The sequence below is a fragment of the Burkholderia alba genome (assembly GCF_034721475.1).
GTDB classification, from domain to species: Bacteria; Pseudomonadota; Gammaproteobacteria; order Burkholderiales; family Burkholderiaceae; genus Burkholderia; species Burkholderia alba.
In genome coordinates, this window is sequence record NZ_JAWJWL010000009.1 from 52995 (window position 1) to 167181 (window position 114187).

The window sequence follows — 114187 nt, forward strand, 5'->3', positions numbered from 1 at the left end:
TGACCGCACCCGACGCCCCTCACCTGATCAAGGCACGCCACGTCAAGTTCGACTTCAGCGCGACGCCGATCCAGTGGATCCCCGGCGATCCGGAAAGCACGCACGTCATCAACACGCTGAACCTGCTGTTTCCCGAAGGGGAGCTGTGGTTCTGCCGGGTCTACAACAAGGCGCTGCCGCTCATCGGCGACCCGGCGCTGCGCGCCGACGCGGAAGGCTTCCTGCGCCAGGAAGCCGTGCACTCCCGCTCGCACGGCGGCGTGCTCAAGCACTACTACGAGAAGCACGGCATCGACACCCAGCCCTTCACGAAGCGGCTGAACTGGCTGTTCGGCAAGGTGCTCGGCGAACAGCCGCTCGGCCTCAAGATCGGACAGACCCGTTACTGGCTGCGCCAGCAGCTCGCGGTGATCGCTTCGCTCGAACACTTCTTCGGCTATCTCGGCAACTGGGTGCTGAACGCGCGCGCACTCGACGACGCGCACGCCGATCCGACGATGGTCGACCTGCTGCGCTGGCACGGCGCGGAAGAAGTCGAGCATCGCACGGTGGCGTTCGACATCTACCGGCACATGGGCGGCAATTATGCCGAGCGCTCGCTGCACATGTTCTTCGTGATCCTGCTGCTGCTCTACTTCGTCGCGACGGGCGCCCGGTTCATGTACCAACGCGATCCGGAAGCCGGCCGCTATCCCGGCTTCATTCTGGCGTGGTGGCGCGGCTCGCGGCGCGGGCATCTGCCGTCGTTCTGGAAGATGCTCGCGGCGGCGCTGCGCTACTTTCTGCCGGGCTACACGCCCCACAACGAAGGCTCGACCGAGCAGGCGCTCGCCTATCTCGCCCGTTCGCCCGCCGCGCAGGCGGCCGCGCACGGCGGAAACTGGGGCGCGCCGAAAACGACGCCGTGATCGTCGTTGGGCCGGCGGCGGCGAGAGACTTGCCGACGGCCCCGTCCCGCGCATCGCCCCGCACCGCCGTTTCCGCGATTCGCGTCAATTCCGCGACGCAACATCCGGCAAGCCCGCCGCGCTCTCCGCTCGCTTCGAGCATCCTCGCCTAATCGTTCGCATTCCTGCATTAACGGTCGATGGAAGATGTGCTGGCGAATCGCACCGCCGTTCGTCGCGCGGATACGCGAAACAGCGGACATCCCCGGACACGCCCGCCCTCTCCCCCCGCCTATCGCCGTCATATCGATTTTCAATTGGCATATCGTCTGACGATCTCTTGTAATGCAGACGGTCCCCACCCCGATCGTCATCAAGGAGTCCCCGCCCCATGTCCAAAGCCGCGAATCGATTGCTTCAGGGTCTGGTTGCCGCAGCCTGCGCCGCCGTCGCCGCATCATCCTACGGAGCCGACCTCACGCGCGACAACGGCTCGCCCGTCGGCGACAACCAGAATTCTCAGACGGCCGGCCCCGCCGGGCCGGTCCTGCTGCAGGACTCGCACCTGATCGAGAAGCTGCAGCGCTTCGATCGCGAGCGCATCCCCGAGCGCGTCGTGCATGCGCGCGGCACCGGCGCGTTCGGCGAATTCGTACCGAGCGCCGACATCTCCGATCTCACCGTCGCGAAGGTCTTCACCCCCGGCACCAAAACGCCGGTGTTCGTGCGCTTCTCCACCGTGATGGGCTATCGCGGCTCGCCGGAACAGGCACGCGATCCGCGCGGTTTCGCGGTCAAGTTCTACACCGAGCAGGGCAACTGGGATCTGGTCGGCATCAACTGGCCGATCTTCTTCATCCGCGACGCGATCAAGTTCCCCGACTTCGTGCACGCGAACAAGCCGAGCGCCGTCACCGGCGTGCAGGATCCGAATCTCGCATTCGACTTCTTCGCGCACACGCCCGAAGCGACGAACATGCTCACGCACCTGTACACCAACGAAGGGATGCCCAACTCGTACCGGCACATGGACGGCTTCGGCGTGCACGCGTTCAAGTTCGTCAACGCGGCCGGCCAGGTGCACTACGTGAAGCTGCACTGGAAGAGCCTGCAGGGTATCCAGGGCATTCGCCCGCAAGACATCCCCGGCTCGATCGGCGCGGACTGGAACCTGATGACGAACGATCTGTACGGCGCGCTGAAGGCCGGCAACCTGCCGAAATGGGACCTGTACATTCAGGTGCTCGCACCCGAGGATCTGGACAAGTTCGACTACGATCCGCTCGACGACACGAAGATCTGGACCGGCATCCCCGAGCGCAAGATCGGGACGCTCACGCTCGACCGCGTACCGGACAATTACTTCGAGACCACCGAGGAATCGGCGTTCGCGCCGTCGAGGATGGTGCCGGGCATCGAACCGTCGGAGGACCGGATGCTGCAGGGGCGGATGTTCTCGTATGCGGACACGCAGATGTACCGGCTCGGCGCGAACTTCAGCCAGTTGCCGATCAACCGCGCGCGCGTGCCGGTCGTCAGCAACAACCAGGACGGCGCGATGAATGCGGGCGCCCGCCAGGGCGAGGTGAACTACGAACCGTCGACGCTGAACGAACTCGCGCAGAATCCGCGCTACAAGTACGTGCAAACGCCGTTGAGCGGCACCACGCAGCAGGCCGCGATCCACAAGACGCTGAACTTCCGGCAAGCGGGCGAGTACTACCGATCGCTGTCCGCGCAGGACCGGCGGGATCTCGTGACGGCACTGTCCGCGGATCTCGGCCGCGTGACCAACGATGCCAACAAGTACACGATGCTGTCGTACTTCTACAAGGCCGACGCGGATTACGGCACGCGCCTCGCGAAGGCGACGCGCGCCGATCCGTCGCGCGTGAAGGCGCTCGCGGATCAGCTCATCGAGCACTGATCGCCGTACGCGGGGGATGCCGCGGCGCGGCATCCCGTCTTTTCCCTGCATCGACGGAACCTGCCCGTCTCCCGACCGCGATGAACCCCTTTCGAACCGCTCCGCTGCGCGCGTTCCGCGCGGCTCTGCTGGCCGCCGCGCTCGTCACGGCGGGTTGCGCGCACACCGCGCTGCCGCCCGCCGCCGCGATTCGCGCCGAGCCGAACCCGAATCCGCGTCAATACGACGACTCGTGGTTCGCCGCCGCGCGCCTGGGCCGCGTCGACATCCTGCAGGCGCTCGTCGACGCGCGCTATCCGATCGACGCGGGCACGCGCGAAGGCTACACCGCGCTGATTCTCGCCACGTACCGCAACCACGCCGATGCGCTCGACTATCTGCTGCGAGCAGGCGCCGATCCGTGCATCGGCGACCGTCACGGCAACACCGCGCTGATGGGCGCGATCTTCAAGGGCGAGACCGCGCTCGCGAAACGGCTGATGGCCACCCGATGCCCGATCGACCAGACCAACAACGCGGGCGAAACCGCGCTCTCGTTCGCCGCGATGTTCGGACGCCTCGATCTGCTGCCGGCGCTGGTCGCGCGCGGCGCCGATCCGGATCACGTCGACGCGCTCGGCCGGACCGCGCTGCAGACCGCGCTGATGCAGGGCAACCCCGACGCCGTCGCCGCGCTGGAGCGGCTCGGCGCCGCCCCGAATGCCGACCAGACCCTGCGGATGCGGCCGTGATGCGCGGCCGCGACGCGCACCGTCCGGCCGAAAGATTTCCGTTGACAAGCGTATGCGGCACCGACACACTCGTCGGCATGGATACGCACCCACTCATCGCAGCCGCGATCACTCACCGCCCAATGAATGCACGAGCTGCATCGTCGGGGAGGTGTGTGCGTTAGTCATTCGCAGTATTGAACGTCACAAGGCCCCGCCGGAACCGGTTGGGGCTTTTTTCATTGGGCAATCGCTCCATCCGCCGGCTCTACTCAAGGAGAAGACGATGGACCAGGCAAGCCGGATGTTCGTGCGGTGCGACGCACGCGATGCGATTCAACTGCCCCGTGTCGAGATTCATTTCGCCGTGGAGCCGGGCGCCACGCTGACCTGGCGCGCCCCCAGCCGCGCGGAGATCCGCACCTGCGGCTCGCGCGTCTGGCTGACCCGCTCGAACAGCGTCGACGACTACTGGATGCAGCCGGGCGACGTCGTGCGCCTGCGGCGCGGCGAGCGCATCTGGCTCAGCACCGACGGCCCCGGGACGGCCGAGGCGTCGATCACGACCGCCTACACACGCCGCCGCAATACGCTCCTCGGCTGGTTCTCGCGCCTGCGCGGTTTCGCGGCGGATCTTGCCGCGCGGCGTACCGGATAGCGTGCGGCCCATGAAGCGGGGGACGGCGGCCGCCACACGTGGCCGCCGTGCCCCGCATCGTCGCGCCGGAAGCGGACCGCCGCGGCTCTCGCCTTGCCGGTACGATGCGATTCGATTGCGCCGCGTTCCACGCGGCAGCCGGCCGCGGGGGGGGGGGGGCCGGGGGCCGCCACCGGTGGCCGCCGTCCCCCGCATCGTCGCGACGGAAGCGGACCGCCGCGCCTCTCGCCTTGCCGATACGATGCGATTCGATTGCGCCGCGTTCCACGCGGCAGCCGGCCGCGGCGATGCGTGCGCCTGTCGCATCGCCGCCTCGCCTGGCCGACATGCCCGGCTCCGATTCAACACAACGCTTCGTCAGCCGGCACCGCGCGCGACGGGCCGCGCGTCGCTTGCCGCAAATACGCGAGCGCGTCGTCCATCGCCAGCGTGTGCTGTTCGCCGTTGCGCAACCGCAGCGAGACCGCGCCCGCCTCCTTGCGGCCCACGACCGCGACGATCGGCGCACCCAGCGCCCGCGCGTCGACGATCTTGCGCGGCAGGCGCTCCGCGCGAAAATCGCGCGCCACCCGGCAGCCGCTCGCCTCGAACGCGTGCGCCGCGCGCCCGGCGAACCGCTGCGCATCCGGCGCGACGTTCGCCACGACGATCTGGTCCGGCGCGAGCCATGCGGGCAGCCCGCCCTCGTAGTGCTCGAGCAGGATACCGATGAACCGTTCGAGACTGCCGAGCACCGCGTGATGAATCATCACGGGCGTTCTTCGCCCGCCGTCGTCGGCCACGCAGGTTGCGCCGAACCCGTGCGCGCGCAACGCCGGCGTGCCGTGTACCGACGCCTTGATCCCTGCTCGATGAGGTGAACCCCCGGCGCGGAATGCGTGGCCACCCGCTTGCGGATGGCGAATAATCCCCCGGCTGATTCGATGAAGAAATGCTGCTGCGCCTGTCGCTCCTGCCCGCCGGGCATCCGTTGCACACCCATGCGCCGCGAGGCGGGCGTACCGGTCCCGGGGCAACCGCCGCCGCGATCATCCGTCCGGCTCAGACCGAGCGCTGCCTTTGCGAAGGCGCTGCGCGCGAATTCAGGCCGATGCGGACGATCGCGCGCCGTGGCCGTGTCCGGCAACAGTGCGTGTATCGCGATGAAACACCATGAAGCCCGCGAGGCGGGTGCCCTGCGGACGACGATCGATGATGAACCTGCCGCGGCGCTCCTGTGCCGCACGCGGGTGAACAAAGGTACCGCTCATTGCACCGAGCTTCACGTGCTGGCCGCGAGACGCGGGCCTCCGGTACCGCGCGCCGCCGAGGCGGGCTCGAACTCGGTCTTTTGCACCTGCGCCGTCACCCAGGGCTCGATGCCTTGCTTCTGCACTTCTTCGAGAAACGATACGCGCGTGCGCCAGTAATCGGCCTGCAGCTTGGCGTCGATCACGCGCTGCTCGGCGGTGAACAACTCCATGCGCGCGGTCACCAGCATCGACGCGGCGGTCTTCTCCGGGGTGGGGGCGTGCCGCAAAGCCCAACGACTGATCCAGTTCAACATGCTTACCTCCGTATCAACGGATGAAATCGCATGGGGCATCCGGCCACTACCGCCCCAGCGCGCTACGACAATCGCGGAACACGTCGGCTGCTGCGCCTGCACGCCTCGCGGTCCGTCCGCGAGACATCGGCCGACGTCTGGCGCGACCACTACTACATCCTAGGAAGAGAAGTGGGTTAACGCGATGACGTCTTGCATTGTTTTACACAGTTAGCACACTTCCTCAAACCTCCCAGGCGAGTCCGAAGCCGAACAAACCAGGCCGTGCCGCACCCGATCGCGCGAGGCAAGCGGCCGGCTCGACGCAACGCGACGCGGCAAACGAATCCGGCGGCCCTTGCATGGGTCCGATGCGGCATGTTCCTCGACGTGCACCTCGCGCGCGCCGACCCGCTGCAAACGCACGATATGCGCCGCGCATGCATGGCACGAACCGCGTGTGCCGCGCCGTCGCGCGAATCGCTTCGTGCCGCGACGCGCCCGCAGCCGCCGCCACGCAATCAGTCATGCGAAATGCCGCGCCGTTCGCGACCACGCTGCCCCCGAACGCCAATCCACACTGTACGACGGGTCCCCCGGCCGTGCATGGCTTTCTTTACCCGTGTCGCGCTCTTCGCAACAGTCGCGCGGCCGCCCCTGCGCGCGTCGCCTCGCCCTGTCCGGCACGCGCCGAAGCGAACCGCTTCCAGGCGATCCGGTCCATCCGTCACCCCGCAGATGATCTGTCGCACCGTGACACATTTCCTATACTGGCTGCGTACATCGCAACAAGAATAACGAGGCGATCGATTGAGTCATCCACATTCTTTCGAAAATATTACGAGGCGATCGAGCCTTCCGCCGCCGCGCGGAACGGGTGGCGGATTCAGTGCGTGGCCCGTCACGACCGCCGGGCTCGCGATGCTGACGGGTTACTGGGCGTTCAAGGGCAACGGGCCGATGCTCGCCGTATCGGCGGCCTGTCTCGCCGCCGCGGGCGTGCTCTGGGGATGGCGCGTGCGGCGCCGCGCGTTCGCGCTGCCGGCCGGCCTGTTCGCCCCACCTGAACGCCATATCGGCCGCCCGCTGTTCGGCCTCGCGTGGGCCGCCGTGCTGATGCTCGGGCTGCACGCTTACGGCCAGGGTTTCACGCCCGCGCAGCCGCTGTATCCGCTGATCGTGGCGGCGGGCCTGCTGTGGACCGCCGCGGGCCTCCTGACGATGCGCTTCAGCGCGCACGCGCTCGAAAGCGCGCGGCAGTTGCGGCGCGTCCTGCTCCTGCTCGGCCTGGTGTTCGCGACCTGCGGTGTCGCGACCGGCTACGGCTTCGGATGGGCATATACGCTGCACTACGGCGACGAGACGATCCGCAGCCGCAGCGTCGTCGCCAAGTGGGTGCCGTTGCGACAATACGGCTGCGCGGCATACGTCGACTTCGACCACGGCGCGGCGCTCGCGCCGCCGCACTGCGTGAGCTCGCCGTACTGGTCGCGGCTCGCAGTCGGCTCGACCGTGCGCACGCGGCAGCGCGAATCGGCGTGGGGCAGCATCGTGAACGTAGTCGAGGCGCGCGGCCGATGACGCGCGCCTCGACGGATCAGTCCGCTCCGAAATCCGGCCAGCGATACGCGAGCAGTTGCTCGCGCGGATAGGCCAGTTCCCGCACCTCGCCGAGCTGATTGCCGCCGAACAGGTAGAGGCTCTCGGCGTCATGCCGGAGGTAGAAACCGACATGCCCCTTCCAGCTCGCCGGCTCGTCGCGCGACAGCACCACGATGCAGCCGTAGACCGGTTCGGCCAGGCCCTGCCCCCAATCGAGCCACGAGCGCGCGAGCGCCGATCCGGTGCCCGCGATACCCGCGCGCGCGAGACACCAGTTGACGAACGACGAGCACCACGAAATCTTGTCGTCGTAGCCGGCCAGACTGGTCGCGTCGTTGTACTCGACGATGCGCGGATTGGATGCGCCCGCGCCGAAGCGCGCGACGCCGCGCTCGGCCAGCGCGAACGGCATCCATGCGGCGTCGGCCATGATGCCCGTCAGCGCGGGGCTTAGCGCCCCGCTCCGTCGTGCAGCGCCGGCACGCGGACGGGCCGCGGCTCGTCGTGCTCCAGCGCCGCTTCGTCCACCGGGCCATAGACCGCGAACGGCTGCCGCTCGCACGCGGCCCAGTAGCGGTCGCCGTACGACCAGTGCCACCACTCGGACGGATAGTTGACGAATCCCGCCGAACGCATCGCGGCGACCAGCAGGCGGCGGTGATGCGCGGCCTGCGGCTCGATGAACGCGCAATGGGTATAGCACCCGCCCGACGACTCCATGTCGGTGGCGTTGGGCACGCAGCCCAGGTCGAGCGGCTCGCCGCTGCCGGCCGCGATCAGACGCAGGTCGATCGCCGCGCCGGTCGGATGCGCGGCGACGTCCGGCGGCGCGATGTAATGGCTCGCCAGCACGAACAGCGCATCGTCGCTCAGCCGGGGATGCGCGCCGCGCAGCTTGGTCAGATGACGGTTGAAATAGTCGCGCTGCGCGGCGAGCGGGCGATAGCCCTCCAGCACGCACAGCCGCACCGCGCCCGGCAGCGCGTCGCTGGCCGCGACCAGCCGCCGCGCGATCGACTCGCGCACTTTCAGGAAATGGGGACTTCGGTTCGACAGGTAACGGCGGCTCAGGTCGACCGCGATGCGGCTATCGTAATCCGTCAGATCGACGAACCGTTCGCCGCACTCGCGAAGCGCGACGTTTTTGACTTTGGGATCAGCGAGCGTAAGCATGTTCTCTCAGGGAATTTGTTGTCGAGGCTCGGCCGGCCCGAGGCCGCCGAGATCCGCCTGCCAACGACCAACTGCATCACTGCCGACTGCGTCTGAAGCCTGGGCGCGCCGCCGGCCCGACGGCGCGCAGCGGCCATTGTAGCCGCGTCGGGACCGGACAAAATTGTCGCCGCGCGCGCGTCGTCGCGGAACCGGTCCCGGCGCCCGCGCGGCGGATCCCGGCGAATCGGGCGGCGCGGCGCGCCCGCCGGCTTCCCGACTATATCGTCCGGTCTATGACCGCTATTACAATCCGCCGATAGCCACCCATTAGTGGCTGGTTACAGTACGCCGGCACTGGCGCTACAACAATTCACCACAACAAGCAACACGACAATCCGACCGGAGAACCGCCTTCATGGAATCGATCAAACGGTATTTCGGCTTCGCTGAAGCCGGCACCGACTTCCGCACCGAGATACTCGCGGGCGTCACCACGTTCCTGACCATGGCTTACATCATCTTCGTCAACCCCGCGATCCTCGGCGACGCCGGCATGCCGAAGGAATCCGTGTTCGTCGCCACCTGCATCGTGGCCGCGCTCGCGTCGCTGATCATGGGGCTGTATGCGAACTATCCGATCGCGTGCGCGCCCGGCATGGGGCTCAACGCCTACTTCGCGTACACCGTCGTGAAGGGCATGGGCTTCACCTGGCAGGCCGCGCTCGGCGCGGTGTTCATCTCCGGCTGCCTGTTCCTGATCGTCACGCTGTTCCGGGTGCGGGAAGTGATCGTCAACGGCATCCCGCGTTCGCTGCGCATCGCGATCACGGCGGGCATCGGGCTGTTCCTCGGGATCATCTCGCTGAAGACGGCGGGCGTGATCACCGGCAGCCCCGCGACGCTCGTCACGCTCGGCGACCTGCACAAGCACGACACGATCCTCGCGATCGTCGGCTTCTTCGCGATCGTCACGCTCGACTACCTGCGCGTGCGCGGCGCGATCCTGATCGGCATCATCGGCGTCACGGTGCTGTCGTTCTTCTTCGGCGACAACCAGTTCCACGGGATCTTCTCCGCGCCGCCGTCGATCGACCCCACGCTGTTCCAGCTCGATATCGGCGCGGCGCTGTCGACCGGCATCATCAACGTGATTCTGGTGTTCTTCCTGGTCGAACTGTTCGACGCGACGGGCACGCTGATGGGCGTCGCGAACCGCGCGGGCCTGCTGGTCGAAGGCAAGATGAACCGGCTGAACAAGGCGCTGCTCGCCGACAGCACCGCGATCGTCGCGGGCTCGGTGCTCGGCACCTCGTCGACCACCGCCTACATCGAAAGCGCATCGGGCGTGCAGGCGGGCGGACGGACCGGCATGACCGCGGTCACGGTCGCCGTGCTGTTCCTCGCGTGCCTGTTCATCGCGCCGCTCGCGGGCGTCGTGCCCGGCTACGCGACCGCGCCCGCGCTGCTGTACGTGTCGTGCCTGATGCTGCGCGACATGGTCGACGTGCCGTGGGACGACGCGACGGAAGCCGTGCCCGCCGCGCTGACCGCGCTGCTGATGCCGTTCACGTACTCGATCGCGAACGGCGTCGCGTTCGGCTTCATCTCGTACGGCGGCCTCAAGCTGCTGACGGGACAGGCGAAGCAGGTGAAGCCGGTGGTCTGGATCATCGCCGCGATCTTCCTGTTCCGCTACTTCTACCTCGCCGCGGAATAAACGCCGCGCCGGCCCGAGATGCTCGCGGGCCCGGAAACGACAACGCCACCCTGCGGGGTGGCGTTGTCGTTTCCGGCGTCCCGATGCCGCGCCGCTCAGCCGGTGCGCGCCGTCCGGACCGCCGCCGGTGCTGCGCCGCGCTTCGGCTTGCGGGTCTGCCCGGGCGCATCGGCGATGCGCTCTTGCAGCGCATCGATCTTCGGGCACTCGCCGGCCTGCCAGCTTTCGCGCAAGGTATCGCGCAACGCGCGCAGATCGTCGCGCTGCCGGGCCAGTGTCCTCATCAGCTGCTCGACCTCCTCCAGCCGCACGTCGAACGTCGCGAGCATGTCCGCCTTCGACAATCCGTCGTGCCGCGCGAACCCCATGCGCAGCGCATCGAGCGAAAACCCGAGACGCTGCGCCATCTGGATCAGCTTCAGCCGGTCGACCGCCTCGTCGGTATAGAGCCGGTAACCGTTCGCGCCGCGCGGCGGCGCGCTCAGCAGGCCGCTTTGCTCGTAGAAGCGGATCGCCGACGTGCTGAGGCCCGTTTTTTCCGCCAGTTCCCCGATCTTCATAGCGCTTGACCTTCAAGTTGACTTGAAACTTAGTATAGACGAATCTTCTCTTTCGACCGACACCTCGCCATGACCTCCACGCTCTTCACTCCGCTGACGCTGCCCAACGGCGCGGTACTGCCGAACCGCCTCGCCAAGGCCGCCATGGAAGAAAACCTCGCCGACGCGGGGCAACTGCCCGGCCCCACGATCCGCCGCCTGTACCGCTCGTGGGCGGACGGCGGCGCGGGCCTGATCATCACGGGCAACGTGATGATCGACGGCCGCGCGCTGACCGGCCCCGGCGGAATCGTGCTCGAAGCGCACACGCCGCTCGAACCGTTCCGGCAGTGGGCGAGCGAAGCGCGCCGGCACGGCGCGCACGTGTGGATGCAGATCAATCATCCGGGCCGGCAGGTGCTGGCGGCGATGGGCGGCAATGCATGGGCGCCGTCGGCGGTGCCGCTCGATCTCGGCCGCCACAGCAAGCTCTTCGCGTCGCCGCGCGCGATGACCGGCGCGGACATCGCCGAGACGATCGAACGCTTCGCCGCCACGGCGGCCGCCGCCGAGCAGGCCGGCTTCACCGGTGTGCAGATTCACGCGGCGCACGGCTATCTGATTTCGCAATTCCTGTCGCCGCTCGCCAACCGGCGCACCGACGAATGGGGCGGCAGCCTGGAGCGCCGCGCGCGGCTGCTGCTCGACGTGGTGCGCGCCGTGCGCGCGCGCGTGTCGCCCGGCTTCTGCGTGGCGATCAAACTCAACTCGGCGGATTTCCAGCGCGGCGGTTTTTCGGAAGACGATGCCCGGCAGATCGTGCGCTGGCTGAACGACCTGCCGGTGGATCTCGTCGAGCTGTCGGGCGGCAGCTACGAAAGCCCCGCGATGCAGGGCCGGGCCGCCGACGGCCGCACGCTCGCGCGCGAAGCGTACTTCCTCGACTTCGCGCAATCGCTGGCGAAGGTCGCGTCGCGGCCGCTGATGACGACGGGCGGCATCCGCCGGCGCGCGGTGGCCGAACAGGTGCTGGCAGGCGGCGTGGCGGTGGTCGGCATGGCGACCGCGCTTGCGGCCATCCCCGACCTGCCCGCGCGCTGGCGCGACGGCGCCGACGCAAGCGCGCCGGACGGATCGGTCGGCTGGCGCAACAAGGCGGCGGCCTCGATGGCCTCGATGGCGCTCGTCAAGCGGCGCCTGCGCTCGCTCGGCGCCGGGCGCCGCGTCACGCGCCGGTACTCGGCGGCCGTCAGCCTGATGCTCGATCAGTTGCGCACGCGCAGGCTGCTGCGACGCTATCGCGCATGGCACCGGAGCCTGGCCTGACGCTTCGCCGCGCGCGTCGCGCGGCGCCCAATAAAAAGCGAGCGCCGCCCCCGGGCGGCGCTCGCTCTGGACAGCGGTCCAGCTACCGCCAGTTTGCCTCGTAAAAACGCACGTAGCCGCTTCTCAGTACCGAACACTGCGCGCGGGTCTCGGACAGCAGCCTGCGCGCGGCGGCTTCGATGCGGGGCCGATGCGTATCGAACGCGCCGACCATGTCTTCGAAACGCGGTGACGCCGCGCCGAAATGATCCTCGAGCGCTTCCGCGGTGATCTGGCATTGGACCCGCTCGCCATCGACCATCGCCGTGAACGCGAGCGTGAGTTCGCGCCCCGAATACTCCGGCGCTTCGTTCGTGAACATGATCTGCATGGGAGCCGCCTTTTGCCGAAAGATGAAATACAAAAGGCCGCACGCACCGGTAAGGCTTTAGCGGGCCAGGCGCGCACGGGTGGACCGGTGGATGCGTCGCCCGCTGGGTATTCGAACGAACGATGCGCACCGGTTGAATTCACTTTAGTCGCTTTCCGCGCCGACTCAAAATTCCGCGCGAAAAAACCGCTTCGCGCGCATTCCTCGGGTGAATCGGGCGCGACCGGCAGCCGTGGCGGGAAGGCGGGATTCCGGCGCTAGGTCTGGTCCTTGGGCCACACGTTCAGCGCGACGACGCAGGTCGTCACGCCGATCGCGATCGCCGCCGTGCCGTAATGCAGCGCGGTGCCCTGATCGAACAGCATGCCGTGGATGGCCACGGCGATGCCGGCCAGCGCGACGAACGTCGCGATCACTGCCAGCACAACCCTGAGTTCCGTTCGAACCATGATGATCTCCCGAACGGATGCATGTCGCGGCGCATGCGTGGTGGCGCGGAACCGTCGCGTGCCCTGCCGGCCCCGGGCGAAGCGCGACGCGCGCGCGCCTCAATTTCATGATTGCAGGCAGACGCTTAAAAGCAAGGAGATTTTATTTGCGTTCGCACATGGCGCGCCGCGCTTGTATGATGAGTGTGCCCACGCCGCCGCATCCGGCCGGCCGCGCCGCCCGAGCGGGGAACACACCCTGCCGGCAGGCCTCATGGAGACAGTCATGCCTCAATCTTCCGTGCAGCCCGCCGCCGCGGGCCGCATCGATCTGCTTGCCCAGGCGCACGCCCGCTCCGTGTCGGTCGGCCTGCGTATGTCCGAGATGCCCGATTTCTCGCCGCTGTCGCGCGGCGCGCTGCGCCAGCTGATCGACGGCAGTCCGTCGCTCTACACCCATGCGCGCCCGGTGATGGACACGCTGCATGCGCAGATCGCCGACACCGACAGCCTCGTGCTGCTGACCGACCAGGACGGCGTGATCCTGCACAGCGTCGGCGACGCCGAGTTCATCGAGAAAGCCAAGCGCGTCGCGCTGTGCCCGGGCGTGTCATGGGCGGAAGGCGCGCGCGGCACCAACGCGATCGGCACCGCGCTAGCCGCGGGCCAGGCGATCGCCGTGCACGGCTCGGAACATTTCCTGCAAGCGAATCACATCCTGACCTGCTCGTGCGCGCCGATCGTCGATCCGTTCGGCCGCGTGCTCGGCGCGCTCGACGTGAGCGGCGACCCGCGCGGCTTCAGTCCCCACACGCTCGCGCTGGTGCGGATGTCCGCGCAGCTGATCGAAAACCACCTGTTCGCCAACCAATGCAGCGACGCGCTGCGGGTACGCTTTCATGCGCACGAAGAGTTCGTCGATTCGCTGTTCGCCGGCCTCGCCGCGTTCCTGCCGAACGGCACGCTGGTCGCCGCGAACCGCAGCGCGCTGTTCCAGCTCGGCGCGACGCTTGACGCGTTGCAGCATCGCGGCTGCGACGAGATCTTCGGCTTGCCGTTCGCGAAGCTCGCGCAACTGGCCGCGCGCCAGCCCGGCGCGAACGTCACGCTGACGCTCGCGAGCGGGGTGCGCGTGATCGCGCGCTGCGAGTTCGCGGACGCGCAAAGGATGTCCGTGCCGGTGCATGCGCCCTCCACGGCGCTGCACGCCGATGCCGCGCCGCCCGCCGACGATCCCGACACGATCACGTTCGCGACGCTCGACACCGGTGACGCGCGGATGGCGGCCGTGCTGGAACGGGTCGGCAAGATCCGCGGCCGCGACCTGCCGGTGCTCGTGCTCGGCCAGACCGGCACGGGCAAGGAATGGCTGGCGCGTGCGCTGCACCATGCGTCGCCGCGCCGCGACGGGCCGTTCGTCGCGGTGAACTGCGCCGCGCTGCCGGACTCGCTGATCGAGGCGGAACTGTTCGGCTACGAGGACGGCGCGTTCACCGGCGCGAGAAAGCGCGGCAGCCCCGGCAAGATCGTCCAGGCGGACGGCGGCACGCTGTTCCTCGACGAAATCGGCGACATGCCGCTCGCGCAGCAGGTCCGCCTGATGCGGGTGCTGCAGGAACGCGCCGTCGTGCCGCTAGGCGGCGCGCGCGCGACGCCGGTGGACGTCCGGGTCGTTTGCGCGACGCATCGCGACCTGCGCGCGATGATCGCGACGGGCACGTTCCGCGAAGATCTGTTCTATCGGATCAACGGTCTCGCCGTCACGCTGCCGGCGCTCGCCGAGCGCACCGATCTGGATGCGCTGGTCCGGCGCGTGCTGGCGCGGCTCGCGCGCAGCGAAGCGTTGCCGCAGCGGATCTCCGACGAGGTGCGCGCCGCGTTCGCGCGCTGCCGCTGGCCCGGCAACCTGCGCCAGTTGACCAACGTGCTGCGCACGGCGGGCATGCTCGCCGACGACGAAGCGCAGATCGGCATCGCGCATCTGCCGGACGATTTCTGGCTCGATTGTCCGCAGGCCGCCGCACCGGCCGACCGCATCGACGCCGACCCGCCGAGTGCCGCCGCCACGACGCTGCAGGAGCACCAGGCCGCGCTGCTGGACCGCGCGCTGACGCGGCACGCGGGCAACGTGTCGGCGGTCGCGCGCGAACTGGGGCTGTCGCGCAACACCGTCTATCGGCATCTGCGGCGGCGCCCGCCGCGCTGAACGGGCCGGGCGACGGCTTCGGGTATGCTTCGAGATTGTCCGCCGTCCTTCCGCCCCGTTTTCATGTCCGACTCAGAACGCTCGTTCCAGGTCCGCGTCGAACCGCTCGGCGTCAGCTTCGACGCGCCCGATTCGCTGTCGCTGCTCGAAGCCGCCGGGTTCGCGAATCTCAGGCTGCCGCGCTCGTGCCGCAACGGCACGTGCCGGACCTGTCTGTGCCGGCTGCGCGCGGGCACGATCGCCTACCGGATCGAATGGCCCGGCGTCAGCGCAGAGGAGAAAGCCGACGGATGGATCCTGCCGTGCGTCGCGGTGGCGCAGTCCGATCTGGTCATCGAGGTCGAGGGCGCATCGAGCATTTGACAAGCGCGACGCGCGTTGCGCTCGACCCGGCGTGATCGGCATCCCGCGCCGCCGCGCATGCCCGACGATACTCAATCGAACGCTCGGGCTACGCGCCTCGGCGGCGTCGAGCGCGGCATGACCTCGATCGTATCGCCCGGCGCCCCGTTCCCTGTCCCACGGCCTACTAGGCGCCCGGCTCGTCGCGCCCGGTCTTGACGCCGTCTTCCCCCTCCTGCTCGACCGTCTGCCTCCGCTCCCTTGCTTCGGCCGGCGTATAGCCGAACTCGGCCTTGAACACCTTGTAGAAGTATTTTTCATCGCGGAAACCGTGACTCAACGCGATGTCCTTGATTTTCCGCAAACCCTGCATCGGTCCGGACAACGTCCGGTGGGCCAGCGTGAGCCGTCTGCGGCGAATTTCACGCATCACGCCGTCGGTGCTCTCGAACAATTGATAGAGCTTCGCCCTGGACAACCCGACATCTCGGCATATGCGCTCGATGCCGAGGTCGGCATCCAGCACGCAACCGTCGATATAACGGCCGACGCGCTCGACGAGCAGGTCGCAAATCTGCTTGTCCGCCTGTTTCAGATGGTCTTGTGAAGGCGCCACGCTGGCGAGCAGCAAGTGAGTCGTTGCCTCCACGACATGCGGAAGATCGTCGACCGTCATCCTCGACAGATTGGTGAAGAGCGATTGCAAGTAGTCGCGCAACAGGATGCCGGCGGCGTTCGCAAGCGTCTGACCATGCAATGCTTCGGTCGTGGCGGGTAGCGTCTCGCGCGGCACGATCAGCGAAACCGCGTGACCCATTCTGCCCAGGCATTCGATCGACTGAGCGGCGTCGGTCATATACAGCTCGAACGGCTGCTTCCGACCTTCTCCCGCATCGGTTCGCCACGCGACGGTACTCGTCGCCTGGTACGTGAAGTAGTAGAAATCCGCGCCGTCCCTGAGGCGTTTCGTGTCGCGCTTTGCCCGATACCTGCTGCGTCCCGTCGGGTCGTACCAGGTCCGGCCGCCCACGAACATCGGCCCGACCGACGCCCCATCGTAACGCGCTTCGAACGGTGCGCTGCCATCGTCTTCCCGCGAGAAATCGACGACCTGGCTGAGCGACGCCCATGCATCGAGCTTCTCGCCGGCGGGCGCATCGCGCGTCGAGAAATGAAAGAGATCAAGCTGTCTGGTTTCCATCGTGCATGCCCTCTGCGGTCCATCCCAAACCAGTCGCGTCGGCCAACGGATTCCTACATTGCGGCAGCCGCTCTCCCTGGCCGGAAGACGTCCCCTACTTCACTGGACGTCGCCGAACCAGTCCTTGACCGTGCCGTTGCCGCTGTTGAACTCGAATTGCATCGTCGCGGACTTGGCCGGTCCGCTCTGCGAGTTCGCCATCTGTCCGGCCGCGCTCGCCTGGGCCAGGAGTCCGGCACCTGGAATGAAACCCGCGGCCATGCCGGCCATCGACAGCAACTTGCTGCCCTGGCCAGGCCCGTGGACGTTGGAGTAGACCCAGACATCTTTCTTCAACTGAGGAAAGCTCTGCTTCTGGAACGGTGCTCCGAACATCTGCGCGATATCGCTCTCGGTGGTCTGTCCCGGGACGACATGCGCCTTGAGATAAGCACTATCGAAGGGAGAAGGGCCGCTTGCGCTGTCGCCGCCGATACCCGCGCAGGCGGTCATGCCGACGCACAGACTGATACACACGATTTCGCGAAACATGTTGAATTCCTGAAGAGTTGCAAGTGGGGCGTGCAGAACAGATCGCCTGTTGCCTGGACGAATCAAATGGCTCGTGGACGGCCTCACGGCGCCAGGCCGTGAAGCAGCGGCGAGCGGTCAAACCATGCGAGCGGGTTGTGCCTGTAGAAAAGCGAGGACCGGCAGCCGTCCTCATCCGATTCAATGGGTTTCATAAAAATCTCTCTTCGTTCAATCGCCAACCGGCACTTCCCTGCTGTCCAGCGAAACCGCGCCCGACATCCAGCGCCTGTCGGGCAGATCCGCTGCCCGACCTCTCGCCCGAGTCGTTCCATCGACAAGCCGTCAGGACACCCATGGCGTGCCGCATTGAAGAAGCGCCATGTCTTATTCATAAGCATTACTATTTATCTAGATGAGAAAGCCCCCTGTTGGACTGTCATCTGCCGATCAGGCGTCGCCCACCGATACGGGACAGCGGCCGGCACGTCCCGAAGCGCCATCCAGCGCCTGCGGGCTCTCGGTCCGGGGCAAGGAGTCAAGACCGCACCGGTGAAACTCCGGACCTCGGCGAAACCCCATTGCGATCCCGGCCCATCGCATGCGCAGTCGACACAGGTGTTTCGCGGCGAGTCGTCCGGGACGGACAGGCATCATCAAACCCTCATTCGCCCTGGCGTCTAGAAAAACGCTTCTTATTCATACCGTTCAAAACATGTGCAGCAAGTAACGATGGGCATGGGTGATTTTTAAAAAAACCGATATTAATGAATAACCGTTTGGCCCACCCATCGGGATACAGGACAAGAGACAAAGTGGCAGCCCCTCAAACCGTCGGCAGACAGACCATGACCATCTCGCTCAACGTTTCCCCATTTCTTATCTTTATCGGCGCACGATGTCGGTATTTTAAATGACTCGCTCGGACTACAAAGTATCTCCGCGTCCAAACAAGGTGGAATTGCGTCCTAACCAGTCCGAATGGACCACCGCCCATCACACCCTTTACGAATCAAACCTACAAATACCATTCAAACATCAGGTGTCTTACAAAGCGAAGGCAAACCATTGTTCATCCAGGGCTCCCCTTCGCACATCGCCCGGTCGGATCGATTGTCGCAGCCTGCATGGCGTCGAGATTCGGCTGACGGAGATCAGCGCCGACGCCACGCTTTCTTGCCGGTTCAACGTTCGATACCGATGACGCGTCACCAAAAGAAGCGCACGACGGATGGCTGCGTGAAAGCGCGTTCTATGCCGTATCAGCCATTCCCCCTGACGGAGGAAGGTTCGACGTATGCAGGCAGGCACGCGGCCATTGCCTCCAGCACGCGAAAGGGACGCGGATCGCTCAACGGGAGCCGGTCCATCTTGTTGGCGGCATACGCGAGCGTCGTGCGCGCATCCATGTCGATGAAAACCCATGAGCAGCCGCCCCCGCCCCAATGGATCGTGTTCGGATTGGGCAGCTCCATCGCGAGCAGCGGCCCCGGCAGCGCGAAGCCCAGCCCGAAACGCGCCGGCGGCAGGTGGCTCATCACGAGATCCGGTCCTTCGATTTGCTGCCGCAGCGCTGCACGGCAACCCGCGTCGGACATGAACCGGTGCCCTTTCGCCACCCCGCCGTTCGCCAGGATGCAGTGGATTTCGGCAACCGAGCGGGCATTGCCGAAGCCGTTCACGGCGGGAATCTCGGCGGCCCGCCACGCCCGGGTGCGAATGGTGGCCGCGGCATCGAACGGCATGTTGAAGTAGGTGGCGGCCTGGATCTCGCTGAACGCCGATTTGTCGACGGGCTGCGACGACGGCGCCCACGGAATGGTTTCCGCCACCCGGGCATCCTCGGAAGCCGGCAGTCCGATATGAAAATCCGCGTGCAGGGGCGCCGCGATTTCCTCGCGGAACACCGTGCCGAGCGACCGGCCGGTTATGCGCCGCACGACCTCGCCGATCAGGTACCCGAAGGTCACCATGTGATAGCCGGAGGCGGTCCCCGGCTCCCACAGCGGCGCCTGCGCGGCCAGCAGCGACGTCATCTTCTCCCAGTCGTAGAGATCGTCCGTCTTGAGCGGCGTCGTCCAGCCGGACAACCCGGAGGCGTGGCTCATCACATGGCTGACCTTGATCCCGGCCTTCCCGTTTGCCGCGAACTCGGGCCAGTAACGCGCGACCGGCGCGTCGAAATCCAGTTCGCCCCGGTCCGCGATCAGCAGCGCCGTCAGTGCGGTCATGGTCTTCGTCGTGGAGAAAACGCTGGCGATGGTGTGCTGTTCCCACGGCCGGGTCTGCGCCGCATCGGCGGACCCGCCCCACAGATCGACGACCGTCTCACCCTCGACCGTGACGCAGCATGAAGCGCCGACATCCGCACCGCTCGACAGGTTGCCCGCGAAGGCGTCGCGGACCGCGCCGAACTTGTCCGCTGCATATCCGTGAATCGTGTGTTCCGGCATCACGTGTGTTCTCCTTGTCGGCTGGCGTCGGGCAACCCGCGAGCGATGGCGAGCACGGGCCTGCGCGCGACCCGCGCGTTGAAGTTAGGCGGGAATCCCGAGGAAATCCACTTTCTTTTCACGCTGTCGCATGAGCCTGCTCCGCAGCGGCGGAAACGCCGCGCTCGTCTCGTCGAGCGCGATTGACGCGCGTCACCCGTGCGGTCCTCCGCCTCCGGCAATCCCCCGCGCATTCGCGGCTGCGCGAGCCCGATCGCGGGCGTCGGCGACGACGCGCGATCGAGGCGCCGCGATCGCACGCGCGTCGATCGGCAAACCGCATGCGTCGCGCGGTCCGGGCGACGTTCGGCCGAAACGGGAACGGGAACGGGTCGGATCGTGCGGAAGGTGCGCGCAAAAACACGAAGAAAACAGAACCAAAAACCGATTTCAATTCAAGTACACTGCAACGGCCCCAAGCCCATTCAACCGAGTCATTTCAAAAGAGAAACGCGATGACCGAGTGGACGAAACGCTTTCTTTGCCTGGCCTTGAACGCGGCCATGTGGTTGACGGCCATGGGCGTGCTGCTCTTCATCATCGGCAGCCATGACAAAAGCTCCTTTTTCCCCGTCCTGCTCTTTACGGTCGGGGGCGTCGGCGCGGTACTGGCCAACTATCGCAGGCTGTCTGAAATACCGGAGCAGATGGCCGACATCAACCTCACGCTTCGGCGCACCGCCATTGTTCAGATCTTCGTATCGCCCTTCATAGGCGGCACATTCGCGTTGCTGCTATGGATGCTGTTTTTCAGCGGAATTCTGCAAGGCAGTTTGTTTCCGGTCATCGAAGGCGCGGACCAGCTCTATAGCAATTTCCATGACCTGATGGCGAATACGCATCCGTATTCGTACGTCGATGCGGCGAAGGGGGTCGTGTGGGCGTTTGTCGCCGGTTATGCGGAACGCTTCGTCCCCAACGTCATCGATCGGATAGCGAGCGATGCCGAGGCGAAAACCAAAGAGGCGCCCATACGGAATGCCGACCAGCAGGATGGATGAGCGCACTCGCTCGCCGTACTCGCGGCGGGCCGCATGGGCCCGTTTTCCGACAGCCTCGGCAGGTCGGTCAAAGCGTCAGGCCGCCGGCGGCACGTCCGCTTGCGTCAACGAACGCCGCTCGCCCGCCCCGGCTTCGCCATGCCCCACCGCGTCGTTCGCCGGCGCATCCGCCAGCCCGGGCAGCACGGCCGGTGAAGCCGACGACGGACGCGAGGCTTCGTCGCGCAGGAACGCCACCAGCGCATCGAGCAGCCGATGCGGTCCCAGCGGACCGCGACGCAGCACGAATTGCCACGACGCGGGACGGGACAGTTCGGGGAACAACCGGACAAGCCGCCCGCTGCGCAGCTCCGGATCGATCAGCGGCGAGCGGCCCAGCGCGATGCCCGCGCCGCCGAGCGCCGCGCCGACCACCTGGCTGAAGCTGCTGTAGCGAACGATCTTCGTCTCGAAATCGTCCGGCAAGCCGAACTCGCCGGACCAGTTGCGCCAGTCGATTTCCGGGCTGTTCTCCTGCATTTCCTGGAGCAGCCGGCAGCGGCACACCGCCCGCGACGCGAACGGGAACAGCTCCGGGCTGCATACCGGAAACACGCTTTCACGCAGCAATACCTCGTCGTCCGGCCGCGCATCCTGCCGGGCCACGTTGACGATCGCGAGATCGATGTGCTGACTCGAGAAATCCGGCTCGCCTTCGAGAACGATCGCGTGCAGCGGGATTTCCGGGTGCCGCGACGAGAATTCGGCCAGGCGGCGTGCAAGCCACATGGCCGAAAACGGCGCGTTAGCGGATACCGTGAGCCGTTTCGCGCCGCCGCGGATCTCCGTGCAGGCGTCTTCGAGCAGCGCGAGCGCGCCGGTCGCGGCCGGCAGCAGCCGCGCGCCGGCGGGCGTGACGCGAATACCGCCCACGCCCGTGCTGCGCTCCAGCAGCCGCGTGCCGAGCATCTCCTCGAGCGCGCGGATCTGGTGGCTGACCGCGCTGGTCGACACGTTCAGCTCGGTCGCGGCGCGCGCGAACCCGCCGAGCCTGACGGCGGCTTCGAAGGCGCGCAGCGCGTTCAACGGTGGGAGATGGGACATGCGGGGTATTGTAGGTTATTCAACACCCCATGAAAATTCATCTTTTGCCGGCCGGCGCCCGCCCGCGTAGGCTCTGATCCGCTAACGAAACGAGACGAACGGAACAGACTGGAGGGTGGGCATGTATTTCGACAAACGGCTATGGGCGATGATGGCGGGGCTGCGTTGGCGGCTGGGCGGCGCGGTGGCGCTCGGCCTGCTCGCGATGGGCGTCGGCATCCTGCGCTTCGTGTTTCTCGGCCGCGTGCTGGCGCTGGTGTTCGCGGGTGCGCCGCTGCGCGACGTGGCGACGGCGGCCGCCGGCACGGCCGTGTGCGTCCTGCTGCGCGCGTGGCTCGACCATGGCCGTGCGCGGGTGGCGCAACGCACGGCGGGACAGGTGCAGACGCAACTGCGCGGCAGGCTGTTCGACAAGATCGCGACGCTCGGCCCCGCGTGGTTCAGCGGCGAGCGCACGGGCGGCGTGATGCTGGCCGTGGTCGACGGCGTCGAACAATTGCAGGTGTTTTTCGGGGCTTACCTGCCGCAGGTCGTCATCGCGGCGTGCGCGCCGGTGATGATCTTCGCGGTGCTGGCGTGGTGGGACGTGCCGACCGCCGCGGTGCTGCTGGCCGCCGCGCTGCTCACGCTCGCGCTGCCGCAATTGATCCATCGCGCGGACAAGCGCGCGGCGCTCGCGCGCTCGGCCGCGTTCAAGTCGTTCGGCGAGGAATTCCTCGATGCGGTGCAGGGACTGCCGACGCTGAAGGCGTTCGGCCGCAGCGCGGCCTTCGGCGAGAAGCTGGCGCACAAGGCGCGCGCGCTGTCCGACAGCACGTTCTGGGTGCTCGCGCTCGGGCTGCTGACCCGGCTCTTCACGGATCTCGGCACGACGCTCGGCGTGGCCGCCGCGATGGCGGTCGGCGCCTGGCGCGTGAAGCACGGCGACATGAGCCTTGAGGCGCTGCTCATCGTGCTGATGGCGGGCACCGAGATCTTTCGTCCGCTACGCGATCTGCGCGGCGTGCTGCACCAAGGGATGACCGGCCAGTCGGCCGCCGCCGCGATCCACGCGCTCCTCGACGCGCGCGGCGACGCGCCCGCCGGCGGCGCGCCGCCGGTCCCCGGTCTGCGGCCGGACATCGCGTTCGACGGCGTCGGCTTCGCGTACCCCGGACGGCGCTCGGATGCGCACGCGGGCCTGAGCTTCGCCATCCGCGAGGGCGAGAAGGTCGCCGTCGTCGGACCGAGCGGCGCGGGCAAATCGACGATCGTGCGACTGCTGCTGAGGCAGCACGATGTCGACAGCGGCGCGATCCGGATCGGCGGCCGCGACGTTCGCGAGCTGGACCCCGATCAGGTGCGCGGCATGATCGCGATCGTCGCGCAGGACGCGACGCTGTTCGACGGCAGCGTCGCGGACAACCTGCGGCTCGGCCGCCCGGACGCAAGCGACGCCGAGATGGCGGCCGCCGCGCGCGCGGCGAACGCGCACGCCTTCATCAGCGCGCTGCCTGACGGCTACGCGACGCGAATCGGCGAGCGCGGCGCGATGCTGTCCGGCGGACAACGGCAGCGGATCGCGATCGCGCGCGCCCTGCTGCGCGACGCGCCGATCCTCGTGCTCGACGAAGCGCTGTCGTCCGTCGACGCGGAAAACGAGGCCGTGATCCAGCAAGCGCTCGACCGGCTGACGCGCGGACGCACGACGCTGATCCTCGCGCACCGGTTGTCCAGCGTGATCGGCGCGGATCGCATCCTGGTGCTGGACCAGGGGCGCATCGCCGAATCCGGCACGCATGCGGCGCTGATCGCGCGCGACGGCCCCTATCGCCGGCTGATGGGTCCGCAGCTCGACGGCGCCGGCGAGCCGGTCGTCCTCGCGCCGCCGCCCGGCACCGCCGCGCCCGCGGCGTCCGGGCCGCAGGTGCGGCCGCTCGATGTCGACGCGGCCGCGATCGGCTGGGCGGATACGCTGCACGCGCTGCTGCGGTTCGTGCGGCCGTGGAAAGGCAAGGTCGCGCTCACCATCCTGTTCGGTATCGGCCGCGTACTCGGCTTCATCGGCGTCGGCGTGCTGGGCGCGCTCGTCGTCGGCGCGGTGGCGTCGGGCCACCCGTATCGCGGCTGGCTGATCGCGCTCTTCTGCATGGCGCCGCTCGCGGCCGTGCTGCACTGGCTCGAATCATGGCTCGCGCACGACATGGCGTACCGGCTGCTCGCGGAGATGCGCATCGCGCTGTTCGCGACGCTGGAGCGGCTGGCGCCCGCCGGACTGCTGAGGCGGCGCTCCGGCGACCTGGTCTCGCTCGCGACGCAGGACGTGGAGACGGTCGAATATTTCTATGCGCATACGCTCGCACCGGCGTTCGTTGCCGTGTTGGTGCCCGCCGGGGTGCTCGTGCTGCTCGCGTCGATCGCGTGGCCGCTCGCGGCCGTGCTGCTGCCGTTCCTGCTGTGGGCGGGGCTCGCGCCGATCGTCGCGCGCCGCGAGATCGACCGGCTCGGCAGCGACTCGCGCGCCGCGCTCGGCCAGCTCGGCGCGCATCTGACCGAGACCATTCAGGGGCTCGCCGAGCTGATCGCGTTTCAGGCGGTGACGCACCGCCGCGCGGCGTTCATCGCCGACGTGGAAACCTGCCGGGCCCAGCGCGAGCATCTGCTTGCCGACCTGTCGCGGCAGAGCGCGGCGCTCGAAGTGGCGAGCGGCCTCGGCGGACTCGCGGTCGCGCTGGTCGGCGCGTGGCTGTGCGCACACGGCGAGATCGCGCACGCATGGCTGCCGGTGCTCGTGCTCGTCGCGGTGGCGGCGTTCATGCCGGTCGCGGAGATCGGGCAGGTGGCGCGCCAGCTCGCCGACACGATCGCATCGACGCGGCGGCTGCGCGCGGTGGAAAAGGATCCCGTGCCGGTCGTCGACGGCGAACTCGCCGTCCCCGACAATCCGGCCGTGCGTTTCGACAACGTGCGCTTCACCTATCCGGGGCGCGGCGTGCCGGCACTCGCCGACGTCAGCTTCGACGTGCCGCCCGGCAGCACCGTCGCGCTCGTCGGCGCGTCGGGGGCCGGCAAGTCGACCGCGGCGAATCTCGTGCTGCGCTTCTGGGATCCGGAGCAGGGAGGCGTGACGCTCGGCGGGGTCGATCTGCGCCGGCTGCGGCTGGACGATCTTCGGCAGCATATCGCGCTCGTCGCGCAGGACACCTACCTCTTCAACGACACGCTCGACGCGAACATCCGTCTTGCCGGCCGCGACGTCTCCGAGGCGGACGTGCGCCGCGCATTGGAGCGGGCCGCGCTCGGCGATTTCGTCGAGCGCCTGCCCGACGGGCTCGCGACACGCGTCGGCGAGCGTGGCGTTCAGCTGTCCGGCGGGCAGCGCCAGCGGGTGGCGATCGCGCGCGCGTTCCTGAAGGATGCGCCGCTGCTGATCCTCGACGAGGCGACATCGCATCTCGATACGCTCAGCGAGCAGCAGATCCGCCGGGCGCTCGACGAACTGATGACGCATCGGACCTCGATCGTCATCGCGCACCGGCTGTCGACGATCCGGCACGCGGACGCGATCGTCGTGATGGACGGCGGGCGGGTGGTCGAGGTGGGCCGGCACGACGAACTGCTCGCCAGGCAGGGGGTGTATGCGCGGCTGGTGGCGCATCAGTCGGCGGGGGTGGGGGTTTGAGGGGGCGGTCCGCATTGCGGCATGCGTGGCTTCAGAGCCGCGAGCGGGGCGCCGCGTTCCACGCATGCGCACCGACCATCCGGAAAATCGCCGACGCGGCCCCCATCGAACGAGGCCGCACGCGAGCCGGCCTCGCCGATGCCGCGCAGCGTCGTTGCCAATTGAAGCGGTACCCGGCGCGGCCGGAAGCACGCGACGGCCCGATGCGTCATGCGCGCCGCGTCACCCGGAACGATTCAACCTCGGAATCCGGCGCGTCGCCCACCGCAATCGCGCATTCCGGATATCGCGCTCAAACCGACTTCACCTCCCCCCCATCCATCCGCAGCGCCGCCCCCGTCATCCAGTGCGCCGCCGGCGACACGACGAACGCCATCAACTCCGCGATCTCCTCCGGCGCGCCGTAACGGGCGATGCCCGCTTCGGCCGGAAACTTCGCCGTCGCCTCTTCGACGGTCATGTCGTGCAACGGCGCCCAATGCGCCAGATACGATTGCCGCCGCCCGGTCATCACCGGCCCCGGCAATACGCTGTTCACCTGCACGCCGTCCGCGATGCCGCGCTCCGAAAACGCTTTCGCGAGCGCGACGATCGCCGCGTTGATCGTCCCCACCGCCGCATAGGCCGCCTTCGGAAACAGCGCCGAATTGCCCGACATCAGCACCACCGATCCCGATACCGCCTTCAGCCACGGCCACGCGGCAACCGTCAGCCGCCGCGCACCGTGCAGCTTCAGCGCCAGACCGCGATCCCATGCGTCGTCGCTCATGTCGAACACGTCGATCTGCGGCACCGCGCCCGCGATGTTGAGCAGCGCGTCGATCCGCCCGAAGGCGGCCAGTACCCGATCGACGACTTGCCGGGCCGCGCCCGGATCGGCGAGATCGATGTCGACGACGAGCGTCCGGGCGCCCGCCCCCTTCACTTCGTCGGCCGTCCGTTCGAGATTCCCGCGATCGCGCGCAACGAGCGCGATCGCATCGAAATCCCGCGCCAGCCGGATGGCGGTCGAGCGGCCGATACCCTGGCTGGCACCGGTCACGATGGCGACTCTGCTGACCATTTCGCTATTCCTCGTTCATTGGATGAAACCGACTTCGGCCGGTATGTCCCCCAGCCTCAGCGCCCGAGAAAATCCGCGATCGCATCGGCGATCTCCGCCGCGTGCGTTTCCAGCGCGAAGTGCCCCGTATCGAAGAAACGGACGACGGCGTTCGGCAGATCGCGCTTGAACGCCTCGGCGCCCGCCGGCAGGAAGAACGGATCGTGCCGCCCCCACACCGCGAGAAGCGGCGGCTGGTGCGTGCGGAAATACTGCTGAAACGCGGGATACAACGCGACGTTGTTCCGGTAGTCGCCGAACAGGTCGAGCTGAATCTCGTCCGCGCCCGGACGCTGCAGATAATAGTCGTCGAGCGAATAACCGTCGGGCGACACCGACGCCGTGTCGCTCACGCCGTGCGTGTATTGCCAGACGGTGCTCTCCCGCGCGAGCATCGCGCGCAGCGCCTCGCGATTGGCGGGCGACGGATCCTGCCAATACGCGCGAATCGGATTCCAGCCGTCGCTCAGCCCCTCTTCGTATGCGTTGCCGTTCTGCGAAACGATCGCCGTGATCCGGTCGGGGTGCGCGAGCGCGACACGCAGGCCGGTCGGCGCGCCGTAGTCGAACACGTAGACCGCATAGCGATCGAAGCCGACGATCTCGGTGAAGCGGTCGATGACGCGCGCCAGATGGTCGAACGTATAGGCGAAAGCCTCCCGGCCCGGCAGATCGGATTGCCCGAAACCGGGCAGGTCCGGCGCGACGATATGAAAACGGTCGGCGAGCTTCGGAATCAGATCGCGGAACATGTGGCCCGCGCTCGGGAAGCCGTGCAGGAGCAGCAGTTTCGGCGCGCCCGCGCGGCCGGCCTCGCGATAGAAAACCTTGTAGCCGTCGACGTCGGCGTAGCGATAGCGAAGGGAAGTCATGATCGTTCTCCAGGAAGAAACGCGGTTGAGCATGGGTACGGCAAAACGGATTGATTCAGGACGTCGCCAGGGTTTCAGCGAGCGGCCAGCGCGGCGATCGCCTCGGCGATCACGTCGGTCACGACATCGGGCGCGGCGATCATCGGCGTGTGATCGACCCCGTGGGCGCGCACCTGCGCATTCATGCGCCGCGCCATGAAACGCTGGGTGTCCGGGTTGATCATCCGGTCCTGTTCCGCGATCAGGAACCAGCTCGGGCGGTCCTTCCACAGCGGACGCCCCACCGCTTCGCCGATGCACGCGGCCGCGATCGGTCGCTGCACCGCGGCCAGCACCGTCAGGTCGCGAGGCGCCGCGTGTTGCGCAAACGCGGCCGCGAACGCCGCCTGCGGCAGCCAGATCGCACCGTGCCGATCCGGTGCCAGTTGCGGCGCCTGCGGATGGGCCTCGCCCCGGTAGAACACGTCCGCCACCGTTTCCCCTTCGTCGGGCGCGAGTGCCGCCACGTACACCAGCGCCTCGACCGCGGCGGCGCGCGTCGCGCCGATCACCGCGCCCGCATACGCATGGCCGACCAGCACGACCGGGCCGTCGATCCGTTCGAGGGTGCGATCGAGTGCCGCCACGTCGCCGCTCAACGACACGAGCGGCAGCGGCGCCGCGACCGCCTTGATCCCCCGATCGCGCAAGCGGCCGATGACGTTCCGCCAGCTCGATCCATCGGCCCAGGCGCCGTGCACGAGTACCGCGCTGATGTTGCTGATCTCCATGTCCCGCTCCTTTTGAATAGGTCCGCATGCCGGCGACAACACGCTTGGGTCAGCCTGCGATATGTAACCTCTAAAATCAAAGAATTAAGGTTACTCAAAATCAAGTAACTTTTCAAAGCAATTTTTAGTGGTTACAATTCGAGCGCTGCCACTTCGCACCCGTCACGCGCCATGGACTACCGCCAAACGCCCGCGCTGCTCCTGGCCGATGCGCCGGGCCTGGATTTCCTGAACTCGATCGCCACGCCGGCGGATGAACCCGTCGACTGGATCGCCGATGGAGAAGGCCTGCTGGCCTGGCTGGAACAGGCCGGGATGGTGCCGTCCGCCGCGCTGGCGGCGCTGCGGGCAAGCGTCGAGCCGGCCGCGCTCGACGCCGTGGCGGCCGACGCGCGCGCCCTGCGCGAGTGGTTCAGGGAATTCGTTCGGGCGAGAAAGGGGCAGCCGCTGTCCGCGCGGGATCTGCGCGAACTGGATCGTCTGAACCGGCTGCTTCGTCGGGACGACCGTTACGACGAAATCGTGACCGGCACCGCGGACGACGGCGCCGCGCTCGCATTCCGGCCGAACCGGCGCTGGACGTCACCGGCGTCGTTGCTGATGCCGATCGCCGAAGCGATGGCGAAGCTCGTGTGCGAACAGGACTTCACGTACGTCAAGGCATGCGAAGGCGTCCGGTGCACGCTGATGTTCGCCGATCACACCCGTGGACATGCGCGCCGGTGGTGCAGCATGGCGCTTTGCGGGAATCGGGCGAAGGTCGCCGCTCACAGGAAGCGGCTCAAGGCGCGGGAAGATCAGTGAACCGGCCGGATGGCCGATGACCGGATCGCGGCGCGCAAGCGGTTGCGAACCCGATCGGGTCGACGTCGACCGCCGGTGCCGACGCGGCCCTCATCGAGGCATCCCGTCAGGCTGTCAGGCACTCCGTCCGTCACGCGCCGCGACGCGCGGCTGAATGCGAACCGGACACCGGCCCGCGCACGAAACCGCCCCCCGGCGCCGCTTCACCGCCCGAACGTTACTGGCGCGACTCCCCGCCGCCCGTGCGCCGATGGCGGTGCCTGTCCCGCTGCGCCAGCATCAGCGGCATCACCTCCTCGATGTACTGCCGGGCCTGGCCGCGCGTGGCCACTTGCGCGAAGCGCCGGTGCGCCGTATCGCGTCCTACCAGCGCGACATGGGCTTTCTTCAGGACGAACAGGAATGCCATGAGGCTGGTGCCGTCGCGCACGGCTTGCGCGTCGCGTGTATCGGGAGAAGGTGCGTGGGTCATGATCCGATCCGTTGCGGGCAGTCGGCACGGCAGGTCGCCGTGATCAGGGGCAGCAAGTCGCTGGCGTTCCGGTCGCGGTCGGTCAGCGGCGACAACCCGAACAAGCGCTCGAGGGTGGCGGGCAGCGAACTGTGGTCGTACACCGTATGGTCGACCTGCCCTTGCGCCACCCACGGCGACACCACGACCGCCGGGACGCGCACACCGTACGCATCGAACAGGAATCCGCTCGCGTTCAGCGTCGGCGGCGCGCCGTCGTTCGGCGGGAGCGCGCGGCCGGGCGCCACGGAATCGTAGAAACCGCCGTGCTCGTCGTAGAGGATCACCAGCAGGCTGCTTGTCCAGAGCGGCGCGTTGCGGATCGCGTTGTAGACCCGGGCCACGAGCTGGTCGCCGGCGGGCAGGCCATCCATCGGATGCTGCGAGCTGCCGCCTTCGTACGAGCTGTTCGCGATGTCGCCGTAGTTCGGCTCGATGAAGGTATAGCGAGCGGTGTAGCCCGCGGCAAGGTCGGCTTCGAAGTGCGACAGGTCGTCGACGTCGAAACAGCTGATGCCCTTGATCGACGCGACCTGCGGCACACGCCCCCATATCGGACCCGAATCGTCCTGATAGAGGCGATAGCGGCCCGCGCCCAACGCGTCAAAGATCGATCCGTTCGGATAGACGAAGCCGTCGACGGTTTCCCACGCGCCCATGTCCTCGGCGCTCGGCGCATGTTCCAGGCCGGCCGACGACGCGCCATGCAGAAAATAGCGGTTCGGCCAGGTCGGGCCGGGCAAGGACGAGCGCCAGCCGTCGCACAGCACGAACTCGGTCGCCAGCCGGTACAGCGCCGGAATCCGGGTGCGGGTGTCGACCCCCTGCATGATGTCGCCCACGTCGGCCGCCGGCGGGGCCGGGCCTTCGGTCCGGGTCGTCGCGTAATTCGATACGAAGCCGGAATTCGCGACCGGCGGGTAGGGCTGCCCTTTCTGGAACGCGACGCCCGGGCCGCATAGCTGCTCGAGCACGTCCGTGAAGTCGTGCCCGGGGTCGGTCGGCATCCGGGCCGGCGCGCCGCCGCCGAACGCGTAGGCCGTACCGCCGTAGGTATTGGCATTGCCGCCCGTCGCCGCGACGATGCCGGGGATCCCCGACAGCGCAAAGAGATGATCGAACGAGCGGTTCTCCAGCATCAGCACGAAGACATGCTGGATGCGCGTCTGGAGCGGCGCGGAGGGTGTCGTTGGGTTGGTGTCCATGGAGCGATCCCCGATGTTCGCTGAGTGCTTGAGTGCTTCGCCGATCGACGCCGTGACCTGCACGACGGAAAGACTGCCGTGAATCCGTTCGCCCTGCCCTGCGAATGGCGAATAACGCCGCGTCCGGCCGCCCGTCCGAATGGCACGCCCGCGTTCGGCGCAGCATGTCCGATACGCCGAAACGTTCAAGCGCATTCGGCGCGCGGTCAGGTAACGGTAAAAACATGACCGCCGAACACATTCGACGATCGATCGCCGCCCGCGCCACCGCCCGGATGCAAGCGATCTTCGTCGCCCCATCCGTCGATATCCGCTCCGATCTTGTCGCGCCCATCCCCCACCCGTCCGCTCTTATAAGATTTATAGACGATCGCCGCGCCGCCCGGACACATCCGCATCCGATCCGCCGGAATGATTCGGCCTGCGGACCGTGACGTCGGTCATATTGGTGGGCATAGGGAAGCGATCGAATGCGTCGAGCCCCATCCGAGCTTGCCCCGGTCGGTCGGCGCGACGAACGCCATGCCGACGTTCCCGCTGCGGCCGACGCAGCGGAAGCCCTCGACCCCGAACACGCCGTCGATGCCCTTGCCGAGCGCGCCGTGCTTCAGCCGGCCCCGGATCGGCGCCACGATCCGATCGTCGCGCCGAAGCCTTTCAACCGGCCTACTCCAGTTGTGCAATCCAGCGCACACGCGGTACGAGCGAAGGTCCGTTTGCGCACAAACGCACTGACAGGGGCGCCCGATAATCGCGGGCGCACCGCCCTCGCGGTGCCCAATGCAATGCATCCGCGAATCCGATTCCAATCATCATGATCATCAGTCAAAAACCCACGAGATCCTCGTCCGGACACTTCGCCGGACGCTTCCTGCGCTGTACTGCAAAGATGGCCGTCGGGAGCGCGCTGCTCGCGGCGCTCGCCGCCTGCGGCGGCGACGACGGCACCGCGACGCGCCCCGGCCGCGCGAACCTGCAAGTCGTCGCATTCGGCGACAGCCTGGCGGACGCCGGCACTTACGCCCCGCAAGTTCAGCGCCTGTTCGGAGGAGGCGGCCGCTTCACCACGAATCCGGGCCAGGTGTTCACGCAGGAAGTCGCCGCGTATTACGGCGACACGCTCACGCCCGCTTTCCAGGGCGGTGTCGGGGCCCCGCTTCAGGCGGCGGGCGGCCTCGATTACGCGCAAGGCGGCGCGCGCGTGTCGCAACAGCCCGGCATCGGCCACGCGGCCGCCGGCACGCCGAACGCCGACTACGCCGGCGCCACCACCGTGCCGGTGGCGACACAGATCCAGCAGTATCTGCAGCAGCACGGTAGCTTCAATTCGAATCAGATCGTGCTGATCACCGGCGGCGAAGCGGACATCGTCTACCAGATGCAGGCCGCGCAGGCGGCGGGCAACACGCCTGCCGCCCAGCAAACGGCCGTGCAGGCCGTCGGCGTCGCCGCGCAGCAGCTCGCGGGGTTGGTCCGGCAAGTCGTCGCCGCGGGCGCGACGCATGTGTTCGTCGCGAATGCGCGGGACGTCGGGCAAACGCCGCTCGCGGTGTCCGCCGGTGCACAGAGCGTGTTCACGCAGATGTCGCAGCTGTTCGACGGCACGCTCGCCGGCGCGCTACGTACCCTCGACGTCGATCCGGCAAAGGTCGCGGTTCTCGACCTGTTCGACTGGTCGGACAACATCGCCGCGAACGCCGCAACGTATGGCTTCTCGGTCACCGATACGGGCGCGGCGTGCAATGCGCAGGCGATGGAGAACGCCGGCGCCGCGGCGGGCGCGTCCGATCCCTCGATATTCGCATGGGCGCTGTTCTGCTCGCCGTCGGTGTACGTTGCGCCCAACGCGGACCAGACCTACATGTTCGCGGACCCTCTCCATCCGACGACGCACGTCCACGCGCTTCTCGCGCAGTATGTGGAGACGCGGATCGCGGGAGCGGGTATCAGCCGCCAACCGTAGGCGCGGGTCGAAAGACGGGCGCCGCTTGTCGGGAAGCATCGCGCCGCAGTTGCCCCGGCCCCACGACCCGGAGTAATGTGACCCACGACGCGCGTCGGCCCCGAGGCGGCGCGCGTCCCGGCGGCCGCCCACCTGCGCCCGCCTCGCCGCGAACACTCCGGAGACAACCGCATGATGATCAGCTACGACGTGGTTTCGTTCGACGCACCCCTCGTTCGCCGGGAGCGTGAAACCCCGGTGCCCGAAGGCGCCGAGGTCCTGCTGAAAGTGATGGCGACGGGCGTCTGCCACTCCGATGTCCACGTCCGCGCCGGCGGCTACGATCTGGGCGGCGGCAAACGCCTGCGGATGGGCGAGCGCGGCGTCGCGCTGCCGCTCACGCTGGGCCACGAAATCGTCGGCGAGGTCATCGCCGCCGGCCCCGACGCCGACCCGTCCCTGATCGGCCGGCGCACGCTCGTCTACCCGTGGCTCGGCTGCGGCACCTGTGCGCTCTGCGCGTGCGGCCGCGAACAGATGTGCGCGAAACCGCACTCGCTCGGCATCTTCCGTCCCGGCGGCTACAGCGATCACGTGCTGGTCCCGCATCCGCGCTACCTGATCGACGTCGCCGACATGCCGCCCGAACAGGCCGCGCCGCTCGCCTGCTCCGGCCTCACGACCTACAGCGCGCTGCGCCGCTTCGACGCCGAGGTGCTGCGCAGCACGCCGATCGTCGTGATCGGCGCGGGCGGTCTGGGCATGATGTGCGTGCGGCTGGTCAAGGCGCTGGGCGGCGCGGGCGCGATCGTCGTCGACATCGACGCGACGCGCCGCCAGGCCGCGCTCGACGCCCGCGCGCTCGCGGCGTTCGATCCGACGCAAGCCGACGTCGCGCGCGCGATCGTCGACGCCGCGGGCGGCACGGTGCTCGGCGCGATCGATCTGGTCGGCGCATCGAGCACCGCCGGCCTCGGCCTCGACGTCCTCTCCAAAGGCGGCAGATTGTTGTTGATCGGTCTGGCGGGCGGCGATCTGAATCTTGGGCTGCCGCTGATGCCGCTGCGCGCCGTGTCGATCGAAGGCTGCTACGTCGGCTCGCTCCCCGAACTGCGCGAACTGGTCGCGCTGGTCCGGCAAGCCGGCCTGCCGCCGTTCCCGGCCCGCTGCCGGGCGCTGCACGAGGCCGAGGAAGCCCTGCGCGATCTCGAAGAGGGCCGCTTCGTCGGCCGCTTCATCCTCCAGCCTTAGGCGAGCGGGCGCCGGCGCCGCACCCGGCGCCGTCGACCACGCACCCGGATGCGGCTTCGGTCCGCCTCGCACGAAGGCCGTCTCGCTCGCGCGCAACGGACGGCCCGCTTCACGACTCGGCATGCCGGCCGCCCCGACACGTGCTCGAACCCAAGCCCCTTGGCACGGCGATGACGCGACCGGGGCACAACCCGCCGCGCCCTATCGGGTGCCGACGCGCCGGCTCCGATACCCACCCGGTCCATCTTCCCCGGCATTGACGCCGCACCCGGTTTACAATCGCGGCTCGCGTTCCGGATCGTCTTCGGTCCATCGAGCGCGACCCGCCCCGGTGCGCGCGTTGCCGCCCGCCCGAAACGGTTCCCGGCACAAGCGCCCGCCATGGGCTTGTCGATAGCCCGCCCCCGCGTCGCAGCCCGCCTCGACAAGGCGGCAGCGCCGATCATCGCGTGGTGGATTGCCTGCGCCGGCAGCAGCATGGTCCCGGCAATCGTCGTGATTGCCGTGGCCACCCTCAGCCTTGTCGGCATGCGCTTCGTCCCGCCGCTGCCATCGACCACTCGCTGACTGTCGTACCCGCGCCCGGCCTCGATGCCGGACGTCGGACATTGGATTCGAATTCCTCCGCTACCCCGGAACCCAAAGGAAAGTTTTTTCATGACCGCGACCCTCCTGCGCGGCGGTAACGTCCTCGACGCCGCCAATGGCACCTTGCTGCGCAATCACGACGTGCTGATCGACGGCAAGCGCATTGCGAGGGTCGGCCCCGCGCTCGACGCCGGCGGCGCCAAGGTGATCGATGTAACCGGGAAAACGGTGATGCCGGGCCTGATCGACTGTCACGTCCACGTGCTTGCGTCGAATCCCAACCTTCGCGCCAATGCCAGCCAGCCGAACGTGCTGACCGTGCTCAAGTCGCTGCCGATCATGCAAGGCATGCTCAAGCGCGGCTTCACCACCGTGCGCGACGCCGGCGGCGCCGACTGGGCACTGCAGCAAGCCGTCGAGGAAGGCCTGGTCCCGGGCCCGCGCATCTTCCCTTCGGGCAGAGCGCTGTCGCAAACGGGCGGCCACGGCGATTTTCGTCCGCGCGGCGACGTTCTCGAACCGTGTTCGTGCGCCTATCGCGCCGGCGCGATCAGCCGGGTGGTGGACGGCGTCGAACCGATCCGTCTGGCCGTGCGCGAGGAAATTCAGAAAGGCGCGACGCAGATCAAGCTGATGGCCTCCGGCGGCGTGGCCTCGCCCGTCGACCCGATCGCGAACACGCAGTACTCGGAGGATGAAATCCGCGCGGCCGTGGCCGAAGCGGAAGCCGCGAACACGTATGTGATGGCGCACGCCTACACGCCGCGCGCGATTGCCCGCGCCGTCCGCTGCGGCGTGCGGACCATCGAGCACGGCAACCTCTGCGACGCCGACACCGCCGAACTGATGGCCCGGATGGGCGCCTACGCCGTGCCCACCCTCGTGACCTACGACGCGCTGACCAAGGACGGCGAATCGCTGGGATTGCCGCAGGCGTCGATCGCCAAGATCGCCGCCGTGCAGAAAGCCGGCCGCGAATCGCTGACGATCTACCGCGATGCGAACGTGAAGATCGGCTTCGGCTCCGACCTCCTCGGCGACATGCACCGATATCAATCGGACGAGCTGGCCATTCGCGCGGCGATCCTCGGCAATGCCGATACGTTGCGCTCCGCCACGACGGTGGCGGCGGAGATCCTGAATCGCGTCGGCGAACTCGGCGTGATTCGCGCGCAGGCGCTGGCCGACGTGCTGGTCGTCGAAGGCAACCCGCTGGAATCGATCGAGGCGCTGACCGGCCAGGGCGAGCACATCGTCTGGATCTTCAAGGACGGGGCGATCGTCAAGGCACCGCAATAGCGGCGGCGCGCGTCGATCGCCGCCTTCCTCCTCGCGCGGCCCGGAGCCGGCCGCGCGACATCCGCTAGCCGCCCAGATACGCGCTCTTGATCCGGTCGTTCGACAGCAGGTTCGCGCCGGTATCGGCAAGCACCACGCGCCCGGTTTCGAGCACGTAGCCGCGATCGGCCACCTGCAGCGCCTTGTGCGCGTTCTGCTCGACGAGAAACACCGTCACCCCTTCGTCGCGGATCGTGCGGATGATGTCGAAGATCTGCGCGATCACGAGCGGCGCGAGACCGAGCGTCGGTTCGTCGAGCAGCAGCAGACGCGGCCGGCTCATCAGCGCGCGCCCGATCGCGAGCATCTGCTGCTCGCCGCCCGACATCGTCCCGGCCCGCTGCGCCGCGCGCTCCTTCAAGCGCGGAAACAGCCGGTATACGTGATCGACGCCCGCTTCGATGTCATCCCGGCTCAGGAAGAAGCCGCCCATCTTCAGGTTCTCGAGCACGGTCAGGCTCGGAAACACGCGCCGGCCTTCCGGCGAGATCGCAAGCCCGCGCCGCATGATCTCGTGCGTCTGCATCCCCGTGATGTCCTGCTCCTCGAACGTCACCCGCCCGCTCGACGCGCGCGGCGAGCCGCACACGGTCATCATCAGCGTCGTCTTGCCGGCGCCGTTGCTGCCGATCAGCGTGACGATCTCGCCCTTGTTCACCTCGATCGACACGCCCGACAGCGCCTCGATCGCGCCGTAATGCGTGTGGACCTGTTCCAGCTTCAGCATCAATCCTCTCCCAGATAGGCCTTGATCACGCGCGGATCGTTGCGGACGGCTTCCGGCTGGCCGATCACGATGGGCCGGCCGTGCTCCATCACGAGGATGCGGTCCGACACCCCCATCACGAGGCTCATGTCGTGTTCGATCAGCAGCACGGCGACGCCGAACTCGCGGCGCAGCCGGTCGATCAGGTGCTGCAGTTCGACCTTCTCCTGCGGGTTCAGTCCGGCGGCCGGCTCGTCGAGCATCAGCAGGCGCGGCTCGGTGATCATGCAGCGCGCGATCTCGAGGCGGCGCTGGTGGCCGTACGACAGCGTGCCCGCCGGACGATTCGCGACCGCCGTGAGGTTCATCCGTTCGAGCCACAGCGCCGCGCGCTCGAGCGCCTCGCGTTCGGCGCGGCGATACGCGGGCGTCGCGAGCAGCCCGTGCAGCAGCCCCGCCTTCACCCGCCGGTGCTGCGCGACGAGCAGGTTCTCGACCACCGTCAGCGACTTGAACAGCCGGATGTTCTGGAACGTGCGCACGAGCCCCTTGCGCGCGATCTGGTGGCTCGCCAGTCCGGCGATCGGATGGCCGTCGAGCACGATGTCGCCCGAGGTCGGCCGGTAGAAACCGCCGACGCAGTTGAACACCGTGGTCTTGCCCGCGCCGTTCGGTCCGATGATCGCGAACACCTCGTCGCGGCGCACCTCGAAATCGATCCCGTCGACGGCGAGCAACCCGCCGAAGCGCATCTGCAGCCCGGCGACCTTCAACATTTCAGCATGCGCGGTCGTCATTGCGGCAGCTCCACATGGGGACGGCTCGCGGGCAGCAGGCCCTGCGGACGCCACATCATCATCAGCACCATCACCAGACCGAAGATCAGCATCCGGTACTCGGCGAAACCGCGCGCCACTTCGGGCAGCACGGTCAGCAGGATCGCGGCGAGAATCACGCCGAGCTGCGACCCCATCCCGCCCAGCACGACGATCGCGAGGATCAGCGCCGATTCGATGAAGGTGAACGATTCGGGATTCACGAGGCCCTGGCGCGCCGCGAAAAACGCGCCGCCGATGCCCGCGAACGATGCGCCGAGCGTGAACGCCGACAGCTTGATCCGGGTCGGATTCAGGCCGAGCGAACGGCACGCGATCTCGTCGTCGCGCAGCGCTTCCCACGCGCGGCCCATCGGCATCCGGATCAGGCGGCTCGTGACGAACAGCGTGAAGCACACCAGCACCAGCGCGAGCAGATACAGGAAGATCACCATGTGCTCGCCGCTGTATTCGATGCCGAGCAGTTCGTGGAAGGTTTTCGCGCCTTCGACGCTCGCGCTGCGCGCCATCTCGATGCCGAACACGGTCGGCTTGGGGATGCCCGAGATGCCGTCGGGGCCGCCCGTCAGCGAGGTCAGATTGTTGGCCATCAGCCGGATGATCTCGCCGAAGCCGAGCGTGACGATCGCGAGATAGTCGCCGCGCAGGCGCAGCACCGGAAAGCCGAGCAGGAAGCCGAAGGTGGCCGCCGCGAGCGCGGCGAGCGGCAGGCATTCCCAGAACGACAGGCCGAAGTACTGGTTCAGCATCGCGTACGTATAGCCGCCGACCGCATAGAACCCGACATAGCCGAGATCGAGCAGGCCCGCATAGCCGACCACGATGTTGAGCCCGAGCCCGAGGATCACGTAGATCAGCGCGAGCGTCGCGACGTCCACCGCGCCGCGCGAGCCGAAGAACGGCCAGACGAAGCCGAGCGCGACCAGCGCCCACACGATCACGCGCTGGTGCTGCGCGCCGAGCGGCTGCATCGCGGGCATCGGCACGGCCGCTTTCGCGCGCAGCAGCATCGGCTTGAAGAGCTGGAACAGGAACACCGCCCCGACCGCGATCCACACCGGCCGCCAGTGCGCTTCGAGCACCACCTGGTAGCCGTCGAGCTTGAGTTGCAGGCCGAGCACCGGCACCGTCAGGATCGCCGTCAGCACGGCGGCCGTCGCCGCGTTCTTCAGCGACTGGCCGACGCTCGCGTCCGTCGTCGCGCCGCGCCGAGTTGTGATGGTTTGAGTCATCTGCGTCCCTCAGACCTTTTCGATGTCCGACTTGCCGAGCAGGCCGGTCGGACGGAACAGGAGAATCAGCACGAGGAGGCCGAACGCCACCACGTCCTTGTACTCGGCGGGCATGTAGCCGGACGCGAAGGTTTCGGCCAGACCGAGCAGCACGCCGCCCAGCATCGCGCCGGGAATGCTGCCGATGCCGCCGAGCACCGCCGCCGTGAAGGCCTTGATGCCCGCGACGAAGCCGATGTACGGATTGAGCTTGCCGATCGTCAGGCCGATCAGCACGCCGCCCACCGCCGCGAGCATCGCGCCGAGCACGAACGTGAACGAGATCACGCGGTTCGTGTCGATGCCGAGCAGGTTCGCCATGCGCATGTCCTCGGCGCACGCGCGGCACGCGCGGCCCATCCGGGAATGTGCGATGAACAGCGTGAGCGCGATCATCAAGACCAGCGTCACGCACACGATCAGCAGGCGCGCGTACGGCACGGTGACGTCGAAGTCGCCGCCGAGATGGATGTCGAACGCGCCGGAGATCAGCACCGGCACCGATACGTCGCGCGCGCCCTGGCCGATCTGCACGTAGTTCTGCAGGAAAATCGACATGCCGATCGCGGAGATCAGCGGCACGAGCCGCGGCCCGCCGCGCAGCGGCCGGTAGGCGACCCGCTCGACGGCGAACCCGTACAGTCCGGTGACGATCACGGACACGATCAGCGCCGCGCCGAGCACGAGCGGCAGCGGATAGCCGGCCGACACGCCGATCGCGGTCAAGGTGACGAGGCCCACGTACGCGCCGATCATGTAGATCTCGCCGTGGGCGAAATTGATCATGCCGATGATGCCGTAGACCATCGAATAGCCGATGGCGATCAACGCATAGATCGCACCCAGCGTCAGGCCGTTGACCAGCTGCTGGGCGAATTGCGGAAAGAAGTCAGTCATGCGGGAAGCTCCCGTTGGCGCCGTGCGGCATGCGCGACACGGCGCCCGATCTCGATGCACCCGCGTGGCCGGCGTGCCGCACGCGCGGCGCGGCCGGGCCAATACGAGCCCGCCCCGCTCGGATCTTTCAGCGGGGCGGGCGCACGGGCGGAACGCCGGTTAGTTTGCGGCCGTCTTGGTGGCGTCCTTGTGCCACGTGTAGACCACGAACTTGAACGCCTTCAGGTCGCCCTGGGCGTCATACGACACCTTGCCGATCGGCGTGTCGAAGCTGTGCGTGTGCATGTACGCGGCGACCTTGGTCGGGTCGGTGGACTTCGCTCCCGCGATCGAATCGGCGATGATCTTGACCGCCGCATACGCCGGCATCTGGAACGGGCCGTTCGGGTCGCGCTTCTTGTCCGCGAAAGCCTTCACGAGGCCCGCGTTGGCCGGATCGGCCGAGAAGTCGGCGGGCAGCGTGACCAGCATGCCTTCCGAGGCCGGGCCGGCGATCGCCGTCACGTCCTTGTTGCCGACGCCCTCCGGACCCATGAAGACCGCCTTCACGCCCTGCTCGCGCGCCTGGCGCATCAGCAGGCCCATTTCGGGGTGATAGCCGCCGAAGTAGACGAAGTCGACGCCTTGCGCCTTGAGCTTGGTGATGGTGGCCGAGTAGTCGGAGTCGCCCGCGTTGATGCCTTCGAACATCACGACCGGAATCTTCGCCGCCTCGAGATCCTTCTTCACCGACGTCGCGATACCCTGGCCGTACGACTGCTTGTCGTGCAGCACCGCGACCTTCTTCGGCTTGACCTTGGTGATGATGTACTGCGCGGCGGCCGGGCCTTGCTGGTCGTCGCGGCCGATGGTGCGGAAGATGAACTTGCGCTTCTTGTTCTCGGTCAGCTGCGGCGCGGTGGCCGACGGCGTGACCATCACGATGCCTTCGTTCTCGTAGATGTCGGACGCGGGAATCGTCGAGCCCGAGCACACGTGGCCGATCACGTACTTGATCTTCTGGCTCACGATCTTGTTGGCGACGGCGACGGCCTGCTTCGGCTCGCACGCGTCGTCCATCATCACCACTTCGAACTTGTTGCCGCCAGCGCCGCCGGCGGCGTTGATCTGCTCGATCGCCGTGAGCGCGCCGGCCTTGACCATGTCGCCGTACTGGGCGACCGAGCCGCTCATCGGGCCGGCAATGGCGATCTTGACGGTGTCAGCATGCGCGGCGCCCGCGGCGAACAGCAGGGCGGCGGCGGAGATGGACGAAAGACGGGACAGCATCATCTGGAGCTCCTCGATTATGTTTAGTCATACGGGCAAAGGCGGCATGACTTGCGCAATCGAACAACACCCGTGGACGAAACTGGAGCACGCCCGAGACGGAAAGACGGACCTGCGGAAAGAACAGCACATGCGGGGCCCGGCAGTGTCAGCCTCCAGGACTAGGGACTGGAGACCTTGGTTCGGAAAGACAACGTGATGCGTCTTGTATCGCGCAAGCGAATCGCCTGCCCCGCTTACCTAACCGCGTGCCGGAGGGATATTCCGACAGCCGTTGGCAAGGCAGCCGAAATTATAGGAGCGTTTTTCACCGAACTGCGCACAATTACCGGACTCATCAGGGAAAACACGCAGTCCCGCGCACCCGGTTGAAGCGGGGTTGCACCCATCGCCCGCCTCGCCCGCGCCGGCCGCCCCGGGACGGCGCGCGGCCTTCGCGCGTCGCTCCGTTTCGACGGGCGCGCGCCGGCGCCTTGTTCCGGATGCGCTCCACCGCTTTGCGTTCGACCGATCGGCCGGACGGCATGCCTCATCTTGGGGCGGGCAGCCCGCTCGTCCGAATCGGGTGCAACCACCCGGCGGGTTCCGGTCGGACTCGTCCACCCTGAAGTTGCGCAACGCGGCGCCTGTTTAGTGCGCCTCGCTGTATCGGACGATAATGATTTGTAATATTTATGTAATAATACAAGTCTGTTTTCGAACGACAGCCAGCGCCAGCGGCGCGTTCCGCCCGGCTCACGCCCCAGGTTCCGCCCGCTTCGCCCGTCGGTCAGCCATCGGTTCGAATCTCCCGTTCATCCGTTTTCCTGCGCGAGCTTCCACCATGCATTCGATCGCACGCACCATCGCCCTCGGGGCGGCCCTTCTGTTCACCGCCGCCCCCGCTCTCGCGACGCCGGCCGCCGACGACGTCCCCCTCAATCTGTTCAACGCGGAAGCCGCGCATTCGCACGGCGCCCGCGCCGCGCATGCGGTGCCGCCGGCGCATCTCGCGGAACCGAAGCAGTGGTACGGCGCCGCCGTCGACGCGGCGTCGCTCACCGCGACCAACCCGGAGATCGACCGCGACGGGCCGCCGAGCCCGGCCGACCTGCGTCGGCGCCAGATCGAAGCGTCGCTGGGCGACCCGGCGGCGCGCGACTTCGGGTCGCCCAGCCGCGCCGTGCCGACCACCGCGTTCGAGATGCAGCAGCGCGATCTCGCCGAATTCCATCGCAATCGGCTGCGATACGCGCCCCCGCAGCAGCAGGGCGCGCGCTATGCCGGCGCCCGCTACGACCCGAGCGCGCCGATCGGCGAATCGCGCACCTACTTCAACAACCAGTGGGGCGGCAAGTGCACGTCGTCGACTTACGACGGCTCGGCCCGCTCGTCCTGCACGCTGCCCTGGTAAGCGCCGCCTGAACCGCGCGCGGACACGGCACGCGGGCGGGGCGCCGGACACACCGCGGCACGCCCGCATCGCCTCGTCCATCCGAGCGCGGCCGGCGCGGACACGATGCGCCGGCGGCTCGCGACGGCCGTATTCGACGCCATCGAAACCGCATCGAAGCCGTGCGGCCGGAACGCGCGCATCGCGTCCGTCAGATCGCCCAGCCTCCGAGATAGAAGACCACGAGCACGGCCGCGATGATCACGGTGCCGACGTTGAGCTTGCGCACCTCGCCGCTCGCCACCCGCCCGATCACGAGCGTCGAAAAGCCGAGCATGATGCCCGTCACGATGTTCGCGGTCAGCACGATGAAGACGGCGCACACGAGGCCCGACATCGCATCGACCATGTCGTCCATGTGCAGCTTGCTCACGCTGCCGAGCATCAGCAAGCCGACGTACATCAGCGCGGGGGCCGTCGCATACGACGGGACGAGTGCCGCGAGCGGCGAGAAGAACATCACGACCAGGAACAGCAGGCCGACCACGGCCGCGGCGAGCCCCGTCTTCGCACCGGCGGCCACGCCGACGCTCGATTCGATATAGGCCGCCGCCGGCGCGCCGCCGAGAAGCCCCGAGAAAATCGAGCTCACGGAATCGGCGGTCAACGCGCGCCCGCCGTTGAGAATGCGGCCGTTCGCATCGAGCAGGCCGGCTTGCCCCGCGACGGCGCGGATCGTGCCGGTCGCGTCGAACACCGCCGTCATCACGAGCGCCAGCACGCTCGGCAGCACGGCGAGCGACAGCGCCCCCCGGATGTCCATCGCGCCGATCAGCGACGCGTGGCCCGGCGAGCTGAGCGACGGCAGCGCGAAGACGCCGTGGTATTTCACGCTCGGATCGAACGCCAGGCCGATCGCCGAGATCCCGATCACGACGAGCAGGATGCCCCCCGGCACGCGGCGCTTTTCAAGGCCGAAGATCACGGCAAGACCGACCACCGACATGATCACCGGGAACGCGGTGATCTGGCCGAGCGAAACCGGCAGGCCCGCGCCCGGGTTCTTGATCACGAGGCCGACGTCGTTCGATGCGATCAGCAGCAGGAACAGTCCGATGCCGATCCCGGTGCCGTGCGCCACGCCCGTGGGCAGGTTGCGCAAGATCCACGAACGCACGCCGGTCACCGAGATACCCGTGAACACCAGCCCCATCAGGAACACGGCGCCGAGCGCGACCGTCGGATGCAGCCCCTTGCCGAGCACGAGACCGAACGCGGTGAAAGCCGTCAGCGAAATCGCGCAGCCGATCGCGATCGGCAGTTTCGCCCACAGTCCCATCAGCAGCGAACCGAAGGCCGTCGTCAGGCAGACCGCGACGAACACGGCGGTCGTGTCGAAGCCCGCCTTGCCGAACATGCCGGGCACGACGAATACCGAGTAGACCATCGCGAGGAAAGTGGTGACGCCGGCAATGATCTCGCGGCGCTGCGTGCTGCCGCGCGCCGCAATGCCGAAATACCGGTCAATCACGCCCTGGGCACCGAAGTCCGTGTGTTCCGCACCGGCGCCAACCGCCGGCTGTACTGGGGTATCGCTCATGAGTTCGCTCCTTTATCAGCGTGCTGAAACGGTTCATTGCGAACCGCCGTCAGGGTCTCTCTTATTGGATTGAATGGTCGGCAACGTCGCGAAGACGGACCACGCACCGCCCGCGTCGCCGCGCGCGAATCGATCGTCGATGTATCGCTGCGGGCCACGCGCTGCTTGCCGGCCCCGTCCCGTCTGCCTTGCCGAAGCGAAGGGTAGGCGAACGCCGCATCGCGTCCCATTGGGCGACCGGCATGCAGCGCATGTCGCAGAACTTATATCGTTGTATGACGCGGCTTTGGCGCGATGGGGCGCGTGTATACGCCTAGTTTGATTCCGTTAAGGCGACTATTCGAGTACGGAGGCGGCGCACCCGTGCGGATCGGGTCGCGGGAGAGAGATGTCAAAACGCCTTCGAATCCGGCCGCGCATCGGCGGCGCGCTATTTCCCGAAGCCTTCGAGACAGGTATCGGCGAGAGCGAACGCGGGGCATCGGATACGTCTTCCGGCCCGCAGCGAGAGGGGGTTGTCGTGAAACGGAAGTGCCCGGCACGGGCGAACGGATCGAGCCCGAGCCTTCGCTACGCCCCTTCAGTCCGGGCGCTCGCCGGATCTCGCCGCGGCACGGGAGCGGCCGTTCCGCCGTCCCGTGTCGCCGCGCTACTTCATCGCGCGATTACCGGTAATAAAGCCAGTTGTCCGTCGCGGTCCACGACGGCGTGTAGTGGCAGGCCGGGCTGGTCACGTACTGAATGCCGTTCGCCGACGCCGACCAGTCGGGATTGATCGCGTGGTTGTTCGCGTCGTACGCGGAAATCGACGAGAAGTGGAGACTGCCGTCGGCCGGGAACTGGTTGCAGGCGGTCACGCCGTAGGCTTCCAGCACCGCGCCGTCGATCCAGTTGTAGACCTGCCCGCTGGACCCGGTATTGCTGCCGCCGGTCTGCAGCGCGGTGCTCTGGCCCGTCGTCTGATCCGTGCTGACGATGTTCCAGCTGTCGCAGCTGCTCGACCCCACCGCGCAATTCTGCGACATCAGACCGTACAGCTGATCGCCCACGTTGACGTCGATCGGCGTGCTGTAGTTGATCGTGCCCGAGCCGTCCGCCCCGCAGCAGTTCCAGCTGGAGAATTGCCACGAGTTGTTGCCGAACTCGTTCCATTGCAGCACCGGCTGCAGGATCGTGCCGGAGTAGTTCGACTGCGTCAGCCCCGGAAAGAAGAAGACGACCTGCCCGTTCTCCACCGACGGCGCGGACGGCACGGTCCAGTTCGCGGACAACTGCCGCGTGCCGGCACTGCCGTTCACGTAGGTCACCGCCTCATACCAGCCGCCGCCGCTCGCCGGCTTGACGCCCGCCGCATCGGAGCCGGCATCCCGCCGAATGCCGGCCGCCGTATCGACGCGCTGTCCCTGCTTCGTGTAGTGCGGGCGCGTGCAGGCGGGTTCCTGCCGCACCGTGGCGCCATCCGCGCCCAGTACCGTCGATTGGCTCAGCAGCCTTTCGCCCCGCTTGATCTCGTGCACGCACTCGGACGGAAAATAACCGTTCGGCGTGACGACGTAATCGCGAGGCACCGTGGACGGCGCGGTGTTGGCGGGCAAATCGGTCACGCGCTGCAGCCGCAAGGCGCTCGTTTCGGCCGAACCGGCGTTCGCATGCGTGACGCCCAGCAGGCCGGCCGATATCACCGCCATCGCCATCGCTTGTTTCAACAGGAAGCAGGAAACACGATTCATCATAGATTCTCCATGGAAAGAGTTTTTGCATGCTCATTCAAGGAATCGATTTTCCATTCAGATTCAAACAGCCGCGATGCTTTCATTCCTTCGGTAATTCCGACCACGACAATACGATTCATCGGGATAATTGACCATCTCCATATCATTCATTTTTAAGAAGTATTTATATGGAGGCGGCCTCGTCGGGGCCGGCGAACAGCATGCCGGGGGGATAATAGGATATCCGTGCGGCCAATCCAATTGGAAAAGCCGTTTTTCGAATTTTAAATTCCTTATCCGCTTCGTCAAAACCAATCCCCATTTTTAATGTACGTTATTACCCATTATTTGGGAGGGAAAATATAATATGGGAACAATCCGGCAAACTGGATATTTCCTTGAACGCCACGGCATCGCGATTTTCCGGCCGGACGAATTCGTCGATGCCGGCAAGCGTCACCCCCGAGATCGGACAAGCACACGTGTGCAGCCGGACTCGCGCGAGCGAGCCACCGCCCCCCGATCGCCCGGCTCGACCACCCCGCCCTTTCGTCGCTCCGATTTCCGGCGGTCGGCGACGGCCTCCTTTCGCCACGCTCCCTCGCCGCCCAGGCCGTCGCCTCCCGGCGCGCGATGTTTGGCAATTCGAACTTAAAGCGCCGAATCCGGCGGGAAACAACCAGTCTGAAGGCTGGGTGGACTAACGCACTTTCCCGCTGTAGGAACTTTGTTAGTTTCCTTACGGCGCCATTCCGGCCGCTCCGGCAGGCGTGAAACGGCCGCGCCCGGCAACCCGCCCCACCCCGGGCAAGGCACCGCGGCAGATCCGGAACCAGGCGGCCGAGGCACGACAACAATCAAAGCTCGTGATAATTGATTCGCAATACGAATCAATTCAGTGAATCCGTACCCTGCCAGATGGGCAATCTGGCTTTCTTTGGAGATCCACCATGCAAGAACTCAACCGGCAAGAAATCGCTCATGTTTCCGGCGGCTATTACGACGGCGGCAGCATCTTCGACGCGATCGGCAATCTGAGCGCGGCGATCGGCAGTGCCGGCGAATCGATCGGCAACAAGGCCACCTTCGGCCTGTTTGCTCCGATCGGCAAGGCAGCCTATGGCCTCGGCGAAGTGCTCACGACCGGCGTCGTGAACATCGGCAATTCGCTGCTGGGTCTGTTCGGCATCAAGGCCAAGCAGTACTGATACCCCGCATGGCGACATGCCGCTGCCGCGATCCTGTCGCGGCAGCGGCGGCACCGCCCGGCTCTTCGGCCGACGCGGTGCGGAACCGGGGAACCGGCGGCCGGCCAGGCGCCGCACCCTTCGGTTCCGCGTCGCATCGCGCATGCCCCGAATGCCCCGTCGGCCATCGCGGATTAGCGGCATTCGACGCCGGCGGCCGGTAGACTGCGGTCCTGCCCGTGCCCCGCGCCTGCCCGACCATGACGACCCGCCTGCAACACGCGATAGAAACCTACCTTCACGCGAAGGACACCAACCGCCCCCACCGAATGACCGACGCGTTTACCGCCGACGCCGAACTGACGATGACGGTCGACACCGCCGACATCGCGTTCCCGCCGGCCGTCAGCGGCGTGGCCGCGATCGCCGCCACCCTGTCGGGCGACTTCGCGCAGCGCTACGAGAACGTGTACACGTTCTGCATCGGCGCGCCGCCCCAGCGCGACGACCGCTTCGAATGCGACTGGCTGGTCTGCATGACCGACAAGCAGTCCGGCGCCGCGCGCCTCGGCTTCGGCCGCTACGACTGGCGCTCGGCCGACGGATCGGGTCGCGTGTCGCACCTGCGCATCACGATCGCGCGCATGCTGACGCTCCCGTCCGGCGCGAATTCGCCGCTGCTCGCGTGGGCGCTGCGCCTGCCGTACCCGTGGTGCCCGCGCGAAGCGCTGCACGCGGATGCGCCGGCGCTCGACGCCGTGCGGCAGACACTCGCCGCGCTGGCGTGACACGCGCGCCTGCCGCCGGCGCATCGACCACATCGCTATAAACAACGAACCCCGGCCGCCAGGACCGCGCGGCCGGGGTTCGTCCGTCGCCGCGCATTCAGCGCGGCGCATTCGGCCGGATCAGGTCACGCCGCCGCCCCGATGCCGAATACGTGCATCTTGCCGACGCTCACCTGACGCGGCAGCGTGATGCTCGTCGCCACCTTGCCGGCCGGCAGCGGGATCTTCTGCGCGAAGATGTAGGTCTTCACGCTGTCCTTCTGTCCGTTGCCCGTGTTGCGGTAGGCCATCGTCAACGCAATCGCCGCCTTCGCGCTCGCGCCGCCGCCGTTGAGCGTCCAGTCGTCGAACGCGAGCGTGACCGACGCGCTCGTGCCGTCCGCGTAGTTCACCTGCGCGACGCCCGAACTCGGCCCGTTGTTGGACGCCCCCAGCACCACGAGATTGCCGCCCGTCGTTCCCGGCGGCAGCGTCACGGTCTGGCCGACCGTCACCGCGTTGTCGAGCGGCACCTGCCCGCCCGCCAGCGCGAAGCTCGCGCCGCCGTACTGGAACGGCGTCCCCGGCTTCACGCCGGCCGCCGCCAGCGCGTTCGTCGAATAGCTGAACAGGCTGCCGTCGAAGTCCGCGCCGGTGCCGTCGGTATTCGTCGCGCCGTCCGCGCTGAAACCGTGGTTGTTGAAGCTGTCGACGGCATTCGCCGCGACCGGCACGCCGAACGACGGCGGCAGATCGTCGGAGCCCCATCGCGACGCGGTGGCGCCCATCGCGAACTGCAGCGTCGCGCCGTTCGCGAGCGCGTCGAACGGAACCCACGCGCTCGTGAGGCTGCGCCGGTCGAGCGTCACGCCCTGCACGTAGTTCGACGCGCCCGCGCCCGGCGCGTTGATCGTCAGCGTCTTGCCGCTGCCGAGCTTCACGGCGATCGACGGGAACTGCGGGCTGCTGATCGCGAAGCCGGCCACGCCCGGGATCTCCGGATACAGGCCGAGCGCCGCCCACACGTACCAGCCGGACACCGCGCCCAGATCGTCGTTGCCGGGCAAGCCGTCGGGCTTGGTGCTGAACGCCGACTGCATGATCTGCTGCACGACCCGCTGGCTGCCGGCCGGCGAGCCGGTCCAGTTGTACAGCCACGGCACCTCGAAGGTCGGCTCGTTGCCCATGTAGAAGTTCGGCAGGCTCATCCCGGCATTCAGCACCGTGAAGAACGTGTCGAGCCGCGACACCACCGCCTGCTTCGTGCCCAACTGCGCCATCAGCCCGCTCGGGTTGTACGGCACCATCCACGTGTACTGTTCGGCATTGCCTTCGACGTAGTTGTCGGTGCTGCTCTGGGTCTCGGGCACCCAGCTGCCGTCGCCGTTGCGCGCGGCGATCAGCGGCGGATTCAGCGACGTGTTCAGCAGGTTCTGCCAATACGCGGACCGGCTCAGCAGCATCTTCTGGATCGTCGTGTTGCCGAGCGCGCCGGCGAACTGCGAGATCGCGAAATCGCTGCTCGTGTATTCGAGCGTCGACGACGCCTGCCCCCACTCGCCGCTTGTGATGTAGCCCGATTGCAGATAGCTCGCGCGGCCGCCGTTGGTGGTCGCGCCGTTGCACGCGGTGCCCGGGATGTTCGCCATCCTGATCATGTGATTGAGCGCGCCCTGCGTGTCGAAATTCCGCGCGCCGAATGCGTGCGCGCTCGACACGATCAGCGAGCCGGCATCGCCGGGCATCACGCCGTCCTCGACGTTGTCGTTGACCCAGTGCGGAATCGCTCCGCACTGATCCGCGTCGTTGACGAGCGACTGGATCATGTCGCTGGTCTCCTGCGGAAACAGCACGGCCTTCAGCTGGATCAGCGAGCGATAGATGTCCCACCCGGAGAAGCTCGAATACTGCGCGCCCTGTCCCTTCGACACGGTATGCACTTTCTTGTCGAAGCCGATGTACTGGCCGTTCACGTCGCTGAACAGGGTCGGCGCCCACAACGCGTGATAGAACGCCGTATAGAACTTCGTCAGCGCATCGGTATCTCCGCCCGTCACCTGGATCGCGTTCAGCCGCGTGTTCCAGGTCGTGTCGGCCGCCGTCTTCACGCTGTCGAAATCCCAACCGGTGTTTTCCGCGTCGAGATTGGCCTTCGCATTGTCGGCGCTCACGTACGAGATGCCGATCTTCATCTGCACGGTCGCGCCCGAATCGAAGTTCAGCTTCGCGATCCCCTTGCTCAGCGTCGACGTCGACGCGAACGGATGATCGAACTTCGCGTAGAAGTACACCGGAACCGGCGTGCCGTTGCCGCAGAAGCCGCCGCCGACGGTACTGCCCGAAATCGTATCGGCCGCCACCTTCGTCACGCTGCCGGTCGTCGAGGTCTTGGTGTTGGTGCGGGTGGTGTCGATCACGAGGATCGCGGGCTTGCTCGCCGGATACGTGAACCGGCCGAAGCCGGTGCGCAGCGTCGCCGTCAGCTCCACCTTGATCTGCGTATCGAGCAGCACCGAGTAGTAACCGGCCTTCGACGTCTCGTTGCTGTGGCTGAAGGTCGGCACGAGCTGGGTTGCGTCGGTCGTCGGCATCACCGGGAATTCGCCGTTGTTGCCCCCGCATCCCGCCCCGCTCATGTGGGTGAGACTGAAGCCTTGGATCGACTTGAGGTCGTAGTAGTAGCCGGCCGGCGAGCCCGGTTCGGCACTGTTGTTCGGCGCGGGCGTGGTGTTGGTGTCCGGCGCCCACTGCACCATGCCCGACGGCAAGCCGGCCGCCGGCACGACGCTGCCCGCCTGCCCGGCCGGGACCGGATTGGGCGAATTGCTCGCGAGCGTGCCGATCAGCGGATTCACGTATTGCGTGAGCTGCATCACGACCGGCGCCGCGTCGGCCGGGCTCGTCGAGGCGCCCGCGCCCGCGGCGGCGTTGATCACCGCGCCGTTCGCCGTCGCGCCGGCGAGCGACGACGCCGTCGACCCGCCATCGTCCCCTCCGCACCCTGCCAAAACGCTCACCACAGCCATGGCAGCCGCCAGCTTTGCGAATTGATTCATGAACGTCTCCAGTTCTTGTCTTTTCCGATTAAGCAGCGCTGCGAATTAAATGATCCGCCGCTTGATCGCCCTTAACCGCGCACGCAGACTAGGGCAGGAGAAGTTCGCTCGTCAATCGAATGAATGGTTTCGTAATGTTTTTAACCGATTTACTAAACAGCGCTCAACAGATTCCCGCGAATAATCGCGTCTCCCGCGTCAAACGGGGCTTTCCGGCATTCGATCATTGCAGTTCCGTGAATGCCATCCGGGCGACACTCAAATCCGCTTTCCCGGCCATGCCATCGGCGATAAACCAGGCCGCGGATAATCCGGCATAAGCGAGAGTCCATTGCAATAATCGCCGACGCTCCAGCCGCGCCGCCGCCGCGACCACCTCGACCTGTCGGGCGAAGCGCGCGGGATCGGATGCGATCGGCAGTTCCGGATTGCACAGTATGTTGGCGAAATCGAAGCCGCGCTCGCCGGACAGCCCCTTCGGATCGATCGCCAGCCAGCCGTCCTCGCCGAAGTCGAGCACGTTGCGGTGGTGGAGATCGCCGTGCAGCACGGCCATGTCGCGCGGATCGGCGAGCAGCGCGCGCGCCGTATCGGCACTCGCGCGAAACAGTCCGCCGTGCTGCCGGGCGGCCGGGTCCAGCTCGGCGAACCAGCGCGCGAGCGAAGTCAGCGGCGGCGGCGGACCGGGTCGGTCCGCGTGCAGGCGCGCGGCCACCGCGCAGAGCGTCCGGCTCGCCAGATCGTCGTCGCCGGACAGCGCCATGTCGAACAGCGAGCGCGCGCCCTCGGCCCGCGCGAGCAGCAGCGCGTCGCCGTCGTGCGCAAGCACGCGGGCCGCGCCGTCGCCGTGCCACCACGCCATCAGCGCGCCGCCCGCGCGCTCCTCGTCCACGCGCGCGACCTTGAGCATCGCCGCGCCGCCGTCGACGCGCACCGGCAGCAGCGCGCTGCTGTGCGTGAAGATCGGCGCGCCGTCGGCACGCAAACGCCAGCGCCGCACGTGGCGCTCGAAGATCGTGTTCGGCATCGGGCTCCCGGGTCGTCGTCGCGCCCCTCGCGACCCGCCGACTCTATCAAAAGTCCCTGCGCGGGGCGACCCGGCTAACGACGCGGGAACAGGCACACCTGCGGCTTGATGTGGAAATTCTCGTAGCGGCACGGTCTGCCGAAATAATCGACCGGCATGCCGGCGGTTGCAGCGCTCGACGCGAGCTGATTGCCGGGTCGCGCGGCTGTCCGCGCCGTCACGTCGGCGGAAGCGGAAGGCGAGGCCGGGCGTGCGCCGCCGGCCTCCTGCGAAACGGTGGTGGGCGCCAGGCTGCAGCCGGTCAGCGAAACGACGGCGATCAGCGCGCCGATGAAGGCGAGACGGCGGAACATAAGCAGGACTCCTGGCTGCGCCGCTTGGCGGGTGCCGGGTGCGCGGGAATCGCGCAACGCGGCCAAGCGGCTGGATAAGAACGATCGCCACCAGTCTATGAAGCCGCGCTCTACCCGTTCGTGACGCGAAGATGAGGGTTCCGTCATCTGCGCGCCCGCCGATCCGGCGCGCATTGCGAATTTGTCATCCGGTTCTCACGATCCCGCAGCCTTCGTTTTCCACAATGGACTCACTCGCCCCCCCTCGGCGAGCGTCAACCAGGAGATACCGGATGAAAATCGTCAAGCTGCTCGTTCTCGCTTCCGCACTGTCGGTGTCCGCCGCCGCGTTCGCGGACGGCATGCCCGAGGCCAAATACGGCAAGACCCGCGACGAAGTGCGCGCCGAGCTGGTCCGCGCGCAGCACGAAGGCACGGTCCCCGCGAAGAAAACGGAGTACCCGCCCAGCGCGGAGACCATCGAGCGCAATCGCCAGACCCATGCGATCGCGCAGCACGGCGGCGCGCCGAACGCGCCGCTCACGGCAGGCGAACTCGCGGCCCGCTGATCATGCGCGCCCGCCGCGCCGCCCCCTGAGGCAACGGGGGCGGCGTTTTTTTTTGCCCGCGCCGCGCAACATGACGGATTTGTCACCCGGCGCTCATGTTTGCATTGCAGCAGCGCCTTAGCATCGGCTCATGGTCATTCACTCGCAGCTTTTCCCGATTCCACCATGACGCCAAAACCTCTCGCGCTCCTGCTCGCCGCCGTGTTCCTGATTCCGCCTGCCCATGCGCAGACGCCCGATGCCGTCCCGCCGCCGGACGCGGCGGCCGCGCTGTCCGACGCGCCGTCGGACGCCCCGATCACGCTGCCCGACGCGCTGCGGATCGCCGCCGGCAACAACCCGCAGCTGCAAAGCTCGCGCTTCGCCGCCAACGCGACCGAAGGCGCGTTCGTGCAGGCCGGCATGCGTCCGAACCCGGAGGTCTCGTTCCTGCAGGAGAGCTTCAAGCGCCAGGAAAACACGAGCACCGCGCTCGTCAATCAGCGTATCGAGCTGGGCGGCAAGCGCGGCTACCGGATGGACGTCGCCGCTTACGGCCGCGAGGCGTCGCTGGCCGCGCTCGACGCGCAGTCGGCCGCCGTGCGCGCGAACGTGATCGCCGCGTTCTACGGCCTGCTCGCCGCGCAGAAAACCTTGAGCGTGAGCGAGGAATCGACCGCGATCGCGCAGCGCTCGACCGATCTCGTCGCGCGCCGCGTCAGCGCGGGCAAGGTGTCGCCCGTCGAGGAAACCAAGGCGCGCGTCGCGCTCGCCGCCGTGCAGATCGAACTGACCCGCGCGTCGACGAACCTCTCCGCGGCGCGAGAAAAGCTCGCGAACGCACTCGGCAAGAACTGGCCGAGCCGCAGCGCGAGCGACGGCGGTTTCGAGACCCTGCCCGGCATGCCGCCGCTCGTCCAGCTGCAGCAACGCCTCGAAGACGCACCGCTGACCCGTCAGGCGGTCGCGAACCTGCGCCAGTCGAATGCGCGCATCGCGCTCGAACGCGCGCGGCGCATTCCGGACGTGACCGTCAGCGCCGGCTACAAGCGCGTGACGACGGGCGGGCGCGCCGACAACCAGGCGGTGGTCGGCGTGTCGATTCCGTTGCCGATCTTCGACACGAATCGCGGCGCGATCATGGAGGCAACCCATAACGCCGCGAAAGCGGACGCCGATCTCGCGAGCGAACGGCTCGAACAGCGGCTCGCGCTCGCGCAGGCCTATTCGGGCTACGAAAGCGCCTCGCAGGAAGCGCGCCGCCTGAAAGGCGACGTGCTGCCCGCCGCGCGCGAAGCGCTCGACGCGATGTCGCGCGGCTACGCGCTCGGCAAATTCCAGTTTCTCGACGTGCTCGACGCGCAGCGCACGCTGTTCGACGCGCAAACCCGCTATATCCGCGCGCTGACCGACGCGCATCTGGCGTACGCGGAACTCGACCGTCTGGTCGGCACCCCGCTCGATGTCGCGGCCGTGCGCCAGCCCAATCAACCGTGAGGATCTCCATCATGCCGCGTAACCTGAAGCGCATGGCCGTCGCGGTCGCGCTCGCCGGCGCGCTCGCCGCCATCGGCACGCTCGCCTACACCACGACCCGTTCCGCCGCGTCCGGCGCCGCCAGCCCGGCCAGCGGCGCATCCGCCGCGGGCGCCGACGGCGGCACGCTGCTCAAGGACGGCGCCTATTCGCTCAAGGTCGTCCCGAGCGAACAGAACGGCGAAGTGGCACTCGCCGTCTATCCGTTCGTGGACGGCAAGCCCGTCAAGCCGGCGGCGGACACCGCCCTGAGCGCGACGCTGGTCCGCTACGACGGCACCCGCGCCCCGCTCGCGCTCACGGCCGGTCCCGATCGCTTCACGACAACCGCGCCGATCGCGAAACCGCACGTGTTCGACGTGCAGTTCACGCTGCGCGCGGGCGGTCAGGCAAAGCGCCTCACGTTCTCGCTCAGCGACGGCGCGATCCCGCTGAGCACGGAGCAGATCGGCGCCTCGAAGATCGGGCTCGCGGAGGCGGCGCCCGCCGAGATCGTCACGTCGTTCCAGCTGCCGGGCGAGATCAAGTTCAACGAAGATCGCACCGCGCACGTCGTGCCGCGCATCGCGGGCGTCGTCGAGCAGGTGAATGTGGCGATCGGCCAGCAGGTACAGAAGGGCCAGGTGCTCGCGGTGATCGCCAGCACCGATCTGTCCGACCGCCGCAGCGAACTGCTCACCGCGCAAAAGCGGCTGACCGGCGCGCGGCAGGTCTACGCACGGGAAAAAACCCTGTGGGAAGAGCGGATCTCCGCCGAACAGGATTACCAGGCCGCGCAGGTCCAGCTGCGCGAAGCGGAGATCGCCGTGCAGAACGCGCAGCAGAAGCTGTCGGCGATCAATGCGCCGACCGGCGGCGCGCTGAACCGCTATGAGCTGCGCGCCCCGTTCTCCGGCACGATCGTCGAGAAGCACGTGACGCCGGGCGAGGCGATCGCCGCCGACGCGAACGTGTTCGTGCTTGCCGACCTGTCGACGGTGTGGGCCGAGATGGCCGTGCCGGCGCAGCGGCTCAACGACGTGCGCGTCGGCCGCCGCGCGACCGTCAGCGCCGCCGCGTTCAATTCCCAGGCGAGCGGCGAGATCGCCTACGTCGGCGCGCTGCTCGGCGCCCAGACCCGCACCGCGCCCGCGCGCGTCGTGCTGTCGAATCCGGAAGGCGCGTGGCGCCCCGGCCTGTTCGTCAACGTCGCGGTGGATGCCGGCAAGCGCACGGTGCCGGTCGCGATCGAGAGCGACGCGCTGCAGACCATCGACGGCAAGCCGGCCGTGTTCGTCGAGAGCGCGAAGGGATTCGTCGCGCAGCCGGTCGAGCTGGGCGATCGCAACGGCAAGCTGACCGAAGTGACGAGCGGGCTGCGCGCCGGCCAGCGCTACGCGACGGACAACAGCTTCGTGCTGAAGTCCGAGCTGGAGAAAGGCTCGGCCGAAGGCCATTGAGCCGCGTCGCGCGGATGAGGTCCGGCCCGGCCGGACCGTGTTTTCACCCATAGGATTCTTCGAATGTTTGAGCGCCTGATTCGCTTCGCCATCGCGCACCGCTGGCTCGTGCTGCTCGCCGTCCTCAGCGCGGCGGCGCTCGGCGTCTACAGCTACCAGAAGCTGCCGATCGACGCCGTGCCCGACATCACCAACGTGCAGGTGCAGATCAACACGCCCGCGGCCGGCTACTCGCCGCTCGAGGTCGAGCAGCGCGTCACCTACCCGCTCGAAACCGTGATGGCGGGCCTGCCTCATCTGGAGCAGACGCGCTCGATCTCCCGTTACGGCATCTCGCAGATCACGGTGATCTTCAAGGACGGCACCGACATCTATTTCGCGCGGCAGCTCGTCAACGAGCGGCTGCAGCAGGCCAAGGACCGCCTGCCGGAAGGCGTCGCCCCGATCATGGGACCGACCTCGACCGGCCTCGGCGAAATCTACATGTGGACCGTCGAGGCCGACGAAACCGCGCGCAAGCCGGACGGCAGCCGCTATACGCCGATGGACCTGCGCGAGCTGCAGGACTGGGTGGTGCGGATGCAGCTGCGCAACGTGCCCGGCGTGACCGAGGTGAACTCGATCGGCGGTTTCGTGAAGGAGTATCAGATCGCGCCGAACCCGGCGAAGCTGATGTCGTACGGGCTGTCGCTCGCGGACGTGGTCCGCGCGCTGCGGATCAACAACGACAACGTCGGCGCCGGCTACATCGAGAAGCGCGGCGAACAGTACCTGGTGCGCGTGCCCGGCCAGGCGCAGTCGGTCGACGATCTCGCGAACATCGTGCTGACCAACGTCGGCGGCGTGCCGGTGCGGATGAAGGACATCGGCCAGGTCGAGATCGGCCGCGAGCTGCGCACCGGCGCGGCCACCGAGAACGGCCGAGAGGTCGTGCTCGGTACCGTGTTCATGCTGATCGGCGAGAACAGCCGCACGGTCGCGGACGCGGTCGCGAAGAAGATGGTGGAGGTGAACCGCTCGCTGCCGCCGGGCGTGAAGGCGATTCCCGTCTACGACCGCACGGTGCTGGTCGAGAAGGCGGTCGCGACCGTCAAGAAGAACCTGCTCGAGGGCGCGCTGTTCGTGATCGCGATCCTGTTCCTGTTCCTCGGCAACATCCGCGCGGCGCTGATCACCGCGCTGGTGATTCCGCTGTCGATGCTGATGACGTTCACCGGGATGGTCAACGCGAAAGTGAGCGCGAACCTGATGAGCCTCGGCGCGCTCGACTTCGGCATCATCATCGACGGCGCGGTGGTGATCGTCGAGAACTGCGTGCGACGGCTCGCGCACGCGCAGTCGGCGATCGGCCGGCCGCTCACCCGCGAGGAACGCTTCGCGGAGGTGTTCTCCGCGTCGCAGGAAGCGCGCCGCGCGCTGATTTTCGGCCAGATCATCATCATGGTCGTGTACCTGCCGATCTTCGCGCTCACGGGCGTCGAGGGCAAGATGTTCCACCCGATGGCGACGACCGTCGTGATGGCGCTCGCCGCCGCGATGGTGCTGACCGTCACCTTCATCCCCGCCGCGGTCGCGCTGTTCATCGGCGACAAGGTCCAGGAGAAGGAAAACCGCCTGATGACCTGGGCGCGGCGCGCCTACGAGCCGCTGCTCGCCGCCTGCCTGCGCCACGCGAAGCGCGTGCTGATCGGCACCGGCGCGATCGTCGTCGTCACCGCGCTGCTCGCGACGCGGCTCGGCAGCGAGTTCATCCCGAGCCTCAACGAGGGCGATTTCTCGATCTCGGCGCTGCGCGTGCCGGGGACGAGCCTCACCCAGTCGCTCGAGATGCAGCGCACGCTCGAAGCCACGCTGAAGGCGCGCTTCCCGGAGATCGAGCGCGTGTTCGCCCGCACCGGCACGGCCGAAGTCGCCACCGACCTGATGGCGCCCAATCAGTCCGACGCGTACATCATGCTCAAGCCGGTCAAGGACTGGCCCGATCCGAAGAAGTCGCGCGACACGCTGCGCACCGAGATGGAAGCGGAGCTGGAAAAGCTCCCCGGCAATGTCTACGAGTTCTCGCAGCCGATCCAGCTGCGTTTCAACGAGCTGATTTCCGGCGTGCGCAGCGACGTCGCCGTCAAGCTGTTCGGCGACGACATGGCCGTGCTGAACGACTCGGCGAAGCAGATTCTCGACGCGATGCAGAAGGTGCCCGGCGTCTCCGAGGCGAAGGTCGAGCAGACCACCGGCCTGCCGGTGCTGACCGTCAATCTCGAGCGCGACCGCCTCGCGCGCTACGGCATCAACATCGGCGAGGTGCAGGACGCGATCGCCGCCGCGATCGGCGGCAAGACCGCCAGCACGCTGTTCCAGGGCGACCGCCGCTTCGACATCGTGGTGCGCCTGCCGGACGAGCTGCGCTCCGACATCGACGCGATCAAACGGCTGCCGATCGCGCTGCCCGCCGGGGTAGCCGGCGCGGCGCCCTCCGCATTCAGCGTCACGCCGGCGAGCGGCACGGGGGTCGCGAACGGCGCCGCGGCCGGCTCGCAGTTCGTGCCGCTGTCGGAGCTGGCGACCGTCGACGTGACGCCCGGCCCGAACCAGATCAGCCGCGAGGACGGCAAGCGCCGCATCGTGATCAGCGCGAACGTGCGCGGCCGCGACGTGGGCTCGTTCGTCGCCGACGCGCAGGAGCGCATCCGCCGCGACGTGAAGATTCCGTCCGGCTACTGGATTTCGTGGGGCGGCCAGTTCGAGCAGCTGCAGAGCGCCACCGCGCGGCTGCAGGTCGTCGTGCCGGTCGCGCTGCTGATGGTGTTCGTGCTGCTGTTCATGATGTTCAACAACGTGAAGGACGGCCTGCTGGTATTCACCGGCATTCCGTTCGCGCTGTCGGGGGGCATCGTGTTCCTGTGGATGCGCGGCATTCCGCTGTCGATCTCGGCGGCGGTGGGCTTCATCGCGCTGTCCGGCGTCGCGGTGCTGAACGGGCTCGTGATGATCTCGTTCATCCGCAACCTGCGCGAAGAAGGCCGCCCGCTTGCGGAGGCCGTGCAGGAAGGCGCGATCACCCGGCTGCGGCCGGTGCTGATGACCGCGCTGGTCGCGTCGCTCGGCTTCGTGCCGATGGCGCTCGCGACCGGCACCGGCGCCGAGGTGCAGCGCCCGCTCGCCACCGTCGTGATCGGCGGTATCCTGTCGTCCACGATGCTCACGCTGCTGGTGCTGCCCGTGCTGTACCGGCTCGCCTATACGTATTCGCTGCGGCAGACGCTCGCGGCGAAACTGGCGGGCCGCGTGCCGGAACGGCTGCTGAAGCGGCTGGGCCTTTCATCGAGGTAAGCAAACATGCGCATTCTCATCGTCGAAGACGAACCGAAGACCGGCACGTATCTGCGCAAGGGACTGAACGAGGCGGGCTTCGTCGCCGACTGGGTCGACGACGGCATCACCGGCCTGCACCAGGCGGAGACCGAGGATTACGACCTGATCATTCTCGACATCATGCTGCCCGGCCGCGACGGCCTGAGCGTCGTGGAGAGCCTGCGGCGCTCGCGCGCCACCCCGGTGCTGTTTCTCAGCGCCCGCGACAACGTCGAGGATCGCGTGCGCGGCCTCGAGCTGGGCGGCGACGACTACCTCGTGAAGCCGTTCGATTTCGTCGAACTGCTCGCGCGGGTCCGTTCGCTGCTGCGGCGCGGCAAGCCGCGCGAATCGACCCAGCTGAGCGTCGCGGACCTGGAACTCGACCTGACGCGCCGCAAGGCCACCCGTCAAGGCGACACGATCCTCCTGACCGCGAAGGAATTCACGCTGCTGTGGCTGCTGATGCGCCGCGAGGGCGAAGTGCTGCCGCGCGCGACGATCGCGTCGCAGGTCTGGGACATGAACTTCAACAGCGACACCAACGTCGTCGACGCCGCGATCCGCCGGCTGCGCGCGAAGATCGACGACGACTACGAGCCGAAGCTGATCCATACCGTGCGCGGGATGGGCTACGTCCTGGAAGTCCGCCCCGCATGAACCGCCTCTTTCCCTCGACGCTGCGCCTGCGCCTCACCGTCTCGTTCGCGATCTGCACGGCGCTCGTGCTGGCGATCAGCGGACTGCTGCTGTACGAATCGCTGCGGGTGCGCGTCGAACAGCAGGCCGATGCGCAGATGGACAGCCTGCTGGCCGCGCTGCAGGGCCACCTCGGCGAGATGAACACGACCGGCGAGGTCGCCGCGCAGCCGCGCTTCTGGCTCGACAAGCTGCACGGCCACGGCGATCTCGACGTCGCGCTGTACGACGCGCAGCGCCGCGTGCTGATGCGCAGCCCCGGCTTTCTCGACGTGCCGCCGTCGTTCGATGCCGATGCCGACGTGCTGCGCCGTCTCGATTCGGAGCTGCCGATGCGCTACCTGGCGACGACCGTGCCGCTCGCGCGGGGCACCGGCGAGGCGGTACGAGTCGTGATCCAGTACAACGCGTCGAGCGACCTGTTGCTGCTGCACACGCTGTTCATCACGATCCTCGTGATCGAGGTGGGCGGCATCGTCCTGATGACCGCGCTGGCCTACGGCATTTCCGCGCTCGGGCTGAGTCCGCTGCGCCATCTCGTGCAGAAGGCGCAGCGCATCTCGACGAGCCGCCTGAACGAGCACCTGCCCGAGGCCGGCATGACGGGCGAACTGCGGGAGGTGAGCCGCGCGTTCAACGAGATGCTGCTGCGGCTCGAGCGCTCGTTCTCCCAGCTGTCGCAGTTCTCCTCGGACCTCGCGCACGATATCCGCACCCCGCTCACCAACCTGCTCGCCGAGTCCCAGGTCGCGCTGTCGAAGCCGCGCAGCGCCGACGAATACCGCGCGGTGATCGAATCGGGCATCGACGAATACCGGCGGCTGTCGCGGATGGTCGAGGACATGCTGTTCCTCGCGCGTTCGGACAACGCGCAGCAGCGCCTCGCGCCGAAGCCGCTCGACGCGCGCGAGGAAGCGGAGCGGGTCGCCGGCTATTACGAGTTCATCGCCGACGAAGCGGGCGTGCGGCTCGACGTCGCCGGCCGCGCGCTCGTCACCGCCGACACGCTGCTGCTGCAGCGCGCGCTGTCGAACCTGGTGTCGAACGCGCTCGCGCACGCGCCGCGCGGCAGCACCGTCACGATCGACATCGACCCGCGCGGCGACGAGACGGTGCTGTCCGTCACCGACCGCGGCCCCGGCATCGGCGCGGCGCACCTCGACCACATCTTTGACCGCTTCTACCGGGTCGATCCGTCGCGCCACAACTCCGCGTCGGGCACGGGGCTGGGACTTGCGATCGTGCAGTCGATCCTGCAGGCGCACGGCGGCCGCTGCGCGGTCGTCAGCACGCCGAACGTCGCCACCACCTTCTCGCTGCACTTCCCGCACCGGCGCATCTGACAGAAACGTCATGTTGACGTCACGTTGCCAGCGGGCACGCCGTCGCATGATGGGAACCGTTACGACAGAGGCCGGCCTCGCCCGCGAGACCGGCCGCTCACGAACCCCAAGGCGATCAGGAAGGAGCCCACCATGAAACAGTCAGCCACGCTTGCCGCGGCAGCCGTCGTGCTGCTGTCGAGTCTCGGCGCCGCGCCGGCATTCGCGGACGCGGATCACGACTACCCGCCGTCGCGAGCCGCCGCGCCGCGCACCGTCGCGCAGGAGAGCACCGCCGCGCCGGACTATGCACAGTCGAGCTACGGCGCGAACACCGCCGGCGCGACCCAGGCCGGCAAGCGCGCGACGCCCGCCGGGCTGCGCGCCGACCACGATCCGTTCACCATCAACGGGCGCTCGATGTACAGCCAGCCCTGAAGCCCGACGTCCACGCGGGTGGGCCATCCCACGCGGTCCTCACCCCGGCGTCTATGCGAGTATGACGCCAACCGTGCGGCCCACCTTTTGACGCCCCGGACCTCACGGTCCGGGGTTTTTTTCGTGCCGGCCGGTAACCGGATTCAAAGCCGATTGTTTCTAAATCGGCAAAAAGTAATTTGATCCAGGCAGGATGTTTTTTCCGCGCGAGGGCGCTTACATTGAGCGCACCCTCTCATGGAAACCGCTACGGAATCGACGGAAAGCAGTTGCAACTACTGCCTAGGCCGAAACCGCACGAGCTTTAGGAAACGGCAAAATGAAGTCCTCCAACTCCCTGCCTGTGCTCGATCCCGACGACGTTCACGTCGAAATCCTCGAACGCTCCGATACGCTGCTCGTCGTGCGCTGGGTCGAACCCGGCCGCTGCCATTACGGCGAACAGCGCTGGCGCCGCCGGTTCGCGCAACGCACCGGCACCTGCGCGCTGTCGCACCAGGTGATCCAGCGCGGCGACGAAGTGTTCCGCCCCGCCGAGCGGCCGGCACCCGCCAACGCGGCGGCCATGATCTCGGCCGCCGAGGTGCTCGGGCTGGTCGGCGCGAAGTAACGCCGCTCGCGTCGACGCACCGCTCGCTCGGTTAGAACCGGATCTCTAGTTCGCCGCTTGTTTCCGCCGGCCGACCGCACTACCGTTACATTATTCAATGTAATGGTGTGCGAGGCAGCAGGCTGCCGGAATCGTTCAGCCCCCGCCGCTCCGATGCACCGTATTCCAGCCAAGCGCCCGAGGGCGCGGCCAACGGAGACGACGATGCACGCATGGAGCACACAACACATCCTGCCGCAGGGCGGCAAGGTCGCGGTAGTCACCGGCGCCAACAGCGGCCTCGGCTGGCAGATCGCGGCCACGCTGGCCGCGAAGGGCGCGCTGGTCGTGATGGGATGTCGCGACATCGAGAAAGGCCAGGCGGCCGTTCACGCGATCCGCAGCCGGTATCCGCAGGCCCGCGTCGAAGTCGAACCGCTCGATCTCGCGGATCTCGCGTCGATCTGCCGCTTCGCCGACGCGGTGAGCCAGCGCCACGGCCGGGTCGACATCCTCTGCAACAACGCCGGCGTGATGTTCCTGCCGCTGCGCCGCACCCGCGACGGCTTCGAAATGCACATGGGCACCAATCACCTCGGTCATTTCGCGCTGACGGGCCTGCTGCTGCCCGCGCTGCGGGAAGCGCGCCGCCCGCGTGTCGTGACGATGTCGAGCGGCTTCAACCGGCTCGGCAAGATCCGGCTGGACAACATGCTCGCCGAGCACGGCTACAACAAGTACCGCGCGTACTGCGACAGCAAGCTGGCGAACCTGATGTTCACGCTCGAACTGCAGCGCCGCTTCGAGCACGCCGGGATCAACGCGCAGAGCGTCGCCGCGCATCCCGGCTACGCGGCCACCAACCTGCAGTTCGCCGGACCGGCGATGGAGCAGTCCGCCTTCGGCACCCTCGCGATGCGCTGGTCGAACCGGCTCGTCGCACAGCCCGCCGAGATCGGCGCGCTGCCCGCGATCCTCGCGGCCACATCGCAGGACTTGTCGGGCGGGGCGTACATCGGCCCCTCGCACCTGTTCGAGACTCGGGGCTATCCGGCCGAGGCGCGCATCCCGCATCACGCGCGCGATCTGTCGATGTGCACCCGTCTATGGGAAAAATCGGAAGCGCTGACCGGCGTGCGCTACCTCGGCGCGCCGCCGTCCGGCATGCGCTCGGGCGGTGCCCGGCCAGCCGCGTCACGGCATCCGTCCTGACGCAATTCCGGCCGGACAATACCGCCTCGCGCCATCATTTCTGCGAAGAAAAGGCGGATTTCCGGCCAATGCGGCGAACGGTCTCTGGTCATTCTTACTTTTGCGATTTCTGTAAAAATCTATACTAAAAACCAGCGTTTACCCCTAAGCCTCCGGCGACTACGATGAAGTCAATCGCTCAAGACAAGGTGTCGAAAGCGAAGTCAATAAAACATTCGGAGGTCATCATGAAATCGCTCGTTTATGCAGTCGTCGCCGCTTCTGCCCTGTCCGCTTCGTTCGCCGCATTCGCCCAAACCAGCCAGCCCGTGACCCGCGCGGAAGTGCGCTCGGAACTGGTTCAGCTGGAGAAGGCCGGCTACCACCCGGGCGTGTCGAGCCCGTACTATCCGGACGACATCCAGTCCGCGGAAGCCCGCGCCAACGGCGCCGCCGACACCAGCGGCTACGGCGCCCAAGCCGCGCCGACGGTGCGCGCGGGTAGCCCGGCTACCGCCGCCGCGACCCACCCGGCACGCGACTCGATCTTCTTCGGTCAGTAAGCGTCCCGGCTGCCCGCTTGCGGGTAGCCCGCCGTCCCCGCGCATTCCCTCGACGAGCCCGCCAGCCGGGCTCGTCGTCGTATCCAGCCCCATACCTCCGCCGCTCCTGACGGGGTGGCTTCCGCCCGGGCGCGATGCGCCCGGGCGCTTTTTCAGGGGAGCACCCGGGCATCGGTGCCGGGATGTCGGCAGCCACCATCCTTACAGATCATGTAAGGATAGGTTCGATGGGGAATGCACGAAAACGGGACGTTCCGGCACAAGCGCCGGCTACGTCAGCCCGACGGCGGGCAGTACGCATAGTCGTACTCGTCGCTGATCGCCCCCTTGAATTCGTCGGCAGACCGGACGAACCCGGTCCGCACGAATCCCAGCGACTCGACCAATGCGATGGACGCGACGTTCCGGGTATCGATCACCGCCTCGATCCGGGCGACCGGATAGCGCGCCAGCACGTGCGCGATCGCGGCCGAGACCGATTCCGCGGCGATGCCCTGCCGCCAATGTGCAGGAAAGACCAGATAGGCAATCAGCGCGGACGCGTCGGCGGGCCGGACCGTGCACTGGACATAACCGAACAGCGACGGCCCGTGCGCCGCGCCGATTGCCCAGTTCAGCCAGATCTCCGTTCCGTCCGGCGACCGCTGGTTCGCCAGGCACGCATAACGCGCCGCCAGCGCCTCGACGCTGTCGGGCGGCAGGTCGGGGATGAAATCGTAACTGCGCGGATCGCGCAGTCCGTCGATCATGCCCGCCGCATGATCGACGCTCAATGGATGCAGCGCGAAACGATCTGTGCGAATGATCGTGTCATCGAGATGCGCCATGACGCTCCTGTTCGAACGGGCGCCCGCACGGCCGCCGATGATTGACCGAACGCGCGAGCCGCGCCGTCCGGGAAAGCGGCGCGGTGCTCCGCCGCAACCCTGCGCCTAGCCGCGAAGGTAACCCGATATTCCGGTCGATCGGGCCGTGCGATCATCATTCGCATGATGACCACCCGCGCGTTGCCGCGATCGCTACGGCCGGTTTCATCGCACCGTGAAGGTCCTGAAGCAACCCGCAACCGGGCGCTCATGTCCGCTTGCCTCGATCCTCATACCCGCCGCTCCGGCGAATCCGGCCATGGCCGCCACGATATGGCGGCGCCGATCGTCTACGCAATCGCCGCGGCCGACGCCGGTGCCGTCGAGATGACCGCCGTTGCGCGACGCCGCCGGCCCGATGTGAGCAAGCCCGCGCGACGCCCGGCTCGTCGCATGCCCCGCCAAGCGATGTCCCTGTTCTTGCCCCGAAAGCGAAGCGTTGCACGGGATATCCGTTTACGATAACTTATGCTCGATTATGATCGATTCATGACGGAGCGAGATTCCCCGATGCAGCGAACCAGACAGGATGCAGTGGACGGGCTGCTGCCCGACGAACGTGAACGGCTCATTCTGGCGCGGCTGCGCACGCAGGGGCGCGTGCTGGCGGCGGAGTTGGCGGCCGAGCTCGGCACCTCCGAGCACACCATCCGGCGGCATCTGCGCGATCTGACCGATGCGGGGCATTGCCGGCGGGTGTACGGCGGGGCACTGCTGATCTCGCCGGCCGACCGGCCGGTCGCCGACCGGCTGCACGAAAACGTCGCCCGCAAGGCCGCCCTCGCCACGACGGCCGCGTCGATCGTGCGGCCCGGGCAACTGCTCCTGCTGGACGCCGGTACGACCAATATCGCGATCGCGGCGGCGTTGCCGGACAACGCATCGCTGACCGTGGTGACCAACTCGCCGCGGGCGTGCGCGCAGTTGATCGACCGCCCCGGCTTCGACGTGATCCTGATCGGCGGACGCGTCGGCAGACAGGCCGGCGGCGCCGTGGGTTCGACCGCCCTGTTGCAGGTCCAGCAGATCAAGGCCGATCTGTGCTTTCTCGGCGCGTGCGCCCTCGATCCGGTCGAGGGCATCGCCGCCTTCGACGCGGAGGATGCCGAACTGAAGCGCGCGATGATCCAGGCCAGCAGCCTCGTCGCCGTTGCGATGACCTCGGAGAAGCTGATGACGTCCGCGCCGTTCGTCGTCGCACCCGCCGCCGCGATCGACACGCTGATCGTCGAGGCGGGTCTGGCGGAAAAGCGCGTGGCGGAACTGAAGAAGGTCTGCGATACCGTGATGGTGGCCCGGTCATGAAGCCGCTCGACGAACGCATCGCGACGCTCGCGATATTTCTCGCCAACGGCTTCGGGATCGGCGCATGGGCCGTCGAGGTGCCGCGCATCAAGGAACGCCTCGCGCTCTCGGACACCGCACTGGGCATCGCGCTGTTCGCATTCGCGCTCGGCGCGATCGTCGCGATGCCGCTCGCGGGGCGGCTTGCGCCGCGCTTCGGCAGCGGACGCGCAACCGCGCTGCTCGGGGCGGCATTCGTGGTCGCGCTGCCGCTGCCGGCCCTCGCGCCCGACATGGCGGTGCTGTGCATCGTGCTGCTGGCGCTCGGCGCGGCCAACGGCGCGCTCGACGTTTCGATGAACGGGCATGCCAGCGCGATCGAGGCGCAATGGCGCTCGCCGATCATGTCGTCGTTTCACGCCGCCTGGAGCGCGGGCGGGCTGCTCGGCGCCGCGACGGGCGCGCTGATCCAGAGCCGGGGCGGCGGCGCCGTCAGCGGCCTGCTACTGCCCGACCTGTTCATCGGCGCGCTGGTGGCCTGCGCCGCCGTGGCCGCGCTGCGCGACATCGGGCCGCGCGCCGCCGCGCCGTCCGGCGGGTTCACGCTGCCGGGCGCGGGCGTCGTCAAGCTGGCGGGACTCGCGTTCCTGTGCATGATGGTGGAAGGCGCGGTGGCCGACTGGAGCGCCGTGTTCCTGCGCTCGACCCTGAACGGAGAACCCGGCGTCGCGGCGCTCGGCTATTCGGCGTTCGCGTTCTCGATGGCGGCGTGCCGGATCGTCGGCGATCTGTCGGTGCGCCGCTTCGGTTCGAGCAAGGTGGTCGCCGTCGGCGGTCTGGTCGCGGCCGCCGGCCTCGCACTGGTGCTCGGCTGGCCGAACCTCGTCACCGCCTGCATCGGCTTCGCGCTCGTCGGCATCGGCCTGGCCAACATCGTCCCGGTGATTTTCAGCGCGGCGGGGCGCTCGACGCTGACGCCGGCGGTCGGCGTATCGATGGCCGCGACGGCCGGCTATGCCGGCTTTCTGATCGGCCCGCCCATGATCGGTTTCGGCGCGGGCTTCGTCGGCCTGCGAGCGGCGCTGTTCGTGCTGCTGGCGGCCGCGCTGGTGGTCTGTCTGACGGGCGGCCAGGCGGTGCGGCGCGCCGGTCCGGCGACGGCGGCGAACTAGCGGCGGCTCGCGGCGCGCAGCGAGACGGAAAGGATCGCGATTGCGTCGCCGCATCACGCCGTGGGGCAACACCGGTCGAGGTATGCGCGCAAGCCGATCGGCACGGACAACTCACGCGCGTCATGCCGCTCCCCTCGCCGCGCTTCGTGCGATGCCACCAACCGGGTGGCGACATGGCGGCAAACGCCTGATCCTCCGGCATGCTCGAAACACTGCGCGAGCAGCGCGGCGCCGATCCTGTCGACGAAAAAAAAGGCTGCATGAATTGCAGCCCCTTGGAAGACGTCCGCAACGCGGACGTCCCTCGGTCGCCGTGGATCAGCGACGGTTGAACCCGCCGTTGCGGGGCGTACGCACGGGTGCGCGCTCGTCCTTGTGCCGGAAGTTGATACGACCCTTGGTCAGATCGTAGACCGACAGTTCCAGCGTGACGCGGTCGCCCGCGAGAATACGAATATGGTTCTTGCGCATGCGGCCCGATGCGTATGCACCGACCACCGCGCCGTTTTCCAGCGTGACGCGATAGCGGCTGTCGGGCAGCACTTCGTCCACGACGCCATCCAGTTCCAGCAGTTCTTCTTTTGCCAAATCAATTCTCCAAAACAAGGTGATTGACGGCGGCCGCAACGGTATGCCGTCCCCCCTGCGAACCAGGGTCTGGCTTCACGGCCGAATGTCTTGCGCGTGCGGCTTGCGCACGAATGCAGAGGTGACGGGCGCATCCTGCGCGAGCCGGGCAGCCGGCCCCGCGCGCCGTCACATGGCGAGGGCGTTACTTCTTTTCGCGAGGCTTGTCGGAAAGCGGCGCCTTGGCGGGCGTCGCCCAACCCGAAACCGCGCCGGGCGCCGGTTTGGGCTTGACCTGCTTCGGTTTCTTCGCTTCCTTGTTGCCACGCAACTGACCTTTGGCCATGGTGTCCTCCTGGTGAAACGATCACGGGATCGCAATGCATGACGCATCCGGCCGCGCATCGGGGGACGCGCGCGGTTGCCGCCAGTTCATCGCGCATGGACGACATGCGTACCGGGGCGCAGGACATCTGGAAGCGAAACGGGCGCCGTAACGGAGTACGGCGCCCGCAACGAAGGCAAGTGCTATGCGAAGTACGCTACAGCAGCGGTCCCGCATGCGGGACCGAGACCTACGACTTACAGCGGCGTGATGTTCGCTGCTTGCAGACCCTTCGGGCCACGCTTGGTTTCGTAGCTGACCTTCTGGTTTTCAGCGAGGGACTTGAAGCCGTCGCCGCGAATTTCGGAGAAGTGCGCGAACAGGTCTTCGCCACCCTTGTCCGGCGTGATGAAGCCAAAACCCTTGCTGTCGTTGAACCACTTGACGGTACCGGTATCCATGAAGATTCCTTGAAAACGAAATGAATGTTAGCTCCCCGATAAGGGAGCGGGAGAGAAGATCAAGGAGGGAGAGGACAACGAATACCGCCGGAGGCGGCCAATGATGATCAATCGAGCTTCTTGAATACTTCAACCACGGAACCTACGCTGTTGCGGCACTTATGTCAAGTCATTTCGGTCTGGCTCGACTGTGCGAGAGGCCCCCGGCAAGGCTTGCCGAGGGCCTCTCCGGGCGCCCGGGCGGGCGCATTCGCAGCGGCTCACCGGGCTCGCCCCACTTCGCCCCGCCTCACGCTCCGGGCGAGGCGAGATGCGCGGCGAAGCCCGTGCGGTCCGGCGCGATTTCCGGGCGCAGCGTGAGCGCCGGAATGTCGTACGCGCCGGCGTTCTGCGGGCGAAACGGCAACGGCGCGGTCGTGCCGAGCGTATCGAGCCGCTGCCCCAGCGCGTCGCGGACCGCCGAGAATCGGGCGCTGTCCATCCGGCCCGTCCGATAGACCAGGAAGGGCGGCAGCACGTCAAAACCGGGGTAGTAGAGGATGCCGTGATGGATCGGGAACAGCACGTCGTCGATCGGCCCGTTGATGCCGCGCGGCCCGTAGTGCGACGCCCAGCCGCCCGCCGTGACGACCAGCATCGCCCGCTTGCCCGCCAGCGTGCCCTCCCCGTAACGCGCGCCCCAGCGGGTGTCGGAATGCTCGCCGACACCGTAGGCGAAGCCATAGGCATAAACGCGCTCCACCCAGCCCTTCATGATCGCGGGCATCGAGAACCACCACAGCGGAAACTGGAAAATGACCGCGTCCGCCCAGCGCAGCTTGTCCTGTTCGCGCGCGATGTCCTCGCTTTGGAGGCCGCGCTCGAACGCGCGCTTCGAATCGAGCGACGGATCGAAGCGCGCATCGTCGGATCGGGCCATGCCGTCGTCGGCATCGAGCGGCGCCTTCCATTTCATCGCGTACAGGTCGGACACCTGGACGGCATGCCCGGCCTCCTCGAGCCGCGCAACCGAGAAATCCCTGAGCGCCCCGTTCAGCGAACGGGGTTCGGGATGGGCATAGACGAGCAGAACATTCATGACGCGCCTCCGGGGTTGAAAGCCGCAGCATAGATATCCGTCAGGTATATTTGAAATGAATTTCTATTATTCCAGGTATTGTCATGCTTAATATCAGACAGCTGGACCTGAATCTGCTGATCACGCTGGACGTCCTTCTCTCGGAACACAACGTCACCCGCGCGGCGCAACGGCTGAATCTCTCCCAGCCCTCGGTGAGCGTGCATCTGGCGAAGCTGCGGGAGTTGCTCGGCGATCCGCTACTGCTGCCCGGGCCGCGCGGCATGCGGCCGACATCACGGGCCGACGCGCTGCGCGAGCCGTTGCGGCTGGCGCTGGAAGCCCTCGAAGCCGCGGTGTCGCCCTCCCGTCCCTTCGATCCCGCCCGCGCGACCCGGACCTGGCGTGTCGCCGCGACGGACTACGGCGAATCGACGATCCTGCTGCCGGCGATGAACGGCTTACGCGCGGCGGCACCGGGCACCCGGCTCGCCGTCCTGGAGCTCGCGCCGACCCAGATCGCCAGGCAGGCGGAACAAGGCGAGATCGATCTCGCCTTCCACACCAGCGACGACGCGCCGCCCGGCATGCGCCGCCGGGTACTGTTCCAGGAGCGCTACGTGCTGACCGGCCGCGCGGATCATCCGCGCCTGCAACGGCGGCCCACGCTCAAGCAGTTCTGCGCGCTCGAACACGTGATCGTATCGCCCGACGGCGGCGGCTTTCACGGGGTCACGGACCGGGCGCTGTCGGAGGCCGGCGCCGAACGCCGGGTCGCGCTGTCCGTGCCGCACTTCCTGTTCGTCATATCGGTCCTCGCCAGCACCGATCTGGTTGCGATGGCGCCCGAGCGCCTGGTGCGCGGCAACCGCATGCTGAAAACGGTCGAGCCCCCGGTCGACGTGCCGGGCTACGAGATGTCGATGCTCTGGCACGAGCGCATCCATCGCGACCCCGCGCACCAATGGCTGCGCGAGCACATCGCGAACGCGGTGTGAGGCACGCGGCGCGATCCGGGCAGCGGAGCGCGCCGCGACGCCGGCGAGCACCCGAAAAAAAGCGGGCGTCATCGCGCCCGCCTCCGGTTTGCCGCACGCCGATCCCGGCATCAGGCCGCGAGCAGGCCCCGTTTGCGCAGCATCGGTGCCGCCTGCGGATCGCGGCCGCGGAACGCGCGGAACGCGGTACGTTGCTCGCGGCTGTCTCCGGCGCTGTAGATATAGCGCTGCAGCTTGTCGGCCAGCGCGGGATCGAACGCGTCGCCCGCCTCCTCGAACGCATCGAAGGCTTCCGCCTCCAGCACCTCCGCCCACATGTAGACGTAGTAGCCCGCCGCGTAATGCGCGCCGCTGAAGATGTGCCCGAAGTGCGGCAGGCGATGCCGCATCCCCACCTCGCGCGGCACGCCGAGACGCGCGCACTCCTGCGCCTCGAAGCCGGCGATGTCGATGCCGGCGGGGTCCGGATGCAGGTGCAGCGCCAGATCGACCAGCGTGGACGACGCGTAAGCCACCGTCGAGAATCCCTGATTGAAGATCTGCGAAGCGCGGATCCGCTCGATCAGCGCCGCCGGGATCGGTTCGCCGGTCGTCACGTGGCGCGCGTGCTTCGCCAGCACCTCCGGCACCGTCGCCCAGTTCTCCAGCAGCTGCGAGGGCAGCTCGACATAGTCCTGCGGCACGGAGGTGCCGGACAGGCGGCGGAACCTCACGTTCGACAGCAGCCCGTGCAGGCCGTGACCGAACTCATGAAACAGCGTGCGCACGTCGTCGAAACTGAGCAGCGTCGGGCCGTCGCCGCCACGGGCGAAGTTGTTGTTGTTCACCACCACCGGAATCGCCTCGACGCCGTTCCGCGTCTGATTCCGGTAATTGCTCATCCATGCGCCGCCCATCTTGTTCGGCCGCGCATAGTTGTCGCCGAGGAACAGCCCCACCCGTTCGTCGCCGCGCAGCACTTCCCAGAGCCGCACGTCCGGGTGATACAGCGTGACCCCGTGCTGCTCGACGAAGCGCACGCCGAACAGACGGCCGGCGCAATCGAACATCGCGTTCAGCATCGCCTCCAGGCTGAAGTACGGCTTCACCTCGACATCGTCCAGCGCATAGCGCGCCACGCGCACCTTTTCCGCCAGGTAATGCCAGTCCCACGGCTCGATGTCGGTCGGCTCGCCGAGCGCGGCCGCCTGCTCGACCAGCGCCTGCCGCTCGCGCGCGGCGCTCGCCTTCGCGGGCTCCCACACCTGCTGCAGCAACGCATGCACGGCGGCGGGCGTGCCGGCCATCCGGTTGGCCAGCGCGTAGTCGGCGAAGTTGTCGTAGCCGAGCAGACGCGCCTGCTCCTGCCGCAGCACGAGGATTTCGCTCGCCAGCGGACGGTTGTCGCGTCCCGGCGTTTCGCCGCGGCTGCTCCACGCGCGCCAGGCGGCCTCGCGCAGATCGCGGCGAGTGGACCAGGTCAGGAACGGCTCCACCAGCGATCGCGACAGCGTGATCACGTAGCCGTCCAGCCCGCGTTCCCGCGCGGCACCGTGCGCGGCCTGGCGGAGAAAGTCGGGCAGGCCGGCGAGATCGGCCTCGTCTTGCAACGGCAGACGGTAGCCGGATTCGTCGGCCAGCACGTTCTGCGAGAACTGGGTATGCAGGTCGGCCAGCCGCTCGGCGATCGCGGCGAAACGCGCGCGCGCGGCGCCTTGCAGCGTCGCGCCGGCCCGCACGAAATCGGTATGCACGCGCTGCAGCAGACGCTGCTGCTCCTCGTTCAGCTCGAGCGTCGCGGCTTGCCCGTGGACCACGTCGAGCCGGGCAAAAAAGCCCGCGTGCATCGACACCCGGCTGTCGTGCGCGGCCAGGAGCGGCGCCATCTCGCGCTCGACCGCCTGCAACTCGGGCGGCGCTTCGGACAGGCACAGGTTCTCGAAGGCGAGACGCACGCGCTCCAGCCGGGAGCCGGTGGCGTCGAACGCGGCCACGGTGTTGGCGAATGTCGGGGCGGCGGGGTCGGCCGCGAGCGCGTCGATCTCCGCCAGATGGTCGGCGAACAGCGCGGCGAAGGCGGGAGCGAAGTGCTCGGGTCTGATCTGCTCGAAGGGGGGCAACTGGTACGGGGTATGCCAGTCCTGCAACAGCGGGTTGCTGTGGTCGGTCATCTCGGTCCGCCTTGTGGGCGCCAGGGTGTGGAGAGCCGACATGATAAGACAACGCCGCGCTCCGATGCGCCCCTCGCGCGCCACCGTCACTGGGGGCCGCGCTCTACCGCGGCGCAGCACCGGCACCGCTTTCGCCGCCTTGTTTCAGCGGCGCTTCACACTCATACAAAAACCTTTCGAAGCGTGCATCGGCCGGGCGTCCGATGCACGCCCGGACTCAGGCCGAAGCCGGCCGCAACACGCGCTCCAGCATCCGCAGCCGCGACAGCACTTCGTCCCGATCGACGTAGCATCCCTGCAGATGCCGGCGGCCGGTCGACGGATCGAACTCGGTGCGCGCATGCAGTACGCGACGGTTGTCGAACGCCCACATGTCGCCGGCACGCAAGCGCTGCTGCATCCGGAAGCGCGGCTCGCGCGTCAACGCCAGGAAACGGCGATACGCACGATAGATCGACGGCACCGCGGCGGCCGGCGCGTCGAGCGGCCCGCGCAGGAAATTCGCATGCCGGATCTCGATCACTTCCTGACGCGCATCGAGCGCGATGAGCGGCGCGGAGCAGCGATAGTCGCTCGTCGCGCTCTTGTTCCAGAACGCGAACGGCGTCGATGCCAGCACGGCGAAATCGTCGGGGTGCTGCGCACGCAGCGCATCCGCGAGCGCGAAGCCGTCGATGAAAAGGCTGTCGCCGCCGCGCGCCTCGTTCGCCAGGCAATGCAGGAACTGCACGCCCGGCTGCAGCTCGCGCGTCGGCAGATCGGTGTGCGGCGGCAGATTGATCGACGTATACGCATTGCTGTCGGGCTGCGGCTTCGACACGACGTCGAACACCACACCGAAGTTGCTTTCCCGGACGAACGAGATGCGGCGCGCGACTTCCGTCACGCGCCCGGGCTCGGCGGGCACGTCCCGCAACTGCGTCAGCCCGGTGCGCGCCAGCGCAGACAGCCACGCGTGCAATGCCGCATCGTCGCTCATCACGTCTTGCCAGCCGAACGTGCCGAGCGCATCGGCGGCGCTCGCCTCCCATCGCTGCACGAAGTGCGCGCGGCGGCGTTCGTTGCGCGACGCGTCGTCATACGCATGCGCGCGCAGCCATCCCGCCGGATAGGCGCTGCGATGGCCGTCCGACCACTCGACGTGCAGCGCGCCGTCCGCCCCGACCGCCACCTCGCGCGCACGCAGGTCGTCGGGCGCATCGACGATCTCGAACACCTGCTCGCGCGTCAGCGCATGCGTACATGCAGTACACGCGCAGTTGTCGCGCAGCCACGCGAAGTGAAACGGCGATTGCCTGCCGTCGCTCCAGTCGAGCGAGACCAGTTCGTCGCCCGGGGTGGCCGCGGCAATCGTCTCCGGACGGGAAAACGTTCGCCAGTCCTCGATCCTGCTGTCCATCGGCTGCATCGTCTCTCTCCTCGAACGGCGCTAACCCTGATGCGCCAACAGAAAATCGCATACGGCGCGATGCATGCGCGCGGCCTGAGGACTGCCGTCGAGCGCACGCCAGCAGCCGTGAACCAGCCCGGTGCCGAGCCAGAACCGGGCGTCGCCGCCCGCCGCGACGATCCGCTCCGCGTAGACCCGCGCGTCGTCGCGCAGCGGATCGTGCTCGACGCCGATCGCAAGCGTCGGCGGCAGGCCGTCGAAACGAGCGGCGTCGAGCGGCACGGTCCCCTCGGGCGGGGGCGCGTCGCCCCAGTAATGGCGGCAGTACGCGTACACGTCGGCGAGCGACAGCATCGGCGCCTGCGCCTCGGCGTCGCGCGCCGGCGGTTGCGGATCGAGACCCAGCATCGGATAGACGAGCGCCAGCGCCGCCACGCCGCCGCGCCCCGCATCGCGCAGCGAAGCGGCCGTGCAAGCGGCGAGCGTGCCCCCCGCGCTGTCGCCCGCGAGCATCAGCGGAAACGCGGCCGGACCGAACGGCAGCCGGCCGGCCAGCGCCGCCTCGGCCACCTCCAGACAATCGTCATGCGCGGCCGGCGCGCGATGCTCGGGCGCCAGCCGGTAATCGACCGCGATCACGTCGAGCCCGGTATCCGCCGCAAGCCGCGCGGTGATCAGTTCATGGCTATCGAGCGAGCCGACGACGAAGCCGCCCCCGTGGAAATACAGCACCGTGCCGCGCGCGGTCCGCTCACCGAGGCGATAGCGCCGCAATGCGATCGGACGATCGGCGCGCGACGCGAGCATCGCGTCGTCCGCGCGCACGCCGTCCGGCAGCGCCGGCGTCCACGCCGCCGCGAAGCGGTCGTACAGCACGCGCTGTCCGGCGGGCGGCAGGCTCGCCGCATCGGACGGATAACGCGCCGCGACCTGTGCGACGAATGCCGCGATCTCCGTTTCGAGCATGTCCCTCCCCGGCCGCGCCGTTTTCCCGCTAGCGGCGCGCGGGCGGCAGACCGATCACGCGGCCGGCCCACGCGGGCGCGGGCCAGTCGCGCTGCAGCCGCGCCAGCGCCGCCACCTGCTCGGCGACATCCGCATCGAACGGCGCCGCCGCCGGCCCGCCGGTATCGACATGCAGCAGCATCTGCTCGCTCGCCGACACCGCGCCGTCGATGCCTTCGGCGAACATCTCCAGATACAGATGCAGCCGTTTCGCGTCGTGCGCGAGCACCCGCGCATCGACCCGCACGCGCGTGCCTTCCTTGATCTCGTGCAGGTAGTTGACGTGCGCCTCGAGCGTATAGACCGAGCGGCCGCGCGCCTTGCGCGCCGCGTCGTCCAGCCCGATGCGATCGAGCAGCGCATCCGTCGCGAAGCTGAAAATCAGCAGATAGAACGCGTCGCGCAGGTGTCCGTTGTAGTCGACCCACTCCGCGCGCACGGTGTCCCGATGAATCGTCAGCGCCGTCGATGGCGTGGCTGCCGTCATGTATCACTCCTCGTAGCGCATCCCGTGACGCGCCTTCACCGCGGCGATCGCCGCGATCACTTCGGTAATGCACTCGTCGCGATAGCGTTCGAGCGCCTTGATGCTGTGCGGACCCTGCTGCTCCGTCGTGCCGTCGACGACCCGGTCGATCAGCGCGTCGGTCAGCTTCGGCGCGACCAGCTTGGTCCACGGCAGCTCCAGCGCGGGGCCGAACTGCTGCATGAAATGACGCATGCCGGCCTCGCCGCCCGCCAGTGTATAGGTCAGGAAGCTGCCCATGAACGACCAGCGGATGCCCGCGCCGAAGCGGATCGCATCGTCGATCTCGCCCGTGGTCGCAACGCCCTCGTCGACGAGGTGCAGCGCCTCGCGCCACAACGCTTCGAGCAGCCGGTCGGCGATGAAGCCGGGCACCTCCTTGCGCACCCGCAGCGGTCGCATGCCGAGCGAGCGGTAGACGTCCATCGCCGCGTCGACGGTTGCCGGCGCGGTGCGCGCGCCGCCCAGCACCTCGACGAGCGGCAGCAGATACACCGGATTGAACGGATGGCCGACCACGCAGCGCTCGGGATGCCGCGCCCGCGCGTAGAAATCGGTCGGCAAGAGGCCCGACGTCGACGAGCCGATGATCGCGTCCGGTTTCGCCGCGCGGCTGATCTGCTCGTGCAGTTCGAGCTTCAGCGCCTCGCGCTCGGGCGCGCTTTCCTGGATGAAGTCGGCGTTCGCGACGCACTCGTCGATGGTGGAGACGAACCGCAGACGCGCCTGCGCGGCCCCCGCCTTCAGGCCGACACGTTCGAGCGCGGGCCACGCGTTCGCGACGTTCGCGCGCAGTTGCCGCTCCGCGCCGTCGGCCGGATCCCAGACGACCACGTCGAGGCCGTGCGCCAGCGCGCGAGCAACCCAGCCGCTGCCGATCACGCCCGCGCCGATCGCGGCGAACGTCCTGATTTCAGTGATGACTGCCATGAACTCTCGATCCTCGTAAAAGAATGGGGCGGGACGCGTCGCGTCACGCGTATTCGGCCACTGCGCGCCGCTCGAGCGGCCGCTCGCCGCGCGCGGGCAGCCCGAGCTTGCGGCGCCCCTCCGCCGGCGTCAGCACGCGGCCGCCGAGACGCTCGACGATTTCCCTCGCGCGCTCGGCCAGCGTGCCGTTGCTCGCATGCACGCCTCGATCGAGCCACAGGTTGTCTTCCAGGCCGACCCGCACGTGGCCGCCCAGCAGCATCGCCTGCGCGACCATCGGCATCTGCATCCGGCCGATGCCGAAGCCGGCCCAGTGCGCACCCGGCGGGAGGTTGTCGACCATCGCCTTCATCGTGCCCGTATCCGCCGGCGCGCCCCACGGAATGCCGAGGCACAGCTGGAACAGCGGCGGATCGTCGAGCAGCCCCTCCTTCAGCAGTTGCTTCGCGAACCACAGATGTCCGGTGTCGAAGATCTCCAGTTCGGGCTTCACGCCGAGTTCCTGGATCCGCTTCGCGCCCGCCCGCAGCTGCGCGGGCGTCGACACGTAGATGTAGTCGCCGTCGCCGAAATTCAGCGTCCCGCAGTCGAGCGTGCAGATCTCGGGCAGCAGTTCCTCGACATGAACGAGCCGCGTCAACCCGCCCACCAGATCGGTGCCCTGCCCGAAGCGCATCGGCTCCTCGCCGGCGCCGATCTCCAGGTCGCCGCCCATCCCGGCCGTCAGGTTGATGATGACGTCGGTGTCCGACGAGCGGATCCGGTCGACCACCTCCCGATACAGCTGCGGATCGCGGCTGCCGCGGCCGGTGCGCGGATCGCGCACGTGGCAGTGCGCGACGGTCGCGCCCGCCTTCGCCGCCTCGATCGCCGCCGCCGCGATTTCCTTCGGCGTGACGGGAACCGCGGGATGCTTGCCGACCGTATCGCCCGCGCCCGTCACCGCGCACGTCAGGATCACTTCATGATTCATCGTTGTCGCCTCGTTTCGATGGAATGCGCCGGGCAGCCCGCGTCCGGCCGGCGCGGGAGGGTTACAGGCCCAGATACGCCCGCACCGCCGGCAGGCCATCCTTGCCGTCGTAGGTCTTCACGCCGGCGAGCCATGCGTCGAGCGCCTGCGGATTCTTCTTCAGGTACGCTTTCGCGGCCTCGGCCGGCTTCACCTTGTTCATCACCGACTGCATCAGCTGGTTCTCCATCTGCGTGGTGAAGCGCAGGTTCGACACCAGCTTGCCGGCGTTCGGACAGCGCGCGATATAGTCGGGCGCGGTCAGCGTGTAGACGCGCGCCTCGCCGTAGTTCGGCCCGAACGACGCATCGCCGCCCGACAGGTAGTTCATGCTGATCTGGATGTTCATCGGATGCGGCTCCCAGCCGAGGAACACCACCCATTTCTTGTCGCGGGTCGCGCGGTCGACCGTCACGAGCATCCCCGCCTCGCTCGACTCGACCAGCTTGAAGCCGCCGAGCCCGTACTGGTTGGTGTCGATCATCTTCTGGATCGTCGCGTTCGCGCTGCTGCCCGGCTCGATCCCGTAGATCTTGCCGTCCAGTTCCGCGCGGTGCTTCGCGATGTCGTCGAACGACTTGAGACCGGCCTGGTATACGTAGCTCGGCACCGCGAGCGTCGCCTTCGCGCCGGACAGGTTCGGCGGCTCGATCCGGTCGATCGATTTCGCGTCGAGAAACGGCTGCAGCTGATGCTGCTGCACCGGCCACCAGTAGCCGAGCGACACGTCGAGCTGCTTGTTCTTCAGCCCCGCGAACGAGATCGGCACCGACGCGATCGTCGTGGTCGGCTTGTAGCCGAGCCCGTCGAACAGCAGCGACGCGAGCGCCGTGGTGGACGTGATGTCGGTCCAGCCGATATCGGCGAAACGCACGGTGCGGCACGCGGCCGAATCCTGCGCATGAGACACCGCGGGCCACGCGCACGCGGCCGCCAGTACCGCGCCGAGCGCAGCTGTCGTTCTCGACTTCATGTTTCCTCCCTGTTCGACGGGTTGAGCGGGCCGGTCCGCCGGGGACGACGCGGCCTGCACCGTGGACTCCAAAGTAACGGGCCATATTCGCGCCAAGGCGACCGGTCGCGACGCTTTCTTGCCTGCCAGCGACTATGCGTAAAAACCATTAGCGCCACGCTCGCCTTTACCCGACAAGGCTTACAGGGTCGCGGATTATTGCCGAGCCTTGTCTCACAGCGCCGTGCTTGCTACGCTCGTCCCGTTCTCACGCCGCCCGCCTTCATGCCCGAAGATTTCCATTTCCTGCTGCTGCCCGGCTTCTCCGCACTCGGCTTCATGTCGGCGCTCGAGCCGCTGCGGGTCGCGAACCGCTTCCGGCCCGATCTGTACCGCTGGCACATGCTCAGTATCGACGGCGCGCCGGTGGTCGCGAGCAACGGCATCGCACTGAACGCCGAGGCGTCGTTCGCCGACGCCGATGCGGCGCGGACCGTGTTCGTGATGGCCGGGTTCGATCCGCTCGCGTGCTACACGCGCGCGCTCGGCGCGTGGCTGAAGCGCTGCCATCGCGACGGCGCGACGCTCGGCGGCATCGATACCGGCAGCTTCATCCTCGCGGAGGCCGGACTGTTCGAGCCGTCGCAGCCGCTGACCGTGCACTGGGAGGCGCTCGCGGCGTTCCGCGAACGCTATCCGCGACTGGCGGCGACGCAGGAGCTGTTCGAGATCGAGGAACGGCGCATCACCTGCGCCGGCGGCACCGCATCGATCGACATGATGCTGAACCTGATCGGCCGGCGGCACGGCGCGGATCTGGCCGCGACGATCTCCGAGCAGTTCGTCGTGAGCCGCATCCGGCTGCGCTCCGATCACCAGCGGCTCGAGATCGCCGCCCGGTACGGCGTGCACAACCGCAAGCTGATCCAGGTGATCGGCGCGATGGAGCGGCATATGGAGAGTCCGCTGTCGTCCGAGGCGCTCGCGTGCGAAGCGGGCATCACGCGGCGGCAGCTGGAGCGGCTGTTCAGCGCGACGCTGAAAGACACCCCCACGCATTTCTACCTGAGGCTGCGGCTCGAACGCGCACGGGAACTGCTGCAGCAGACCGACATGACGATCACGTCGGTGTGCGTCGCGTGCGGATTCGAATCGCCGTCGCACTTCTCGCGAACCTACCGCGCCCGGTTCGGCACAAGCCCGCGGAGCGATCGCAACGGCATTCGGTGACGGGCGGGATCACGGTTTGCCGGGAGAACGAGACCCGGCACGTGACAGCGGGTCAGCGTGCGGCGTCCTGGATCGCGCCGACGAGCTCCGCGTTGCTGTAGCCGCGCCCGCCGATTCCCCACGATTCGTCCGCCGCGTAGACGATGTTGACCCAGATGTGATCGCGCGGCAGCCTTCCGGCGGCGGCCCGCTCGACCGCCCCGGTCGCCGCGTCGATGAACGCCCGCTTCGCCTCCGCGCCCGCCAGCGCGATCTCCGGCAGCTTCAATTCGATGAACGCCGCCGGCGCGGCCTTGCCGCCGGCAAACACTCGCCCACCCGGCAGCACATTCAGCGTGCCGACCACGTTGCGAGTCATGAACGGATTGCCGCCGAGCTGCGCGACGTCCAGCAGCGCATCGGTCAGTTCGGCAAACACCTGGGATTCCGCCTCGGCGGACAGCAAACCCTCGGAAACAGTCAGCGTAATCGGCATGTCGACACTCCTGGTTGGGGGGAACCGGATAAGCCCGGGTCAAGCGGGTCGTGATATAAATACTGATCACTCTCTATACGATAGACACCGATTACTCTCTTATCAAGAAAAAGAGCGATCGCTCTCCCAATGGATTCCAGATGCGCTACTCCGCCGAACACAAGCAGCAGACCCTCGCCCGCATCGTCGAGGCCGCCGGACAGGCATTTCGCCGGGAAGGCTACGGCGGATCGGGCATCGACGACCTGACCAAGGCCGCCGGGGTCACCAACGGCGCGTTCTACGGCCACTTCAAATCCAAGCGCGATGCGTTCCGCACGGTGCTGCTCGCGGGGCTCGACCAGTTGCGCGATGCGATCGCGACGCTGAAGCACGACCACGGCGCACGCTGGCTGAAGCCGTTCGTCGCGTTCTATCTCGGCCCGAAGCGAACCTGCGATATCGGCGACAGTTGCGCGCTGCCGAGCCTTTCTCCCGAAGTCGTGCGCGCCGATGCCGACACCCGCTCGGCCTACGAAGCGGCGCTGCGGCGGCTCATCGACGAAGTCGCGACCGGCTTGCCCGATCGCGCGGGCACGGACCGCGACGACACGGCCATCGCCCTGCTCGCGCTGCTGTCGGGCGGCGTGACGCTCGCCCGCGCCGTACCCGACCCCGTGCTGTCGGAACGCATCGCGCAGGCGGTCGGCCGGTATGCGCTGAGCATGACGGCCGCGCCCAAGCGCGGTTAAACATGCAGTGTCCGATCCGGCGTGCCGGATCGGCGTCGCGACCGCGCCCCATATCGGCGGCCCGGTCGCGACGCAACGCGCTGCCGAACAGCCGCCGCCTCTCCCGCCTGCCGACGCCGTTCCCTTCAACAATCGCGCCGAGTCTTTCGATTTCCGAAAGGTTCATCGAAAATAATTCGAAATAACCGTGAAAATATTCTGTAATATGTTCTAAAAATAGATAGGCAGCCTAAGGAGATGAGAGCCCTTAGAGAACGCAAGCCGAATAGCGACGAAAAGGCTGCCGATTCATTCATTGATCCGAGGGGTATGACATGACGATGCCAGCAACGCCATCGCGGTTTCAGCTATCCGCTCACTCACCCTTTCCGCCTGCCGTCATCCGGCACTTCGCCGGCTCGCCTCCGCGATTTTCCGCTTCGCCCTGATGCTTAGTCATCCTTAATCACCAGCAGTAGCAACGCGCCTTGCCGCGACGGCTCCCGGGCCGCCGCGCGGGCCGTGTCGTCCTTGCACTTCCCGATGTTCGCCGTTCTTTCCACCTTTCGATACGAGGAACAGTATGCAGACATCCTGCAAAGCATTGCCGTTGGCATTGAGTGTTGCACTGGGCTTCGGCACCGCGCTGAACGCATGGGCCGATTCGAAGGTCGCCAATCCTCAGGCGCAGAGCATTCGCGACAGCCTGACGCGCGGCGTCACGCAGCCGGGTGCGAAAGCCGACAAGTCCGGCGGGCAATTCCGCGCGGACGGCGTCGCCGTCACGCTGTACAACCCGGCGTTCCGCGCGAAGCGCTCCGGCGCGCCCGCCGCCGCGGTCGCGCGCGAATTCGTCTCCGCGCAGGCCGCCCAGCTTGGCCTCGACCAGACTGCGCTCGCGAATATGGCGGTGACCGCCGAACGCAAGGACGCCGACTTCACCGTCGTGCGGCTACAGCAACAGGCCGCCGGGCTGCCCGTCTACGGCAGCGAGATCGCCGTGACGGTCGCGCCGGACGGCCGTGTGCTGTATGTCGCGAGCAATACGGTCAACGGTGTCGTGAGCGTGTCGGCCAAGGCACAGGCCGTCGATCGGCAACAAGCACTCGATCGAGCCCGCGCGTATCTCGGAGTGAGCGGCTTCACGAACCAGGATGCCGGCCTCGTCGCATTCGTCGACACGGCCGGCACGCATACCGCGTGGAAGGTGCGCGGCCGGCCGCAGGACGGGCCCAAGGGCGACTGGGAACTGCTGATCGACGCGAACAGCGGTGAAGTGCTGCGCGCCGAGGACAAGGCGTTCTACGCGACCGACGGCAGCGGTCTCGTGTTCAAGCCCGATCCGCTATCGTCGACCAAAAGCAGCTACGGCAGCACCGGCTACAAGGACAACAACGACGCCGACTCCCCGCAACTGAACGCGGCGCGCGTGCGCGTCACGCTGAAGGACCTCACGCAGTCCGGCAGCAGCTACAAGCTGGCCGGCCCGTACGCGGTCTGCGCCGATTTCGACGCGCCGCGCGACAACGCATGCCCGGTGCAGACGTCGACGACTTTCGACTTCACGCGCTCCAACCTCTATTTCGAGGCAGTCAACGCGTACTACCACATCGACACGTTCCTGCGTTACGTCAACCTGACGCTCGGCGTCAAGGCGCTGCCGTATCAATACTCGGGCGGCGTGCAGTACGACCCGCACGGCGAGTCGGGCGACGACAACTCGTCGTATTCGTCGAGCAGCGGCAAGCTGTCGTTCGGCCAGGGCGGCGTCGACGACGCGGAAGACGCGGACGTCGTGATCCACGAACTGGGCCACGGCATCCACGACTGGGTGACCAACGGCGGCCTGTCGCAGCAGGAAGGCCTGTCGGAAGGCACCGGCGACTATCTCGCCGCCGCCTACAGCCGCGACTTCAACCAGTGGAGCCCGTCCGACGCGCAATACAACTGGGTCTACAACTGGGACGGCCACAACGAGTTCTGGGCCGGCCGCGTCACCAACTGGAATGTCGGACGCACCTACGCGCAGGCGCGCGGCGCCGAGATCCATACCGCCGGCCAGTACTGGGCATCGTGCAACCTGGTCGCGCGCGACGCGATCGGCGGCCCGGCGATGGACAAGGCATTCCTGAAGGGACTGTCGATGACCAACAGCTCGACCAACCAGAAGGCCGCCGCGCAAGCCGTGCTGACCGCCGCCTCCGCGCTCGGCTACAGCAACGCGCAGCTGACCGCGATCGGCAACGCGTACAACAAGAGCTGCACCTACGCCGTCACCGTGCCGCAGAAATCGTAATGCCCGGCAGGCGGGGCGCGCCGCACGACCTGCGAGCCGCCCTGTTTCCCTCGACATCACCATCCCGATGAGATCGAACATGCCTATTCCGAAACAGCTTTCCGTCGCCCTGTGCGCCGCGCTCTGCGCCACCGTCGCGCAGGCGGCGCCGGTCTGGATCACGCTCGGCGATCCGGCATTCCGTCAACTGCAACACCTCGACCCGGGCGCCGCCGCGCAATACAGCCAGCCGCTCGCGGCCGGCCGTTCGCCCGACGGCGCCGCGCGCCGGGAGACCGTCCACATCGTGCAGATCGACGACGCCCTGCTCGGCGATCTGTCGCAGGCGGTGCATCGCGCGCGCGGCCACGGTCCGGGGTTCATCGTCCACGACTCCTATGAAGACGCCCGTCAGGCATTGCTACCGCCCGTCCTCTCGAAACAGGCGGCCGCGCCCGACTACGCGATCGCGAACTCGCAGCAGATCAAGACATGGCTCACCCAGCTCCAGGCGAGCAACATCGTCGGCACGATCACGTCGCTGACGGGGTTCACGAACCGCTACTACACGACGTCGCACGGCGTCGCCGCGTCCGACTGGATCACGCTGCAATGGAAGCAGCTCGGCGGCGCGCGCACCGACGTGACGGTCGAGCAGTTCACGCATGCGGGCTGGCCGCAGAAATCCGTGATCCTGACCATCAAGGGCAGCGATCCGGCCGCCGGCACCGTCGTGCTGGGCGGGCATATCGATTCGACGATCGGCCGCACCACCGCGAGAACGCGCGCGCGCCCGGCGCCGACGACAACGCGTCCGGGATCGCGAGCCTCACCGAAGCGCTGCGCGTGATCCTCGCGAACAACTACAAGCCGAAACGCACCATCAAGTTCATCGGCTATGCGGCGGAGGAGGAAGGCCTGCTCGGCTCGAAGGCGATCGCGAAGCAGTTCCGCTCGCAGAATGCGAACGTGGTCGGCGTGCTGCAGCTCGACATGACGAACTACAAGGGCGATCCGAAAGACATCTACCTCATCACCGACTACACGAACGCCGCGCAGAATACCTATCTGACCAATCTGGCCAGAACCTATCTGCCGGAGCTCGCGGTCGGCACGTCGCAGTGCGGCTATGCGTGCTCGGACCATGCATCGTGGACGGCGCAGGGCTATCCGGCGTCGTTCCCGTTCGAGGCGGACCAGAACGATAGCCCGTATGTGCATACCGTCAACGACACGCTCGCGAACTCGGACCGCCAGGGCAATCACGCGCTGAAGTTCGGCAAGCTCGCGCTCGCTTACGCGGTGGAGCTGGGAGACGGCGGCTCGATCGCGAAGCGATAGGCAACCGTCGACAGGCGGCAGATGGACGCCGCAACGCACATGGGCGCGACCCGCCGGGTTCGCGCCCATGTGAACGTCGGCTCGCGGCCGCATAGGCGGCGTCAGAACGAATGCCGCATCCCGATCCGCACGTCGGCCTGCGTCTGCGTGGTGGACGGCGTGAAGCTGTAGCCGATCACCGCGTTCACGCCGTTCGATGCGCGCAGGTAGTCGCCCGACAGGTAGATATCGGTACGCTTCGACAGCAGGTAATGCACGCCCGCCGAACCCTGGTTCCAGTGATTGCCCTCGAAGCGCGTGTGCTGGTACCCGGCGATGAAGCTGAGCGCCGGCGTGAACTGGTAGCTGCCGCCGCCTTCGTACACCTGCATGTGCGACGACTGGCCGAAGCCCTTGATCGTCGTGTACGTGAAGTTGCCCATCAGCGTCAGCTTGTCGATCGTGTAGCTCGACCCGATCCCGAAGGTGCCCTGGCTGTCGACGTTCATCGGCGTGTTCGCGTACAGATCGGTGATCTGGCCGGTCGCCGGATCGACGCTCACGGTCGGCTGGCCGAGGAAGGTCTTGGTGCCGATCATCGCGTACGGATCGAATGCGTAGATGCCGTTCGGGTTGTTGAGACGGGTGTACGCCGCGCCCACCATGAAATCGCCCTGCGCGAAATTCGCGCCGAGGCTGTATGCGCTGTTGCGATGGAAGTTGCCCGCGACGTTGCCGAACGAGTACATGCCGCCGAACTTGAAGCCGCCGAACGTATTCGACAGGAACTTCACCGAATTGGGCAGACGATCGCCGTTGAAGCGGTCGAAGTCGCCCTGGTGAATCGCGTAGCCGCTCCCCCACGACGAGATGTTGGTCGTGTAGACCATCTCGTTGGTCATGTCGAGCTGGTTGCCGAAGGACAGCGTGCCCCAGTCGTTCTGCAGGCCGACGAAGGCCTGCCGGCCGAACTCCGCGCCGCCGAAGCCGAGGTTGCCGTTGCCGAGCCGGAAGCCGCTCTCGAGCACGAATACCGCCTTCAGGCCGCCGCCGAGATCCTCGGTGCCCTTGAAGCCGATCCGGTTGCCGTACGACACCCCGTCGTCGAACTTGACGACGCGCCCGCCGCCCGAGTTGTTCACGTACGTGATCCCCGCATCGAGGATGCCGTACAGCGTCACGCTGCTTTGCGCATGGCTTGCGGTCGGCATGCTCGCCACCGCCAGCGCAATCGTGCTCCATGCGGCAACATTCGATTTCTTCATTGTCGACACCCCTTCCTGCCCGTTTCAATGGAAAGAGGATTCCACGCCTGTCCACGCGAATCCGCGATATTTGCTTGTATGACGCACTGCCACGACCACCATTGCGCATCCCATGCACAATCGGCACCCGTTGGCGAAAAATACAAACCCATATTTCGCGGCACCCGTCTGTAGGCGACGCCGAATGGTCCACAGGCGACCGGACGGGAAAACACCGAGGCACAGCCGCCGGAGCGGCCGCGTGCGTCAGTGGCCGGCCAGCGCCGCGCGCACCGCCGGCAGGCCGGGCGCGCCGGCCGTGGTGGTCACGCCGTCGAGCCATGCGTCGAGCAGCGCCGGATCGGCCTGCAGCGCGCGCTGCGCGGCCGCCGCGGCCGGCAGCCGCTCCTGCAGCATGGCCGCGATCATCCGGTTCTCGAGATCGACGGTCAGCGTCATCTGCCGGAACAGCCGCGCCAGGTTGGGGCACTGGCTCGTGAAGCCCGCGCGCGCCACCGTGTTGACGGTCGCGCCGCCGTAGTTCGGTCCGAAATACGCATCGCCGCCGGACAGGTAGGTCAGGCGGAATTTCGTGTTCATCAGATGCGGCTCCCACGCGAGAAACACGATCCACTGCTTGTCGCGCACCGCGCGCTCGACCTGGGTCAGCATGCCGGTCTCGCTCGATTCCACGAGCGTCCAGTTCGCCGGCCCGAGCGCCTTGTCGGCCATCATCCGCTTGATGTTCTGGTTCGCCGGCGCGCCCGGCTCGATCCCGTAGATCCGGTCGCCGAAGCGGTCCGCGTACGTCGTCAGGTCGGCGAAACGCCTGACGCCGGCCGCCGCCACGTAGTCCGGCACCGCCAGCGTGAATTTCGCGTTGCTCAGGTTCGCGTGCACGACCTCGATCGAGCGCTCGTCGACGAACGGCTTGACGAGCGGCGCCTGCGCCGGCATCCAGTTGCCGAGAAACACGTCGATCTGCCCTTTCTTCAGGCCCTGGTACGTGATCGGCACCGACAGGTTCGATACGCTCTGCCGGTAGCCGAGCCCCTTCAGCACGATGCCCGCGAGCGCATTGGTCGCCTCGATATCCGTCCAGCCGGGCGCGGCCATCCGCACGTCCCGGCAGGTCGCCGGTTCGGCCGCGTGCGCGGCGGCCGAGGCGATCAGCAGCAGCGCGGCAAGGGCGCGCGACAGCGGCGCGACGCGTGACTCTCGTTTCATGGCCTGCTCCGTCGTTGAAATCGGGAAAGAAGTTTCGTCCTACGAATGCACGCGCGGGAAGCGCGACATCGCTTCGAGCGCATCGAGCTCGAGGTGATTGCGCATGTAGCGCTGGCTCGCATCCTGGAACGGCTGCCAGTCCCACGACCGGATGCGGCCCTGGGTGGTCGCCTCGAAATGGAAGCGCCGCCGCCGCTGGCTCGCGAGCACCTGCCGGTGCAGCGCCGGCAGATCCCAGCGGCGCGCGGCTTCCGCCCGGCACGCGGCGAGCAGGTCGGCCGCGTGCGGCGCGCACGCCAGATTGCGCAGTTCGCGCGGATCGTCTCGCAGGTCGAACAGCTGATCGGGATCGGCCGGCGAATGGATGTACTTGTAGCGCCCGCGGCGGATCATCACGATCGGCGCGACAGCCCCTTCCGCCAGATATTCGCCGAACGCCTCGTCGTGCCCCGTGCCGCCCGTCAGGTGCGGCATCAGGCTGCGGCCGTCGACCGGATCCGGCCAATCGGCGCGCGGCGCGCCGGCCGCCAGCTCGACGAGGGTCGGCAGCAGGTCGACGTGCGATACCGACGCGGCCACCCGCGCGGCGGCGAACTGGCCGGGCGCATGCACGATCAGCGGCACCCGGCAGCCGCCCTCGAAGAAGGTCATCTTGTACCAGAGGCCGCGCTCGCCGAGCATGTCGCCGTGATCCGACGTGACGATCACGGTCGTGTCGTCGGCGAAGCCGCCTTGCTCCAGCGCCGCGAGCACCGCGCCGAACTGCGCATCGACGTAGGACGTCGCGCCGTAGTACGCATGCCGCGCCCGCCGGATCTGCGCGTCCGACGGCGGCGTGCGGTCGGTCTCGCATACCGCCCGCAGCCGCCGGGAATGCGGGTCGCTGTCCGCCGCGTCGAGACGCACCGCCGGCAGGTCGATCTCGTCGTCCCGGTACAGATCCCAGTATTCGCGCGTGATCGCATACGGATCGTGCGGGTGAGTCAGCGACACGACCATGCAGAACGGCCGCGTGTCGCGCCCGGCGGCCCGCTCGCGGGCGATGTCGTAGAGCTTCTGGCGCGCGCCGAACGCGACCTCGTCGTCGAAGTCGAGCTGGTTGGTGCGCACGCACGGCCCCGCGTCGAGCACCGACGACATGTTGTGATACCAGCTCGGCCGCTCGTCCGGCCGCGCCCAGTCGGGAACCCAGCCGAAATCGGCCGGGTAGATGTCGGTGGTCAGGCGTTCCTCGAAGCCGTGCAGTTGGTCGGGCCCGCAAAAGTGCATCTTGCCGGCCAGCACGGTGCGGTATCCGGACGCCCGCAGGTAGTGCGCGAAAGTCAGCGTTTGCGCGGGTAATTCGGCGGCGTTATCGTAGGCGCCTATCGCGGCCGGCAGCTTGCCCGTCATCAGCGAAAACCGCGACGGCGCGCACAGCGGGCTCGCGCAGTAGGCCGACTCGAACACGACGCCCTGCGCGGCGAGCCGGTCGAGGTGCGGCGTGCGCGTCAGCCGGTGGCCGTAAGCGCGCAGCGCGAACGGCGTCAGCTGATCGGCCATCAGGATAAGGATATTCCGCTTTGTGTTAAGCATCGCGCGTACCGTGAATTAGAATCGTCGGGCCGCGGCGCCGGAAGGCGCGCTGCGCGGCATGCCGTGGGAGCTTCACTATTGCCGGCCGAAAGCGGGCTGTGAAGACATCGGATTCTTATGGGCCCATTAGAGGTGCTTATGGCGAGACCTGACCATTTGCCGCCGATGCAGACGCTATCGGTGTTCGAATCGGCCGCCCGCCTCGCGAGCTTCACCGCCGCCGCGCGCGAGCTGGGTTCGACGCAGCCGGCCGTCAGCCAGCGGGTCGTGCAGCTCGAGGAGGCGCTGGGCGCGCCGCTGTTCGCGCGCGGCCATCGCGGCGTGACGCTCACCGAGGACGGCGAGCGCCTGTTCGAAGCCGTGCGCCACAGCCTGGATACGCTGCGCGTCGCGACCGCCGACATTCGCACGCGGCGCGCGCACGGCACGCTCACGCTCGTCACCGATTTCGGCTTCGCCACCTATTGGCTGATGCCGCGCCTGACCGAACTGAAGCGCGTGATGCCGGATGTCGACGTGCGAGTGGTGACGTCGCAGGATTTCGATCCGCAGCGCGACCATGCCGACATCGCGATCCTGTTCGGCGAAGGCGTCTGGCCGTCGTGCACGTCGACCCGGCTGTTCGCCGAGGCGGTCACGCCGGTCTGCTCGCCCGCGTTCCGCGCCGCGCACGCGTCGGCGGTCGCGTTGCCCGCCGATCTGCTGCGCCTGCCGCTGCTGCACGTGCAGCCGACCGATCCGGAGCGCTGGCTCGCGTGGCGCGGCTGGTTCGACGCGCACGGGCTCGACGCGCCGCACGGCGCGCACGGGCTGACCTTCAACAGCTATGCGCTGGTGATTCACGCGGCGCTGATGCACCAGGGCGTCGCGCTCGGCTGGGCGCCGCTCGTCGACGAACTGATCGCAACCGGCCAGCTGGTCGAGCTGCTCGACGCGCCCGTGGTCACGCCGCGCGGCTATTTCCTGGTGCGCCCGCCCGCGCGGCCCGAAGCGCCGGCCGTGCCGGTGTTCCGCCGCTGGCTGCTGCACGCCTGCGGCTGACCTGAACGGCGCCCTGCCGCTGGCGCGCCGATACCAGCGGCGCGACGTTTCGGTTCTATCCGCGCGCAATCTGGCCTGCTCTACTGGAGCCTCGTCTCCGACGCGCCGCGCGCGAAGGCGGCGACCGCTCATCGAGACCAGAGGAACCGCATGTCCGCCCCACCCCGTCCCCATCCTTTCGTGCTGACGCTGTCGTGCCCGAGCGCCGCCGGCCAGGTGGCCGCCGTCGTCGGCTTCCTGGATCAGCGCCGCTGCTACATCGACGAGCTGAACGTGTTCGACGACGATCTCAGCAACCGCTTCTTCGTGCGCTGCGTGTTCCACTCGGCCGACGACGCGTCCACGCCGCTCGGCATCGACGCGCTGCAGCGCGAGTTCGCGCCGATCGCCGCCGGTTTCGGCATGCAATGGGCGATTCACGACGCCGCCGCGCGCCCGAAGGTGCTGATCATGGTATCGAAGCTCGAGCACTGCCTCGCGGACCTGCTGTTTCGCTGGAAGATGGGCGAACTGAAGATGGACATCGTCGGCATCGCGTCGAACCATCCGGACTTCGCGCCGCTCGCCGCGCAGCACGGCCTGCCGTTCCGGCATTTCCCGATCACGGCGGATACGAAGGCGCAGCAGGAAGCGCAGTGGCTCGACCTGTTCGAGTCGAGCGGCGCGGAGCTCGTGATCCTCGCGCGCTACATGCAGGTGCTGTCGCCCGCCACGAGCGCGCGGCTCGCGAATCGCGCGATCAATATCCACCACTCGTTCCTGCCCGGCTTCAAAGGTGCGAAGCCTTATCACCAGGCGCATACGCGCGGCGTGAAGCTGATCGGCGCGACCGCGCATTTCGTCACCGATGATCTCGACGAAGGGCCGATCATCGAGCAGGTGGTCGAGCGCGTCGATCATTCGTATCGGCCGGAACAGCTGCTCGCGGCCGGGCGCGACGTCGAGTGCATCACGCTCGCGCGGGCCGTCAAGGCGTTCATCGAGCGCCGCGTGTTCCTCAACGGCGACCGGACCGTCGTATTCCAGTAAGCCGCCCGCCTTGCGTTGTCCGTCGGCTGTCTCCAAAGTTGAAAGCCCGAATGCGGCACGCCGCACTCGGGCTTCTTTTTCTTTTGGCGACGCTCGGGCTTATCCGGCCCACGCGAGGTAGTACGAGATCCAGATCGTGAACGCTGCGCCCGCGAGAGCCGCATAAGGCGCGACATTCAGCCAGCGGCCACGCGCCGGAATCGTCAGCTCCATGTCGCGCATCATCTGCGCGGGGAAGCGGCCGCGATCCTGCCAGTAGTGGCGATACAGGAACACCGGCACGATCAGCAGCATCGCGATCAGGCCGTTGCGCAGCGTGCCTTCGCCCTGCAGGTTCGCGCCCGCGCCGACATACACCAGGTTCGCGTAGCCGCACACGCCGCCCAATACCAGCAGCCACGTCGGGCAGCGGAACGGCCGCTCCCAGTTGCCCCGGTCCATCCGGTGGATCCAGCCGGACTGCAGGTTCAGGAACACGAACAGCATGTAGCACACGTTCGAGATCGACAGCACCGTCATGTAGTCCGACATCATCAGCAGCACGAGATTGAAGCCGAGATCGGTCCACATCGCGCGCGTCGGCGAGCCGTGCTCGTTCACGTGCGACAGGTACTTCGGCAGCCAGCCGTCGACCGATGCCTGATACAGCGTGCGCGACGAGCCCATCATCGACGTCATCACGATCAGCAGGATCGACAGCATCAGCATCACCACCACCGCGTTCGCGACCCACGCGCCGCCGCCGACGATCTTCGCCATCGCGGCGGCCACGCCTGTGCCGTCGCCGATCTTCGGATCGAGCATCGCGGCCGTGCCGAGCGCGCCCTGGAACGCCAGCGGCACCAGCGTCATCACGACGAGACACAACGCGCCGGACCAGAAAATCGCCTTCGCGGTGTCGCGGCGCGGATCGCGGAACTCGCGGGTGTAGCACACCGCGGTCTCGAAGCCGTACGACGCCCAGCCGGCCATGAACATCGCGCCGAGCGCCATCACGACACCCTGCCCGTTCCAGCTGCCGAACGTCGCGGCGGTGAGATTGCCCTGCGCGTCGTGACCGAGCGGCAGCAGCGGCAGAAGATTCGACATCGGCACATCGCCCGTGACGAACGGCACGATGCCGACGATCAGGAGCGGCGTCAGCGACGCGATGCCCAGGATGCGCTGCGTGCGCGCGGCTTTGGAGGCGCCGCTGTGCTGCAGCTTGAAGGTGACGAGGAGCAGGAGGGCCGCGATCACGAAGGTCGCGTTGATGCGCAGCGACAGACCGGGCTTGATGAAACCGAGGTCGGCCAGCGTCCATTGCCAGTGGAGGATCGCGGCATCGGCCGGAAAGAGGCTCGTCAGCGCGTAGCTGGCGGCGAGACCGCAGCCCAGCGCGAGCATCGGCGACCACGCCAGCCAGTTGCACCACACCGACACCGGGGCAATCAGCTTGCTGTAGCGGACCCATCCGATCGCGCCGTAGACCGACGCGCCGCCCGATTTATGGGGAAACAGCCCGGAGATTTCCGCATAAGTCGCGCTTTGAATCAAACCCATCGTGATCGCGGCGATCCAGATCGCCCACGCGGGCTGGCCGATCGTCGCGCATACGCCGCCGATCGTGAACAGCACGCCCGCAGGCACACCGCTCGTTACCCAAAATGCATCTTTCCAGGTGAGGCCACGGTGCAGCGTGTGGCCTTTCACATCATGTGAGATCGTGTTCTCGGCAGCATCCGTACTGCGCGCGCGCAGTCCTGCGTGACTCATCCAAATCCTCCTGTGAAGACTCCGCACAAGCGCACAGTGTAACAACTCAAGCCTGCGCGGGTCCATAAATTGTCATTTTTTACGAGAAATTTACAGAAAATTCGCATTTAGTTCGAATTACTGATGATTTATTTCGTCATCTTGAATGCTCGTTCATTCCGTTCCGTCTACTGCGCGCCGGCCACCCATTCGCCGACGCGATCCGCATGCGCGGCGATCCACGCATCGGCCGCCGCATCGGGCTTCGCGCCGCTCTGGATCGCCAGCATCACGCTGTCGATCTCGCCCGGCTTCCACTGGAATTTCTTCAGGAACGCCACCACCGGCTTCGCCTTGGTTTCAAGGCCGGGATTGACGACGCTGTCGACGTGCTCCGCCTCGCCGTACACCTTCTTCGGGTCGTCGAGGAAGCGCAGCTTCCACTTCGCGAACATCCAGTGCGGCGCCCAGCCGGTGACGATCACCGGCTTGTTCGCATGGATCGAGCGCGCGAGCTCCGCCGTCATCGCGCTGCCGGAACTCGACATCAGCGAATAGCCGAGGCCGTAGGTCTTGATCGCGTCGTCGGTCTTGCGCATCACGCCGGCACCCGCGTCGATGCCGACGATCCGCCCGCCGAAGTCGTTCTTTTCCGCGTTCAGGTCGTCGATGCTCTTCGCCTTCACATAGGCGGGCACGATCAGGCCGATCCGCGCATCGGGGAAATTGGTGCCGAGATTGACCACCTTGGTCTTGAACTGATCCCAGTACGCGCCCTGCGTGACCGGCAGCCAGGCCGACAGCGTCCCGTCGAGATCGCCGCGCGCCACGCCCTGCCACATCACGCCGGCGGCCACCGGCACGAGCTGCACCGGATAGCCGAGACGCTTCTCGATGATCCGCGCGGCGACGTTCGACGTCGCCACGCTGTCGTCCCAGCCTTCGACGTAGCCGATCTTCAGCGTCGGCTTGGTATCGGCGACGGCGGGCGCCGTCGCGGCCAGCACGGCGGACAGCGCGCCGCACCAGAGCAGTTTTCCGAGGAATTTCATGGTCGACCTCCGTGGGGTGGTGAAAAAAGACGCCTCTCAAGGTTCCTCAACCACAAATCCTCGTTATCGTTGTTTTGCGACACGTCCTTGCTCAACCGCGACGCGCGCCGGCACGGCCCTCTCTATTTGTCGATCACGAGATCGGACAACGGCTTGCTGCAGCACAGCAGCACCATGCCCTGATCGATCTCGCGCTGGCGGATTCCGCCGTTGTGCTTCATATCCACCTCGCCGGACACCAGCTTGACCTTGCAGGTGCCGCACATTCCCTGCGTACACGACGCGGGCAACCGGACTCCCGCCTGACGCGCCGCGTCGAGCACGTGCTGGGCCGCCCCGCAGCTGATGTCGCGATGGCTCTTCGCGAAGCTCACCGTGTATTGCCCCGCGGCAACGCCGCCCGCGCCGTCCGCATCGATGCCGGGCGACGCGTCGCCGGCCAGCGCGTCGGCTTCGGCCGCGCCGTTCGCCGCGAGCGTCTCGAACGAGAAGCTTTCCTCGTGATAGCGGCCGCGCTCGAAGCCCGCTTCGTCGAGCAGATCGCGCACCGCCTTCATGTAGGGCGCGGGACCGCAGGTGAAGATCTCGCGCTCCATGAAATCCGGCGCGATCAGCTTCAGCAGCGCCAGCGACAGATAGCCGGTCACGCCGTGCCAGCTGGTGCGCGCGCCGACCCGCTCGCAGACGAACGACGTGCGGAAATTCGTATGGTTGGCGGCGATCAGGTCCAGCTCGCGCGAGAAGATGATGTCGTCCGGCGTGCGCGCGCTATGCACGAACACGATATCGCGGTCCTCGGCGAGGTCGTGGTGCGCGCGGCTCATCGACATCAGCGGCGTGATGCCGGAGCCCGCCGACAGAAACAGATACTTGCGCGCCGGATGCCGCGCGCAGGTGAAGTCGCCCGCCGGCCCGAGCACGCGGATCGACGCGCCCGGCTGCAGGTGGTCGTGCAGCCAGTTCGACACCTTGCCGCCCGGCACCCGCTTCACCGTGATCGACAGCGTGTGCGGCCGCGCCGGCGACGACGAGATCGTGTAGCAGCGGTTGATCGTCTCGCCGTCGATATCGAGTTCGAGTGTGACGAACTGGCCCGGCTCGAACGCGAACGAGCGGCCCTGAGGCGAACGGAAGAAAAAGCTCTTCACGTCGTGCGTCTCCTGCCGCACCTGGCAGCACACCAGCGTTTCCTCCAGATCGCTCGTCCAGCGCTCCGGCAGCGCCTGCCAGAATGCGGGACGGGTCACGCGGCTGTCGGCCGGTTCGAAGTTCGCGGCATCTCGCATCATGTGTTGCTCCGCCCTTGCTATGCGCCGATCTTCGCGGCGAGCCGGCCGATGTACCAGGCCGAGAATTTTTCGACGAGGCCTTCGGTGTACGGCGAGTACGGCCCCGGTTCATACGCGCTGCTGCCCGCGCCGCGCTGCGAGAATTCGACGAGCGCGCGGTCCTGGTCGTTGGTCGCGTTCCACACGGCGGTCAGGTTCTTCACGTCGTAGTCGATGCCTTCCTTCGCGTCCTTGTGCACGAGCCACTTGGTGCGCACAAGCGTCTCGCCCGCGGACAGCGGAATCACCGAGAACGTCACGATGTGATCGCTCATGAAGTGATGCCACGAATTCGGCTGGGTCCAGAACGACAGGCCGCCGAGATCCGCCTGGCGGAATTCGCCCAACAGCTTCTTCGATGCGACCTTCGCGTCCAGCGTCTGCGACTCGCCGCTGCGGTCGAGCGGCAGGCGCTGGGTGCGGAAGCCGGTCGTATCGCTCAGGCGGTCGACCTCGACCGACGGCAGGTCGAGCGCTTCCCATTGGGCCGCGCGTTCGACGCAGGTGCGCTCGAACGCCGCCATGCCTTCCGCGTTGGCGGGCGAAGGCTGGTAGCCGAAACCGTATTCGTACAGCGAGATCGTCAGCTCGGGATGGTTCGCCACGCAGTGATAGCACTCGCGGTTGTTCTCCATCGTCAGCTTCCAGTTGCCCTGTTCGATGATGTCGATCTGCGCGGCGATCTTCGTGTTCGGCAGGTCGTGCGGCAGCAGATACGGCTCCATCGCCGCGCGCATCACCGCGAAATCGGCCGGCGGCTCGTCGGCCAGACAGACGAACAGCAGGCCCGCGAGGTTCTGCAGATGCACCGGCTTCAGGCTGTGCTTGCAACGGTCGAACTTCTCCCCCATGTGCTCGGCGAACATCAGCTGGCCGGTCAGGTTGTAGGTCCAGCTGTGATACGGGCAGACGATATTGCCGACCGACCCCTTGTCCTCGTTGCAGAGCCGCGCGCCGCGATGGCGGCATACGTTGTGGAACGCGCGGATCGCCATGTCGTCGTCGCGCACGATCAGGATCGAATCCTGCCCCAGTTCGACCGTCACGTAGTCGCCCGGCTCGGGTACGTCCGGCTCGATCGCCACCTGAATCCAGTGCTGCCGGAAGATCGCGTCCATGTCGAGCGCGAAGATCTCCTCGCTCCGGTAGAACGGCGCCTCCAGGCTGTAACCCGCTTTGCGGCGCTCCACCAGCGCGCGAATGTCTGCCGATACTTTCATCGTCTGCTCCGGATTCCTTGCTTTCCCAGGTGTTTGCCGACAGGCATGGGGGTGTTTTTCAGTAATCGATGAGTTGATGCTCGCGCAAATACGCGAGAATCACTTGTGCTTTTTCGACCGAACTCCCGTTAATTACGACGTTTCCGCCACGGCTTTCGGTGGTGGTCGCGGACAGCATCCGCGCATGCCCGGAGCGCTTCTCCGCCGCCGCCAGCTTCACCGGCTTGCGCTCCGCCGGCGCGCTGGACCAGTGCGCGGCGTCCGTCGCGGCAGGCGGCGCGACGCGCAGCGGCTTGACGACGCCCGCGCGCAGCCGGGCATACGCATAGCGCGGCTGCGCATTGGCCAGCGGATGTACCGCGACCACGGCGGGCAGGCTCGCGTCGACCCGCCGGCGCAAACCTTTCGGCAAGAATTGCCGTACCTCTACGCGGCCGGCCTCGACCGCGATGTCCACGGCCGCGCCGACCAGCGGATAACCGAGCGCCGCGGCGACCCGGTACGGCAGCATCCCGGTGTCGTACGCGCCTTCCGCGCGCGTGCCGGTGAGCACCAGGTCGTAGCCTTGCACGCGGGCCGCGAGCGCCGCGGCCGCGTCCTCGTGCGGCGCGCACGCGAGCACCTCGACGTCGCGCGCGCCGAACGCCAGATAGTCGGCGAGCGCCGCGTCGCCGGCGTCGCCGGCATGAAATACGTCGAGTTGCGCCGCATGGCGCGCCGCGAGCGCGCGGCCGAGTTCGAGCGCCGCCGCGTCGTTGCGGCTGTGGCGCGACACGCCGCTCACCGGGTGACGGCCGACCGACACCAGCACGGCGATGCGTTCCAGCTTGCGGATGGCGTTCATGCCGCGACTCCTTCCAGTTCCGGCGCCTGCGCGACGCGCCGGCCGCGCGTGCGCGCCGCGTCGACCTGTTCGATCAACGCGGCAATGGTCGCCTGCGCGTCGCCGACGATCGTCAGGTTCGCGCGCTTCGCGATCGGCGCGCTGCCGTCGAGATTCACCGCGATCACGTGGCGGCAGTCCTTGATCCCCTGCAGATGCTGTACCGCGCCGGAGATGCCGAACGCGATATAGACGCTCGCCTCGACGGTCTTGCCGGTCGCGCCCACCTGCTTGTCGCGGCTGAAATGGCCGTTGTCGACGGCGACCCGGCTCGCCCCGATCGCCGCGCCGAACACGCCCGCAAGCCGCTCGAACGCCGCGATGTCGGTCACGCCGTTGCCGGCCGACACGATGAAATCGGCTTCCTCCAGCGCCACTTGAGCCGCATCGATCTCCTCGATGCCGAGATCGCGATAGGGGCCGTCGGAGTGGCCCGCGTCGACCAGGAAATCGGCGGCGAGCCGCCGTCCCGCGCCGACGAACGGCAGCTTCGGATCGACGGCGTTCGGCGCGAGCAGCACGACGTCGGGCAGCGCGCGCGTCGCGAAGGTCCGCTTCGCGTCTGCGTACACGCCGACATGCCGCGCATCGATCTCGACCACCTGGGTCGCGACGCTCACGTTCAGCGACGCCGCATAGCGGCGGCCCAGATCGCCGTCGCCGGTGGCGTTGTCCGGTATCAGCACGTGACGCGGCGACAGCGCGGCCGCGCATGCGTGCAGCGCCTGCAGCTCGCGCTCCGGCGCGAAACCGCGCCGGTCGAAGCCCGCCAGTTCGATCAGCCGGTCCACGCCGAGCGCGGCCGGATCGTCCTTCAATTCGCCGAACACCAGCAACGCCACCTCGGTATCGGCGCCGGCGATCAGCGCGGCCGCCGCCACCGTCTGCCGGGCGTGTTCGTCGAGCGCGCCGCGCTCGCTGTGCGCGGCGACCAGCAGTACGTGCCGCACGTCGGCGCTCGCGCGCAATGGCTTGACCGCCGATGCGCCGTGCGCGGCGCCCGACCAGGGCAGCGCGCTCGCATCGGCGCTGCCCGCCTCGCCGAGCGTGATGCGTTTCAGGCCGCCGGCCGTGACGACGAACGGCCGGCGCGGATCGATTCGTTTGAGCGTAGTCATCGGGTCACTCCAGTGCGGCGGCGACGAGTTCGGCGACATCGAGCACGTCCGGGCGCGGGCCGACCACGCCTTCGAGCATCGCGGTGCAGTTCGGGCAGCCGACCGCCACCACGTCCGCGCCGATCGCGCGCGCGTCGGCGATCCGGATGTCGGGAATCCGCTGCTTGCCGGGAATGTCGGTCAGCGGCGCGCCGCCGCCGCCGCCGCAGCAGCGGCCGCGCATCCCGTTGCGCTCCATCTCGACGACCTGAATGCCGATCGTCTTCAGCAACTTGCGCGGCGCGTCGGTTTCGCCGTTGTAGCGGCCCAGATAGCAGGGATCGTGATACGTGATCCGCTTGTCGCGCAGCGCGTCGGCGGCTTTCGGCGCGATCCGGCCCGCCGCCGCCAGCTCCGCGACGAAACTCGTGTGATGCTTGACCGCGTAGCGGCCGCCGAGCGCGCGGTATTCGTTGCGCAGGCTGTGCATCACGTGCGGATCGGCGGTGACGATCTGCTGGAACGACAGCGCGTCGAGCGTGCCGATCAGCCGCTTCGCCATCTGCTGGAAGGTGGCTTCGTCGCCGAGCCGGCGGGCCGTGTCGCCCGTATCCGTTTCCGCGCGGCCGAGCACCGCGTAATCGACGCCCGCCTTGTTCAGCACCTTGACGAGCGCGCGCAGCGTGCGCTGGTAGCGCATGTCGAAGCCGCCCTCGCCGACCACCAGCAGCACGTCGACCGGCCGGCCCGGCTGCGCGACCGGGGCGCTCAGGTCGACCGACCAGTCGTAGCGCGCGGCCGTGTCGTAGCCGCCCATCGTGCCGGTCTCGCGCAGGTTCGCGAGCATGTCGGCGCCCTTGCCCGGCACGGTGCCGTGCACGAGCGTCTGGTTGCGCCGCATGTCGACGATCGCGTCGACATGCTCGATCAACATCGGACACTCCTGCACGCACGCGCGGCAGGTGGTGCACGACCACAGCGTGTCCGCCTCGATCAGGCCCGACACGATCGGGCCGCGCGGCTCGCCGCGGTGGCCGCCGACCGGGATGCCCGGTGTCGGGCTGCCGGCATAGGCGGCATCGGTGCCGCCCGCCATCCCGGTGACGAGATCCTGGATCAGCTTCTTGGGATTGAGCGGCTGTCCTGCCGCGAACGCCGGACACGCCGCCTCGCACTTGCCGCACTGCACGCACGCATCGAAGCTCAGCAACTGGTTCCAGCGGAACTCGGCCGGCTGGCCGACGCCGTACTCGCTGCGTTCGATCTCGGGCAGCTTGAGCGCGGTCGGCGGAGTGGCCGCGCCGTCGCCGGTGTACGCCGTCCGGTTCGACGCGAAGCGCTCCTGGCGCGGATGAAACGCGAGATGCAGCAGGCCCGCGATCGCGTGCTTCATCGGACCGCCGCGCGCCGCGCCGAACGTCATCGCGAACGCGCCGACGCCGATCAGCAGCGCGCACAGCACCGCGAACGCGCCCGACATCGCGGCGGCCGGCACCAGCACGAACAGGGTCAGGCCGAGCGCGAACGCGCCCAGCAGCCACGGCAGCGTATTCCACGGGCCGCGCGACAGGCGCGCGGGCACCTGCTTCGCATGGCGGCGGCGCCACACGAACACCGCGCCGACCAGCATCGCGAGCGCCGCGACGAGGATCAGCCGGTCGAGCCACGGCGAGTAGATCGCCAGCCCGTAGTTGACGAACACCAGCGCGAGCGCCGCGATCGCGCCGCCGGCCGTCGCCACGTGGGTCTTCGCGATGTACGGATCGCGCGCCACCACGTGATGCAGGTCGACGAAATAGCGTTTCGGGATCGCGAACAGCTGGGCGACCCCGAACGCGCCCGGGGCCGTCGCCCGGCCGAGGCGCCAGTACGACGCGCGCTTCGCGACCGCGAACGCGAGCCCCGCCACCGACAGCCACAGCAGCGCGGTAATCAGGAAGGCCGGATTCATCGTCAGAAATCCTTGGTGAGCCGCAGCGCGTCGTAGATCGCGCCGTGGATGTTGTGCATGGAGATGCAGTCGCCGACGCGGAACAGCAGGAAGCGGCCGTTGCCCAGCGCCTCCGACAGCGACGGCTGCGGCTCGGCCGCGAACAGCTTGTGCACGTCCACCTGCCCCCGGTTCACCGATTCCGGCTTGAGCTTCCAGTACAGCGCATCGTTCGGCGTGACGCCGTTCTCGATCACGACCTGGTCGACCGCGCGCTCCTCCTGCTCCTCGGTGTACTCGTTGCGCAGCACCGCGATCTTCTTGCCGTCCTCTTCGTAGACGCGGTCGAGCCAGTAGTTCGGCGTATGGATCACGCCCTGCGCGTAGAGCCGCCGGTAGAAGATCGGGAAGGTCGTGCCGCCGCAGTCGTCGGCCACCTTCACGTCCGGCGTGACGATCTCCACCTTCGAGCCCCGGCTCGAGATGAAATCGGCGACACCCGCGCCCGCATGCGTGCTGACGCCGTCGTAGACGAGCACGTTCTGCTTCGGCTCGACGCGGCCCGACAGGATGTCCCACGAACCGACGGCGAGCCCCTGCTCGACGCCCCAGTCCGGCACCTGGTTCGTGAAGCTCGAGCCGCCCGTCGCGAGCACGATGATGTCCGGCTTCTCCGCGAGGATCAGCTTCTCGTCGGCCGCGACGCCCAGCCGGCGATCGACGCCGAGGCGCTTGGTCTCCATGTCGAACCAGCGGACGATGCCCGCCATCTGCTCGCGCTGCGGCGCCTTCGCGGCCAGCATGATCTGGCCGCCGACTTCCGGATTCTTCTCGAACAGCACGACGTCGTGGCCGCGCAGGCGCGCGACGCGGGCCGCCTCGAGCCCCGCCGGCCCCGCGCCGACCACCACCACCTTGCGCTTCGGACCGCGCGACTTCTCGATCACGTGCGGCATCGTCGCCTCGCGCGACGTCGCGGCGTTCTGCACGCACAGCACGTCGAGCCCGTTGTACTGGCGGTCGATGCAGTAATTCGCGCCGACGCATTGCTTGATCTCGTCCTCGCGGCCGTCGCGGATCTTGATCACCATGTGCGGGTCGGCGATCTGCGCGCGCGTCATGCCGACCAGGTCGACCATGCCGTTCGCGAGCAGCCGCTCCGCCTGGCCCGCGTCGCGGATGCTCTGCGCGTGCATCACCGGCACCTTGACGACCGACTTGATGCCCGCCGCGAGATGCACGAACGGCTCGGGCGGCAGCGCCATCGGCGGCATGCAGTTCGCGAGCGTGTTGTGGGTGTCCGCGCCGGAGCCGATCACGCCGAGGTAGTCGATCAGGCCGCTCTCCGACATCGCCTGCGCGATCTCCTTCAACTGCTCGTGGTCGAGGCCGTCCTCGTGGAATTCGTCGCCGCACATGCGCAGGCCGACGCAGAAATCCTTGCCGACCGCCTCGCGCACCGCCTGCAGCACCTCGGTGCCGAAGCGCAGGCGGTTCTGCAGGCTGCCGCCCCATTCGTCGGTGCGGAAGTTGGTGCGCGGGCTCCAGAACTGGTCGATCAGGTGCTGGTGCGCGGCCGAGATCTCGATGCCGTCCATGCCCGCATCCTTCACCCGCTTCGCGGCGGCGGCGAAATCGCCGATGATCCGGCGGATTTCCTCCGGTTCGATGATCTTCGCGTTGCCGCGGTGCACCGGCTCGCGCACGCCCGACGGCGACATCAGGTGCGGCCAGTGCTCGCCGTGAAACGCCGAGCGGCGGCCCATGTGGGTCGCCTGGATCATGATCTTCGCGCCGTGCCGGTGCATCGCCTCGGCGAGGCGCGCGAGCGGATCGACGATCCTGTCGGTCGACAGGTTCACCGATTTCCACCAGCCTTGAGGGCTGTCGATCGACACGGGGCTCGATCCGCCGCACACGGCGAGGCCCACGCCGCCCTTGGCCTTTTCCTCGTAGTAGCGGATGTAGCGGTCGCCCGGCAGGCCGCCGGGTTCCGCATAGACTTCGGCGTGCGCCGTGCTGACGATCCGGTTGCGCAGCGTGAGCTGGTTGAGCGTCAAGGGTTTGAACAGGTGGGGATAGCGCATCGCGGGCGACCTCTGGCGTTCTCGGGGCGTTGTCGGGTACGGAGGAAAGCGGCGTCAGTGCGAAAGCGGCGACACGTCGAACACGCAGTGATCGTGGCCTTGCGCCGCGCAGTGCGCTTCCTCGGAGTACGCGCGCGGCGCGCCCCGGCCTTCCGGCGTCGTGTCGTTGACCCAGTCCATCGCGCCCGCGAACCAGCCGGCGAACATGTAGCAGAGCTTGCCCTCGCGGCCCGGCTGCGCCAGCACGAACGACGAATGGCGCAGCGCGATGCGCGCGCGCGCGCTCGCCGGATCCGCCTCGAGGATCGAGAACAGCCCCCAGCCGCGCTGCGACAGGCGTTTCAGGTAGTGCTCGAACACCGCCATGCCGGTCAGGCCGTGCAGCTTCGCTTCCTTGTCGCACCAGTGGTAGGCCGATTTGTAGCCCGCCTGGTAAAGAATCTCCGCATAGGCGTCGCGGCCGAGCGCGTCTTCCACTGCCGTGTGGTTGTTGGTGAAGAAGTGGCGCGGCACGTACAGCATCGGCAGCGCATCGGTGGTCCAGACGCCGGTATCGGGATCGACGTTGATCGGCAGTTGCGGTTGCATCGTGTGACTCCGTGGGGAATGGCGCCGCGCAGGGCGCGGCATCGTCCGCGCACCGTCGCTCGTCGAGCGGGCGCGTCCTGTTTCGTATCGGTTGGAGGCGGCGGACCGGGTGGCTTACGCGCCCCAGACGTCCTTGAACACGCGCACCCAGTTCTCGCCCATGATCTTGCGGATCCGCGATGCGCTCCAGCCCGCGCGCTCCATCGCGGCGGTCAGGTTCGGGAATTCGCCGATCGTGCGGATGCCTTCCGGATTCACGACCTTGCCGAAGTTCGTCAGGCGGCGGTAGCGCCCCTTGTCGTGCGTCAGCATGTCGAAGAACTCGGTGCTGTAGCCCTGCGTGAAATCGGTGCCGATGCCGACCGCGTCCTCGCCGACCAGGTTCACGACGTAGTCGATCGCCTCGATGTAGTCGTCGACCGTCGCATCGATGCCCCGCTTCAGGAACGGCGCGAACATCGTCACGCCGACGAAGCCGCCCGCGTCGGCGATCTCCTTCAGTTGCGCGTCGCTCTTGTTGCGCGGATGCTCCTTGAGCCCCGACGGCAGGCAGTGCGAATAGCAGACCGGCTTCTTCGAGAACGCGATCGCCTCGGACGACGTGTTGCCGCCGACATGCGACAGGTCGACCATGATCCCGACGCGGTTCATCTCGGTAATCACTTCGCGGCCGAAATCGGAGAGGCCGCCGTCGCGCTCGTAGCAGCCCGTACCGACCAGATTCTGGGTGTTGTAGCAGAGCTGCACGACCCGCACGCCCATGTCGGCGAATGCCTCGATGTAGCCGAGGTTGTCCTCGAACGCATGGGCGTTCTGAAAGCCGAAGATCACGCCCGTCTTGCCTTCCCGCTTCGCGCGCAGGATGTCGTCGGTCGTGCGCACCAGGGTCAGCAGTTCGCTGTTGGCGCGAATCTGCTGCTTCATCAGCGCGATGTTGTCGACCGTCTTGGTGAAGTTCTCCCAGACCGACACCGTGCAGTTGGCGGCGGTGATCCCGCCGCGGCGCATGTCCTCGAACACCGAGCGGTCGAACTTCGAGATGTTCAGGCCGTCGATGATGATGCTGTCCTGGTGCAGCGTGCTCATGAGGTTCTCCAGTCTTGTCGCGTCTTGTCTTGTGTTGTCGTATCGCAGCCGGCCTGCCGGGCGTTCAGTAGATCGGGAAGCGCTCGCACAGCGCGAAGATCTCGCGGCGCACGCGCTGCTCGGTCGCGGGGTCGCCCTCCGGGTTCGTGCGCAGCGCGTCGAACACCTCCAGGATCAGCCTGCCGATGTCGCGGAACTCCGCCGTCCCGAAGCCGCGCGTCGTGCCGGCCGGCGTGCCGAGCCGGATGCCGGAGGTGACCGTCGGCTTCTCGGTGTCGAACGGGATGCCGTTCTTGTTGCAGGTGATGCCCGCGCGTTCCAGCGCCTGCTCGACCTGGGTGCCCTTGAGCCCCTTGGGACGCAGGTCCACCAGCAGCAGGTGGTTGTCGGTGCCGCCCGTCACCAGATCGACGCCGCCCGCCTTCAGTACCTCGCCGAGCGCGCGGGCGTTGGCCAGCACCTGGTCGATGTAGGCCTTGAAATCGCCGTGCAGCGCCTCGCCGAACGCCACCGCCTTGCCGGCGATCACGTGCATCAGCGGGCCGCCCTGCAGGCCGGGGAAGACCGCCGAGTTGATCTTCTTCGCGATCTCTTCGTCGTTGGTCAGCACGAAGCCGCCGCGCGGCCCGCGCAGCGTCTTGTGGGTGGTCGACGTGACGACGTGCGCGTGCTCGACCGGGTTCGCATGGCGGCCCGCGGCGATCACCCCGGCGATGTGCGCCATGTCGACCATCAGCTTCGCGCCGACGGCGTCCGCGATCGCCCGGAATCGGGCGAAGTCGAGCGCGCGCGGATACGCGGAGAAGCCGGCGATGATCAGGCTCGGCTTGTGCTGCCGCGCCAGTTCCTCGACCTGGTCGTAATCGATCAGCAAGGTGTCGCGGTGCACGCCGTACTGCACGGCGTTGAACCACTTGCCGGACAGCGCGGGCTTCGCGCCGTGCGTCAGGTGGCCGCCCGCGTCGAGCGACATGCCCAGCACCGTGTCGCCCGGCTTCGCCAGCGCCAGCATCACCGCGCCGTTCGCTTGCGCGCCCGAGTGCGGCTGCACGTTCGCATAGCCGGCGCCGAACAGCTGCTTGACGCGCGCGATCGCGAGCGACTCGATCTCGTCGGCGAACTCGCAGCCGCCGTAGTAGCGCTTGCCCGGATAACCTTCCGCATACTTGTTGGTCAGCACCGAGCCCTGCGCCTCCAGCACCGCCCGCGACACGATGTTTTCCGACGCGATCAGCTCGACCTGCGACTGCTGCCGCTCGAGTTCCTTCAGGAGCGCGCCGCGCACGGGCGCGTCGCGCTCGGCCAGCGTTTGCGAAAAGAAAGGCTTGGAGTTCGACATGGGGCGTCCGTCACTGAATGAAAAAGGGGCATGCGCAGCGGGCGAAGGACCTGTCGTGAAAGGCTTTCACGCGTTTTTTCACCACCGCTGCCGACGGCTCTATTCTTGTCTTTCGGATTTTTCGCCGATTGATGAATTCAGACGCTTTCTTTGCCTTTTCCGACATTCGCGTCCGTTTTGAACAAGTGACCGGTCGTGCACTTTCGATCCGGCCGGCACCCGCGCGGTGCCTCGGCTGCGCCCGGCCAGTGCGGCCGCTCCCGGATACGGTGCAGCGCAGCATGAAAACCGGCCCGGCCGGCCCGCCGGATCTAGGGTTTAGCCGTATGGCACGCTTGTTGCGCTCGCTCCCAAAATAGCCGGGCCCAGTTCCCCGGCCGCACAAGATTAGATTCAAGGAACGCCTCCCCATGTCGCCCGACCGCACCGCGTCGTTGTCCCACTTCGCGTTCATGCCGCTGCCCAATTTCACGATGATCGCGTTCACGAACGCGATCGAAGTGCTCAGGATGGCGAATTACCTGAGCGGTCAGCCGCTCTACCGCTGGTCGGTCGTCAGCCCGGACGGCGGCCCCGTCACCGCGAGCAACGGACTCACCGTCGACACCGGTCCGGCCGAATGCGTCGGCCAGCCCGACATCGTGTTCGTCTGCGGCGGCGTGGACGTCCAGCATGCGACGAGCGCCGCCCACCTGTCGACGCTGCGCCGCTTCGCGCGCGCGGGCGTGGCGCTGGGCAGCCTGTGCACCGGCACCTACGCGCTGGCGAAATCCGGGCTGCTGGCCGGCTACGCGTGCGCGATCCATTGGGAAAACATGTCGGCGCTGAAGGAGGAATTCCCCGACACGCGCTTCCTGAAGGAACTGTTCGTCGTCGACCGCGACCGGATCACCTGCACCGGCGGCGTCGCGCCGCTCGACATGATGCTGAACCTGATCGCCTCGCGCGTCGGCACGGCGCGCGTGACGCAGATCGCCGAGCAGTTCATCGTCGAGCACGTACGCGACATGAGCGCGCAGCAGCGGATGCCGCTCGTCGCGCGGCTCGGGTCCGCGAACAAGTCGCTGTTCGAGGTGATCTCGCTGATGGAGAACAACATCGAGGAGCCGCTGTCGCGCGAGGAGCTGGCGCGGCTCGCGAACATGTCGCAGCGGCAGCTGCAGCGGCTGTTCCGCGAACACCTCGGGATGACGCCCACGCATTACTATCTGACCTTGCGGCTGCGCCGCGCGCGCGAGCTGCTGTTGCAGACCGACATGTCGATCATGCACATTACAATGGCGTGCGGTTTCCAGTCGGCTTGCCATTTCAGCAAGAGTTACCGCGACGCGTTCGGCACGGCGCCGACGCGCGAACGCCGCAAGCAGGTCGCCCCGCTTGCGCCGCCGGCGCTGCCGACGCTCGGCGCGCCGCTTACTTCACTGGTGCTGCACGCCTGACGGCACGGGGCCGGCCCCGCGCGCGGGCGGCGGCCCGCCCGGACGACGAGCCCTCAGACGTGCAGACCACCCCCGACGCGCTCGCGAGCGCCTACACCGCCTACCTCGATCACCCGGACTGCCTGACCGGCATGCAGCTGGCGCGCGTGCTGCGCACGCACGGCCATGCGCAGGAAGCGATCGGCGTCGCGACACGCTGGGCCGATGCGCTCGACACGCCGCTGAACCTCGCTCAAATGGGCGTCGAGATGAATTTCCTGGGGATGTTCGCGGAGGCGCAACGCCTGCTCGCGCGCTCGATTCCCGGGCTCGCGCACGACCCGAACCTCTACGTCGTGAAGTTCGAGCTGACGATCTCGCTGTATGCGCAAGGCAAATACCACGAAGCGCACGCGCTGTACCGCGAGATCCGCGACAAGGCGTGGCGCGACACGATCGTCGACACGCTCTACCCGGTGCGCAACGGCGACCAGTACGCGTGGGCCAAGGACAAATTCCTCGGCCACGACGATCCGGTCTCGGGCAAGCGCGTGCTGGTGATGATGGAGGGCGGCGTCGGCGATCTGTTCATGTACTCGCGCTACTTCGAGATGCTGAAACGGGAAGGCGCGCTGTCGGTGCACGTGCAGATCGTCGATTCGGCGCGCGGCGTGCTCCATGAGGACGACTGCATCCGGACCGTGGGCGAGCTGGGTTCGCTCCCGCACGACTGCGACTGCGTGACCTGGTTCTTCAATCTGTTCGCGCGCTATCAGACGAGCCCCTATTTCCCCAGCCAGTCGACGCCGTACATCCCGACGCCGCCCGCCCATGCGCTGCCCGAGCCCGTCCGGGCGGCGCTCGCGCCCTCGGCCGGCGGGCCGAGGGTCGGGCTGGTGTGGCGCAGCGGCACCGGCGTGCGTCACGAACCGTATCGCTCGCTGCCGCTGCGCGCGCTCGAACCGCTGCTCGGCACCGCCGGCTACCGCTTCTATGCGCTGCAGGTCGGCGCGCTCGACGACGAGGAGCGCGATCTCTACGCGCGCCGCGGCATCGTCGATCTCGGCCCGGACCTGCATTCGTTCGCGGACACAGCCGCCGTGCTCGGCCAGCTCGACCTGATCGTGTCGATCGATACCGGCACCGCGCACCTCGCAGGCGCGATGGGACGGCCGGTCTGGCTGATGCTGTCGCAAGCGGGCGACAGCCGCTGGTTCGACTGCCGCCGCCATACGCCGTGGTACCCGACGATGCGCTTGTTCAGGCAAACCGCGCTCGGCGACTGGCGCGGCCCGGTCGCCGCGATGACGGACACGCTCGCCGCGGGCGGCGAACCCGGCCTGCGCCTGCGCGACTGACTCCGCGCACCCAGTGCAAAACGGCCCGCGCCGCGCCTGCCGGCGCTGCGCGGGCCGTCGCCGGCTCGGCGGCGTCAGGCCGCGTTCAGCATGCCGTGCGGATCGATCACGAACTTGCGGGGCGCGCCGCCATCGAATTTCCGGTAGCCGTCAGGCGCCTGGTCGAGCGAGATCACCGACACGTTGACGATCTTCGCGATCGGCAGACGATCGAACAGGATCGCCTGCATCAGGTTGCGACTGTACTTGAGCACGGGCGTCTGGCCGGTATGGAACGTATGCGACTTCGCCCAGCCGAGCCCGAAGCGGATGCTCAGGCTGCCGTGCTTCGCCGCGACGTCGGTCGCGCCCGGATCGTCCGTCACGTACAGGCCCGGAATCCCGATCGCGCCGGCCGGCCGCGTAATTTCCATCAGCGAGTTCAGCACCGTGGCCGGCGCTTCTTCCGCGTGGCCCGCCGAACCGTGGCCATGCGCCTCGAAGCCGACGCAATCGACCGCGCAGTCGATCTCCGGCTTGCCGAGGATCTGCTCGATCTGCTCGCCGAGCGTCGCGTCCTTCGACAGGTCGACCACTTCGAAGCCCATCGCCTTCGCGTGCGCGAGCCGTTCGGCGTTCATGTCGCCGACGATCGTGCAGGCCGCGCCGAGCAGCCGCGCCGACGCGGCCGCGGCCATCCCGACCGGCCCCGCGCCCGCGACGTACACGGTCGAGCCGGGCTTCACGCCCGCCGACACGGCGCCGTGATAACCGGTGGGCAGGATGTCCGACAGGCAGGTGAGGTCGCGGATCTTTGCCATCGCGCGATCGCGGTCGGGAAATTTCAGCAGGTTGAAATCGGCGTACGGCACCAGCACGTACTCGGCCTGACCGCCGATCCAGCCGCCCATGTCGACATAGCCGTAAGCGCCGCCCGCGCGCGACGGGTTGACGTTCAGGCACACGCCCGTTTGCTGCTCCTTGCACATCACGCAGCGTCCGCACGCGACGTTGAACGGCACCGACACCAGATCGCCGAGCTTCAGCGTTTCCACGTCGCGGCCCACTTCGATCACCTCGCCCGTGATCTCGTGGCCGAGCACGAGACCGACGGGCGCCGTGGTGCGGCCGCGCACCATGTGCTGATCCGATCCGCAGATATTGGTGCTGACCACTTTCAGGATCACCCCGTGCCCGATCGCCCGCCCGCTCGGATCGACCATCTTCGGATAGTCGATCGACTGCACCTCGACCTTGCCCGGCCCCTGATACACGACACCTCGGTTGCTGCTCATCGCATTGTCTCCATGTCTCGTTGGCTTCGCACCGCGTCGGCCCATCCGGCGCCGTCGGGCGCGCGGGTCTGGCGGCGAGCCCTTCGAGGGTAGTCCGGCGGCCGGGGCCGCGAACGTGCAAAAACCGACATGGGTTTGCTCGCGGCCGACATGGGCGCGGCGCGTTCGCGGCCGCGCGCGGCCGGCGCGAGCGCGACATCGCCCCGCCGCGCGTCCGGACCCTCAATGCGCGCCGGCGCGACGGCCGGACTTGAAGCCGTGCGCGCCCGCCCGCCAGACCACGCCCAGGCCGCACAGCGCCAGCAGGACCAGCGCCCAGGGGAAAGACGCGGCTCCGCTGCGCGCCAGCAACGCGCCGCCCGCCAGCCCGCCGGCCGCCACCGCGAGATTGAAGACCGTGACCAGCATCGACTGGGCGACGTCGGCGCCGTCCCCCGCCGCGTCGGCGATCGCGGTCTGCAACAGCGTCGGCGCGCCGCCGAAGGTCAGCCCCCATGCCGCGATGCCCGCGAACACGGCCGCCGGCGATCCGCCGCCGATGCCCAGCGCCAGCGCCGCGAACGCGAAGACCGCCAGGCTGAGCAGGGTCAGCGTGCGCAGCGCGCGGTCCACCAGCAAGCCCGTCGCCCAGATCCCCCCGAGGGACGCGAGTCCGAACAGCAGCAGCGCCACGTCCACCCGGCGGCCCAACCCCACCGAGACAAGATACGGCGCGATGTACGTATACAGAATGTTGTGCGCCAGGATCCACATGAAGACCACCGCCAGCACCGGACGGACGCCCGGCGTCGGGAAGATGCGGCGCAGCGGCTGCCGCTGATGCGCGGCCTGGCCCGGGTAGTCCGGCACGCCGAACCGCACCCACGCGAACAAGGCCAGCGCCAGCGCCGACATGATCCAGAACACGCCGCGCCAGTCGACCCAAGCGCCAAGCCAGGCGCCGAGCGGCACGCCCAGCGCCAGCGCGATGGGCTGGCCGACGCCCACCACCGCGAGCGCGCGCCCCTGCAGACGGCGCGGCACCAGCCGTCGCGCATAGCCCGCCAGCAGCCCCCACACGATGCCGGCGGACATGCCCGCCACGAAGCGCGCCGCGAGCGTGACGGCATAGCTGCCGGACCAGGCGGTCACGGTGTTGAACACCAGCAAGCCGCCGACGGCCAGCAGGAACAGCGGCCGCCGGCGCCAGCCGCGCGTCGCGATAACCGCCGGGATCGCGGCCAGCACCGATCCCAGCGCGTACAGCGTCACGCACTGCCCCGCCAGCGCTTCGGACACGCCCAGCCCCTTGCCGATCTGCGGCAGCAGCCCGGCCGGCAGGGTTTCGGTCATGATGGCGATGAACCCCGCCATCGTGAACGCCAGCAGCCGCCCTGTCGGCAGGCGCTCGACCGGCGCGTCGAACCGCGCGGCCGCCCCCGGTCCATCGTCAATCCTCATGTTCATGTTCGTGCACTCGTGCAATGTAGTGACGGGCGCCTCGCGAGCGCCGCGCCGCCGGACCGGTCGTGAAGTCTCAGGCGAGATACGACGCCGCCATGTCCTTGTCTCCATGCCCCGCCGCCAGCGCGCGCCGGAAACGCTGCAGCCCGGCCTGCGCGGCATCCGCCTGCACGCCCGCCCGGGCCGCCGCATCGACCACCAGCTGCGCGTCCTTCACCGCGTTGGCAATGGAGAAACTGACCGCGTAATCATCCGCCAGCATGGCCGCCGCCTTGAGCTGGAAGTAACCGCTGTCCATCGGACCGCCGCCGACCACCTCGACCACCAGGGCCGGATCGACGCCGAGCGCCCGCGCGATCAGCAGGCTTTCGGCAATCCCGTGGGTCAGCGCGAACGCCCAGCTGTTGAGCGCGAGCTTCAAACGGCTGCTCGCGCCCGCCGATTGCGCTACCCAGACGGTGCGTTTGCCGATCGCGTCGAACACGGCTTGCGCCTTTTGCCGGCCCTCGAGCGGGCCGGACGCCAGCACGATCAGCTGCCCCTGTTCCGCCGGCTGGCGCGTGCCTTGCACGGGCGCGTCGTAGAACACGAGCCCGTGCCGCGCGGCGTACGCCCCGAGCGCATCGGCGGCCTCGACGCCGACCGTGCTCAATTGCAGCCACACCGCGCGCGCCGACAGCGCGGGCGCGGCGGCCTCCATCGCCGCCATCACGGCGGCGCCGTCCTTGAGCACCGTCACGACGAGATCGGCGCCGCGCACCGCCTCGGCGGGCGTCGGGAACACATCGACACCGTCGGCCGCCAGCGCTTGCGCCTTCGTCGGCGTACGGTTCCACGCCCGCACGGCGAACCCGCGCCGCTTCAGGTTGCGCGCCACGGGCGCGCCGATCAGCCCCGTGCCGAGGACGGCGACGACGGGGGCGTGTTGAGCATCGGTCATGAGTGAACTCCGGTCAGGTAAAAAGGATCGAATAATTTCTGGAACGATCAGTCCAGAATTGAGCGAAAGAAAACGACGGCTGCCCGGCAAAGCCGCCGCAACCGCCGGTCGGAGACTAAAACGTACTCAGCGCGACGTCGAGCACATCGAGCAGACGCTGACGCCGCCCCTGGGGCGCACTGCCCTTGCTCAGCACCCTCATGCCCTGAATCGTGTTGACGAAAAAACGCGCCAGCGCGCGCGGATTCCGGTCGGACGCGACATCGCCTTCCTGCTGGCCGCGAACGATCAGTTTTTCCAGCGCCTTCTCCAGGCGCAGAAAGTTCTGCGCGACCAGTTCCGCCACCGGCTCGTCATGCCCGGCCAGTTCGAGCGTCGCATTGGCGACCAGACACCCGCGCCGCTGCGTATCGTCGAGTTCCTCGTCGACGATGCGCATCAGCAACCGCCGGACCAGCGCCTTGGCGGAGCCGGATTCGGCCAGCAGCGCGACGTTGACGGTGGTCAGCGCGTGATACCGGCGCAGCGCCTGCTGATAGAGATCGTGCTTGCTCTCGAAGGTGTTGTACAGGCTGCTGCGCGACAGCCCGGTCCCTTCGATCAGATCCTGGATCGAGGTTGCCGCGTAGCCGCGCTGCCAGAACACCTGCATCGCGGCATCGGCAATCTCGTCGGGTTCGAATTCCTTGGGACGCATCTCGGTTCGCTCATTCTGGAACAATCGTTCCAGTAAATATACGAGCGCCTTGCCCGTTCGTCAAGGCCGAGTGCGTTTCCGTCGAGAGGCTGCCGGAATCGATGCAGAGACGGGAAGACGGCGGTATGCGGCAGTCGATACAAAGCGGGACCGCCGGGACCACGAGCCATCCGGCCGCGTGCGTCGCCAGTCGCTTTGCCCTCAACAGGCGACGATGCCTGAGCGCGTCCTGACAGATCTGACAGCGCATGCGCCCTTTTCCGCATCACATAGTGAACACCCGTTGGATCATTTGACGCTGCCCCCGAAGTTCACCATATTGCGAGCCTGTCCTCCCGGCCGTATCTCGTCGCTCCCTCCACCCATCACAGGAGAAAGGCATGAAACGTCACCCAGGCCGGCTGCTCGCCGGCAGCGCCGTTTGTTTCGCATTCCTGCTCAATACGCCGGTTCATGCCGATCCGGTTGCCGCCAACACCAGCACGGCGCTGTCGCTGACGCCGCCGATGGGTTTCAACGACTGGGCCCGGTTCCAGTGCCAGGCGCAGGCGCCGTTGGACGGCACGTCGCGCGCGGGCTACTCGTTCCAGCGTTTCATGCAGGACCAGGCAAGCGCGATGAGCCAGGCGGGCTTGGTCAGCGCCGGCTACACGCTGCTGATGGTCGACGACTGCTGGATGGCGCGCAATCCGTCGGGCCAACTGCAGGGCGCGACCACCTGGGGCGGCTCGAGCCAGCCCGGCTTCGACCCGGATCTCACCGCCTATGCGACGTCGATCCATTCGCTCGGCATGCTGGCGGGCCTCTACAACACGTCGGGCGCCGCGACCTGCCAGGGCGTCGCGGCGGGCGAGCAGGGCCACCAGCAGCAGGACGCGAAAACCTACGTCGGCTGGGGCATCGACGCGCTGAAGCTCGACAACTGCGGCGCGACCGGCAACGCGACCCCGCAGCAGCTGTTCACGACGATGGCGAACGCGCTCGGCAGCGCGAGCGCGAACACGACGCGCAAGATCCTGTTCGACGAATCCGCGCCCGCCGGCTACGGCCCGTCCGGCGCGACGAAGTACGAAACGCTCGCGTGGGTCCGCCCGCTCGGTCAGATGTGGCGCACCGGCCCGGACATCGAGACCACGTCGATCAACGCGAACGGCCAGGCAGCCGGCGACCCGTGGAATTACTTCAACGCGAACGCCTATCAGGAAGGTGTCTACCAGAGCTACAACGACACGGTCGCGCTGTCGCGCTACGTGTCGCCCGGCAACTGGAACGACCCGGACCAGCTGCTGATCGGCGACAACGGCATGACGACGGCCGAGGAGCGCAGCCAGATGGCGCTGTGGTCGGTCATGGCCGCGCCGCTCATCATCAGCGCCGATACGCGCAAGTTCGTCGCCAACCCGCAGGACGCGCATCTGCGCGATTCGCTCGCGATCCTGACCAACGCGGAGGTGATCGCGGTCGACCAGGACAAGCTCGGGATCGGCGGCTACCGCGTGTCGCGCGACGATCCGTCGACGACCGCCGGCATCGACGTGATCGCCAAGCCGCTCAGCGACGGCGCGCTCGCCGTCGTCGTGCTGAACAAGGGCGACGCCGCGGTGAACACCACGCTGCCGCTCGCCAGCCTCGGCTACAGCGGCGCACCGTGCACGGTCGGCGTGCGCGATCTGTGGGCGCACACCACGACGACGGCCACGACGCGCCTGAACCTGTCGATCGGCGCGCACGACAACGCGATGGTGAAGCTGACCGGCGTATGCGGCGGCTGGGCACCGACCGGCGAGATCGAGGCGACCCAGACCAGTTGGGGCACGACGCCGCTGTGCGTGAATGCCGCCCGGCCGGCCGCCGGCGCGGCGATCGCGCTCGCCACCTGCACGGCGAGCGCCACGCAGCGCTGGACCCGCAACGCGAATCGCACGATCCAGCTCGCCGGCACCGGGCTGTGCGTCAGCTCGACCGCGCCGGGCAGTGTCGGCGCGGTCAACGGCGCCTCCGGCCAGTGGGCGACGCTCGCCTCGTGCAACGCGCAAGACACGAAGCAGGTGTTCACGTACAAGCTGGCGGGCCAGCTTGTCGCGGCGTCCAACTCGACCTGCGTCGACGTCTATCAAGGCGCGGTCGGCACGACGGGCACGCCGATCGACTTGTATCCGTGCGGCGTCAACCAGTCGAACCAGCTGTGGGCCGCGCCGCATCTGAGCGCGCCGGCCAGTTGACGGCGCCGCGGACCGGCACGGACGACACGCCCGGCTCTCGGCGGGCGTGTCGCTCGAGGCGGCGGGTCGGTTCGCCTTCGCGCAACCGGAATGGCGCGGCGTTGGGTTCGCCGTGATTCGGCGCGAAGCGGGAGGCCGGAGGCGGCTTGCATCCTTTGCGCCTCTCGCCTCTCGCCTCTCGCCTCTCGCCTCTCGCCTCTCGCCTCTCGCCTCTCGCCTCTCGCCGATCCCGCTCCAGG

At 67.7% G+C, this 114187-nt stretch carries 101 protein-coding genes and 1 pseudogene (1 of these 102 running past the window's edge); 44 read left to right on the forward strand and 58 right to left on the reverse strand.

From position 1 onward, the window contains the following. The 4 genes from RZR99_RS12255 to RZR99_RS12270 form a co-directional block, all read left to right on the forward strand. Positions 1–908 carry the 3' portion of a metal-dependent hydrolase gene (locus RZR99_RS12255; RefSeq protein WP_323120031.1) on the forward strand. The gene continues 1 nt to the left of window position 1, outside the view, so only the last 908 of its 909 coding nucleotides appear in the window; its start codon straddles the left edge of the window (only 2 of its three bases are visible, at positions 1–2); its stop codon occupies positions 906–908. 370 nt (positions 909–1278) lie between these two features. Further along, positions 1279–2814 (forward strand): catalase, encoded by a 1536-nt coding sequence (locus RZR99_RS12260; RefSeq protein WP_323120032.1) that lies wholly within the window; start codon positions 1279–1281, stop codon positions 2812–2814. Positions 2815–2894: 80 nt separating this feature from the next. Further along, positions 2895–3545, forward strand: a complete 651-nt coding sequence (locus tag RZR99_RS12265) for an ankyrin repeat domain-containing protein (RefSeq protein ID WP_323120033.1) — start codon at positions 2895–2897, stop codon at positions 3543–3545. A 265-nt stretch (positions 3546–3810) separates the two neighbouring features. Then, entirely contained in the window at positions 3811–4182 is a 372-nt protein-coding gene (locus tag RZR99_RS12270) for a DUF2917 domain-containing protein (protein WP_323120034.1), read from the forward strand. A 341-nt stretch (positions 4183–4523) separates the two neighbouring features. On the opposite strand, the gene RZR99_RS12275 is transcribed toward RZR99_RS12270, so the two are convergent. Next, entirely contained in the window at positions 4524–4931 is a 408-nt protein-coding gene (locus tag RZR99_RS12275; protein ID WP_323120191.1) for a His/Gly/Thr/Pro-type tRNA ligase C-terminal domain-containing protein, read from the reverse strand. A gap of 182 nt (positions 4932–5113) precedes the next feature. Here RZR99_RS12275 and RZR99_RS12280 point away from each other — a divergent pair, with 182 nt between their 5' ends. Beyond that, complete coding sequence (locus RZR99_RS12280; protein WP_323120035.1) at positions 5114–5338, forward strand: hypothetical protein; 225 nt, start codon at positions 5114–5116, stop codon at positions 5336–5338. Between the two features lie 105 nt (positions 5339–5443). Here the strand turns inward: RZR99_RS12280 and RZR99_RS12285 are convergent, their stop codons facing one another. After that, the gene (locus RZR99_RS12285; protein ID WP_323120036.1) at positions 5444–5728 is read right to left on the reverse strand and encodes a hypothetical protein; all 285 of its coding nucleotides are present in this window, start codon (positions 5726–5728) and stop codon (positions 5444–5446) included. A gap of 900 nt (positions 5729–6628) precedes the next feature. Between RZR99_RS12285 and RZR99_RS12290 the strand changes: the two genes are divergently transcribed. Further along, positions 6629–7288, forward strand: a complete 660-nt coding sequence (locus tag RZR99_RS12290) for a hypothetical protein (RefSeq protein WP_323120037.1) — start codon at positions 6629–6631, stop codon at positions 7286–7288. 16 nt (positions 7289–7304) lie between these two features. On the opposite strand, the gene RZR99_RS12295 is transcribed toward RZR99_RS12290, so the two are convergent. Then, the gene (locus tag RZR99_RS12295; protein WP_323120038.1) at positions 7305–7739 is read right to left on the reverse strand and encodes an NlpC/P60 family protein; all 435 of its coding nucleotides are present in this window, start codon (positions 7737–7739) and stop codon (positions 7305–7307) included. Positions 7740–7759: 20 nt separating this feature from the next. Next, positions 7760–8482 (reverse strand): M15 family metallopeptidase, encoded by a 723-nt coding sequence (locus RZR99_RS12300; RefSeq protein ID WP_323120039.1) that lies wholly within the window; start codon positions 8480–8482, stop codon positions 7760–7762. Positions 8483–8879: 397 nt separating this feature from the next. On the opposite strand from RZR99_RS12300, the gene RZR99_RS12305 reads away from it, so the two are divergent. Then, positions 8880–10181 (forward strand): NCS2 family permease, encoded by a 1302-nt coding sequence (locus tag RZR99_RS12305; RefSeq protein WP_323120040.1) that lies wholly within the window; start codon positions 8880–8882, stop codon positions 10179–10181. A gap of 95 nt (positions 10182–10276) precedes the next feature. Here the strand turns inward: RZR99_RS12305 and RZR99_RS12310 are convergent, their stop codons facing one another. After that, on the reverse strand, positions 10277–10741 hold the full coding sequence (locus RZR99_RS12310; RefSeq protein ID WP_323120041.1) for a MerR family transcriptional regulator: 465 nt from the start codon (positions 10739–10741) through the stop codon (positions 10277–10279). A 69-nt stretch (positions 10742–10810) separates the two neighbouring features. Here RZR99_RS12310 and RZR99_RS12315 point away from each other — a divergent pair, with 69 nt between their 5' ends. Beyond that, entirely contained in the window at positions 10811–12046 is a 1236-nt protein-coding gene (locus RZR99_RS12315; RefSeq protein ID WP_323120042.1) for an NADH:flavin oxidoreductase/NADH oxidase family protein, read from the forward strand. Positions 12047–12128: 82 nt separating this feature from the next. Here the strand turns inward: RZR99_RS12315 and RZR99_RS12320 are convergent, their stop codons facing one another. Together RZR99_RS12320 and RZR99_RS12325 are read right to left on the reverse strand one after the other, a co-directional pair. Beyond that, complete coding sequence (locus tag RZR99_RS12320; RefSeq protein ID WP_323120043.1) at positions 12129–12416, reverse strand: DUF1488 family protein; 288 nt, start codon at positions 12414–12416, stop codon at positions 12129–12131. A 257-nt stretch (positions 12417–12673) separates the two neighbouring features. Next, complete coding sequence (locus tag RZR99_RS12325; protein WP_323120044.1) at positions 12674–12865, reverse strand: DUF2964 domain-containing protein; 192 nt, start codon at positions 12863–12865, stop codon at positions 12674–12676. A 265-nt stretch (positions 12866–13130) separates the two neighbouring features. Between RZR99_RS12325 and RZR99_RS12330 the strand changes: the two genes are divergently transcribed. Both RZR99_RS12330 and RZR99_RS12335 read left to right on the forward strand, forming a co-directional pair. Continuing rightward, positions 13131–15050, forward strand: a complete 1920-nt coding sequence (locus RZR99_RS12330; RefSeq protein ID WP_323120045.1) for a sigma-54-dependent Fis family transcriptional regulator — start codon at positions 13131–13133, stop codon at positions 15048–15050. A gap of 63 nt (positions 15051–15113) precedes the next feature. After that, positions 15114–15413 (forward strand): 2Fe-2S iron-sulfur cluster-binding protein, encoded by a 300-nt coding sequence (locus RZR99_RS12335; protein ID WP_323120046.1) that lies wholly within the window; start codon positions 15114–15116, stop codon positions 15411–15413. A gap of 166 nt (positions 15414–15579) precedes the next feature. Here RZR99_RS12335 and RZR99_RS12340 read toward each other — a convergent pair whose 3' ends face one another. The 3 genes from RZR99_RS12340 to RZR99_RS12350 all read right to left on the reverse strand — a co-directional run bounded on the left by RZR99_RS12340 (position 15580) and on the right by RZR99_RS12350 (position 19556). Beyond that, positions 15580–16593, reverse strand: coding sequence for an AraC family transcriptional regulator (locus RZR99_RS12340; RefSeq protein WP_323120047.1), 1014 nt, complete (start codon positions 16591–16593; stop codon positions 15580–15582). A 99-nt stretch (positions 16594–16692) separates the two neighbouring features. Beyond that, a complete protein-coding gene (locus tag RZR99_RS12345; protein ID WP_323120048.1) occupies positions 16693–17124 on the reverse strand; it encodes a hypothetical protein in 432 nt (143 codons plus the stop codon). A gap of 1241 nt (positions 17125–18365) precedes the next feature. After that, on the reverse strand, positions 18366–19556 hold the full coding sequence (locus tag RZR99_RS12350) for a serine hydrolase domain-containing protein (RefSeq protein WP_323120192.1): 1191 nt from the start codon (positions 19554–19556) through the stop codon (positions 18366–18368). Positions 19557–20050: 494 nt separating this feature from the next. Here RZR99_RS12350 and RZR99_RS12355 point away from each other — a divergent pair, with 494 nt between their 5' ends. Further along, complete coding sequence (locus tag RZR99_RS12355) at positions 20051–20596, forward strand: hypothetical protein (RefSeq protein ID WP_323120049.1); 546 nt, start codon at positions 20051–20053, stop codon at positions 20594–20596. A gap of 75 nt (positions 20597–20671) precedes the next feature. Here RZR99_RS12355 and RZR99_RS12360 read toward each other — a convergent pair whose 3' ends face one another. After that, positions 20672–21679, reverse strand: coding sequence for a LysR family transcriptional regulator (locus RZR99_RS12360; RefSeq protein WP_323120050.1), 1008 nt, complete (start codon positions 21677–21679; stop codon positions 20672–20674). A 121-nt stretch (positions 21680–21800) separates the two neighbouring features. Here RZR99_RS12360 and RZR99_RS12365 point away from each other — a divergent pair, with 121 nt between their 5' ends. Next, positions 21801–25340: an ABC transporter ATP-binding protein/permease gene (locus RZR99_RS12365; protein ID WP_323120051.1), complete on the forward strand. Its 3540-nt coding sequence runs from the start codon at positions 21801–21803 to the stop codon at positions 25338–25340. 292 nt (positions 25341–25632) lie between these two features. On the opposite strand, the gene RZR99_RS12370 is transcribed toward RZR99_RS12365, so the two are convergent. The 3 genes from RZR99_RS12370 to RZR99_RS12380 form a co-directional block, all read right to left on the reverse strand. After that, positions 25633–26403, reverse strand: coding sequence for an SDR family oxidoreductase (locus RZR99_RS12370; protein WP_323120052.1), 771 nt, complete (start codon positions 26401–26403; stop codon positions 25633–25635). A 56-nt stretch (positions 26404–26459) separates the two neighbouring features. Beyond that, positions 26460–27314, reverse strand: a complete 855-nt coding sequence (locus RZR99_RS12375; RefSeq protein ID WP_323120053.1) for an alpha/beta fold hydrolase — start codon at positions 27312–27314, stop codon at positions 26460–26462. A 74-nt stretch (positions 27315–27388) separates the two neighbouring features. Beyond that, positions 27389–28084 carry an alpha/beta fold hydrolase gene (locus RZR99_RS12380; protein WP_323120054.1) on the reverse strand — a complete coding sequence of 232 codons (696 nt, stop codon included), beginning with the start codon at positions 28082–28084 and terminating at the stop codon, positions 27389–27391. 171 nt (positions 28085–28255) lie between these two features. On the opposite strand from RZR99_RS12380, the gene RZR99_RS12385 reads away from it, so the two are divergent. After that, a complete protein-coding gene (locus RZR99_RS12385) occupies positions 28256–28888 on the forward strand; it encodes a CGNR zinc finger domain-containing protein (protein ID WP_323120055.1) in 633 nt (210 codons plus the stop codon). A 217-nt stretch (positions 28889–29105) separates the two neighbouring features. Here RZR99_RS12385 and RZR99_RS12390 read toward each other — a convergent pair whose 3' ends face one another. Together RZR99_RS12390 and RZR99_RS12395 are read right to left on the reverse strand one after the other, a co-directional pair. Next, positions 29106–29360 (reverse strand): hypothetical protein, encoded by a 255-nt coding sequence (locus RZR99_RS12390; RefSeq protein ID WP_323120056.1) that lies wholly within the window; start codon positions 29358–29360, stop codon positions 29106–29108. Next, complete coding sequence (locus tag RZR99_RS12395) at positions 29357–30604, reverse strand: alkaline phosphatase family protein (protein WP_323120057.1); 1248 nt, start codon at positions 30602–30604, stop codon at positions 29357–29359. Before RZR99_RS12395 ends, RZR99_RS12390 begins: the two co-directional genes overlap by 4 nt. 224 nt (positions 30605–30828) lie before the next feature. Between RZR99_RS12395 and RZR99_RS12400 the strand changes: the two genes are divergently transcribed. Continuing rightward, positions 30829–31038: a hypothetical protein gene (locus RZR99_RS12400; protein WP_323120058.1), complete on the forward strand. Its 210-nt coding sequence runs from the start codon at positions 30829–30831 to the stop codon at positions 31036–31038. Between the two features lie 6 nt (positions 31039–31044). Here RZR99_RS12400 and RZR99_RS12405 read toward each other — a convergent pair whose 3' ends face one another. Beyond that, positions 31045–31236, reverse strand: a complete 192-nt coding sequence (locus RZR99_RS12405) for a hypothetical protein (protein WP_323120059.1) — start codon at positions 31234–31236, stop codon at positions 31045–31047. Positions 31237–31418: 182 nt separating this feature from the next. Here RZR99_RS12405 and RZR99_RS12410 point away from each other — a divergent pair, with 182 nt between their 5' ends. The 4 genes from RZR99_RS12410 (at position 31419) to RZR99_RS12425 (ending at position 35684) form a co-directional block, all read left to right on the forward strand. Beyond that, positions 31419–32567, forward strand: coding sequence for an SGNH/GDSL hydrolase family protein (locus RZR99_RS12410; protein WP_323120060.1), 1149 nt, complete (start codon positions 31419–31421; stop codon positions 32565–32567). Positions 32568–32738: 171 nt separating this feature from the next. After that, positions 32739–33797 (forward strand): alcohol dehydrogenase, encoded by a 1059-nt coding sequence (locus tag RZR99_RS12415; protein WP_323120061.1) that lies wholly within the window; start codon positions 32739–32741, stop codon positions 33795–33797. Between the two features lie 381 nt (positions 33798–34178). Beyond that, on the forward strand, positions 34179–34364 hold the full coding sequence (locus tag RZR99_RS12420) for a hypothetical protein (RefSeq protein ID WP_323120062.1): 186 nt from the start codon (positions 34179–34181) through the stop codon (positions 34362–34364). 90 nt (positions 34365–34454) lie between these two features. Further along, positions 34455–35684, forward strand: coding sequence for a metal-dependent hydrolase family protein (locus RZR99_RS12425; protein ID WP_323120063.1), 1230 nt, complete (start codon positions 34455–34457; stop codon positions 35682–35684). A 64-nt stretch (positions 35685–35748) separates the two neighbouring features. Here RZR99_RS12425 and RZR99_RS12430 read toward each other — a convergent pair whose 3' ends face one another. From RZR99_RS12430 to RZR99_RS12450, 5 genes are all read right to left on the reverse strand, one after another. After that, positions 35749–36450 carry an ABC transporter ATP-binding protein gene (locus RZR99_RS12430; protein WP_323120064.1) on the reverse strand — a complete coding sequence of 234 codons (702 nt, stop codon included), beginning with the start codon at positions 36448–36450 and terminating at the stop codon, positions 35749–35751. After that, positions 36450–37226: a high-affinity branched-chain amino acid ABC transporter ATP-binding protein LivG gene (livG, locus tag RZR99_RS12435; RefSeq protein WP_323120065.1), complete on the reverse strand. Its 777-nt coding sequence runs from the start codon at positions 37224–37226 to the stop codon at positions 36450–36452. Before livG ends, RZR99_RS12430 begins: the two co-directional genes overlap by 1 nt. Beyond that, positions 37223–38497, reverse strand: a complete 1275-nt coding sequence (locus RZR99_RS12440) for a high-affinity branched-chain amino acid ABC transporter permease LivM (protein WP_323120066.1) — start codon at positions 38495–38497, stop codon at positions 37223–37225. Before RZR99_RS12440 ends, livG begins: the two co-directional genes overlap by 4 nt. Positions 38498–38506: 9 nt before the next feature. Further along, entirely contained in the window at positions 38507–39433 is a 927-nt protein-coding gene (gene livH / locus RZR99_RS12445) for a high-affinity branched-chain amino acid ABC transporter permease LivH (protein WP_323120067.1), read from the reverse strand. 159 nt (positions 39434–39592) lie between these two features. Further along, positions 39593–40705, reverse strand: coding sequence for a branched-chain amino acid ABC transporter substrate-binding protein (locus RZR99_RS12450; RefSeq protein ID WP_323120068.1), 1113 nt, complete (start codon positions 40703–40705; stop codon positions 39593–39595). 820 nt (positions 40706–41525) lie between these two features. On the opposite strand from RZR99_RS12450, the gene RZR99_RS12455 reads away from it, so the two are divergent. Then, positions 41526–42095, forward strand: a complete 570-nt coding sequence (locus RZR99_RS12455) for a hypothetical protein (protein WP_323120069.1) — start codon at positions 41526–41528, stop codon at positions 42093–42095. Between the two features lie 190 nt (positions 42096–42285). On the opposite strand, the gene RZR99_RS12460 is transcribed toward RZR99_RS12455, so the two are convergent. Together RZR99_RS12460 and RZR99_RS12465 are read right to left on the reverse strand one after the other, a co-directional pair. Next, complete coding sequence (locus RZR99_RS12460; RefSeq protein ID WP_323120070.1) at positions 42286–43674, reverse strand: NCS2 family permease; 1389 nt, start codon at positions 43672–43674, stop codon at positions 42286–42288. A 665-nt stretch (positions 43675–44339) separates the two neighbouring features. Continuing rightward, positions 44340–45407: a hypothetical protein gene (locus RZR99_RS12465; RefSeq protein WP_323120071.1), complete on the reverse strand. Its 1068-nt coding sequence runs from the start codon at positions 45405–45407 to the stop codon at positions 44340–44342. A 929-nt stretch (positions 45408–46336) separates the two neighbouring features. Between RZR99_RS12465 and RZR99_RS12470 the strand changes: the two genes are divergently transcribed. Both RZR99_RS12470 and RZR99_RS12475 read left to right on the forward strand, forming a co-directional pair. Then, complete coding sequence (locus RZR99_RS12470; RefSeq protein WP_323120072.1) at positions 46337–46594, forward strand: hypothetical protein; 258 nt, start codon at positions 46337–46339, stop codon at positions 46592–46594. A 239-nt stretch (positions 46595–46833) separates the two neighbouring features. Then, positions 46834–47361 carry a hypothetical protein gene (locus RZR99_RS12475; RefSeq protein WP_323120073.1) on the forward strand — a complete coding sequence of 176 codons (528 nt, stop codon included), beginning with the start codon at positions 46834–46836 and terminating at the stop codon, positions 47359–47361. 125 nt (positions 47362–47486) lie between these two features. Here RZR99_RS12475 and RZR99_RS12480 read toward each other — a convergent pair whose 3' ends face one another. The 3 genes from RZR99_RS12480 to RZR99_RS12490 all read right to left on the reverse strand — a co-directional run bounded on the left by RZR99_RS12480 (position 47487) and on the right by RZR99_RS12490 (position 51923). Then, on the reverse strand, positions 47487–50396 hold the full coding sequence (locus RZR99_RS12480) for a GH92 family glycosyl hydrolase (RefSeq protein ID WP_323120074.1): 2910 nt from the start codon (positions 50394–50396) through the stop codon (positions 47487–47489). A 223-nt stretch (positions 50397–50619) separates the two neighbouring features. Further along, positions 50620–51423 (reverse strand): aminoglycoside phosphotransferase family protein, encoded by an 804-nt coding sequence (locus RZR99_RS12485; RefSeq protein WP_323120075.1) that lies wholly within the window; start codon positions 51421–51423, stop codon positions 50620–50622. 74 nt (positions 51424–51497) lie between these two features. Then, positions 51498–51923 carry a hypothetical protein gene (locus RZR99_RS12490; RefSeq protein ID WP_323120076.1) on the reverse strand — a complete coding sequence of 142 codons (426 nt, stop codon included), beginning with the start codon at positions 51921–51923 and terminating at the stop codon, positions 51498–51500. Positions 51924–52048: 125 nt separating this feature from the next. Here RZR99_RS12490 and RZR99_RS12495 point away from each other — a divergent pair, with 125 nt between their 5' ends. From RZR99_RS12495 to RZR99_RS12540, 10 genes are all read left to right on the forward strand, one after another. Continuing rightward, positions 52049–52324 carry a DUF4148 domain-containing protein gene (locus tag RZR99_RS12495; RefSeq protein ID WP_323120077.1) on the forward strand — a complete coding sequence of 92 codons (276 nt, stop codon included), beginning with the start codon at positions 52049–52051 and terminating at the stop codon, positions 52322–52324. Positions 52325–52489: 165 nt separating this feature from the next. After that, on the forward strand, positions 52490–53800 hold the full coding sequence (locus RZR99_RS12500) for a TolC family protein (RefSeq protein WP_323120078.1): 1311 nt from the start codon (positions 52490–52492) through the stop codon (positions 53798–53800). A gap of 11 nt (positions 53801–53811) precedes the next feature. Then, positions 53812–55278, forward strand: a complete 1467-nt coding sequence (locus tag RZR99_RS12505; RefSeq protein ID WP_323120079.1) for an efflux RND transporter periplasmic adaptor subunit — start codon at positions 53812–53814, stop codon at positions 55276–55278. Between the two features lie 63 nt (positions 55279–55341). Then, positions 55342–58608: an efflux RND transporter permease subunit gene (locus RZR99_RS12510; RefSeq protein WP_323120080.1), complete on the forward strand. Its 3267-nt coding sequence runs from the start codon at positions 55342–55344 to the stop codon at positions 58606–58608. 6 nt (positions 58609–58614) lie between these two features. Beyond that, complete coding sequence (gene irlR, locus RZR99_RS12515; RefSeq protein ID WP_323120081.1) at positions 58615–59289, forward strand: heavy metal response regulator transcription factor IrlR; 675 nt, start codon at positions 58615–58617, stop codon at positions 59287–59289. After that, complete coding sequence (locus tag RZR99_RS12520) at positions 59286–60671, forward strand: heavy metal sensor histidine kinase (RefSeq protein WP_323120082.1); 1386 nt, start codon at positions 59286–59288, stop codon at positions 60669–60671. The genes irlR and RZR99_RS12520 overlap by 4 nt, the downstream gene beginning before the upstream one ends. Before the next feature lie 132 nt (positions 60672–60803). Then, positions 60804–61088: a hypothetical protein gene (locus RZR99_RS12525; RefSeq protein WP_323120083.1), complete on the forward strand. Its 285-nt coding sequence runs from the start codon at positions 60804–60806 to the stop codon at positions 61086–61088. Positions 61089–61407: 319 nt separating this feature from the next. Then, entirely contained in the window at positions 61408–61698 is a 291-nt protein-coding gene (locus RZR99_RS12530) for a DUF3331 domain-containing protein (protein WP_323120084.1), read from the forward strand. Positions 61699–61902: 204 nt separating this feature from the next. Further along, on the forward strand, positions 61903–62889 hold the full coding sequence (locus tag RZR99_RS12535) for an oxidoreductase (RefSeq protein ID WP_323120085.1): 987 nt from the start codon (positions 61903–61905) through the stop codon (positions 62887–62889). A gap of 227 nt (positions 62890–63116) precedes the next feature. Then, positions 63117–63431, forward strand: coding sequence for a DUF4148 domain-containing protein (locus RZR99_RS12540; RefSeq protein WP_323120086.1), 315 nt, complete (start codon positions 63117–63119; stop codon positions 63429–63431). Positions 63432–63706: 275 nt separating this feature from the next. On the opposite strand, the gene RZR99_RS12545 is transcribed toward RZR99_RS12540, so the two are convergent. After that, on the reverse strand, positions 63707–64258 hold the full coding sequence (locus RZR99_RS12545; protein WP_323120087.1) for a GNAT family N-acetyltransferase: 552 nt from the start codon (positions 64256–64258) through the stop codon (positions 63707–63709). Between the two features lie 573 nt (positions 64259–64831). On the opposite strand from RZR99_RS12545, the gene RZR99_RS12550 reads away from it, so the two are divergent. The 3 genes from RZR99_RS12550 to RZR99_RS12560 all read left to right on the forward strand — a co-directional run bounded on the left by RZR99_RS12550 (position 64832) and on the right by RZR99_RS12560 (position 67085). Continuing rightward, complete coding sequence (locus RZR99_RS12550) at positions 64832–65602, forward strand: DeoR/GlpR family DNA-binding transcription regulator (RefSeq protein ID WP_323120088.1); 771 nt, start codon at positions 64832–64834, stop codon at positions 65600–65602. Further along, on the forward strand, positions 65599–66753 hold the full coding sequence (locus tag RZR99_RS12555) for an MFS transporter (protein WP_323120089.1): 1155 nt from the start codon (positions 65599–65601) through the stop codon (positions 66751–66753). The genes RZR99_RS12550 and RZR99_RS12555 overlap by 4 nt, the downstream gene beginning before the upstream one ends. 200 nt (positions 66754–66953) lie before the next feature. Then, on the forward strand, positions 66954–67085 hold the full coding sequence (locus RZR99_RS12560; RefSeq protein ID WP_323120090.1) for a hypothetical protein: 132 nt from the start codon (positions 66954–66956) through the stop codon (positions 67083–67085). On the opposite strand, the gene infA is transcribed toward RZR99_RS12560, so the two are convergent. From infA to RZR99_RS12580, 4 genes are all read right to left on the reverse strand, one after another. Continuing rightward, a complete protein-coding gene (gene infA, locus RZR99_RS12565; protein ID WP_323120091.1) occupies positions 67072–67341 on the reverse strand; it encodes a translation initiation factor IF-1 in 270 nt (89 codons plus the stop codon). The genes RZR99_RS12560 and infA overlap by 14 nt on opposite strands. A 184-nt stretch (positions 67342–67525) precedes the next feature. Then, positions 67526–67666: a hypothetical protein gene (locus tag RZR99_RS12570; RefSeq protein ID WP_323120092.1), complete on the reverse strand. Its 141-nt coding sequence runs from the start codon at positions 67664–67666 to the stop codon at positions 67526–67528. A gap of 236 nt (positions 67667–67902) precedes the next feature. After that, entirely contained in the window at positions 67903–68106 is a 204-nt protein-coding gene (locus tag RZR99_RS12575) for a cold-shock protein (RefSeq protein ID WP_323120093.1), read from the reverse strand. 289 nt (positions 68107–68395) lie between these two features. After that, positions 68396–69184: an NAD(P)H-dependent oxidoreductase gene (locus RZR99_RS12580; protein ID WP_323120094.1), complete on the reverse strand. Its 789-nt coding sequence runs from the start codon at positions 69182–69184 to the stop codon at positions 68396–68398. A gap of 83 nt (positions 69185–69267) precedes the next feature. Here RZR99_RS12580 and RZR99_RS12585 point away from each other — a divergent pair, with 83 nt between their 5' ends. Further along, complete coding sequence (locus RZR99_RS12585; protein WP_323120095.1) at positions 69268–70161, forward strand: LysR family transcriptional regulator; 894 nt, start codon at positions 69268–69270, stop codon at positions 70159–70161. Between the two features lie 110 nt (positions 70162–70271). Here the strand turns inward: RZR99_RS12585 and RZR99_RS12590 are convergent, their stop codons facing one another. From RZR99_RS12590 to RZR99_RS12620, 7 genes are all read right to left on the reverse strand, one after another. Beyond that, on the reverse strand, positions 70272–72311 hold the full coding sequence (locus tag RZR99_RS12590) for a M3 family metallopeptidase (RefSeq protein WP_323120096.1): 2040 nt from the start codon (positions 72309–72311) through the stop codon (positions 70272–70274). A gap of 217 nt (positions 72312–72528) precedes the next feature. Beyond that, positions 72529–73719, reverse strand: coding sequence for a gamma-butyrobetaine dioxygenase (locus RZR99_RS12595; RefSeq protein WP_407655440.1), 1191 nt, complete (start codon positions 73717–73719; stop codon positions 72529–72531). A 21-nt stretch (positions 73720–73740) separates the two neighbouring features. Then, entirely contained in the window at positions 73741–74667 is a 927-nt protein-coding gene (locus RZR99_RS12600) for an alpha/beta hydrolase (protein ID WP_323120097.1), read from the reverse strand. A gap of 28 nt (positions 74668–74695) precedes the next feature. After that, positions 74696–75193: a thioesterase family protein gene (locus tag RZR99_RS12605; RefSeq protein WP_323120098.1), complete on the reverse strand. Its 498-nt coding sequence runs from the start codon at positions 75191–75193 to the stop codon at positions 74696–74698. A gap of 3 nt (positions 75194–75196) precedes the next feature. Next, entirely contained in the window at positions 75197–76162 is a 966-nt protein-coding gene (locus tag RZR99_RS12610) for an L-carnitine dehydrogenase (RefSeq protein WP_323120099.1), read from the reverse strand. Between the two features lie 43 nt (positions 76163–76205). Further along, the gene (locus tag RZR99_RS12615; protein ID WP_323120100.1) at positions 76206–77135 is read right to left on the reverse strand and encodes a BKACE family enzyme; all 930 of its coding nucleotides are present in this window, start codon (positions 77133–77135) and stop codon (positions 76206–76208) included. A gap of 61 nt (positions 77136–77196) precedes the next feature. Further along, positions 77197–78147 (reverse strand): choline ABC transporter substrate-binding protein, encoded by a 951-nt coding sequence (locus RZR99_RS12620; protein WP_323120101.1) that lies wholly within the window; start codon positions 78145–78147, stop codon positions 77197–77199. A 264-nt stretch (positions 78148–78411) separates the two neighbouring features. On the opposite strand from RZR99_RS12620, the gene RZR99_RS12625 reads away from it, so the two are divergent. After that, complete coding sequence (locus RZR99_RS12625; protein ID WP_323120102.1) at positions 78412–79356, forward strand: GlxA family transcriptional regulator; 945 nt, start codon at positions 78412–78414, stop codon at positions 79354–79356. A gap of 52 nt (positions 79357–79408) precedes the next feature. Here the strand turns inward: RZR99_RS12625 and RZR99_RS12630 are convergent, their stop codons facing one another. Next, positions 79409–79831, reverse strand: a complete 423-nt coding sequence (locus tag RZR99_RS12630) for a tautomerase family protein (RefSeq protein ID WP_323120103.1) — start codon at positions 79829–79831, stop codon at positions 79409–79411. A 140-nt stretch (positions 79832–79971) separates the two neighbouring features. Between RZR99_RS12630 and RZR99_RS12635 the strand changes: the two genes are divergently transcribed. The 3 genes and pseudogenes from RZR99_RS12635 to RZR99_RS12645 all read left to right on the forward strand — a co-directional run bounded on the left by RZR99_RS12635 (position 79972) and on the right by RZR99_RS12645 (position 84157). Next, complete coding sequence (locus RZR99_RS12635) at positions 79972–80562, forward strand: TetR/AcrR family transcriptional regulator (protein ID WP_323120104.1); 591 nt, start codon at positions 79972–79974, stop codon at positions 80560–80562. Positions 80563–81124: 562 nt separating this feature from the next. Further along, a complete protein-coding gene (locus RZR99_RS12640) occupies positions 81125–82837 on the forward strand; it encodes a M36 family metallopeptidase (RefSeq protein WP_323120105.1) in 1713 nt (570 codons plus the stop codon). A 79-nt stretch (positions 82838–82916) separates the two neighbouring features. Next, positions 82917–84157 (forward strand): annotated as a pseudogene (locus tag RZR99_RS12645) (M20/M25/M40 family metallo-hydrolase). 101 nt (positions 84158–84258) lie between these two features. Here RZR99_RS12645 and RZR99_RS12650 read toward each other — a convergent pair. The 3 genes from RZR99_RS12650 to betC all read right to left on the reverse strand — a co-directional run bounded on the left by RZR99_RS12650 (position 84259) and on the right by betC (position 88182). Next, a complete protein-coding gene (locus RZR99_RS12650) occupies positions 84259–85401 on the reverse strand; it encodes a porin (RefSeq protein ID WP_323120106.1) in 1143 nt (380 codons plus the stop codon). A 246-nt stretch (positions 85402–85647) separates the two neighbouring features. Then, positions 85648–86607 (reverse strand): choline ABC transporter substrate-binding protein, encoded by a 960-nt coding sequence (choX, locus tag RZR99_RS12655; protein WP_323120107.1) that lies wholly within the window; start codon positions 86605–86607, stop codon positions 85648–85650. Positions 86608–86646: 39 nt separating this feature from the next. Beyond that, positions 86647–88182 carry a choline-sulfatase gene (gene betC / locus RZR99_RS12660; protein ID WP_323120108.1) on the reverse strand — a complete coding sequence of 512 codons (1536 nt, stop codon included), beginning with the start codon at positions 88180–88182 and terminating at the stop codon, positions 86647–86649. 165 nt (positions 88183–88347) lie between these two features. On the opposite strand from betC, the gene RZR99_RS12665 reads away from it, so the two are divergent. Both RZR99_RS12665 and purU read left to right on the forward strand, forming a co-directional pair. Next, positions 88348–89223: a choline sulfate utilization transcriptional regulator gene (locus RZR99_RS12665; protein WP_323120109.1), complete on the forward strand. Its 876-nt coding sequence runs from the start codon at positions 88348–88350 to the stop codon at positions 89221–89223. Between the two features lie 150 nt (positions 89224–89373). Continuing rightward, positions 89374–90252, forward strand: a complete 879-nt coding sequence (purU, locus tag RZR99_RS12670) for a formyltetrahydrofolate deformylase (RefSeq protein ID WP_323120110.1) — start codon at positions 89374–89376, stop codon at positions 90250–90252. 99 nt (positions 90253–90351) lie between these two features. Here the strand turns inward: purU and RZR99_RS12675 are convergent, their stop codons facing one another. From RZR99_RS12675 to RZR99_RS12725, 11 genes are all read right to left on the reverse strand, one after another. Further along, positions 90352–92007 carry an APC family permease gene (locus RZR99_RS12675; RefSeq protein ID WP_323120111.1) on the reverse strand — a complete coding sequence of 552 codons (1656 nt, stop codon included), beginning with the start codon at positions 92005–92007 and terminating at the stop codon, positions 90352–90354. A gap of 167 nt (positions 92008–92174) precedes the next feature. Further along, entirely contained in the window at positions 92175–93038 is an 864-nt protein-coding gene (locus tag RZR99_RS12680) for a glycine betaine ABC transporter substrate-binding protein (RefSeq protein ID WP_323120112.1), read from the reverse strand. 122 nt (positions 93039–93160) lie between these two features. Continuing rightward, positions 93161–94327 carry a hybrid-cluster NAD(P)-dependent oxidoreductase gene (locus RZR99_RS12685; RefSeq protein WP_323120113.1) on the reverse strand — a complete coding sequence of 389 codons (1167 nt, stop codon included), beginning with the start codon at positions 94325–94327 and terminating at the stop codon, positions 93161–93163. A 17-nt stretch (positions 94328–94344) separates the two neighbouring features. Further along, positions 94345–95586: an aromatic ring-hydroxylating oxygenase subunit alpha gene (locus RZR99_RS12690; protein ID WP_323120114.1), complete on the reverse strand. Its 1242-nt coding sequence runs from the start codon at positions 95584–95586 to the stop codon at positions 94345–94347. Between the two features lie 58 nt (positions 95587–95644). Continuing rightward, complete coding sequence (locus RZR99_RS12695) at positions 95645–96430, reverse strand: electron transfer flavoprotein subunit beta/FixA family protein (RefSeq protein ID WP_323120115.1); 786 nt, start codon at positions 96428–96430, stop codon at positions 95645–95647. Next, complete coding sequence (locus RZR99_RS12700; protein WP_323120116.1) at positions 96427–97587, reverse strand: electron transfer flavoprotein subunit alpha/FixB family protein; 1161 nt, start codon at positions 97585–97587, stop codon at positions 96427–96429. Before RZR99_RS12700 ends, RZR99_RS12695 begins: the two co-directional genes overlap by 4 nt. Positions 97588–97591: 4 nt before the next feature. Beyond that, positions 97592–99517, reverse strand: a complete 1926-nt coding sequence (locus RZR99_RS12705; protein ID WP_323120117.1) for a (Fe-S)-binding protein — start codon at positions 99515–99517, stop codon at positions 97592–97594. A 2-nt stretch (positions 99518–99519) separates the two neighbouring features. Further along, positions 99520–101583 carry an NADH:flavin oxidoreductase gene (locus tag RZR99_RS12710; RefSeq protein ID WP_323120118.1) on the reverse strand — a complete coding sequence of 688 codons (2064 nt, stop codon included), beginning with the start codon at positions 101581–101583 and terminating at the stop codon, positions 99520–99522. A 54-nt stretch (positions 101584–101637) separates the two neighbouring features. Continuing rightward, entirely contained in the window at positions 101638–102171 is a 534-nt protein-coding gene (locus RZR99_RS12715; protein WP_323120119.1) for a DUF5943 domain-containing protein, read from the reverse strand. Positions 102172–102285: 114 nt separating this feature from the next. Beyond that, positions 102286–103257 (reverse strand): dipeptidase, encoded by a 972-nt coding sequence (locus RZR99_RS12720; protein WP_323120120.1) that lies wholly within the window; start codon positions 103255–103257, stop codon positions 102286–102288. Positions 103258–103321: 64 nt separating this feature from the next. Beyond that, entirely contained in the window at positions 103322–104596 is a 1275-nt protein-coding gene (locus tag RZR99_RS12725) for a serine hydroxymethyltransferase (RefSeq protein WP_323120121.1), read from the reverse strand. 386 nt (positions 104597–104982) lie between these two features. On the opposite strand from RZR99_RS12725, the gene RZR99_RS12730 reads away from it, so the two are divergent. Further along, the gene (locus RZR99_RS12730; protein WP_323120194.1) at positions 104983–106035 is read left to right on the forward strand and encodes a GlxA family transcriptional regulator; all 1053 of its coding nucleotides are present in this window, start codon (positions 104983–104985) and stop codon (positions 106033–106035) included. A 59-nt stretch (positions 106036–106094) separates the two neighbouring features. Further along, a complete protein-coding gene (locus tag RZR99_RS12735; protein ID WP_323120122.1) occupies positions 106095–107372 on the forward strand; it encodes a glycosyltransferase family 9 protein in 1278 nt (425 codons plus the stop codon). Between the two features lie 74 nt (positions 107373–107446). On the opposite strand, the gene fdhA is transcribed toward RZR99_RS12735, so the two are convergent. From fdhA to RZR99_RS12755, 4 genes are all read right to left on the reverse strand, one after another. Further along, positions 107447–108646 carry a formaldehyde dehydrogenase, glutathione-independent gene (gene fdhA / locus RZR99_RS12740; RefSeq protein ID WP_323120123.1) on the reverse strand — a complete coding sequence of 400 codons (1200 nt, stop codon included), beginning with the start codon at positions 108644–108646 and terminating at the stop codon, positions 107447–107449. Positions 108647–108868: 222 nt separating this feature from the next. Next, positions 108869–110086 carry an MFS transporter gene (locus RZR99_RS12745; RefSeq protein WP_323120195.1) on the reverse strand — a complete coding sequence of 406 codons (1218 nt, stop codon included), beginning with the start codon at positions 110084–110086 and terminating at the stop codon, positions 108869–108871. A 76-nt stretch (positions 110087–110162) separates the two neighbouring features. Beyond that, a complete protein-coding gene (locus tag RZR99_RS12750) occupies positions 110163–111029 on the reverse strand; it encodes an NAD(P)-dependent oxidoreductase (protein ID WP_323120124.1) in 867 nt (288 codons plus the stop codon). Positions 111030–111144: 115 nt separating this feature from the next. Further along, positions 111145–111726, reverse strand: coding sequence for a TetR/AcrR family transcriptional regulator (locus RZR99_RS12755; RefSeq protein WP_323120125.1), 582 nt, complete (start codon positions 111724–111726; stop codon positions 111145–111147). Between the two features lie 380 nt (positions 111727–112106). On the opposite strand from RZR99_RS12755, the gene RZR99_RS12760 reads away from it, so the two are divergent. After that, positions 112107–113948, forward strand: a complete 1842-nt coding sequence (locus RZR99_RS12760) for a ricin-type beta-trefoil lectin domain protein (protein WP_323120126.1) — start codon at positions 112107–112109, stop codon at positions 113946–113948. Positions 113949–114187 lie beyond the last annotated feature (239 nt).

Coding starts and splice junctions, on each gene's coding strand:
- RZR99_RS12490 (WP_323120076.1), bottom strand. CDS start 51,923: ATGACGGAACCCTCATCTTCGCGTCACGAACGGGTAGAGCGCGGCTTC.
- RZR99_RS12460 (WP_323120070.1), bottom strand. CDS start 43,674: ATGAGCGATACCCCAGTACAGCCGGCGGTTGGCGCCGGTGCGGAACAC.
- RZR99_RS12625 (WP_323120102.1), top strand. CDS start 78,412: ATGCCCGAAGATTTCCATTTCCTGCTGCTGCCCGGCTTCTCCGCACTC.
- RZR99_RS12745 (WP_323120195.1), bottom strand. CDS start 110,086: ATGAGGATTGACGATGGACCGGGGGCGGCCGCGCGGTTCGACGCGCCG.
- RZR99_RS12385 (WP_323120055.1), top strand. CDS start 28,256: ATGGACTACCGCCAAACGCCCGCGCTGCTCCTGGCCGATGCGCCGGGC.
- RZR99_RS12720 (WP_323120120.1), bottom strand. CDS start 103,257: ATGAGCACGCTGCACCAGGACAGCATCATCATCGACGGCCTGAACATC.
- RZR99_RS12580 (WP_323120094.1), bottom strand. CDS start 69,184: ATGAATGTTCTGCTCGTCTATGCCCATCCCGAACCCCGTTCGCTGAAC.
- RZR99_RS12335 (WP_323120046.1), top strand. CDS start 15,114: ATGTCCGACTCAGAACGCTCGTTCCAGGTCCGCGTCGAACCGCTCGGC.
- RZR99_RS12505 (WP_323120079.1), top strand. CDS start 53,812: ATGCCGCGTAACCTGAAGCGCATGGCCGTCGCGGTCGCGCTCGCCGGC.
- RZR99_RS12635 (WP_323120104.1), top strand. CDS start 79,972: ATGCGCTACTCCGCCGAACACAAGCAGCAGACCCTCGCCCGCATCGTC.
- RZR99_RS12420 (WP_323120062.1), top strand. CDS start 34,179: ATGGGCTTGTCGATAGCCCGCCCCCGCGTCGCAGCCCGCCTCGACAAG.
- RZR99_RS12325 (WP_323120044.1), bottom strand. CDS start 12,865: ATGGTTCGAACGGAACTCAGGGTTGTGCTGGCAGTGATCGCGACGTTC.
- RZR99_RS12650 (WP_323120106.1), bottom strand. CDS start 85,401: ATGAAGAAATCGAATGTTGCCGCATGGAGCACGATTGCGCTGGCGGTG.
- RZR99_RS12425 (WP_323120063.1), top strand. CDS start 34,455: ATGACCGCGACCCTCCTGCGCGGCGGTAACGTCCTCGACGCCGCCAAT.
- RZR99_RS12485 (WP_323120075.1), bottom strand. CDS start 51,423: ATGCCGAACACGATCTTCGAGCGCCACGTGCGGCGCTGGCGTTTGCGT.
- RZR99_RS12345 (WP_323120048.1), bottom strand. CDS start 17,124: ATGTTTCGCGAAATCGTGTGTATCAGTCTGTGCGTCGGCATGACCGCC.
- RZR99_RS12555 (WP_323120089.1), top strand. CDS start 65,599: ATGAAGCCGCTCGACGAACGCATCGCGACGCTCGCGATATTTCTCGCC.
- RZR99_RS12400 (WP_323120058.1), top strand. CDS start 30,829: ATGACCGCCGAACACATTCGACGATCGATCGCCGCCCGCGCCACCGCC.
- RZR99_RS12695 (WP_323120115.1), bottom strand. CDS start 96,430: ATGAACGCCATCCGCAAGCTGGAACGCATCGCCGTGCTGGTGTCGGTC.
- RZR99_RS12430 (WP_323120064.1), bottom strand. CDS start 36,450: ATGCTGAAGCTGGAACAGGTCCACACGCATTACGGCGCGATCGAGGCG.
- RZR99_RS12610 (WP_323120099.1), bottom strand. CDS start 76,162: ATGGCAGTCATCACTGAAATCAGGACGTTCGCCGCGATCGGCGCGGGC.
- RZR99_RS12280 (WP_323120035.1), top strand. CDS start 5,114: ATGCTGCTGCGCCTGTCGCTCCTGCCCGCCGGGCATCCGTTGCACACC.
- RZR99_RS12605 (WP_323120098.1), bottom strand. CDS start 75,193: ATGACGGCAGCCACGCCATCGACGGCGCTGACGATTCATCGGGACACC.
- RZR99_RS12560 (WP_323120090.1), top strand. CDS start 66,954: ATGCTCGAAACACTGCGCGAGCAGCGCGGCGCCGATCCTGTCGACGAA.
- RZR99_RS12465 (WP_323120071.1), bottom strand. CDS start 45,407: ATGATGAATCGTGTTTCCTGCTTCCTGTTGAAACAAGCGATGGCGATG.
- RZR99_RS12355 (WP_323120049.1), top strand. CDS start 20,051: ATGACCGAGTGGACGAAACGCTTTCTTTGCCTGGCCTTGAACGCGGCC.
- RZR99_RS12570 (WP_323120092.1), bottom strand. CDS start 67,666: ATGGCCAAAGGTCAGTTGCGTGGCAACAAGGAAGCGAAGAAACCGAAG.
- RZR99_RS12530 (WP_323120084.1), top strand. CDS start 61,408: ATGAAGTCCTCCAACTCCCTGCCTGTGCTCGATCCCGACGACGTTCAC.
- RZR99_RS12690 (WP_323120114.1), bottom strand. CDS start 95,586: ATGAAAGTATCGGCAGACATTCGCGCGCTGGTGGAGCGCCGCAAAGCG.
- choX (WP_323120107.1), bottom strand. CDS start 86,607: ATGAAACGAGAGTCACGCGTCGCGCCGCTGTCGCGCGCCCTTGCCGCG.
- RZR99_RS12575 (WP_323120093.1), bottom strand. CDS start 68,106: ATGGATACCGGTACCGTCAAGTGGTTCAACGACAGCAAGGGTTTTGGC.
- RZR99_RS12300 (WP_323120039.1), bottom strand. CDS start 8,482: ATGCTTACGCTCGCTGATCCCAAAGTCAAAAACGTCGCGCTTCGCGAG.
- irlR (WP_323120081.1), top strand. CDS start 58,615: ATGCGCATTCTCATCGTCGAAGACGAACCGAAGACCGGCACGTATCTG.
- RZR99_RS12285 (WP_323120036.1), bottom strand. CDS start 5,728: ATGTTGAACTGGATCAGTCGTTGGGCTTTGCGGCACGCCCCCACCCCG.
- RZR99_RS12620 (WP_323120101.1), bottom strand. CDS start 78,147: ATGAAGTCGAGAACGACAGCTGCGCTCGGCGCGGTACTGGCGGCCGCG.
- RZR99_RS12480 (WP_323120074.1), bottom strand. CDS start 50,396: ATGAATCAATTCGCAAAGCTGGCGGCTGCCATGGCTGTGGTGAGCGTT.
- RZR99_RS12600 (WP_323120097.1), bottom strand. CDS start 74,667: ATGCTCGAAACGGAGATCGCGGCATTCGTCGCACAGGTCGCGGCGCGT.
- RZR99_RS12265 (WP_323120033.1), top strand. CDS start 2,895: ATGAACCCCTTTCGAACCGCTCCGCTGCGCGCGTTCCGCGCGGCTCTG.
- RZR99_RS12750 (WP_323120124.1), bottom strand. CDS start 111,029: ATGACCGATGCTCAACACGCCCCCGTCGTCGCCGTCCTCGGCACGGGG.
- livG (WP_323120065.1), bottom strand. CDS start 37,226: ATGACGACCGCGCATGCTGAAATGTTGAAGGTCGCCGGGCTGCAGATG.
- RZR99_RS12295 (WP_323120038.1), bottom strand. CDS start 7,739: ATGGCCGACGCCGCATGGATGCCGTTCGCGCTGGCCGAGCGCGGCGTC.
- RZR99_RS12545 (WP_323120087.1), bottom strand. CDS start 64,258: ATGGCGCATCTCGATGACACGATCATTCGCACAGATCGTTTCGCGCTG.
- RZR99_RS12715 (WP_323120119.1), bottom strand. CDS start 102,171: ATGCAACCGCAACTGCCGATCAACGTCGATCCCGATACCGGCGTCTGG.
- RZR99_RS12495 (WP_323120077.1), top strand. CDS start 52,049: ATGAAAATCGTCAAGCTGCTCGTTCTCGCTTCCGCACTGTCGGTGTCC.
- RZR99_RS12455 (WP_323120069.1), top strand. CDS start 41,526: ATGCATTCGATCGCACGCACCATCGCCCTCGGGGCGGCCCTTCTGTTC.
- RZR99_RS12510 (WP_323120080.1), top strand. CDS start 55,342: ATGTTTGAGCGCCTGATTCGCTTCGCCATCGCGCACCGCTGGCTCGTG.
- RZR99_RS12270 (WP_323120034.1), top strand. CDS start 3,811: ATGGACCAGGCAAGCCGGATGTTCGTGCGGTGCGACGCACGCGATGCG.
- RZR99_RS12725 (WP_323120121.1), bottom strand. CDS start 104,596: ATGTCGAACTCCAAGCCTTTCTTTTCGCAAACGCTGGCCGAGCGCGAC.
- RZR99_RS12640 (WP_323120105.1), top strand. CDS start 81,125: ATGCAGACATCCTGCAAAGCATTGCCGTTGGCATTGAGTGTTGCACTG.
- RZR99_RS12630 (WP_323120103.1), bottom strand. CDS start 79,831: ATGCCGATTACGCTGACTGTTTCCGAGGGTTTGCTGTCCGCCGAGGCG.
- betC (WP_323120108.1), bottom strand. CDS start 88,182: ATGCTTAACACAAAGCGGAATATCCTTATCCTGATGGCCGATCAGCTG.
- RZR99_RS12360 (WP_323120050.1), bottom strand. CDS start 21,679: ATGTCCCATCTCCCACCGTTGAACGCGCTGCGCGCCTTCGAAGCCGCC.
- RZR99_RS12585 (WP_323120095.1), top strand. CDS start 69,268: ATGCTTAATATCAGACAGCTGGACCTGAATCTGCTGATCACGCTGGAC.
- RZR99_RS12615 (WP_323120100.1), bottom strand. CDS start 77,135: ATGAATCATGAAGTGATCCTGACGTGCGCGGTGACGGGCGCGGGCGAT.
- purU (WP_323120110.1), top strand. CDS start 89,374: ATGTCCGCCCCACCCCGTCCCCATCCTTTCGTGCTGACGCTGTCGTGC.
- RZR99_RS12590 (WP_323120096.1), bottom strand. CDS start 72,311: ATGACCGACCACAGCAACCCGCTGTTGCAGGACTGGCATACCCCGTAC.
- RZR99_RS12470 (WP_323120072.1), top strand. CDS start 46,337: ATGCAAGAACTCAACCGGCAAGAAATCGCTCATGTTTCCGGCGGCTAT.
- RZR99_RS12290 (WP_323120037.1), top strand. CDS start 6,629: ATGCTGACGGGTTACTGGGCGTTCAAGGGCAACGGGCCGATGCTCGCC.
- RZR99_RS12260 (WP_323120032.1), top strand. CDS start 1,279: ATGTCCAAAGCCGCGAATCGATTGCTTCAGGGTCTGGTTGCCGCAGCC.
- RZR99_RS12525 (WP_323120083.1), top strand. CDS start 60,804: ATGAAACAGTCAGCCACGCTTGCCGCGGCAGCCGTCGTGCTGCTGTCG.
- RZR99_RS12680 (WP_323120112.1), bottom strand. CDS start 93,038: ATGAAATTCCTCGGAAAACTGCTCTGGTGCGGCGCGCTGTCCGCCGTG.
- RZR99_RS12595 (WP_407655440.1), bottom strand. CDS start 73,719: ATGCAGCCGATGGACAGCAGGATCGAGGACTGGCGAACGTTTTCCCGT.
- RZR99_RS12340 (WP_323120047.1), bottom strand. CDS start 16,593: ATGGAAACCAGACAGCTTGATCTCTTTCATTTCTCGACGCGCGATGCG.
- RZR99_RS12365 (WP_323120051.1), top strand. CDS start 21,801: ATGTATTTCGACAAACGGCTATGGGCGATGATGGCGGGGCTGCGTTGG.
- RZR99_RS12415 (WP_323120061.1), top strand. CDS start 32,739: ATGATGATCAGCTACGACGTGGTTTCGTTCGACGCACCCCTCGTTCGC.
- RZR99_RS12710 (WP_323120118.1), bottom strand. CDS start 101,583: ATGCGCTATCCCCACCTGTTCAAACCCTTGACGCTCAACCAGCTCACG.
- RZR99_RS12755 (WP_323120125.1), bottom strand. CDS start 111,726: ATGCGTCCCAAGGAATTCGAACCCGACGAGATTGCCGATGCCGCGATG.
- RZR99_RS12320 (WP_323120043.1), bottom strand. CDS start 12,416: ATGCAGATCATGTTCACGAACGAAGCGCCGGAGTATTCGGGGCGCGAA.
- RZR99_RS12310 (WP_323120041.1), bottom strand. CDS start 10,741: ATGAAGATCGGGGAACTGGCGGAAAAAACGGGCCTCAGCACGTCGGCG.
- RZR99_RS12395 (WP_323120057.1), bottom strand. CDS start 30,604: ATGGACACCAACCCAACGACACCCTCCGCGCCGCTCCAGACGCGCATC.
- RZR99_RS12380 (WP_323120054.1), bottom strand. CDS start 28,084: ATGGAGATCAGCAACATCAGCGCGGTACTCGTGCACGGCGCCTGGGCC.
- RZR99_RS12275 (WP_323120191.1), bottom strand. CDS start 4,931: ATGATTCATCACGCGGTGCTCGGCAGTCTCGAACGGTTCATCGGTATC.
- RZR99_RS12700 (WP_323120116.1), bottom strand. CDS start 97,587: ATGACTACGCTCAAACGAATCGATCCGCGCCGGCCGTTCGTCGTCACG.
- RZR99_RS12410 (WP_323120060.1), top strand. CDS start 31,419: ATGATCATCAGTCAAAAACCCACGAGATCCTCGTCCGGACACTTCGCC.
- RZR99_RS12685 (WP_323120113.1), bottom strand. CDS start 94,327: ATGATGCGAGATGCCGCGAACTTCGAACCGGCCGACAGCCGCGTGACC.
- RZR99_RS12370 (WP_323120052.1), bottom strand. CDS start 26,403: ATGGTCAGCAGAGTCGCCATCGTGACCGGTGCCAGCCAGGGTATCGGC.
- RZR99_RS12315 (WP_323120042.1), top strand. CDS start 10,811: ATGACCTCCACGCTCTTCACTCCGCTGACGCTGCCCAACGGCGCGGTA.
- RZR99_RS12475 (WP_323120073.1), top strand. CDS start 46,834: ATGACGACCCGCCTGCAACACGCGATAGAAACCTACCTTCACGCGAAG.
- RZR99_RS12535 (WP_323120085.1), top strand. CDS start 61,903: ATGCACGCATGGAGCACACAACACATCCTGCCGCAGGGCGGCAAGGTC.
- RZR99_RS12500 (WP_323120078.1), top strand. CDS start 52,490: ATGACGCCAAAACCTCTCGCGCTCCTGCTCGCCGCCGTGTTCCTGATT.
- RZR99_RS12540 (WP_323120086.1), top strand. CDS start 63,117: ATGAAATCGCTCGTTTATGCAGTCGTCGCCGCTTCTGCCCTGTCCGCT.
- fdhA (WP_323120123.1), bottom strand. CDS start 108,646: ATGAGCAGCAACCGAGGTGTCGTGTATCAGGGGCCGGGCAAGGTCGAG.
- RZR99_RS12665 (WP_323120109.1), top strand. CDS start 88,348: ATGCAGACGCTATCGGTGTTCGAATCGGCCGCCCGCCTCGCGAGCTTC.
- RZR99_RS12305 (WP_323120040.1), top strand. CDS start 8,880: ATGGAATCGATCAAACGGTATTTCGGCTTCGCTGAAGCCGGCACCGAC.
- RZR99_RS12705 (WP_323120117.1), bottom strand. CDS start 99,517: ATGAATCCGGCCTTCCTGATTACCGCGCTGCTGTGGCTGTCGGTGGCG.
- RZR99_RS12350 (WP_323120192.1), bottom strand. CDS start 19,556: ATGCCGGAACACACGATTCACGGATATGCAGCGGACAAGTTCGGCGCG.
- RZR99_RS12760 (WP_323120126.1), top strand. CDS start 112,107: ATGAAACGTCACCCAGGCCGGCTGCTCGCCGGCAGCGCCGTTTGTTTC.
- livH (WP_323120067.1), bottom strand. CDS start 39,433: ATGACTGACTTCTTTCCGCAATTCGCCCAGCAGCTGGTCAACGGCCTG.
- RZR99_RS12390 (WP_323120056.1), bottom strand. CDS start 29,360: ATGACCCACGCACCTTCTCCCGATACACGCGACGCGCAAGCCGTGCGC.
- RZR99_RS12440 (WP_323120066.1), bottom strand. CDS start 38,497: ATGACTCAAACCATCACAACTCGGCGCGGCGCGACGACGGACGCGAGC.
- RZR99_RS12520 (WP_323120082.1), top strand. CDS start 59,286: ATGAACCGCCTCTTTCCCTCGACGCTGCGCCTGCGCCTCACCGTCTCG.
- RZR99_RS12375 (WP_323120053.1), bottom strand. CDS start 27,314: ATGACTTCCCTTCGCTATCGCTACGCCGACGTCGACGGCTACAAGGTT.
- RZR99_RS12675 (WP_323120111.1), bottom strand. CDS start 92,007: ATGAGTCACGCAGGACTGCGCGCGCGCAGTACGGATGCTGCCGAGAAC.
- RZR99_RS12330 (WP_323120045.1), top strand. CDS start 13,131: ATGCCTCAATCTTCCGTGCAGCCCGCCGCCGCGGGCCGCATCGATCTG.
- RZR99_RS12450 (WP_323120068.1), bottom strand. CDS start 40,705: ATGATGCTGTCCCGTCTTTCGTCCATCTCCGCCGCCGCCCTGCTGTTC.